Source organism: Asanoa sp. NPDC049573 (assembly GCF_040676615.1).
GTDB lineage: Bacteria > Actinomycetota > Actinomycetes > Mycobacteriales > Micromonosporaceae > Asanoa.
The window spans coordinates 1-115,343 of sequence record NZ_JBFAPI010000007.1; the positions used below are offsets into that span (position 1 = coordinate 1).

The window sequence follows — 115,343 nt, forward strand, 5'->3', positions numbered from 1 at the left end:
AGGAAGCCGAGGGAGAACAGCATCGGCGTCTCGAACGTGAGCTGGCCACGCCACATCGAGCCGATCCAGTTGAAGAACTTCACGCCGGTCGGCACCGCGATCAGATAGCTCAGGAAGCTGAAGAACGGCAGCAGCACCTGGCCGGTGGCGAACATGTGGTGCGCCCAGACGCTCATCGACAGCGCCGCGATCGCGATCGTTGCGCCGACCAGACCCTTGTAGCCGAACAGCGGCTTACGGGAGAAGACCGGGATGACCTCGGTGATGATCCCGAAGAACGGGATCGCGACGATGTAGACCTCGGGATGGCCGAAGAACCAGAACAGGTGCTGCCACATCAGCGCGCCCCCGGTGGCGGGCGAGTACACCTTGGCATCCAGGATCCGGTCGGCGCCCAATGCGAGCAGCGCGGCCGCCAGAAACGGGAAGACGATGATCACCATCCAGGCGGTGATCAGGATGTTCCAGGTGAAGATCGGCATCCGGAACATCGTCATGCCGGGCGCCCGCAGCGTCACGATCGTGGTGATCATGTTGACGCCACCGAGGATCGTGCCCAGGCCGGAGATCACCAGGCCGACCAGCCACATGTTCGGCCCGATCCCCGGCGAGTTCTCCACGTCGCTGAGCGGCGTGTAGGCGAACCACCCGAAGTCGGCGGCACCGCTGGGCGTCGCGAACCCGAGGACTACCAGCGAACCGCCGAACAGATACAGCCAGTACGCGAACGCGTTGAGCCGCGGGAACGCGACGTCTGGGGCGCCGATCTGCAGTGGCACGATGAAGTTGGCGAACGCGAACAGGATCGGCGTAGCGAACAGCAGCAGCATGATGGTGCCGTGCATGGTGAACAGCTGGTTGTACTGCTCGTTCGACAGGAACTGCAGGCCCGGCCGGGCCAGTTCGGCGCGCATCAGCAGCGCCATGATGCCGCCGGCGATGAAGAAGCCGAACGCCGTGGTGAGGTAGAGGAGCCCGATCTGCTTGGCGTCGGTGGTCCGGATCAGGCGCCCGAGCGCGGATCCGCGGGTCTGTTCCCGCACCGGCCACGGCCGCGTCACGATCGGCTTTGGAACTACGGACGTCAAAACAGGCCCCCCGAGGTCGGTCTCCAACCAGCCTTTGGCCTAACGAGACTGGCCATTCGCTAGATACGACCCAATCGGAAGAGCCCACGGTGGGGCGACGGCGCGATCGGCGAGGGTGTCACCACCACCCGACGACGTCGGGGAACGGGTCTGGCTGTTCCCCGAGTGGCCGGGCGGAGCCGAGCACGCCGCTCGCGGCGTCGACGACGGCGGCCATCGCGACCACCCCTGCGGTGTCGACAATGGACTCGTCGCGTACGGCTCGGGCCCAAGCCGTGCCGTCGGGCACGACGACCAGCACTGGCTCGCTCTCTCCGAGCCGGATCGGCAGGAGGGTGGTGGCACCGGTCGGATCGTCGGGAGTCCATATCGGAGCACTGGTGGCGACCGAGCCGTCGGATGGGCCGTCATACCTGACGTCGACCGTCACCTGCCAGCTGCGGGGCACCACGGCACCGCCGTCACGACCGCGGTGCCGTTGTAGGACGCGTTGGCATCGGGTCTCGCGCCGGCGACCCGGCCGCCCCACAACACCCGGGCGGGCCCTTCATCCGGTTCTGGTTGCCGACCGTGGCGGTGTTGACCGCGTCCAACGCCAGGCTCCGGTCGATCGTTCCTCGGGCGCCGGTGAGCGCGGCGTCGAGGTCGGCTTCGCGCAACGGCGGGAACGGCAGCAGGGGATCGGCTGGCCCGATGTCTTGGACGACGCCGTCGCAGACCACCCGCCACGATTCCGCGCGTTGCGTTGCCAGGGTTTGCCGGAGCCGTTCGGCCCACTGTTTGAAGGTTCGCGCCGGGTCATTGCCGTCGTTGTCGGTGGTCCGGCCGCCACCTGACGGAGTCAGCACGATCGCGGTGGCGGCCACGACCGACCGCCGCCGCCGCGGTTGCCACCGTCAGGCGGCGCCGCCGCACCCGCCGGTGGCGCGCCCGCAACCGGCCGAACGGATCCGGCGCCGGTCGCGCTTCGCCGGCCATGTCGTCGAGCACCTCGCGGATGCGTTCGTCCACGCTCATCGCAGGCTTCCTTTCGCCGGTTCGTTGTCGCCAAGGGCGGCCCGCAACCGCGCCAGCCCGCGCGACGCGTGGCTCTTGACCGTAGTCAATGAGCGAAAAAAGGCAGGCGTCGGTTGATGCCAGGTCCGACGCCCGAAACCCCTACGTCCCAACGCATCCCGCGTGGTGTGACCGCAGCCGTTGCACCGCCGACCCGGCCAGCCAGGCCAACGGCTACCGGTCCGGCGTCGGTGGTGAGCACAGGTCGGCCCCGGTTCCGCTGGGTCTGACGGCGGCTCAGTGGCTGCCGGCTCGGGACGGGACGGCTTGGCTGACGGAGGCGTGTGCTCCGTGGCGGTGTGAGCCCTATCTGCATGTGCAGGTGGGTGACTCGCACCTGTCCATGCCCGCCGACGCCGCCGAGCGGGTGCTCGATGCCCTGTTGACGCTGCTCAGGTCGGCCTCACCTCAGGTGGAGGTGAACCGATGAAGACCCGAACCGACAAGACGCTGTTGATCCTTACGGCCGTGTGCGTCGCTGGTCTGGCCATCGTGGCGGGCGCGATCAGCTTCGCGCACATGCGCGAGTTGGCCACCCATCATGGCCAGACCGGTTGGAAGTCGTACGCGTTCCCGATCAGCGTGGACGGGCTGGAAATCGTGGCCAGCCTCTTCCTGGTCGCGCAGCGTCGTGCTGGGCGGCCGACGGGTTGGGTTCCGTGGGTGGCGCTGATCGTCGGCATTGCCGCGAGCCTGGCGGCGAACGTCGCGGTGGGTGGCGCGGATCCGATCGGCAAAGCGCTTGCTGGATGGCCGGCGCTGTCCATGCTCGTCTCCGTCAAGTTGCTGTTCGCCATGTTCGATGCGGATGACAGCCATCGGGCGGTCGTCCGGGACGATCAGCGGACACTCCCAACCGTCCCGGACGTAGCCCAAAGCGTTCGGACGGCCGAGACGGACGACATAGCAGGGACCGAGATCGTCTCCTGCCACCAAGTGGAAGCCCAGCCCTCGTCCGTGACCGGCCCGACTGACGTGGTCGGCCGCGTGGCGGGAGGCATCGATGGCCGCAACAGGCGGGCTTCGCCGTCGAGCGTTGGCACCATCTCGCACCTCATACCGGCGGCGAGAACCGCCCGCGCCGGGTTGGCCCGCGAGGGGCGATCACTGTCTCGAGACAACCTCGCGGACGCCCTGCGTGATAGTGGACACGGCGTGTCAAACGAACGCGCATCCCTCCTGGTCAAGATCCTCAAAGCCGAGCGGGACACGACCACGATCGGGCCATTGTCCACACCAACTCATCCGGCGGACCCCGACAAAACTGAGAACGTTGCGTGAACCGGAGTGACGGTAACGTTAGCGGTACGCGCCAATGCCTATCGGGTGACAGGACCGCATTTCGTCTGGACCTTGGGAGCGAAACGATGCCGCGACGGACCGTCGTTGTTGATCCGGGCTTCGGACGGCGGCTCAAGGAACTGCGGGAACAGACTGGCATGTCGTTGCGGCGTCTTGGGCAGAAGATCCATTGCTCGCATGGCTACCTTTGGGATCTCGAATCCGGGACCAAACGTCCGAGCGTGTCGGTGGCGGCCTTGCTCGACGCTGCGCTCGGCGCAGGTGGACAGTTGTCAGCATTGGTGTACGCCCTGTCAGCCGACAGCCCGGAACGGCCCGTCAGGGTTGAACGCGGCGCCCATGCGGAACCGGCGGGGCTAGAGTTCGCGCCGGACTGGCGGCACGGAATAGATGTCGCCGTGGAGCTGTGGCGGGGAGACATGCAACGGCGCGACGTACTTCGGACCGCGGGTTTCAGCGCGGCGGCGTTTCTGCCTCCCGCTATGCGGTGGCTGATCTCGCCGCTGGATGAACGACCTGCCGGTCGCGGAGAAAAGCTGATCGGTTCACCAGATGTGGAGACGGTGCGCCGCATCACCGCGACGTATCGAACGTTGGATAATCAGTTCGGCGGCGGCCACATCCGAGAAAGCGTGGTTCGTTTTCTGCATGGCGACGTCGCGGAACTGGCCAGGGGCCGATTCGATCCGGCAACCGGCGGTGCGCTTTTCTCGGCCGTCGCGGAGGCGACGCAGCTTGCTGCGTGGGCCTCATACGACTCGGGTCTGCACGGCCTGGCTCAGCGTTACATGGTGCAGGCGTTGCGGTTCGCGGCGAGCGCCGGTGACCGGGCGTTGGGTGCGGAGATCCTGGCGGCGATGAGCCATCAGGCAGCGTACATGCGCGCCTCCGGCGAGGCCGTAGATCTTGCCCGCGCGGCCGGGCGTGCCGCTGCCGACGCGGGGGTAGCCGCGATCCAGGCGGAGGCGGCGGTTCTCGAAGCGCAAGGGCACGCGGTGGGCGCTGACGAGGCTGCATGCGCGTCGGCCCTCGATAGAGCCGAGAAGATTTTCGATAAGGCGGATCGGGCTAGCGATCCCCAATGGATCGGGTACTTCGACGAGGCGTATCTCGCGGCGAAGTTCGGCCACTGCTTTACCGCTCTCGGCCGAGGTGACATCGCTCAGCGATTCGCGACACGGTCTCTCGACATGGACGGGCGCCAGTACGCCCGCGGCCGCCAGTTCAACCTCGCGCTTCTAGCGGTCGCGCACGCTCAGTCCGGAAACGTCGAGGAAGCGGCCCACGTAGGAACTCAGGCTGTTGAGGCCGCTGAAGGACTCGACTCCTCACGGGCGCGCGACTACCTGGTCGATCTGGCCAGCCGCCTCGGCAAGCATGCCGGCCTTCCGGCGGTACGTGACTTCGCCGAGCGCGCCCGACCGGTACTTCAGGCGGTTTAAAGCTTCCCAGAGGCCCTGAGCAGCAGCACGGCGAGCAGTCCCGACACGGAACCCGCGCCAACGATGGTCCCGTTGGTCATGTGCTGCTGAATGTCGGACAATGGAATCCACTCGATGCGCTCGGCTTCGTTGATGTCTGGTGCTGTACCCGTGGGGTCGGCGCCACGGGCGAGATAGATGACGTTTTCCTGGTCGATCGTCCCCACCATCGGCTGAAACGTCACGAGCTTTTCCATGGTTCGCGGGCGCCATCCGGTCTCTTCCTCGACTTCACGCGCCGCGCAGGTCAGCGGATCCTCCGCCTGGTCGACGTAGCCGCCAGGCAGCTCCCAGACCCACCGCTTCATGATGAAGCGGTGCCGCCACACCATCAACACACGCTCATCGTCGTCCAGAACGACGACCATCGCGGCGCCCGGCACCCGGAGCACGTATTGCTCGAAACGAACACCATCGGGTAACTCCACGTCGGCAACGCTCAAGACCGCCCGCCGGGTGTCGTCGACAATCCGTTCCCCGTGGATCGTCCATTCACTTGCGCGCTTGGGCTCCGCCGTCATGCCTGGACCGTAGCCGCTCGCTCGCCGGCCTGTACTCCGCCGGGGTCTGTCGGCTGACAGTGGCTGACGCCTGTCGACTTTAGTTCGACGGTCCGCGACCGTCACGCTACTCATCGAAAGACATGGTGACCAGCAAGTTCCTGACCGGCCGCCGGCGTGTGCATGGGTGCGCCGACGGCCGGCACGGGGAGGACGAATGGCTCCCCGCCGCTGTGCGACATGTGGCTCCGCGGTGGCGGGTGAATCGGGTCGGGCGCGCCGCGTGATGCACCGGATGCGGATTCCAGTCGGGGTTTGCGCGGCGCGCCCGGCCCATCGTGAGCGGGAAAGCAGGTGACGTGGCGACGTATTCCGGCGGCCGGCAGGTCGAGCAGGCCCAGGCGGTGCTGGACAGGCACGCGGTATCCAGCAGCGACGGCCTGTGCGTGGAGTGCAAGGTGCTCGGCCCGTGTCAGGCGCATGAGGCAGCGACCAACGTATTCGCGCGGTCGGCGCGGCTGCCCCGCCGACGGCCGGGCCTGACCCGCCCGGAGATCGTAGGGGCACGCAGGGTTACGGCCGGCTTTCTGTCACTGGGCGGCGCGGTATGAGCACGGCTTCGACACCGCGGCTTCCTCGGTCTGGAGAAGTGCTGGCGCTCGGCCGTGAGGCCAGCGTCCAGTTCGACGGAGCGAACGCGATCTTGGCGCGGGTGATTCGTTGCCATGACTGGCCGACGTACGAAGGCTGGTGCTGGCTAGACGTCTACCAGATCACGGCCGCCGGCGATGCGGTCGAGCGGCGTTCGGTCTTCGTGCGGGTTGCCGGGATGCGCACGGTTGGCGACCCAGCCCGAATGGGGCGGCGCCGTGACCGCCGTTGAGGTCCTTGGACTGGTCCACGCGCCGTCGCGGCCGGGCTGGCAATGCCAGGTCGACGGTGCGGACTGGCCGTGCGGCGACGCACGCGTCGAATTGCAGGAGCTGTTCGGCGAGGACGACTTGGCGCTGGCCGTGTTCCTGGTCGAGCACTTGTTCGCGGCGTCGAAGGACCTGTACGGAACCGCGAAGTGCCAGCCGCGGCCGTTGGCAGAGCGGTTCGTCTTCTGGGCGGCCGAACCGACCACCACCGAGCGGTGGCTCAACGCCTACCAGACGGTCCCAAAGGCCGCAGCGCGGCGATCCGCTTCCCGGTTGCCACACACGAAGCGGCAATCCCTTTGCTCAGACCCTCAGGAGGGCCACCTCATGCCGTACGGATCAAGCATCCCGAACAGCGTCGGCGCGGAAACCAATGGCTCGCACTGGGATGTACGGGAGGAGACCGACGCGGTCTACGTCCGTAACTCACGCGTCCCCCTCGGTCCGGAGCTCCGGTTCACACACGACGAGTGGACGGACCTCTTACGGGTGGTCGCATCCGGCGGCCTACCCGCCTACGCAGAAACACTCGGCCTTGGACACGCCATCAAGATCGCACTTCCGGACCGCGAAGCGGACGCCCTTTTCTTCTGGATCGATGAGATGGGCGCGTTTACCAAGGACGTCCGCAACGGAAAGTACGGCCCAGTTCCCTCGATCGAGTTGAGGCCGTGAAGGCTTCCGGGCGCTCGCCATCGCAGCCGGCGGCGTCAACAACCGTCGACGCGATAGCTCCCAGTCTTGCGCCCGGTGCGGCGTCTGCCGCGCCGGTCGACGACGGGCTGCGGTCGCTGGTTGACCGTGCCGCCGCGGTGGCCAGGAGGCACCAGGCCTGTCCGGATGGGCTTTGTGGCGAGTGTGAGCGCTTCTCGGGGCGGCTGGTGTGGTTTCCATGCGAGCAAGCCCGATGGGCACACGCGGTTCTCGATCACCTCGGCACCACGCCTGCATCGAAATGAGGGATTTCGCGGTGACAGCGGCGCACGTCGTCTCGGGCCGCCGGCTGAGGCCGGGTGGTCCACCTATCCGCATTGCCCGGACGCGACCGAGGCGGCTTCGATGAGAGACCAAGCACGCCGGTGGGTCGAAGGCCTTCCGAGGGGGCTGTTTGCCGATGCGGTTGTCGCTCATGCGCTTGCGACGAGGGACTTCGGTGTCGTGTTCGCCGCCGCGAAGGCAGCCGGGATGAGCTTCAACGCGATCGCTGCTGCCACCGGCATGAAAGCCGAGAGGGTCAGTCTCGTCGCCCGTGGCGCAGCGTCCGTGACCGCCCTCGCCACCGTCGAGCGCATCGCGGACGGTCTCCGCATCCCTGGCGCGATGGTCGGGCTTGCGACGCGCGCATGGGAACGCGACGCCGACGCGGGCAATTTGAGGTGTCGGTGCGAGTGTCACTGCCGCCGCGCTGCCTAGCGTCGCAGCTGCACGAACATGCGGTGGTGCGATTGTTCGGGTGAGTTCGTCAGCGCCTGCGATGGGCATGCCAGCGGTTGGCGGACTTAACCATTTGCTGCTTCCAGCCGGTCGGATCGGCGGCAGCGATCTCGGCCCACATCCGGGCCAGCGCTTCCGCGATAACGTCCGGGCCGCGGGCAGGTGCGTTGGCCCAGCTCGGCAGCTCGTTGACGCAGGCCTCCGCCTCCTGTGGGGTGTGGCCCGCGAAGATTAGCCGCACTATCAGGCAGGCGGGATCGATGAATCCGGCGCCGAGGGTGGGCCAGGCCCAGTCGATGAGGCGGGCGTCCTCACCGTGGATGAGGACGTTGTCGGGGCTGTAGTCGGTGTGGAGAAGCACATCGCCGTGCAGCAGCTGCAAGTCTGCGCTGTCGAGGTAGCGGGCCCATCGCCGTTCAGCGCGTTTGATCTGGGGCAGGTCCGGACACCACAGCAGCGCCAGCCGGCGCATCGCGTTGACAACCTTGGGTACATCCGGTGAGCCCGGTGCGTAGTCGGCGTGTCGGCCGGGTGCGGCGCGGAAGCCAAGCAGGTCCCAGCCATCCGCCTCGGTGCGCCACAGCAGCTCGGGGGACAGCGCAGTCACGTACCGGCTGACGGCGGCTTCCCTGCCATGGCAAGCCGCCCGGGGATCGTCAACCCGCAGCCCTTTGACGAACACCGGCCCGTCATCGGTGCCCAACAAAGCAGCGATCGCGGAGTTCTTCCCAGCCGCCGCAGTCCGAGCGGAATGCACGGAGCCAGTGCGACACTCGACGGCTGCACGAACCGGCGCGTCCAGCTGCTCCCAGTCGGTGCGCTGCATGGGTTTCCCCTCCGCGGACGACGATCATCGTCAGGGCCGCGAAGAAGTCTCCCATAGCAGACCGTGCCCGGCCTGCAGGCAGGCCGGGCACGGCGGGAAAGTTCACTCGATCAGTAGGGGTTGTCGTCGCTGGCGGCGCACGAGCACTTGTTGGCCGCAGAGAACTCCTCCATGTCCACGACCGTGATTTCGCCGGCCTGCGGCTCGGGGTCCTGAGGCCGGGCGGGGAGTTCGATGACGACGGGTACGGCGGGCATGCGTGGTGCTCCTCTCGTCAGGTGCCGTGTTGGCAGTACGTCCGCAGGTCGGCCTTCGCCGTGCGGTAGAGCTGCACCAGCGGCATACAGGTGCCGCAGGTGCCCTGGAGGGTGCAACCGGTACAGCCGCCCTGGCGGCCCAGGAGGCGATCGGCGATCCCGCCCAAGCGCCGAAGACCCTCGACGCCCTCCTCCAGCAGCGGGACGGACGGGTCGCGGCCCACCTTGCAGATCGACGCCCGCCCAAACGGGTCGACGTGGAAGAAGGTATGGCCGGCGTTGCAGCCCGTGAACGGCGTGCGGCGCCGCAGGTAGGCCGGATCTTGCGACCGCAGCACCTCCGGGCCGCCGTAGATGGTGGGCGAGATATTGCTGTACACGTGGTATGTCAGGCCGTACCCGTCGGCCAGCGCCTTCATCGCGTCGAGTTCGTGCGCGTTGCTCTTCGTGACCACCAGGTTCAGGTTCATCGGCAACCTGGCCGCGACGGCAGCTGAGAGACCCTTCGCGAACTTGTGGAACGACCCCGGCCGGCGAGTCACCGCGTCGTACCCCTCGGCCGTGGCGCCGTAGACGCTGACGGTCAGCTTGTACACCGGACGGCTGGTCAACAGCTCGAGAACGTCGTCGCGCCACAACCGGCTGCCATTGCTGCTGATCGTCAACTGCATCCCGAGGTCGTAGGCGTATGCGTACACCTGGGCGAAGAACCGGTCCACCAACGGCTCACCGCCCGTCAACTGAAGCCACACCACCCCGGCATCCCGCATCATGTCCAGCAGCCGCTGCCGGTCCGGCCAGTCAAGACCCTCGAACCGCTTCAACCCCAGATAGCAGTGCTCACAGTCGTAATTGCAACCCAAGTTCAGCTCGTAGGACGCTCGCCCGTAGCCGTAAGGGCTAAGCGGCCGCAGCAGTACGGCAGCATTCATCGGTTGACCGGTGATATCGAGACCCCAGGCTTCACGGGCTGACTCAGATAGCCAACGAGGAACTAGCGCGGACTGCCACAGCTCGTCGAACTGTTCCTTGGCGACTCGAAGGCCACGGGCGTTTCCTGGCCGCAAAAGGAAGAACCCGCCCAAATACTCGGTACCGATCAAGGTTTTCATACGACCAAACCTCCGGCGAGATGTCATGGCTCGCGGACCCGCATCGATCCGCGCGAGTATCGGGGCGCTTACGTTACGTAGCCTGAACGCTTCGCATAACCCCACCATGGGGTGGCACCGAGCGCTTCGTGCGCAGCCGTCCAGTTCGTTGGTCTGCGGGAACGAGCGATCGTGGTTGTCGGCAGGTCGGCGGGTTCAGCCGCTGCTGGCTGGCGGCCGGGGGGAGTTGCCCGCGCCGCAGGTCGGCGCCATGAGCGCCGGCGGCGCCGACCGGATGTCGTCGCTTGCACGGCCTAGACCTCATACGGCGACGTTGCCAGGTCTGTGGTGTGCCGGCGCGCGGGGCGCGGCCGAGCAGGACCACTTCGGTGGACCTTCTGATGGGGATCGGCGCGTGCAATCGGACGTCGCCTGCGGATGTCCAGAGTGCGTTCATTCCGGGTGCAACGGTTGAGGGCAAAGCGATCCGGGCTGCGGTGACGCCGGCCCCTTCTACCCGGCGTCCGCTATGAGGACCGGCCATTGACCGATCCCGCCGGCCAACCGGTCGAAGCTCTCCGCTGCCGCCCAGGCGAACGGCCGAGAAACTCGGCTCCGTGGCGGGCCTGTCGTTGCGAGCCGTGCTCGCGAAGCGAGAGGGGTTCTCCTCGGCAGTGACGAGAAGTATGTTTACGGCCACGGTGGGCGTCGGGCGTCGGCACTGGGGCAAGGTGGATGAGCTACGGCAAGTACAACCATCAAGGCTATTTCGGTGAGAGTTTCGTGCGCGTGCTGGCCAGCGCCGCCGGTCTCATCGCCGGTCAGCAGGATCTCGACCACACCGGCGTGGATTTCTCCATCGATTTCCCGGGGACGCGTGGCACTGCTCGCTTCCCCAAGATCGAGGCGCAGGTCAAGTCCTGGTCCAGCCCGAAAGGGAGCGACCGGCACTGGCACTACCCTATGGATGTCCGGCACTACAACAACCTCGCGGGCGAAGGCTTCGCGGTGTCGCGCTATCTCTTCCTGGTCGTCGTCCCTGCGGACGCTGATCAGTTCGTCGAGGTGGACGAGACCTCCATGCGGCTCCGGCGCTGCGGATATTGGGCATCCCTGCGCGACCTTCCGGTGATCGACCAGGCGACGCGAGGCCACGTGACGGTCCACGTGCCCAGGCGCAACCTGCTGACCGTCAGCGGCCTTCGGTCGCTTCTGCATCCCGTCCCGGCCCAGCGGGTGCCTTCGTGACGCCGCATGTCACGGCGAGCGCCGACGAGATGAGTGCCGCCGGGGCCCTGGCGCCGGAGACCCTGACCGGATACCTGTCGTCGACCGGCTGGGCGCCGCAGCAGCGTTTCGATCGGTCGACCATGTGGGTGCGCCAGGAGGAGGACGGCGATTTCCAGGTCCTGGTTCCGGGCGATCGCGAGTTACGCGACTACCAGAGCCGGGTGTCCGATTTGCTCAGCACAGTGGCGGCCGTCGAGGAGCGGCCCATCCGCCTGCTCCTTGACGATCTTGAAAATGGCGGGGTCGACAGCCTTTCCTTCCGCCTGCGGCCCGACGGCCCGCCAGGGACAATTCCATTGTTCAACGCCGTGGACGCCGTCGCAGGGGTGCGAGAGTTGGTCGTGTCGTCCGCGTACGCCCTCATCAGCGACCGGCCGATGCTGGTCCAGGGACGTCGACCGGACAGCGCTCTCGACTTCGCCCGCGGCGTGCGGCTGGGCACTCCGCGCGCGGGTAGCTGGGCGATCGCCGCGCAGCTCGCCGTGGCGCCGGTCGAGGTGAGTGCCGAGCTGCCGCTCGCACGGCGGGTCTCGCTGCAGATGCACCGCGCGGTACGAGCGTGCTTTGCCGCCTCAGGCGAGGCGCTGCGCGAGTTCGATCTCGAGTTGTTTCTACGCCGTACGGGTGAAGGTGTGTCGGCGAACGTCTGTGAAGCACTGGCCAAGCTCGGCCGTGACGGTGTTCCTTACGACGTCAGATTCACCTGGGCACGCCAGCTTCCGTCGTCCGTGCCGCCTCGCTCGTTCCGTTTCAGCACTCGCCGGATCGAGGTGCTCCATACGGCGGCGGAGCAGCTCAAGGTGGCGGTTCCAGACGGCGAGGTCACGGTCGAGGGCCACGTCAGCAGGCTGAGACGGGACATCGGTGAGGGTGGCCAGGCAACGGTGCGCGGCCCGATCTCGACGGTGTACGGCACCTCGGAACGATCCGTCCGGGTATTGCTGCCGGACGACCTCTACCAACGGCTCGTCGACGCGCACGGACGTCGGCAGCGCGTGAGCGTCACCGGCACGGCCGCGCGCGGGCGCATCGAGCGCGTTTCTCGAATCGAAATCCTGGACGGCGCGCCCCCAATCTGACCGGTTCGTGGGATAGGCGCCGCCAATGATCGACGCGACAGAGCCGTAAGTGCGATTTCGTGAGTCTTCGGTCGTCTGGATACCATCGGCCACACCGCAGCGCTCGATGGGGAGAGTGGGACGACGGTGAGCACAATCGGTTTCGGGGCGTCACTCGAATTGGCACCGGGGTCGGTCGTGGTCATCCGCGACGAGGAGTGGCTCGTGCAGACCGCGGAGGAAACCGCGGACGGACTTCTTGTTCATGTCCGTGGCCTCGGCGAGCTGGTCCGTGACGTGACGGCCAGCTTCTACGCCGCTCTCGACCGCATCGAGCCGCTCGATCCGGCGGCGGCGAGCGTGGTTGCGGACGACAGCCCCCGCTACCGCAAGGCCCGCCTCTGGTTGGAGTCCACGTTCCGCAAGACCGCCGTTCCCCTCGGCGACCGGTCGCTCACCGTGGCGACGCAGGCCCTGGCCACCCCGCTGAGCTACCAGCGCACCGCGGTGCGCAAGGCACTCGATCCAGAGAACCTGCGCCCCCGGATCCTGCTGGCTGACGCGGTCGGGCTCGGCAAAACGCTGGAGATCGGGATGATCCTGGCGGAGCTCGTGCGCCGAGGTCGGGGCGAGCGGATTCTGGTCGTCACGCCACGGCACGTGCTCGAACAGACGCAGCAGGAATTGTGGTCGCGGTTCGCGCTGCCGTTCGTCCGTCTCGACTCGGCGGGCATTCAACGGGTGCGGCAGAAGCTGCCGGCGAACCGGAATCCGTTCACGTATTTCCGCCGCGCGATCATATCGATCGACACGCTGAAATCGGAGCGATACGCGGCGAGCCTGAAAAAGCAGCGATGGGATGCGGTGGTCATCGATGAATCGCACAACCTCGCCAACGCGTCGACCGCGAACAACCAGCTCGCCCGCATCCTGTCCCGAAACACGGAGACACTGATCCTGGCATCGGCGACGCCGCACAACGGTCGTAAGGAGTCGTTCGCCGAGCTGGTCCGCTTGTTGGACCCGTCCGCGATCCCGCCGGGCGGCGATCCGGTGGCCGCCGAGATCGAACGCCTCGTGATCCGCCGCCACCGGCACAGCGACGAGGTCGCCGGCGTGGTCGGCGCGGACTGGGCGGAACGGCAGGACCCGGAGAACATCCTGGTGCCGGCGAGCGCGGCGGAGAACGAGGTCGCACGTGAGCTCGAGAACGTCTGGCTGTGGCCGGCGGACGGACGCACCCCGTACTCCGGGCAGAACGCGTCGCTGTTTCCCTGGACGCTGGCGAAGGCGTTCTTGTCGTCGCCGGCTGCGCTCGCGGAGACCGTCGACCGGCGGCTGAAAGGGCTCGGCCCGGGCGCCGAGACGGAGCGCGACGCGTTGCGGCGGCTGGCGGAGCTCAACGCGGCGGCGCTGGCGGCGGGGTCGGCCAAATACACCCAGCTGGTGCGGCGCCTGCGCGAGATCGGCGTCGCCGCCGGATCCCCGATGCGGGCGGTCGTGTTCGCCGAACGCGTCGCCACCCTGACCTGGCTGCGCCAACACCTGCCGGCAGACCTCGGTCTGCCCGCCGAGGCGGTCGCGGTCATGCACGGCAGCCTGCCCGATGACGAGCAACAGCGGATCGTCGACGCGTTCAAGCAGGAGCACGCGCCCGTCCGCGTCCTCGTCACCGGCGACGTCGCGTCCGAGGGGGTCAACCTGCACGCGCAGTGCCACGAGTTGATCCACTTCGACATCCCGTGGAGCCTGATCCGCATCGAGCAGCGCAACGGCCGTATCGACCGCTACGGCCAGAAGCACCCGCCCCGGATCACCGCGCTGCTGCTCGTGCCCGAAGGCGGCCGCTTCGCGGGCGATATCCGTGTCCTGGCGAAGCTGGTCGACAAGGAGAACGAGGCCCATCGCGCGCTCGGCGACGTCGCCTCGCTGATGGGCCAATACGACGTGCGGGGCGAGGAGGAGGCCATCCGCGCCGTCCTGGCCGGGAAGCGGGAGCTCGACGACGTGGTGCGCACGCCGAGCGAGGTGCTGGCCAACGACGACTTCGCGGCGATGTTCTTCGGCATCGTCGACACGGTCGACGCAGGTGAGGTGCCTCCGCTTGAGACGGCGGTGACCGCAGGCTCCGGGCTCTATCCCGACGACGTGTCCTATCTGGAAGAGGCGCTGCACGCGGCCTTCGTGGACCCCACGGGACCACTGAGCAACAACGGTGTCTCCTGGCGGCGTGATCGGGCTTTCGGCACGGCCGAGCTCACCCCGCCGCCCGACCTTGTGCAACGCCTCGACGTCCTGCCGCAGAGCTATCTCGCGGACCGGCGCGTGACCGACAAGCTCGTGCTGGCCACGACCCCAGCGCGTGGCAAGGACAGGCTGGAGCACGCCCTGCGCGACGACACGGGCTCCAGTTGGCCGGACGCGCACTATCTCGGGCCCTTGCACCCGGTGCTCGACTGGGCCGCGGACCGGGCCCTCGCGGGGCTGGGCCGCAACCAGGTCTTCGCGGTCCGTGGCGACGTCGAAGATCCGACCGTGCTGCTGCTGGGCACGCTCACGAACCGGCGCGGGCAGGTCGTCTCGGCGGCTTGGCTCACCGTCGAGTTTCCGGCGCCTGACAGCCTGTCGTTCGCACCGGTGACCCCACATCCGTCGGCCGCCACCGCCCTCGCCGCGTTGGGTTTCAACGCCACCCGGGCCAACCCCGGCCCGGTGCCCGACGCCGAAGCGCTGGGCCGGTTCGTCGCGCCGGCCGTCGCTCACGCACGCGCACAGATGCGCGACCTGTTCGCCGCCGCCGAGAAGGACGTGGCACACCGGGTCGAGCGGTGGTCACACCGGCTCGCCGCGTGGCAGGACGAGGCGGACGCCCTGGTCCAACGCCGTGACCTGCGACAGCGGCGCCTCAGCGTTGAGCAGGAACAGCGGCTGGTCGCCGACATGAACCCCGACCGGCAGCTCGTACGCCCCCTGCTGGTGGTCATGCCGTTGACAGGAGAGCAGGCATGAGCGTGTCCGACGCGATCCTGGTCGGTGAGGGCTGGATCTCCGAGCACTACTTCACCACCGACGCGACCAAGGAGTCGTTCCGCGCCCGGGTGCTCGAACGGCGCAAGGCCTGGGACGCCGAGGCCGCCGCGCGCCGGCCCACCCCACGCAGCCGGTTCGCCGAAGCGCGACAGGAGCTCGAAGCGGACCTCGCCAAGCTCGGCGAGCTGACCGAGGTGGAAGCGGGCCTCGGGGCGACCGACCCGCGCACCATCGCCGCCGCGGTCGAGCCGATCTACGAGCGCCTCCTCGGCATCCTGGAACTGCGCCTGCATGGGCTGGTCGCCAACGACCAGGGGCCGATCCTGCGGGTGTCGGCCCCCGGCAGCACCGGCCGGGCGCCGCTCGTCGTCGTGCGCGCCCAGCCGGTCGGCGCGGTCGAGGACATCCTCGCCAAGGACGGCGCGACGCTGGCCGCAGCGGTCCGGCTGGACGACGACAGTGACGAGCTGACCTCGGCGGCCCGGCTGACGTCCGCCCTGTTCGTCGAGGACGACGCACCGGACCTGGCCCTGATCCTGGCCGGCCGCTGGGCTGTGCTGGCCGAACGCGAGCGCTGGGCCGAGGGCCGCTATCTCGCCATCGACCTGCAACTGATCTGCGAACGCAACGACACCAGTCGCGGCGGCGAGATCGACCGCGCGTTGACCTGCCTGTCCGCCGAGTCGATCGCCCCGGACGCCGACGGCAACCTGTGGTGGAGCGGAGTCCTCGACGAGTCGATCAAGCACACCGTCGGTGTCTCGAAAGACCTTCGTGAGGGCGTACGCCTCTCCATCGAGATCATCGCGAACGAGGTCGTCACCCGCCGTCGCGCGCGCGGCCTCGACCCGCTGCCCGCCGACGAGGCCCAGCCGCTGGCCAAACAGTCGCTGCGCTTCCTCTACCGCATTCTCTTCCTGCTGTACGCGGAGGCGTCGCCCGAGCTGGGCGTGCTGCCCGTCGGCGCCCCCGAGTACGACCAGGGCTACAGCCTCGACCGGCTCCGCGAGCTCGTCCAGGTCGAGCTGGCCACTCCAGGGGCCCAGACGGGCACGCACCTCTACGAATCACTGGGCGTGTTGTTCCGCCTCGTCGACCGGGGGCACGAGGTCGCTCGACCCGCGGGCGACGAGGCGCTCTCGGCGCAGGGGCTCACATTCAACCCGCTGCGCGCCGACCTGTTCCGGCCCAGCGCAACCGCGCACATCGACGCGGTCGGCCTTGGCAACGCAGCCCTGCAAGAGGTGCTCGGTCACCTGCTGCTCAGCAAGGAGCGGAAAGGCCGGGACCGGGGCTTCATCTCGTACGCGGAGCTGGGCATCAACCAACTCGGCGCCGTCTACGAGGGACTGATGTCCTACACCGGCTTCTTCGCCGAGACCGACCTGTACGAGGTCGCCAAGGGCGGGGACGGCAGCAAGGGCTCGTGGGTACTCCCGGCGGACCGCGCCGACACCGTCAAAGCCGAAGACTTCGTCAAACAGCCCGACCCAGTGACGGGCGAGCCGCGGCCGGTGCTGCATAAGCAGGGCTCGTTCGTGTTCCGGCTGGCCGGCCGGGAGCGCCAGCAGTCGGCGTCCTACTACACCCCCGAGGTGCTGACGAAGTTCACCGTCGGCCAAGCCCTCGAGGAGCTGCTCGACCAGGATGGCACCCGCACCAGCGCCGCCGACATCCTCGGCATGACGATCTGCGAGCCGGCCCTGGGCTCGGGCGCCTTCGCCATCGAGGCGGTGCGGCAGCTCGCCGACCATTACCTCAAGCGCCGCCAGGAGGAGCTGGCCGCCGAGGGCAAGCGGATCGACCCCGACGACTATCCGAAGCGCCTGCAGGAGGTGAAGGCCTACCTCGCTCTGCACAACGTCTACGGCGTCGACCTGAACGCCACCGCCGTCGAGCTCGCCGAGATCTCTCTGTGGCTCGACACGATGGTGGAAGGCCTGTCGGCGCCCTGGTTCGGCCTGCACTTGAAGCGCGGCAACTCCCTGATCGGTGCCCGCCGAGCGGTCTACCGGCGCAGCCAAGTGACCGACAAGTCCTGGTTGAGCGCCGTGCCGCAGGAGGTGCCGTTGACCTCGTTAGTCGACGACATCGATGCCGGGAAGGTCGCCAGCGACGGCATCCACCACTTCCTGCTGCCCGCCGACGGGTGGGGCTCGGCCGCCGACGCCAAGGAGGCCGCCGCGCTAGCACCCGACGCCGCGAAGCGGCTCAAGGCGTGGCGAGGCAGCACCAAGACCAAACCCCAGAAGCAGACCGTCGACGCGTACGCCGAGCTGGCCCACCGCGTCGAGACGCTCTGGCAGATCGCCTACCGCCGCCTCGATATCGCCGAGCAGCAGGTCCGCCGGCGCATTCCCGTCTGGGAGGCCGATCTGGCCCCGGGCGGCGGGGCGGTGCAGCGCGAAGAGATCGAGACGGCGCTGGCCGACGACGAAGGCGCCTACCGGCGGCTGCGCCGGGCCATGGACGCGTGGGCGGCGCTCTGGTTCTGGCCGCTCACCGACGAGACCGCCACTGTGGACGGTGAGGTCGTCGCGCCGCCCACCGTCGCGCAGTGGATCGACGGCTTGCGGGCGCTGCTCGGCCGTAATCCCGATCTCAGCAAGCGCAAGGCGTCCGGTCCGACCCTGGCCAGTGGGATGAGCTGGCACGAGCTGAACGAGGCCGAGCGGCTGGAACTCGGCTTCGCCAACGCCAAGCCGATTGAGGCAGTGCTGCGGGAGCACCCGTGGCTGACGGTCTGCGAGCGCATCGCCAAGCGGCAGGGCTTCTTCCACTGGAACCTGGAGTTCGCCACGGTATTCGCCCGCGGCGGCTTCGACCTCCAGGTCGGTAACCCACCCTGGGTCCGGCCACGCTCCGATGTGGACGCGCTGATGGCCGAGGGCGATCCGTGGTGGCAGCTCTCCCTGAAGCCGACCCAGGCAGAGGTTGCCACCCGTCGGAAGACGACCCTGGCCATGCCTGGGATGACCGAGTTGGTCGTCGATGGCACGGTTGACGTGCTGTCGACCGCGGCATTCGTCGGCTCGGTCGGACAGTATCCGCACCTGCAGGGATTGCAGCCGGACCTCTACCGCTGCTTTATGGAGGTGATGTGGCGGCACGGCTCAACCCGCGGCACCATCGGCATGATCCACCTGAACTCGCACTTTACCGACGAGCAGGCCGGCCCATTACGGGCTGAACTATACTTGCGGCTCCGCCGCCACTGGCATTTCATAAACCAGCTACTACTTTTTGAAATCCAGAACCACAAGCACTTCGGCATCACGGTGCACGGTTCGCGGCAAGGTCAACCATCGTTTACCCAGGCGACTTGGCTCTACCATCCCGACACGGCCGCAAGGTCCCTCGCGCATGACGGATCGGGGCCGGAGCCTCGGCTAAAAGACGAGGATGGACGTTGGGACCTGCGCCCCCATCGTTCAAGAATTACAAAGGTTACCGAGGCCACGCTTCGTGCCTGGCACGCAACGATGGAGACCGACGATGTGCCCATCCGGCAGACCCGGATGGTGTACGCGGTCAACCATTCCAGCGCGGCCGTCCTAGAGAAGCTCTCACGCATGCGGCGTATTGGGGAGCTCGGCCTTCGCTTCTCATCCGGCTGGCACGAAAAGAACGACCGGACCAAGGGGTATTTCGATTCGGAGTGGGGCGTGTCGAACTCCTGGGATGACGTGATCCTGCAAGGGCCCCACCTTTATGTCTCGACGCCGATCAACAAGACTCCAAACCCGACGCTCGTCAGCAATAAGGATTGGTCGGTCACGGACTTCGAGGCTCTCGCGGCCGACGCGATCCCAGCCACCGCCTACCAACGTCGAGGCAACCCGCACGACTACGACAGGGCTTACACCGACTGGGGAGATGAGGACCATCACGACCCCGCCCGCACTCACTACCGCGTTGCCTGGCGTGACATGGCTGCGAACCAAGGAGAGAGGACGTTCATCCCGGCGCTGATCCCGCCGGGTCCGGCCCACGTTCATACGGTGCGTTCTGCCTCGTCATCGGCTGCGGAACCAGAGCTTCTGGTCCAGGTCCTTGGCTTCTTGTGTTCGCTCACCCATGACTACTCAGTTCGTGTTGCTCCGAAATCGACGATTTCTCCGTCGACAGTGCGGCGTCTTGCGTTCGCGGACTCCAAGCTCTCGCCAGAGCTGATTCTTCGGACGCTTAGGCTAAACGCTGTGGTTGACGCCTACGCCGATCTGTGGCAGCAGTGCTTTTCGCCGAGCTTCGGTGACGACCTTTGGACCGGCGGATTTGATCACGGCCGAAGGGCATCGCTGGGGAGGGTCGGTCCCCAGTGGACGCTGGACACCCCTTTGCGGATTGCTGCGGACCGACGGCAAGCGCTCGTCGAGATCGATGCTCTGGTTGCGCTGATGCTCGGGCTGACTGCGGATGAGTTGTGCTCGATTTACGAGACCCAGTTCGCCGTGCTGCGTGGCTACGACCAGAACGTCTATTTCTACGACGCCAACGGGCGGCTCGTGCCGAATTCAGTGCTGTCCGTGTGGCGTACCAAGGGTGATCGGATCACCGCCGACGAGCGGACCGCGACCAACCAGGCCGGCAACACCTACACCTACGAGTTGCCGTTCGTCACCCTGGACCGGGCGGCAGACATGCGGACGGCCTACGCGGTCTTCGAGCAGCGACTACGGGAGCGTTCGTGACCGAGCTCCTACCCACCGTCCAGGCGGCCAACGTCCGGCACAGCCTGGTCGACTACCTGACGACGACGTTCGCGCTGACCGACGCCGATGCCCGCGACGGCCTCGACACCTTCCTCTCCGACCCGCTCAACGGCATGTTCAAAGGCCCCTACGTGCGCCTACGACTACCGTTCCGGCCGGCCGAGCTGGGCTGGCGTCAGCACCTCGACTGGTATGCGGGCCCGGACCCTTACGGTCACCAGGCCGCCGCCTTCGCCCGGCTGAGCACGCGGGGCGGCCGGCGCCCGCAGCCGACGCTGGTCACCACCGGCACCGGCTCCGGCAAAACCGAGGCGTTCCTGCACCCGATCCTCGACCACGTGCGCCGGGCGCGCCTGGAGGGCGTCACGGGCCTCAAGGCGCTGATCCTCTACCCGATGAACGCGCTCGCCAACGACCAGGCCGCCCGCCTGACCGGACTGCTCACCGGGCACCTGGAGCTGGCGTCGATCACGGCGGCGCTCTACACCGGCGAGCAGGACAAGCGCCGGACCATGGTCACCAAGGACGGGTTGATCACCGACCGCGGCATCATCCGGGACACGGCTCCGGACATCCTGCTGACCAACTACAAGATGCTCGACCAGTTGCTGCTGCGCCACGCGGACCAGAGCCTGTGGCGACAGTCCGCGACCAGCCTGCGCTACCTGGTGCTGGACGAGTTCCACACGTACGACGGCGCGCAGGGCACCGACGTGGCCATGCTCCTGCGCCGGCTCGGCCTGGCCCTCAAGAGCCATTGGCGCGCCGACGACCCGGTCGTCACCGAGGAGGCCCGGTCCCGCCCGCTCGGTCTTGTCACGCCGGTGGCCACCTCCGCGACACTCGGGGACAAGGGCGACCCGATGGCCATGCTCGGCTTCGCCGAAACCGTCTTCGGCGAGGAGTTCCCCGCCGACGCGGTGATCACCGAATCACGCCGGAGCCTCGCCGAATGGGTCGGCGACGCGGAGACCGTCGTCGCGGAGGCCGGATTCGCCGTCGCCGACGCGTTTCGGGCCGACGACGTGCGTCGTGCCGTCGACGCGCTCGGTGCTGACCCGGACGGTGCGGCCTTGGCCCGTACCGTCCTCGGACTGCTTTGGTCAGGTGACGCGAAGAAGCTCGCAGAGGCCGGGCCGGACCTGCTGCTCGCCCTGGCCAAAGCGCACCCGCTGGTGCAGGAGCTTGCCTACGAAACCGTGGACGCGGTGAGCGTGGACGATCTCGTTCGCCGTATCGCGGACAACGCCGACCGGCGCACCTCGAGCCTGGCGGCGGGTGGGTTCGACGCCGACTGGGCACAGGCCATCACCGCCGTCGTCGCGGCGCTCGGCCACATCCGGGCGATCGCCGGCCGCGAGGCGCTCTCCGTCGACGTGCACCTTTGGGTGCGCGAGCTCACCCGCATCGACCGGGCCGCCGACACCACCGCCCGTTTCCGGTGGGGTGACGACGGCCCGCCGGTCGCTGGCGGTGACACCGAGGACATCCGTCCGTCGTTCCCGGCCATCTTCTGCCGCTTCTGCGGCCGGTCCGGCTGGGGCGTCGCGCTGGCGCCGGTCGGCACCGGGCTCTCGGTCGACGACGAGAGCATCCGGCGCAACCACGCCGCTCACGAAGGGCGGTTCCGGGCGTTGCTGTACGCGCCGGCGGAGGCGAACGCCGCCTACGACGGGGCCGCGTACCCGGACGGGCTGTCCTGGTTCTCGGTACGTGGCCGGGAGCTGCTCGGCACCGCCCCGCCCGACGACGACCCCGACCTGCGCGACGGATGGGTCCTGCCGGTGCTCACCAGCGCCGGCCGCGACGCCGACGAGCACGCGCGCGACGACACCTGCCCGTCCTGCGCCCAGCCGGACGGCATCCGCTTCCTCGGCAGCGCGATCGCGACCCTACTTTCGGTGTCACTGTCCACGCTGTTCGGTTCGGCGGCGCTGGACGCGCGCGAGAAGAAGGCGCTCGTCTTCACGGACTCGGTGCAGGACGCCGCGCACCGGGCCGGGTTCGTCGAAGCGCGCTCACACACACTGACGTTGCGCGCCGCCCTCAATGCCACCATCGCCGCCGGCGCCCTCACCCTGGACCGGCTCGTCGAGGTAGCGATCCAGCTCACCGGAGAGGATCCCTTCCAGCGTTATCGCCTGCTCGCTCCCGACTGCGTCGACCGCGACTCCTTCACACCGTTCTGGCGGTCGAGGAACCTGCGCGAAGTGTCGTCGAAAGTGATGTCCCGGGTCCGGACCCGACTCGCCTTCGAAGTGGCGATGGAGTTCGGGATGAACTCGCGTACCGGCCGGACCCTCGAACTGACCGGTGCCGCCACCGTTGAGGTCGAGGCCGGGCCGCCGGCGCGAATGGCCGCGGCGGCCCGCGCTGTGTTGACCGGCTTCGCCGCGCAACACACCCTCGACACGGACGGAGCCGAGCCGGCCGCCGACACCTTGGTGCGCTGGGTGCGCGGCGTTCTGGACCGTATGCGGGCCCAAGGAGCCATCGACCATCCCTGGTTCACCAGGTTCCGTCAAGAGGACGGCAACCGGTGGTCCATCTGGGCCGGCCGTCCGCGCGACCAGGGCATGCCCGCCTTCCCGAACACTCGACCGGCACCCAGCTACCCTCGGGTCGGTGGCTCCGCGAGCCCAGTCCAGGACAGCGACCTCGACGCTGTCACGTCGGCGCAGTCCTGGTACTCACGCTGGACCTCGCGCGCGCTGTCGGTCAGCCCGGCCGACGGCGGGCGGCTCGTGCGACTGCTGCTCGACCGACTCGCCCGTGACGGGGTCCTCACCACCGTGACGAGCCAGAGCGGCGCCACCGTCTACGCGATCCCGCCTTCGGCGATCGTGGTGGCACCGACCCGGCTCGACGACCTGACCGCCCGGCGGCACCTGCTGGCCTGCGACACCTGCCGGTCGCTGGTGCCGGGCAGCCGCACCACCGTCGACCAGCTCGACGGCGCGCCGTGCATGCTGGTGCGCTGCCACGGACGGCTGGGCCGGGAGGCGCTGACCGACAACTTCTACCGCCGCCTCTACTCATCTCCCGACATGCGACGGATCGTCGCGCGCGAGCACACTAGCCTGCTCGACGACGCCACTCGCCTGCGCTACGAGGACGCCTTCAAAAACTCGTCGACCGAGCCGCAGGCCCCCAACGTGCTGGTCGCCACCCCCACCCTGGAGATGGGCATCGACATCGGCGACCTGTCCGCCGTGCTGCTGTCGTCGCTACCCCGCACCGTCGCCTCATATCTCCAGCGGGTGGGACGGGCCGGACGCCTCACCGGCAACGCCCTCAACCTGGCCTACGTGACCGGCCGCGGCGACCAGCTTCCCAAGCTCGGCGACCCGCTGTCGGTCGTCAACGGCGAGGTGCGGCCGCCCGCCACCTACCTGAGCGCCGAGGAGATCCTGCGGCGGCAGTTCACCGCCAGCATCGTCGACGGCATGGCCCGCGACGAGCGGCACGCCCACCCGACCCACGTGCGGGAGGCCATCGGGTCGAGCGAGCCCGACTCGTTCCTCGGTGAGGTCATCGCCGTCGCCGAGGCGAGTGGTGCCACCGCCGTGCACCGGTTTACCGACATGTTCGGCTCCCTCCCGGAATCGACTGTGACGGCGCTCGTCGACTGGGTCAGCCCCGCGGCCGGCTCGGGCACCAGCCTCTTCGCTGGTCATGTGCACGCCGCCAGCCGACGCTGGCAGCAGACCGTCGAGACTCTCGAGCGACGACAGACCGAGATCAACAAAGTCCTGCCCGAGCTGGAGGACAAGGCGGCGTCGCCGGCCGCGACCGACGATGACAAGCGGCAACTGCGGTCTGCGAAGACCACTCGCAAGCTGATCGGTGGGCAGCTCGGTCACCTGCGTGGCGAGTACTGGATCGGCGTGCTCGAGGAACACGGGCTGTTGCCCAACTACACGCTGCTCGACGACACCGTCACCCTCGCCGTGGGGATCAGCTGGACCAACCCCGACACCGGCCAGTTCGAAACCGACAGCGCCCAGTTCCAGCGCGGGTCGGCGCAGGCCATCCGTGAGTTCGCCCCGGGCGCCACCTTCTATGCCCGCGGCCTGGAGATCGCCGTCGACGCGATTGATCTCGGCATCGACGGCGAGTCCATCCGTCCGTGGGTGTTCTGTCCCGCCTGCGGGTACGGCGCCGACATCGCCGCCACCGGCCGGGAGGAGCCGATCGCGACGTGCCCACGGTGCGGCAGCGCCGGCATCGCCGACACCGGCCAGCGGCTCGAGGTCGTCGAACTGTCCCATGTCTCCGCCGAGGTGCGCCGCGACGAGGTGCGGATCTCGGATCGGCGCGACCAGCGAGATCACATACCGTTCCAGATCGTCGCGGCCGCGGACATCGACCCGGCCGCCATCACCCAGAAATGGTTCGCCGAGAACACCGGGCTGGGCTGCACGTATCTGCGATCCCTGGATCTGCGCTGGCTGAACCTCGGCCGGCCAGGTCACGGCGCGACAAGGATCATCTCGGCGGACGAGCGCACAGGCGCACTGTTCCGGGTGTGCTCCGGATGCGGCAAGCTCGACACCAGCTCCGGACGTAATCGCCCGCACGAACACCGTGCCTGGTGCCTACACCGCACCTCGGCCGTGGAGAACGCGGTCGCCGTCGCCCTCTCCCGCACGCTGCGTACTCAGGGTCTGCTGCTCCGCCTGCCCTACTCCGTCACCATCGGCGACGACTTCGCGGTGCCGAGCCTGGCCGCGGCGGTCCTGCTCGGGTTGCGCGAGCAGATCGGCGGGCACCCCGACCACCTTCGCGTCGAGTACGTTGTCGACCCCACCCTTAGCGACGGCACCGACAACCACGACGCGCTGCTGCTGCACGACGTCGTGCCGGGCGGCACCGGCTACCTGGCCGACCTCGCGTCCCCGGAGCGCCTGCGTGCCCTGCTGGCACTCGCCTGGCAGCGGGTGCACGACTGCGAGTGCCGGCACGAGGAACGCCTCGCCTGCCACCGCTGCCTGCTGCCGTTCACCCCGCCTGCCGCGTTGCGCCGCACCTCGCGTGCGGCCGCCGAACGGCACCTCGCCCGCCTGCTCGACCTGCCCGAGGATGCCGACACTGCCGATGGCCCGCCGTGGACCCTCGTCGAGACCCCGCCGCAGGACAGCCCAGAATCGCACCTGGAACAACGCTTCCGCAAGCTGATCGCGAGCCGGCTGAAGGCCGTCGGCGCGGCCATCACGGAGGTGCCGAAACCGTGGGGCAACGCGCTGCGGTTCACGCTGCCCGGCGACCACCGCCAATGGACCCTCACCCCGCAGGTCAACGTCGAGAACTCCCGCCCCGACTTCCTGCTGGAGTCCAACGACACCTCGGTGCCGGCCGTCGCCGTGTTCACCGATGGCCGCGCGTTCCACGCCACCGCTTCCCATAACCGGCTCGCCGACGACGCCGACAAACGACAGATCCTGCGTGACACTGGCCGCATCGTCCTCGCGGTCACCGCCACGGACATCGCCAGGGCCGAACAGGAGACCAGCGCCACGCCCACCTGGTTCTCCGAGGCGACCGTGGCCACCTTGATCAAGCAGCCTCCGTTCCAGGCCGCGCCCAGCGCCTACGAAGGGCTGCGGGCCGGGCCGATCTCCTGGCTGCTCGGCTGGGTTTCCGCACCGAGAGCCGCGGACGTCGGCATCGTCGCGCGGGCGGTGCCGATGTTCCTGGTCGACGGCAAGTCCCGTCGTGCGTGCGCCGAGGGGATCAGCCTCGCCGCGGTCGGTCGGGCCGCGCTGCTCGGCGAAGAGCTGCCGCCCGGGGATCGGACGATCCTGGTGCGGCGGTTCGGCGCGCTGGCCGTCGTCGTCGAGCCGGCCAAGGCTGCTGTGCATGCTGCTCTCGTCCTCGACGACCGGGATGTGGCCATCGACGCCGCGCATGCCGACGCGTGGCGGCTTTGGCTGCAGCTTTCCAATGCGATGTCGCTACGCGACTGGCCCACCGTCATTACGACCTTCACCCGCGTGGACGGGATGGCCAGCACGCTCACGACGCCGGAACCGGCCACCGCGGACGGGCTTCCCGACGAAGTGGGACCGGGCTGGGCGTCCGCGTACGAGTCAGCGGCTCCCGGCGTCGAACGCGACCTGATCCGGCTCCTCGCCGTCCACGGCGGCCTAGAGGCGCCGCTGATCGGTGCGGAGGGGCCCGATGGCATCCCGATTGACATCTCCTGGCCGCACCTGCACATTGCGGTCGACCTCTACGACATGGCCGACGAGGACCGGACCGACCTCAGCTCGGCCGGCTGGCACGTGGTGCCAGCCGAACCGGACGCCATCGTCGCGGCACTGACCGGTGCCGCCGACCGCGGGGAGCAATGATGCCGACCATCATCATGACCAAATGGCCCGTCAAGATCGACGGCTCGGTCAAGGCCAAGGCGATGACCTTCCTGCAGAAGCTCTCGGCCGACGACACCACGCCCGGACTGCACGTCGAGCCGATCGCCAACGCGGCCGACTCCCGCGTGCGCACCGGCCGCGTCGACCTCTTCTGGCGTGCGGTGATGTTCCGGCTGGACGGCGCCGGTGAGAGCCACTACGTGATCCACGGTGTGTGGCCCCATGACGAGGCCAGCGCCGTCGCCGCCAGGGTCCGACTCAAGGTCAACCCAATCAACGGGCTGCCACAGTTCGAGCAGGCGGCAGAGGCACCTGCGGCTACACCGCCCGGATCCGGCGGGCCTTCCGCGTTCCACGTGCCAGCCCAAGAGCCGTTGCTGGTCCGGCTCGGACGCAACCGCGGCGACCTCGTCGATCGGCTCGGCGTTCCCGCGGACGTCGCCGACCAGGCACTCGCCGCGGCGGACGAGGACACCATCCTCGATCTCGCCCAACGACACGAGGGTTGGCTCGGGCTGCTCCTGATCGATCTGGCCACCGCGGACCCGATCGACACCATTACCGCGCGGCTACAGATCGAGGCACCCGAACACACGGGTGACGGCGACGCCGATCTCCTGCGCTCGCTCAAGCAACCCGCCGCCCAGGTGCAGTTCGCGTTCATCGACGGCCAGGAGGAGCTTCGTCGGGTCATCGAGGAAGGCGACTTCGGTTCGTGGCGGGTGTTCCTGCACCCTGAGCAGCGTCGGTACGCTGTGCGGCGATACAAAGGCCCCTTCCGGCTGTCCGGAGGCGCCGGCACAGGCAAGACCGTCGTGCTCATCCACCGTGCCCGCATGCTGGCCCGCGAGCAGCCCGAAGCACGGATTGTCCTCACGACGTTCACCACGAATCTGGCCGACGCGCTGCGCGACGGCCTGGCCCAACTCGACCCGACCGTTCCGCAGGCGACGACACTCGGCGAACCCGGCGTATTCGTGACCGGCGTCGACGCACTCGCCGCGACGGTCATCCGCACGGCCGGCACCGCCATCGCCGACGCGGTCCAGACCGTCCTCGGCGACGACCGATCGGCCCCCACCGCGCGCACACCCAACGGCCGCTGGCGAGAGATCATCGAGGCGTCGTCGTCAAAACTGCCGCCCGAGATCGCCAACGAGACGTTTCTTAGCGCCGAGTACGCGCTCGTCGTGCTGCCCAACCGGGTGAAGAACGAGAACGACTACCGTCGCGTCCGGCGGCCCGGTCGCGGTATTTCCCTCGACCGCGCAAAGCGAGACAGCGTATGGGCGCTGATCGCCGCGTACCGCGCCCAAGGACGCGTCGACGGCGCGCTCGATTTCGCCGAGGCAGCCGCCGTCGCCGCGGCCCATCTCGAATTCACCGGTGCCCGAGCCGACCACGTGCTCGTCGACGAAGGGCAGGACATGTCGCCGGCCCACTGGCAGATGCTGCGGGCCCTGGTCGCCGAAGTCGAGGACGATCTGTTCATCGCCGAAGACTCTCACCAGCGCATCTACGGTAACCGCACCGTTCTCGGGCGGCACGGCATCCGGATCGTCGGCCGCTCACAGCGGCTAACCCTCAACTACCGCACCACCGCCCAGAACCTCCGCTACGCCATGGCCGTGCTCGACGGCGGCGACTACGTGGACATCGAGGAGCAACCCGAGGCAACCGGCTACCGATCGGCTCGCTCGGGCCCGGCACCGGCTGTGGAATCCGTGGATTCGCTTGTTGCCGAACTGGACGTGATCGCCGACCGACTTCGCGGGTGGATCGACGGCGGGGCGGCACCGGAAACCCTCGCCGTCCTGGTGCACGACAGGTTCCAGCGCGAGCGCGTCGTCAACGCCCTCAACGAGCGCGGCGTCCAGGCGCGAGCGGTCGACCGGGACCGGCCAACCGGGGGCCGGGTGCTCGTCATGACCATGCACAGGGCCAAAGGAATCGAGTTCGCAAAGGTCGTACTCGCCGATGTCGGATCTCGATCAGCCGCCGAGCAAGCCAGACTAGACGGCCTGGATGACGTCGAGCGACAGGACGTAGAGTTACGCGCTCGCTCGCTGGTATACGTTGCCGCGACACGTGCTCGTGACGAACTCGTCGTAGTTCAGCGTCGACAGCATGCCCCGAGCTGACGCCAGCGCACGTGCTGCCAGGCCAGATGCACCACCGGGAGCCGGGCCAACGTCGGCGCGACGTGAACCGGCTGTTTGGCCGGAGCCCTGAAGTCAGCCCGATATTCGATCCGCGTTCCCGTGGTCTGCAGTTAAACTGATATCGCTTTTCGAGCCACCCCGGTTAGACCTTGCGCACTCGCACAGGGCTCGTGGGTCTGTTGGATCAGCGTCGTATGGGTGCCCACCCGCCTCGAAGGCCGGTCGGCGGCGACGCCCCTTCAGATCGCGGGCCTGCCGCGTCGTTCGCATGGCGCATCAGGCGTTCGTATGGGTGCCCACCGAGCCCTTAGCGGCAGGTCGGCGGCGAACCCCGCGTCATGATGGACGGCCCCGCCGTGTGGGCTGCGTCAGCGGAGCTACCCCTGGACGGGGTCGCTGCGCCGCTGAAACGTCGGTTCGCCTCCTGGCTTCACTGTGACCCTTCTCGTCGGGGGGCCTTCCGTGCTCCGGTTGTGGTGCTTGCTGGTGCCCGGTTCCACCGCGTGCCCTGTCTGTTGACAACTCCACAGCGGAACCGCCAGAGGAGGCCGAGCGCGCCTGTTCATCAACCGTGACGCCCGTCGCGAGCCGTTCCCACCATCCCGAAAGGAGTTCCGTATGCACACAAGTCCACATCCATCGCCATGCCGGCTGAGCTCGCCAGGAGGCGGTGTGGCTGTCCGTTCCGTTGTCCGGGAGGGCGGTCGTGCCGGTGTCCGTCTTGATCCGGCCACCTACACGGACACCCGCTGCCGCCTGACATCGCAGGTCAAAGCGCCCAACAGCGGTCGCGCGCTTATCCAGAGAGACTCTCTACTTTGTGAGTCTCCCCAAGAACGTATTTGCGTAAGGGGGCATGCCTATGGCTAGCCGAGACGACGCCCGACTCCTACGGGCACAAGCATCACTGACCAACCGAGACCTGCGCCTGCTGGAGTGGCTCTACGACCACGGCCTGCTCACCACAGACCAGATCACAATCGCCCTGTTCCCCTCGCACGACTTCGGTCAACGCCGTCTGTTACGGCTGACCCGTCTCAGCGTCCTGACCCGCTTCCGGCCGCAGCGCCCAACGGGCGGCACCTTTCCGTACCACTACGTCCTCGACCAGCTCGGGATCGAGGTCGTCGCCGCGCAACGAGGCGACCCGCTCCCCAGACGCAGCGAGGCCCGACGGCAGCTGCACCGGCTCACCTCGCGGGCCCGGCTGCCTCACCTGCTCGGTGTCAACGGATTCTTCACCGCCCTGGCCGCCTACGAGCGCCAACATCCAGGGGCCAGTCTCGACCGGTGGTGGCCGGAGTCAGCGTTCCAGAACCGCGGTGCCTACTCGGTCGCGAACGCCGACGTCAGGGTGATGCTGGAGTCCCGGCTTCCCCGCCCAGACGGGCACGGTGTCTTCACCGACGCCGGCGTGTCCGTGCCGTTCTTCCTCGAGTACGACCGTGGCGGTGAAAGCCTCACCGTCCTGGCCGAAAAGATCGCCGGCTACGAGATCCTGGCCGGCTACGTCCGCTGGCGGTGGCCAGTTTTGTTCTGGCTGCCCACAGCACGGCGGGAGATGAACCTCCACAATCTGCTCACATCCATCGACAGCAGGTTCAAAGCCGTCATCGCGACGGCCGCTGCCGACTTCGTCACTGCCCGGGCTCTGAATCCCGCCGAGGCAGTCTGGTGGCAACTCGGCCGCCCCGGCGGGCGGCTCCGACTCACCGAACTCCCTTACGAGGGAGACGCTGACCTGCTCGACAGGCCACGGAAGGAACTGCGATGACCAGCACTGACCAGCATCCGCCGCCCTCATCCATGGTGGAGGAAGATGGCCACAAGCCGCCGGACACCTGAACCGCGCCGTCGCCCAGTAGGCGACCAGTCGACACCCGGCCCGACAGCGCCGGAGGACGACCTCACTACCTCCGACAACCCGTACGCCGCCACACCCGGCCATCCGCAGGCGCGGGGGACTTTACCGATGGCCCGTTACCTGCTCGACCCGGCGATCGAAGACGAGATCCAAGCATTGGCCCGGACCGCGCCGCCGATTCCCGCGGACCTGGCGATCCGGATCGCGCGGATGCTGCGGTGGAACGAACCTGACACCGCCACCGACCGCGCCGCCTGACCGCCGACCAGTCGGGCCGGGCCGTACCCAGTCAATTGCCTGGCCCGACATCCGCGCAATGAAGAGCTACGCCGCGTCCTGTCCAGACTGCGCCCGGAACCGCCACGTCCACTCCAGCCGGTGAGCTCCGAAGGGCGCCCGGTTGCCTTTGCCGGCCCGCAACAGTTTAATGTCCGCCACCAGACGGATGACCTCGCGCTTCACCGCGACCTCATCACCCAACTCGGCCCATCTGCGCGCGGCGTGTTCGCCGATCATCCCGCGCAGCACCGGCGGGATCCCCGCCTGCTCCGCCCGCTGCTCGTGCTCGGCGATCTGCACGGTCAACCCTTTCTCCGCGCGGGCGTAGGCGACCGCGGACACCTCGCCCTGCTCGCCCAGCCTGCGCCAGTCCTCCAGCTCCTTGCGCAGCCGCGCTGCCTCCGCACGGGCTTGGGCTGCCTGCTCGTCGCCCCCTGACAGCGACGACAGCACATCGCTGGTCTCCGGCAGTGACAGCCACGCCACGACTGTCCGCTCCACGTACTCGTCCAGGAACTGCGCCTTGACGGCCGCGCACCGCTTCCTCAGGCACGAGTACACCCGGCCTTCCCATCCATGCCGGCTCACCCGCCCGGACGAGACTGGGCCGCCGCACACCCCACACGCCACGATGTACGACAACAGGTGAACCGCCCGCCCGGCCCGGGTCGTCTTACGCGACGGGTCCTCCAACAGACGCACACACGCCCAATAGGTTTCCTCATCCTTGCCGGCCAGCAGCGCCGGCCAGTCCCCGTCCCCGATCACCTCGCCCCGGAACACCCGCTTGCCGATGTAAGCCGGGTTCATCACCTGCTTGCGGATGATCCCGCGCCGCCATGTCTTGCCCTCCGGCGACGGGACGCCCTTGGCGTTCAGCTGCTCTTCGATCGTGATCAGCGGAACGCCGGCCGCGACCTTCGTGAAGTTGTCCCGGACGATCCCGGCGTGGCTGTACTCGGTGATCGTCCCGTCCGCGCCGACCGCCGTCCGAATCTCGGTGTCCGGCTCCTGCCGCAGCAGCGCTTTGGTCCGCTGGTCATAGATCCGCCGGTACCCGTAGGTCACCTTCCCGTGCGGCCGGCCCGCCTCCGCGGCCAGCGCCACCCCACGCAACACGTTGTCCCGGATCGAGTCAGCCAACCACTCCGCCTGCACAGCCTGGAAACCAAGCATCATCCGGTCGTTCTTGTCCCGCAGGTCATACAGCACCCCGCCTACGAGCCAGAAGAACAAGCCGACCTCGGTGCACATGTCCCGGATCCGCACGTACACCGCAAGGTCTCGTTCCTTGCGGGAGATCTCCCACAGCACCAGCACGTCACCCTTGCCCGCGCGGATCTGCTCGATCAGCAACTCGAACTCCGGCCGATCCTTCGTCGCGTGCCGACTCGCGGAGCGATGGTTGTCCGTGAACGAACCGGCGTCCGACCAGGATCGCTTGGTGATCTCGGCAAGGTTCAGCTTGCCCTGGTCGCCGACGCTCTTGCCCTGCTCTTTCTTGTCCTGACTGGCCCGCTGGTACCGCAACGCCCGCACGTCGACACCGCCGGCCAGCAGCGCGTCCTTGCTGTCGAAGCGAACCCGGTTCCCGGACCGGGCGACCCGCCCTACCATCGGAAACGCCCCCTGCGATCGATGACCCTGAGTATTGACATCGACCTTAGCATCTAACGTTCCTTAGGAGTGCCGACCGGCCAGCCGACTTGGGCGGCGACCGCGGCCTCCGGCAGGTCGTCGAGATAACGCAGCACGACCACCACCCGGGTACGCGGCGGCAGCCCACGAAGGGCCGCGCCATGGCATCCCGGCGCACCACCCGTTCGGCGGGCGGTGGAAACGTTGCGGCGTTTCGATATCCGGTTGGCGCACGCCGGAACTCGCAGTTAGCCTCTCCTAACTTTCTTGAGCGGGGGATGACACCAGCCATGGCGGACCACACCCGCCGGCTGGTCGGCGACATGTTCCGGCGGCAGCGCCGCGGCGTCGCGCTGACCACCGGCTTCTGGGCGATGCACCAGATCTGCGAGGCCCTCGTGCCGGTCGCGATCGGTGTGGTGATCGACCAGGCCGTCGGCACCGGCTCCGGCGCGGCGATGATCTGGTCGCTGGTCGGCGTGTTCGCCCTGTTCACCGCGCTCACCATGGGCTGGCGCAGCGGTTTCTGGTTCATCTCCAAGGCCGGGCAGGAGGAGTCGCATCTGCTGCGGATGGCCGTGGTGCGGCGGCTGATCACCGGGCGGGGAATCAGCACCGACCGGCAGACCGGCGAGCTGCTCTCGATCGCGACCACCGACACCCAGGCCGCGTCGCAGTTCCTGGAGCTGGGCAGCCGGGCGGTCGCCGCGTCCGTCGGTCTGGTCGTCTCGGTCGTGGTGCTGCTGCGGATCGACTGGTCGCTCGGCATCGGCCTGGTGGTCGGCGTCCCGGTGCTCGTGCTGGCGCTCAACGCGCTCGGTCCGCTGGTCGAGCGGCGCACCTCGGCGCAGCAGCAGGCGATCGGCGAGTCCGCCGCGACCGCGTCCGACCTGCTGACCGGGCTGCGGCCGCTGCGCGGGTTCGGCGGCGTCGACGAGGCCGCCCGGCGCTACCGCACGGCCAGCCGCACCTCGTTGCGGGCCAACGTCGGCGCGGTCAGGGCCGGCGCGGCGTTCATCGGCGTCTCGACGTTCACCACCAGCCTGCTGATCGCGGTCGTGGCCGCGCTGTCGGGCTGGTTCGCCCTGCGCGGCCGGATCACGATCGGCGAGCTGATCACGATCGTCGGGCTGGCCGCGTTCCTCACCGACCCGGTGCTCAACCTCGCGCGCTGCGTCCTCGAATACGCCACCGTGCGGGCCAGCGCGACCCGCGTCGCCGAGATCATCTGGGCGCCGGCCCGCACCGGGTCCGGCACCGAGCCGGCCGTGGCCGGCCCGCTCGCCCTCGACGACGTGCACACGCCGGGCCTCGACGGGGTCAGCTTCACCGTCGACCCGGGCGAGTTGCTCGGCGTGGCGACCACCGAGATCTCCGCCGCGGACGCGGTCACCGAGGTGCTCGCCGGCACCCGGGTGCCGCAGCGCGGAAAGGTGACGCTGGCCGGCATCCCGCTGGCCGACCTCGACGTCGCCTCGCTGCACCGGGCCCTGCTGGTCGAGCCGCACACCGTCGACCTGTTCGGCGAGACGCTGCGCGAGGCGTTGCGCACCAGCGACGACCAGGACGACGCGGCGATGGCCGCGGCCATGGCGGCGGCGTCGACCGGCGATCTGGTCGCCGGTGGCCGCGGGCTCGACCACGAGTTGCTCGACCACGGCGTCAACCTCTCGGGCGGGCAACGGCAGCGGCTCGCGGTGGCCCGCGCGTTGCTGGCCGACCGGCCGGTGATGGCCTTCCGCGACCCGACGACCGCGGTCGACGCGGTCACCGAGCACGCCATCGCCGAGGGCATCCGCGAGCATCGGTCCGGGCGGGCGACCGTGCTGGTCACCACCAGCGCGCCGCTGCTCGACCGCTGCGACCGCGTGGTGTTCGTGCACGGCGGCCGGGTCGCCGCCACCGGAGGGCACCGACAATTGCTCGAACTCCCGGCGTACGCGGATGTGGTGTTGCGATGACGGCTCTCCTGCCCGTCGCCGGCGGCCGGGCCACCGCCGGCGCGTTCGGCCGCAAGCTACGCCGCTATCCCGGTCTCGGCCTCGCCGCGGTGCTGTCGTCGGCCGCGGCCAGCGGTGCGGCGGTCGCCGTGCCGATCCTGCTCGGCCGGTTGGTCGATCTGGTCGCCGCGCAGGGGGCGACCCGGTCACTGCTGGCCATGGCCGGCTGGATCCTGGCCGCCGGCCTGGCCGCCGCCGTGCTGGTGGGCGTCTCGCGCGCTCTAGTCGCCGAGTGGGGCGCGCGGGCCTGCGCCGACCTGCGCGAGGAGGTGCTCGACCACGCGTTGCGGATGGACGCGGCCCGGCTGGAAGCGGCCGGCGCCGGCGACGTCGCCTCCCGGGTCACCGACGACGTCGAGCGGGTCACCGACGCGACCCGGCTCGCCGCCGAGGTGTTCGCGGCGCTGGTCACCGTCGCCATCACCTTCGCCGGTTTCGCGACCCTCGACTGGCGGATCGCGCTGGCGTTCCTGGTCGTCTTCCCGCTGTACGCGATCAGCCTGCGCCGGTTCATCCCGCAGGCCGAGGCCCGCTACGCCGCCGAACGCCGGGCCGTCGCGGCGCGCACGCAGAGCCTGCTGAGCACGTTCACCGGCGCGCGCACCGTGCACGCCTACGGCATGGAGGAGCGGCAGAGCGCCCGGGTCGACGCGGCGTCGCGCGGCGCCGTCGACGCCCGGCTGCACGCGGTGCGCGGGTTTCTCTGGTTCGCCAACGTGATGAACTACGCCGAGGCCCTCGGCCTCAGCGCCGTGCTGCTGACCGGGTTCCTTTTGGTGCGCGCGGACGCGACCACGGTCGGCGAGGTGACCGCAGCCGCGCTGCTGTTCCACCGGCTGTTCGGCCCGCTCGGCCTGCTGCTGCTCACCTTCAACGACGTGCAGTCGGCCGGCGCCGCGCTGGCCCGGCTCGTCGGCGTCGCCGAACTGCATATCCCCGCGCCGTCGGGGCGGGCCGTCGCACGCCGGCCGACCGACGTCGTCGCCACCGCGGTCCGGCACCACTACCCGGGCGGCCCGGCGGTGCTGCACGACGTGTCGATCGAGATCCCGCCCGGCCAGTCCCTGGCGGTCGTCGGCGCGAGCGGCGCGGGCAAGACCACGCTGGCGGCGATCCTCGGCGGCGTCTTCCCGGCCACCGGCGGCGAGGTGCGGCTCGGTGGGCGGCCGATCGGCGACCTGGCACCCGACGAGCTGCGGCGGCTGGTCGGCGTGGTCACCCAGGAGGTGCACGTGTTCGCCGGCACGCTGGCCGACGACCTGCGGCTGGCCGCGCCCGACGCGACCGACGACGACCTGCTCGCGGCGGTCAAGCTGGCCGGCGCCGACGCCTGGGTCGCCGCGCTGCCCGCCGGTCTGGCGACCCGGGTCGGCGACGGCGAGCACCCGCTCACCGCCAGCCAGGCGCAGCAACTCGCGCTGGCCCGGATCGCGCTGGTCGACCCGCCGGTGGTGATCCTCGACGAGGCCAGCGCCGAGGCCGGCAGCGCCGGCGCCCGCCAGCTCGAGCAGGCCAGCGCCGCCCTGCTGCAGGACCGCACCGCGGTCGTGGTCGCACACCGGCTGACCCAGGCCCAGAGCTGCGACCGGATCGCCGTCATGGCCGACGGCCGGATCGTCGAGCTGGGCACGCCCGCGGAACTGATCGCCGCGGGCGGCGCCTACGCCACCCTCTGGGCGGCCTGGCACAACTGAGTCAGGCACCCTCGCCGCGCTCGCGGCTAGTCAGGTATTCCGGCATGGACCTTGAACGGGTCGTGCTCGGCGAGCAGCTTGTCGAGGCGGGCCTGGTCGACCCGGCTGACCACCTCGGTCGACTCCTGGTGGTCGCGCACGCACTTGGCCAGCGTGAACGACGAGGTCACGACGTAGAGCAGGCTCAGCGCGAGGAACGCGCGAATCCAGCTGCCGACGGGCAGGTAGACGATCGCGACCGACGCCGCGAACAGCGAGATACCGAACGAGAGCGCCGCCTGTACGAAGAACGCCGTGGTCGTCTTGCGGGCAACGGGAGCAGTCATGCCCTCCACCGTCACCGGTTGGGACTGCCCGCGCCTGAGCGGCGGTACTCACCGGTGGGGAGTCACGCACTCACCTGGCATGGTTGGTGCGTGACCGACACCCGGATCCTGCTCGCCGACGACCACGCGCTGGTCCGCCGCGGCGTGCGGCTGATCCTCGACGGCGAGCCCGGGCTGACCGTCGTGGCCGAGGCCGCCGACGGAGCCGAGGCGATCGACCTCGCCCTGGCGGAGCGCCCGGACCTGGCGGTGCTCGACATCGCGATGCCGCGCCGCACCGGGCTGCAGGCCGCGCGCGAGCTGTCCCGGTCACTGCCGGAACTGAAGATCCTGATCCTGACGATGTACGACAACGAGCAGTACTTCTTCGAGGCGCTCAAGGTCGGCGCGTCCGGATACGTGCTCAAGTCGGTCGCCGACCGCGACCTGGTCGCCGCCTGTCGGGCCGCGATGCGCGACGAGCCGTTCCTGTATCCCGGTGCGGTCAGAGAGCTGGTCCGCCAATACCTGGCCGGCGTGCCGGCCCGGGCCATCACCGACCGCGAGGAAGAGGTGCTCAAGCTCGTCGCCGAGGGCCACTCGTCGCGCCAGATCGCCGACCTGCTCTACATCAGCGTCAAGACCGTCGAGCGGCACCGGGCCAACCTGCTGCAGAAACTCGGCCTGCGCGACCGTCTGGAACTGACCCGCTACGCGATCCGCGTCGGGCTGATCGAGCCCTAGCGCGGGCGGTCCGGCAGCAGCCGCTCCTCGTGGTCGAGCTCGCGCTGCAGCACCCGCAGCCCCTCGTCCGGCAGCCGGCCCGCGTCCCGCCAGCGCAGCAGTTCCTCGCGCTGCGCGTCGATCGCCGCGCGGCGGATCCGCAGCCCGGCCTCGTAGCCGGGCGAGACCGGCACATCCTCGGAGTCTGAATCCCGGAGCAGGTCGATCCGACCCTGGTAGCGGGCCAGGCGCGCGTTGAGCTGGCCACGGGTGGCTGCGATCGCCCGGACCTCGTCGGGATCGTTCTCTGAGGCGACCTCGGTGAGCCGTTCCAGTGCCGCCTCCACCGAAGCGGACCGCGCCTCGTTGCGCAACATGGCCTGGTCGGACTTGTTGGCCCGCAGACCAAGTGCCCGCACCAGCGGCGCGAAAGTCAGCCCTTGCCCGACCAGGGTGACCAGCACGACCACGAACGTGCAGAACAGCAGCAGGTCGCGGTCGGGGAACGGCGCGCCGCTGTCGGTCGTCAACGGCAGCGAGAAGATGGCGGCCAGGCTGATCACGCCGCGGGTGCCGGCCCAGCTCAGCGCCACCACCTCGCGCCCGGGCAGGCCGATCCGGTGCCGCTGCGCCACCACCCGCGGCTCGGCGGTGTCGGCGTCGTCGCTGATCAGGCGGGTGTGCAAGGACCGGGGCAGCGACTGGGTGAGGATCAGCCACACCGGCCGCAACAGCAGCACCACCCCGACGCTGACCGACACGGCGATCAGGATGGTCGATGTCTCGTAGTCTTCGAGGCCGCGCACGACGCGGGGCAACTGCTGGCCGATCAGCAGGAACACGAAGCCCTCGAGCAGGAAGTCGACGAGTCGCCAGACCGCCGTGGTCTGCAGTCGGCTCGCCCCCGAGCCGGTCAGCGGCGCGTAGTGGCCGATGATCAGGCCGGCGACGACGACCGCGAGCACGCCCGACACGTGCAGCTCCTCGGCCGCCAGGTAGGCCCCGAACGGCGTGACCAGGGAGATGGCGTTGGCGGTCAGCGGGTCGTCGCGCAGCTTGCGCAGCAGCCGGACCAGGTAGGCCACCGCGCCACCGACCAGCACACCACCGGCCGCGGCAAGCGCGAACTTGCCGATCGCCGAGCCCCACGAGAACCCTTCGCCGACGGCGGCGGCCACCGCGACGCTGAGGATGGTCAGCGCCGTCGCATCGTTGAGCAGCCCCTCACCCTGGATGATCGTGAGAAGTCGCGGCGGCAGGCCGACCCTGCGGCCGACGCCGAGCGCGGCGACCGGGTCGGGCGGCGCGATCGCAGCGCCGACGGCGATGCCTGCCGCGAGCGTCGCCCCGGCGACGAACCACTGGAACCCGATGCCGATCACCAGCGCGGTGAAGAGCACCAGCACCACCGAGAGGCTGACCACGATCCGCACGTTGCGGCGGATCGCAAGCAGCGACGAGTCGAGGGCGGCGCTGTAGAGCAGTGGTGGGATGACGAACGTCAGGATGATTTTCGGGTCCAGCTCGATGTTGGGCCCCGGCAGCACCGCGTAGACGATGCCGATGAGCGGCAGCAGGGCGGCCGCGGGCAGGCTGGTGCGCTCCGCCACCCACCGGACCAGAACCACCACCGCGACCCCGGCCAGGACGAAAATCAAGATCGTTTCGACGCTCACCGGTTCCATTCTCCAGACCGCGGCGGCGATCGAATGGGTGGCAGCACCCATTTAGCCGTGCCGGGTTGGACGCCGGGGCGGATCGACCCGCAAGCTCGTCGGGTGCCCCTGTTCTGGCGGATCTTCCTGCTCAACGCCGCGGTGCTGTCCGCGGCGACCACGCTGCTGCTGTTCACCCCGGCCAGCGTCTCGACCGCGGCCACGCCGGCCGAGGCGGCCCGGGTGTTCGCCGCCCTGGCGGTGATGCTGCTCGCCAACGCGGCCCTGCTGCGGGTCGGGCTGGCCCCGCTGGCCCGGCTGACCCGCACGATGGCGACCGTCGACCTGCTGCGTCCGGGTCGCCGCCTGGCGGTGACCGGCAACTCGGGCATCGCCGCACTGGTGCGCAGCTTCAACACCATGCTCGAACGCCTCGAGGCCGAGCGGGCCACCAGCGCCGGCCGCGCGTTGACCGCGCAGGAGGACGAGCGGCGGCGGATCGCCCAGGAGTTGCACGACGAGGTCGGGCAGAGCCTGACGGCGGTGCTGCTGGAGCTCAAACGGGTCGGCGACCACGCGCCCGAGGAGGTGCGGGCCGAGTTGCGCGAGGTGCAGGAGACGACCCGCAACAGCCTCGACGAGATCCGCCGGATCGCCCGCCGGCTGCGCCCCGGCGTGCTGCACGAGTTGGGCCTGACCAGCGCGTTGCGGTCGCTGGCGACGGAATACTCGACCCGCGGCGTGAGCGTCCGGGCCCGGATCGAGCCCGACCTGCCCGACCTGGCCGAAGACGCCGAACCCGTGTTCTATCGGGTGGCGCAGGAGGGGCTGACCAACACCGCCCGGCACGCCCGGGCCGAGCAGGTCGAGCTGAGCCTGCGGCGCACGCCGGGCGGCGGCGTCGAGTTGCTGGTCCGCGACGACGGCCGGGGCCTGCGCGGAGCGCCCGAGGGTGCCGGCATCCGCGGGATGCGGGAGCGCGCGCTGCTGGCCGGGGCCGAGTTGACGGTCGGCGCCAGCCCGGCGGGCGGCACCGAGGTGCGGCTGCGGCTGCCGGCGCGTACTCCCGAGATGGGTGTCGCCACCGATGCGGAGCCGGCACCGTTGGCGCGAGGCTGAAGGCCCCCGCACCCGGAGGCCCCGATGACAGTTGCGCTGATCGGTCGCGACCTCAAGGACCGCGACAACCGCCCGGCCGGCAAGATCCGTGCCGTCTACCGCTATCCCGTCGAGCTGGAGATGCCGTGGGGCGTCGCCGCGGTGGTCCGTGGCCGGTTGCTGCGCTCGATCCACCTCGTCGACCTCGAAGACGCCGACATCGAACCCGACGGCGTACGCGTGCCGCATGCGCGCCACACCATCACCAGCGCGCCGCACTTCGTCCCGCTGGTCGGCGAAACCCTCTCCGAGGGCCATGCGGCCCGGGTCCGCGACCACTACCGCGGCGGCTAGGCGGCGCCTCGCTGCCTAGAGAGCCGCGTCGTCGCCGTCGGCGAGGAGGCCGCGGGCCGCTTCTGTGCCGGCTCTGGTGGCGCGGCCTCTGAGGATCCATTCGAACGTGACCGCCGCCAGCGCTCCGAGCAGTGGGCCGACGACGTAGATCCAATAGTGGGAGAGGTCCCCGGCGACGAGCATGGGACCGAAGGATCGTGCCGGGTTCATCGACGCTCCCGTGACCGGTGCTGCCCAGACGGAAACCAGCCCGATGTAGCCGCCCACCGCGAGCGCGGCGTTCGGGCCGATGTTGCGCGCGCCGGAGGCGGTGCCGAGGATCACGCTGACCAGGCCGGCGGTCAGGATCAGCTCGGTGGATACGGCCACCCAGGTGCCCACCTGCGGTGTGGGCAAGGTGGCGCCATTGATGATGCCGCCGTACATCCATTGCAGGACAAGCGAGGCGAGGATGGCTCCGGCGAACTGGGCGACGATATAGCCGGGCACTCGCAGCCACGGGAAGTTGCGGCGCACGGCGAAGGCCAGGGTCACGGCCGGGTTGAGATGGGCGCCGGAGATCGTGCCCATGAAGAAGATGATCGCCAACACCATGACGCCGGGCGCGAGTGCCTTGGTGGCGAGAGTGAGCTGCGCGCCGAAGGCGGTCGCCCCGATGACGCCGGCGCCGGCGGCGACCAACACCAGCAGGAAGGTGCCCCACGCCTCGCTGAAAAGGCGGCGGTATTCCAGCCGGGGATCGTCGAACTCGACGGCCGCCTGGTGTTGTCGCGCAACGCGCCGGGCCAGCCAGGCCATGACCGGCTCGCCCGTGGAGGAAGGACTCCGCTCAGCCATGTGCGCCCCCGTGCCCCGTCAGCAGGCCAAGTCAACCAGTTCCGCCGCACCGGTGTCGTCGGGACACGCCAACGACCCAGCTCGGCGGCGATGCCGCGGATGCTGCACCCGGCCGCGTATGAGGCAGACCCCCGGGCGTTCCGGGCGGGCGAGCCGCCGTCGGCGGCCGGCCACCCATCACCAGGTTGACCAACGTCCCTTGGCCGTACAACTAGGCGACGTGAATGACGATTTTGCCGTGCCGGCCGTGTTCGGCCAGAGCGGCATAGCCGGCTCGGGTCTCGCTCAGCGGCACCACCCGGTCGACCACCGGGGTCAGCCGGCCGCGGTCGACGAGCTCGGCGATCGAGCGCAGTTCGGCGGCGTTGGGCTCGACGACGAAATAGTCGGCGCGCACGCCCCGCCGATCGGCTTCGTGCTGGTCCGGCGGTGTGGCCAGGGACACCAGGATGCCGCCCGGCTTGAGCACCGACCACGACCGCTCCTGGGTGGCGCCGCCGACCAGGTCGACGACCACGTCGACGTCGCTGAGGTGGTCTTCGAAGCGGTCGTTCTGGTAGTCGAAGACCCGCTCGGCGCCCAGGTCCATGACGAACTCCACGTCGGCGGCCGAGGCCGTGGCGCTCACGTGTGCGCCGAGGTCGGCGCCGAGTTGCACCACATAGGAGCCCACACCGCCGGCACCGCCCTGCACGAGCACCTGCTGGCCGGTCAGCACGTCGCCGTGGTCGACCAGCGCCTGCAACGCGCTCAACGCGGCCAGCGGCAGCGCCGCCGCGTGGTCGTGGTCCACTGTGGTCGGTTTGGCGGCGACGACGTCGGCCCGAACCGTGAGGAACTCGGCCGCGGCGCCGTCGCCGGTGAACGGGATCAACCCGTAGACCTCGTCGCCGACCGCCGCGTCCCGCACCTGCTCGCCGGTCGCCGCGACGACGCCGGAGAACTCGTGTGCCGGGATGATCGGTGTGCGGTCGGGCGCCGACTCGTCCGAACTGTGTGTCCAGGTCTCCGACCAGGTCAGCTCCTGCGGGGTGATGGCGGCGGCCTTCACGGCCACCAGCACCTCACCGGGCCCCGGTTCGGGCCGCGGCGCCTCCTCGTACACGAGCTGTTCCGGGCCGCCCCTGCGGTGTGCCCGTACGGCATGCATGAACGCCATTGTTCGCCGCATCCCGGCCGGCGTCAGGCGTTCGCCGACACGGCGCGTCCGGTGTCGCACCGGACGCGCCGGTTGCCCGATCAGATGTCGACCCACCCCGTGCAGGTCCAGAAGCCGTAGTTGATCGCGTAACACACGTGGTGCTGGTCCTGGCTGGCCGCGCCGGACCACCAGCCGTCGACCGCGGCGGTGTTGTACTCGCCGTACGGCCCCTCGATGTTGATCTGACGCCAGGAGGTGATCGAACCGCCCTCGCGTCGCTCGACCCGGATGTTGAACGTGATGCCGGCCTCGGCGTACGGGTGCGTCTCGACCAGCCGGCCGTAGTAGGTGCAGTTCGCCGTTCGCTCCAACCGGACCGTGGTGTGCGTGGAAAGCATCATGTAGCCGCGCTCGGCCGGGTTGCACGAGCCGGCCGCCTGCGCGCTTCCCGCAACCAGGCCGGTGGCCACCAGCACCCCGGCGACCACGACGGCCGCAAGGCGGCCAAGGAATCCCTGTCTCATCCGCGTTCCCCTCCCGACGGTGGCGGGTCGATCGGCCCGCGGCAGGACACTCGCGCGTCGTCCTATCGGCGGGCCATCCGGACCCGGCGGCGGCGATAGGCCGCTCGACCGCGTTGCCCACTTCCCGCACGCCGTGGGTGACGCGCTAGGTCGCGGGCTTGGCCTCGATCAAGGTGCGGGTGGAATGGGCGACGAAAGCGCCGTGCTCGCGGATGTGGCCGTCGAGGCTTTCGAGCGCGGCGCGATAGCGGTCGACGCTGAAGTCGGGCACCCACCAGGTGCACTTGCGCAGGATGTAGACGACCGCGCCGATGTCGAAGAACTCCATCCGGCAGCGGGCGGTGCGCAGGTGGGTGATCCGTAGGCCGGCGGCACGCGCCCCGGCGGCCTCGCGCTCGGGGTCCCGGCCCTGGCACTCCCGGCGCTGCGGACCGAGGAACCACTCGATCAGCTCGAACGCGGACGAGGGCCCGACGTGTTGGGCGAAGTAGGTGCCATCCCCGGCCAGCACCCGGGTGATCTCGACCCAGTCTGGGCGCACCGGGTGGCGGCTGCTCACCAGCGCGAAGCCGGCGTCGGGGAACGGTAGCGGCTGGCCCTGTCGCGCCGTGACGACCTCGACGCCGCGCGGCGAGAGCAGGCGGCGGGCGCGATCGGCGTTGGGCGGCCAGCCTTCGGTGACCACCATCCGGGGTGGCAGGTGCGGCATCTCGGCGATGACCTCGCCGCCACCGGTGTCGATGTCGAGCGCCGAGTCGACCCGGGCCAGTCGCGCGGCCAGCAGCCGCGCGTACCCCCACGGCGGTCGCTCTTCGGTCGCCCGCCCGTCGAGCCAGTCGAAGCTCCACCCGGCCACGTCGACCGCCGCGGCCTCGTCGACCAACTCTCCGAATGCGCGCACGTCAGTATCTTCCTGGCGCCGTCAATCGGATTGCGCTTTCGCGAAGGGGCTCCCGGCAGCACCAGCCGCCGGGAGCCCGTCAAGCCGATCGAGCTAGCAGGCGACGCGGATGCGGCCGGGCTGCTGACGGTAGGAGCAGGAGTCGATCGCCCGCCCGCGCGGCCCGCTCAGCACGGCGGTGTCGCCGTTGTTGTTCCAGATGTAGTTGCGGCTGTTCCAGTGCACCACGTTGCCGGAGGTGCGGCCCGGGCCGGTGGCCAGGCGGACCCGGCCGCCGTCGCCGTCGATCCAGGTGTTGCCGAACGTGTAGACGTGGCCGTCGCGGTCCTCGATGGAGTAGCCGCGCAGGTTCACCGGCCGGCGGCCGTTGTTGACGATGGACACCCACTCGGCGTTGAGGCTCGCGTTGCTGCGGTCGTCGCGGCCGGGCGAGTCGTACTGGATGGACGCGATCATGAGCTGCGACGCCGGCGGCGTGTGCGGCCGGGAGTGGGGCCGGTTCCCCCCGTGCGTCGGGCCGCCGCCTCCGTGCGGTCCGGCCGAGGCGGGTGCGGCGCCGATGGCAACGGCGCCGAGAGCGATCAGAGAAGCAGAGACGATGCCGACGATCCTTCGCACGAGTTTCCTCCGGAAGTGCTGGGGCTAGCTGGTGTCCTAGCTAGTTACGGACATCTAGCTGTGAATCGGGAGGAAAACGCCGAAACGATTTGCCCTATAAGTCGGTTTCATCCGATTGCGTTCGCCGGAAAGGGCACGTCGGGTTGTCCGCCCGGTCATCCGGCGACGGCCGTTGGGCATGATGGCAGGGCATCCGCGCACGGGGAGGCCAAGGATGGATCACGAGACCGCGCTGACGTCGCTGTTCCTGCCGTAGGGGCGTCTCGATCCCTATCCGGCGTACGACGCGATCCGCGCGCACGCGCCGGTCTTCCAGGCGCTGGACGGCCGCTGGTTCGTCACCACCCACGCGCTCGTCAATCGGCTGCTGCGCGACCCGAGCCTGCGCGTCGCCGATGCCGCCGACTACGACCAGACCTGGCCGGACTGGCGGGAGAACCGCGGCGTCGCCTCGGTCGTGCTGTCGATGCTGCAGACCAACCCGCCGGACCACAGCCGGGTGCGCCGGGCCGCCGCGGCCACCTTCACCGCCCGCCGCGTCGCCGCGCTCCGTGACGTCATCGCGAGCCAGGTCGAAGACCTGATCCGGGCCATGCCCGCGCGCGCCGACTTCATGAACGCGTTCGCGTACCCGCTGCCGATCGGGGTCATCTGTGCTCTGCTCGGCATCCCCGAGGCCGATCGGCCGTGGTTCCGGCAGCGCGCCGCCGACCTGACCGTGGTGCTCGAGCCGATCAGCACCGACGAGGAGATGCGCCTGGCCGACGTGGCCGGGCGGGAACTCGAGGACTACTTCACCGGCCTGATCGCCGATCGCCGGCGGGCGCCGCACGAAGACCTGACCAGCGCGCTCGTGGCCGAGGCGGGCGGCGACGGGCTGACCGGCGCGGAGTTGCTGGCCAACCTGGTGCTGCTGTTGGTCGCGGGCTTCGAGACGACCACCAACCTGCTCGGCACGGGCCTCGCGATCCTGCTCGAGCGGCCGGAGCGGGCCGACCGGTTGCGCGCCGATCCGGCCCTCGCGCCGGCGTACGTCGAGGAGATGCTGCGCTACGACTCGCCGGTGCAGCTGACCTCCCGGTTCACCAGCGCTTCCGTGGACCTCGGCGACGACGGCGAACTGCCCGCCGGCGCGATGCTGACCATGTTGCTGGGCTCGGCCAACCGCGACCCGGCCCGCTATCCCGACCCGCACCGCTTCGATCCCGACCGGCCCACCATCGCCCCGGTGTCGTTCGGCGGCGGCGCCCACTACTGCCTGGGCGCGCCGCTGGCCCGGCTGGAGGCCCAGGTCGCCTTCCCGCTGCTGCTGACGATGCTGCCGCGCCTGCGACTGGCCGGCCCGGCCGAGCGTCGTGACCGCCTGGTGCTGCGGGGCTATGCCGCGCTGCCGGTCAGCACCGACTGATGGCACCATTCGAGGCTGTGCCCGACGTCATCGCCGTTTCTCCGCTGCGCGAACCCCTCGACGCCACCGTGCGGCCGCCGGGTTCCAAGAGCATCACCAACCGCGCCCTGCTCTGTGCCGCACTGGCGCCCGGCACCTCGACGCTGACCGGCGCCCTCTTCGCCGATGACACGCGCGCCATGCTGGGCGCGATCGCCGCGCTCGGTGCCACGGTCGACGCCGACCCGGCCGCCGCGACCGTCACCGTGACCGGGGTCGACCCCCGGACCGGCCGGTCGGACGCCGTCGTCGACGCCCGCCAGTCCGGCACCACCTCGCGGTTCATCCTGCCCTCCGCGGCTCTGCGACCCGGCCGGACGGTTGTGGACGGCACTCCCCAGTTGCGTGCACGGCCGTTCGGCCCGGTCCTCGACGCGCTGCGTGACCTGGGCGCCGACGTGTCGGCTGACGGAGGCTTCCTGCCGGCGACCGTCAGCGGGCCACTGCGCGGCGGCCCGGTGCGGGTCAGCGGCCACATCTCCAGCCAGTTCCTCTCCGGGCTGTTGATGGCCGGCCCGCTGATGACCGACGGCCTGGCCGTCGAACTCAGTTCGCCGCTGGTGTCGGTGCCCTACGTCGAGATGACCAAGGCGGTCATGGCGGCGTTCGGGGTTGCCGCCGACGGGCTCAAGGTGACACCGGGTTCCTACCGGCCGACGGACTACGCCATCGAGCCGGACGCGAGCGCGGCCTCCTACTTCCTCGGCGCGGCCGCGATCGCCGGTGGCACGGTGACCGTGCGCGGGCTGGGCAGCGGGAGCCTGCAGGGTGACGTCGCCTTCGCCGACGTGCTCGAGCGGATGGGCGCGACCGTCTCCCGGGCCGCCGACTCGCTGACGGTGCGGGTGACGGGCGGCCTGACCGGGATCGACGTCGACATGGCCGATATCTCGGATACGGCGCAGACGCTGGCCGCGGTCGCCGTCTTCGCGGACTCGCCGACCCGGGTGCGCGGGATCGGCTTCATCCGGCGCAAGGAGACCGACCGGCTCGCCGCGGTGGTGACCGAACTGCGTCGGGCCGGCATCGAAGCGGTCGAAGACGACGACGGATTCACCATCCATCCGGGCCCGCCCCGACCGACCCGGTTCGCGACCTACGACGACCACCGGATGGCGATGAGCCTGGCCCTGCTCGGCCTGCGCGCGCCGGGCATCGAGATCGCCGACCCGGGCTGCGTCGCCAAGACCTACCCCGACTTCTTCACCACCCTCGCGGAGCTGTCCTGAGATGGAATTCTTCGTCTACCACCGCGACCGGCCCGGCTCGCTGCCGTTGCGCGAGCAACTGGCCGAAGCGCACTGGTCCTACATGGACGGTTTCGCGGCCGACCTGATCGCCCGCGGCCCGACCTTCCACGCCGACGGCGAGACGCCCAGCGGCAGCGTGCACATCCTCGACCTGCCCAGTCCGGCCGCGGCCCGGGCGTTCGCCCTCGACGAGCCCAACTACCGGGCCGGGGTATACGCCGCCGACGTGCTGGTCCGCCGGTGGCGCAACACGTTGGGCCGCACGATGTGGGAGTTCACCGGCGACCGCACCGAGGGCACCCACTACCTGGTGCTCGGTCACGGCCAGGGCGCGGCCGCCGACCTTCAGCCGGCCGACCAGGACCGGCTGATCGCCTACGGCCCACTGCTCGCCTACGACGGCACCACCTGGCTCGGCACCGCGGCGCTGCTCCAGGCGGCGGATCCCGAGCAGGCGCGCGCGGTGCTCACCGCCGACCGCTATAGCGACATCGAGGTGCACAGCTGGACCTTCGGCGGGCGCCGCTAGTGCGTCGACCGGCGGCGGTGGCGACGTTGCCCGAGGAACCCGGCGTCTACCGGTTCCGCGACGCGAACGGGCGCGTCGTCTACCTCGGCCGGGCGCTGAACCTGCGACGCCGGGTCGCCTCCTACTGGGGCGACCTCGGCGACCGCCGGCACCTGCGCACCATGGTGGCGTCCATCGCGCGGATCGAGGCCATCGTCTGCGCCTCCGGGCACGAGGCGGCGTGGGCCGAGCGCAACCTGCTCGAGCGCTCGCTGCCCCGGTGGAACCGCACGGTCGGCGGTCAGGAGTCGCCGGTCTACCTGCTGGTGGACACGTCGGTGGCGACGCCCGGGTTGAGCTTGGCGCACGAGCCGCGTACCAGAGCGGGTGTCAGGTCGTTCGGTCCTTATCTCGGCGGCAACAGGCTCCGGCTGGCGTTGTCGGCGCTGCACCGGGTGTTTCCCCTGCACTACGCCGGCACCGGGCTCAGCGGCGCCGGGCGCGAGATGGGCCGGGTGCGCCGGGTCGACGCGGACAGCCGCGCGGACCTGGCTGCCGCCATCGTCGCTGTGCTGGAGCGCGACCCGGCGGCGGCGAGCGCGGTGAGCGACGAGTTGGCCCGGCGGCGCGACGAGGCCTCCCGCGTGGAGGCATTCGAGCTCGCCGGCCGGTTGCACGAGGAGATCTCGGCAATCGCCTGGATCACCGCAACCCAGCGGGCAACCACGATGGCGACCTCGGACGTCGCGTTCTCCGGCTGGTCGGACGGGATCCAACTGCGGTTCGACGTACGCGCGGGCCGGCTCTCCGGCTGGCGCCAGATGCGGTGTGCCAAACCGGGTTCGGGCGCGTCAGGCCCGCCCGGCTGGGCCGAGTTCGCCCGTCGCAACGCCGCGCTCGCCGCCGTCCTTACGCGCCATCCGGTTCGCTGATCTTTTGACCGAGTCCCCGAAGGCGCCGACATGACGATTCTCGACACCCGGCTCCGCCTCGATGCCGCGTTGACCGGCGTGGCCAACGCGTTCCGTGGGATGACCGCCCACCCCGACGAGAACAACTGCGAGTGCCACTGGGGCAGCGCCGAGGAACTGGCGTTGTTGAAGACGCCGGACGTGCCACTCGATCCTGACCTGCTGCGGCGGACCTGGCGGAGCGACTGGAGCGACTACGCGTCGATCCTGCGCCGGATCCTGCCGCAGTTCGCCACGACCCTCGCCGGCGGACGCGTCATGACCCTCGAGGCTGTCGGTGCGATCGGGGTGCTGTTCCGCGACAGCGACTGGCAGCGCTGGCCGGCCGAGCAGGCCGGTGCGGTCTGGGAGTTCCTGGCCGCCTGGTGGGCGCACACGCTGACGGATCCGCATCCCGCCGCGCCCGCTTACGAGGTGCTCCCGGTGCTCGCCGCCGCCTCCGGCAGGCTCGAGCCGTGGCTCGCCGCGTGGGAGTCGATGCCCGCGGGCGTCGCCGACCGGCACCTCGCGGACACGCTCGTCGAATGGGACGACAGGCTGATGGCCGACGAACTCCCGTGGGACACGTGGAACGCGGTGCAGGACGATGCCGCGCTCCGGCGAGAGCTCACCGACTGGCTGCTCCGCCACGCCCCGGACCGCCTTCGGCACGTCGACGGTTCCGAGCGGCTGTCGCACCGGGTGCGGCTACTCGGACTGCCGGAGGAAGCCCGCTGGCGCGATCCGCACTGGGCGAGCTGACCGGCTTCCCGGCCCGGGTCGCGCTGGCCTGGCAGCACGCCCACCAGCAAACGCGAGTGTGCCCTGCGATCAGTTGTTCGCCGCCGAGGCCCTCGTGATGGGCCGCTTGACCTAGGACGGTTTCGCGGACGCTCGAGACGGCTAGGCCGCCGATTGGGGGCTGACGGGGCGAAGATCGTCCGTCTAAAGTGCAGGGATGAACGTCGACGTGGCAACTGGCAAAAGCCGTCCGGGAGCGTCGTTTGCGGAGGCAGATTGCAAGGTGTTCGCACGCTATCCAGTGAGGATCAACTGGAGCGAGGAGACGGTATCCGCCGACGATCAAGAGGTCTTCCGGAGCGTACGGTTCCGACTGGATAACCTCGCAAAATGGGTGGCGAGAAACGCGACAACAAAGGTCGAACTCGAGGCTTTCGTCAGCACGCTCAACCCCAATGGTCGAACGCCCAGAGACCTGTGGTGCTGTGTCTACCCGAAGAATTCACCGAACAAGTCTTACGCCCTGCAGGTGGCGCTGATCATTTCAGCGGACGGCGCAGAGCTGTGCCTGTGCCTCGGGTCGGGCACGTCGCAGCTGAAACAGACTGACCTGCGACGGGACGGCGAGCAATACCTACAGACCTTGCAATCCCGGCTCCGGTCGGCTCCGCATGCGCTCGCTGAAGATGTGGCCGACGCGCTGCCAAAGGAGGCTAGGTTCCTGTCCGCTTGGCGACAGCCACCAGGCGTACGAGAGTTTCGGGACATTCGCGAATGGCTGCGTTACGCATCCAATCCGGAAGGGACCGAAGCCAGCGTCTCCCGCTTTTTCTCAATCGCGGAGCTGGAGACCTTGGGTGATGGCATCGCTGACGCCTACCTGAATATGCTCGAGGCAGCGGCACCTCTCTTCGACTATTGCTTCGCAGACGGCGTCACTGACGGAGGTGAGGAGTTGGACCCAAGCCCGCCGCTCGCGATGTTCGACCTTGCCACGCTACGAGGCCGCGCTTCGGCGCCGCCGTACGGTCTCCAGCTTGGTGACGAGGTCTACCGCGCTGTCATTGCATCAGTCTTAAGTGGAAAGCATCTGATCCTTACGGGCCCGCCGGGCACCGCCAAGACGACGTTAGCCGAAATCGTGTGTCAACTCGCTGTGGACGCCGGACTGTCGCGTGGCTACACACTGACTACTGCCACGGCCGACTGGACGACCTATGAGACCATAGGTGGTCTGCGGCCGGCGAACAATGGTATGCAGCTGCAATTTCGCCCAGGTTTGTGCTTGGAGGCCGCTGCAGCGAAACGGTGGTTGATTATCGACGAGCTGAATCGGTCAAATTTCGACCGAGCCTTCGGTCAGTTGTTTACCCTCCTTTCCGGGCAGTCCGTGGTGCTTCCGTATGAAGACCACGTGAGCGGCAAGAGGATCGTGCTAGCTGTGGCCGGAAGCGCCACAAGGTATAGGCGCGATGGGTATTCCGTCATCGATGTGCCGCCTGACTGGCGGATCATCGCGACGATGAACGTTTTTGACAAGACTCTCTTATTCGAGATGTCGTACGCGTTGATGCGTCGGTTCGCGTTCGTCGAGGTGCCGGCACCTGGCGCGGAGGTGCTGGAAGAAATCTGGCAAAGGGAACTAAATGGACTGTCTGACGAGATGGCGAAAAGGGTTGGGAAGATCCTCGCTGGGCTTGAGCCGCTCCGGGCGATCAAACAGCTCGGACCGGCCGTTTTTAAAGACATGGCGTTGTTTGCGCCTCATTATTTGAGGATGGGTTACGTCGGCTCCGACGGAGCGCTTGCATTCCAGTTGTTCTATAGCTTTCTCTTGCCGCAGTTCGAGGGAATCGACGAGCGCGACGGCCGACGCTTGTTCCGAACGTTGTCACCCCTCGTCGGTGCCGGTCAGCAAGATCGGCTCAAGGCGAGTCTCCGCGATGTTCTAGGCGTCACCGTCGATGCGGACGACGACGCACCCGACGGCGCGTAGGCGCGGGCCGGCGCGTGATGCAGAAGTTGCCGTGGGAGCGCCCCTCTCGAATCGCCGAGGTTCGCGAGCAGATCTGGTCCTACGTGTCTCCGGCCTCCCAACGTGAAGGACCAGGTCTGGTCGTTGCTAGCGCACTCCTGGGCTGGCCAGTGGAGGACGTCGCTGAGTTAGCCAAGCTCTACTTTCTCCTGAGCACCGAGGTGAGCGAGTTCCTTCGTCAACTTCCCGATCTGGCCAGGCGTCTCAGCACCACCTCGGTCCGTGACGAGGAGCGCAGCACTGAGCGGGTCCGGGGCGCGGTTAGCTGGGGCCAGACTATGACCGGCCGGCTGACCAGCGGAACGCCGCATCTTCACGTGACGGCGCCGGTCGATCGGGCATACCAGACGCCAGAGAATGAACTCTTGGCTCATGTGCTCGATGCTGTGGTGACACTTGCGGTCGCCAGCAAGTGGCATCTGACCCGCACGCGACATGAGCCGGCAACCACCATACGCAACCACCTGCTCGAAGCCAGCAAATGGCAGAACAGCAGTATGCTGGCGACGATCGACCGAATCCCTCCAACAACGCGATCATTAGGCCGAATCGCCGGCGGGCGCACCCGCCGGAGGTATCAGCCCGTGCTTGCGGCCTACCGCAAGTGGGACCTGCTCGTTCGGCGTTGCGACCGTGCTGCGATCCGGGCGGCAATTGAAGAGGTGGGGCTGGTCACGGCTCAACACTCCACCCTTTTCGAGTTGTTGACCCTGTTTAGGGTGATGAGCGCCCTTGGCGTCCACGGCTGGAACCTCGAGCCCCTGCGGTTGTTTCGCGGGGCGATCGAGACCCGTGGCACCAGCGCCGACGGACGTCAGATTGACTTGTGGTACCAGACGACCCCACGCGTATTAGCTTCTTCTGCATACCGGCAGATTCTGGCTCGCCATGAATTTCGCGGTCAGCCTGACCTGCGACCTGACCTCGTGCTGCGCTGGCAGGCGCGAACCGGAAGCCGGCGAACACTCTTGATCGAGTGCAAGCTCAGCCAGACAGGCGGCGTAGCCACCGCAGCCCGCAAGGCGTTGTTCGACTTACTGGCCTACCGGCAGGCGTTCGCCGAGTCCCTGGGCGAATCCGGGGTCCCGTATGGGCTGGGTGTCGCCTGGGGAGGTGGCCTGAGGCCGCGCGGTGATCAAGACGTGATGCTTTGCACCCCGGACATGATCGACGAGGCGATGCTGACAACTACCCGGTAAGCCAGGCCGCCGCGACGCACCGGGCGCGGCCGACCTAGGCTCAGTGCCCAACTATGAGCCGGGGGCCAGGAAGGGTGACGCGAGGGCGGCCCGGGGTGCGCGGCCTTCGTGTTTCTCGTAGGCCTCGCGGACCCGCTGCGGGATGGCGCCGCGGTCGCCGACGGTGTCGAGGCCGAGTTGCGGGCCGTATTTCTGGCCCCAGGACCGGATCGCGCGGGTCTCCTCGCGCAGGCTCGCACCCTCGGCGGAGATGACCGTGCGGGTGTGGCGGGTGCCGTCGGGGGTCACCCGCGTGCCGGCCTCGACGAACGGCTTGAACGTCTGCCGCAGCTTCCCGGCGTTTTCGTCGGACAGGTCGATCTCGAACACGACGCCGTCGAGAGCGAACGTCACCGTTTCGTCGGCGGTGCTGCCGTCGATGTCGTCGACGAGCTTCACGATGGTCTCTTTGGCCACTGAGAGCGTCCCTAACCTGGTAGAACGAGTGTCCACGCCGCCCATACCGTATCCGATCACCATCTGCGCGCGCCGGTCAGACGAGCCGAAGGCCCTGATCGAGACCGGCGGAGTGGATCCCGACCGATGTCTCGCGGAGGATCCGGCCGCCGACCCCGCCGCGTTCCGGTCCGCGCTGCGCCGCGGCGGCCTCGGCCAGCCCCTCGCTGATCGCCCGCAGCCCGGCCTAGCCGGCCGGCGGGGGCGGCCTCGGCCGGCGGGGTCCGCCCGGCCGCCGGGTGACAGCCACCCAGGCGGCCGACCTCATCGCGACGGCGCCCGGAGTGCCCTGGCAGCGGTCCCACCCGACGGCGACGCTGCGTGAGCAATACGCCCAGGAGCCGCGCTGGGCCCACGCGGCCCTCGACGTCGAACCGCGCCTGACCCGCCTGCTGCAAGCCACCGCCGCGGGCGGGCGATCGCGGCCGCACCCGCCCAGCCAGGGCGGTCAGAGCTTGATGTCGTGCAGCCCGTGCAGTTCGAACGGGGTCGGCTCTTCCGCGTCGCCCTGCGGTGGCTCCAACGGGTCGTAGCTGTGCAGCGGCCCGAAGCGCACCCCGGTGCGGGACTCGATGTGTCGCACCGAGGTCTGGTAGGTGCGGAACGCGCCCAGCGGCGGCTCTTCCGCGGCCCGGCCGAGCGCATCGAGCAGGTCCGTCTGTTCGATCAGGTAGGCGGTCGCGTGCACCCGGTCGGCCGTGGCCACCGCGACCACCTTCCAGAACGCCCGGGGGATCAGCACGCCGCGGTAGGGCGGGTCGTCCGGGTCGAGAATCGGTCCTGTGTAGACGTTGGCGCGTAGCCGGTGGTCGCCGACGGTGACCAGGATGTAGTCCTCGAGGCCCTGCCACGTCGTGTCGTTCTGGTTGAAGTCGCGGTGTTGCGGCGCGCAGTTCGTGTAATGGAACGTGTCGGCGACCGCCGCGCTCGCCTCGCCGGCGGTGTCGCCCCAGAGCATGTCGGCCCGTCGGGTCAGGTGGCCGCGGTCGAGGTCGTTGGCGGTGTAGAGGCCGTTCCCGGATTGGGCGTCCGGCATCCGCGGGTCGACGATCCAGCGGTCGGCGTGCCGCACCTCGCTGAAGCGGCGCCGCCCGTCGACGTTGGCCGCGCTGAAGATCGCCAGGCGGCGGGCGGGGTTCATGACGACGCTGAAGTGGTGGTAGCGCAGGATGCCGTCGGTGGCGCCCGGCCCGACCGCGACCGCGACGCCGTCGGCGAGGCCGGGCAACGGCAGGTCGGCGCCGAGGAACTCGCCGTCGAAGCCCCGCCGGTCGGCGTAGTTCGGATCGACCAAGGCCGTCATGCGACGGACTCTACGACCGCGGCCCGGCGACGTCTGTCAGGCAGACGGCATTCGCGGCGAGTCGGTGAACGTCAGCGCCGACCACGTCTCCTGCCGATCATCGAGCCCCGTCTCGTTGAGCGAGGCGGGCTGCGCTCACGGCGCGACGGCTCCTGCCCGACGCAGGGCCCGGTAGGCCGCCGGCGACGAGCCGGTGACCCGCTTGAACGCGACGCTGAGCGCGCTTTCCGACCCGTACCCGACGTCGCGCGCGATGCTCGCGATCGTGCCGTCGCCGCGGCGCAACCGGTCCGCCGCGAGTTCGATCCGCCAGCCGGTCAGGTATTCCAGCGGGCCCGTGCCGATCACCTGGCGGAACCGGGCGGCCATCGTCGACCGCGACACCGCGGCCTCGCCGGCCAGCGCCTCGACGGTCCAGCGGTCGGCGGGCCGGGCGTGCATCGCCCGCAACGCCGGCCCGACCACCGGGTCGGTCAGGCCTGCGAGCCAGCCGGACCCGGGGGTGGCCGCCGTGGCCAGGTGGAAGCGGAGCACCTGGATCAGCATCACGACGGCGAGGTGCTCGGCGACCAGGGTGGAGCCGAGCTGGCCGCGGCGCGTCTCGAGGTCGATCCGGTTGATCGACCAGTGCACCGCGTCGGCCTCGACGGTGGCGGCCGGCACGTGGATCACCGCCGGGAGCCCGTCGAGCAACAGCGCCCGGGCCCGCTCGCGGAAGTCGAACCGGCCGCCGATCAACCGCACGTCGTCGCCGGTGCCGGCCCGGGCCACGCCGTCGGTCGCGGCCAGGAACGCGGGCTCGGCCGGCTCCAGGGCGGCGTCGCGGTCGCTGGCCAGGTCGAACGCGACCGGTCGGGTGAGCAGGAAGCAGTCGCCGGCCACGAGGGTGATCGGCTCGGCCACCCCGTCGACGACGAGCAGGCACCGGCCGCGCCGCACGGCGTTGAACTTGACCCCCGTCAGCGGCCGGAAGCGCAGTCCCCAGCGGCCACCCGCGGCCAGGCCGGCGGACAGGCGACCGGTCACCCCGGTCAAGGTCAGGACATCTTCCAATGGATCCATGGCTGGACGCTCGCTAAAGAGGACGGGACCATCAACTATTCATCGTCGCGCACCGGCTTCGTACCGTAACAGGCATGACTGAATTCGATGCGCGTACGACCGGCGCCCAGATTCTTGCCGGTGTTGACCTGACCGGCCGCCGGATGATCGTCACCGGGGGAGCCTCCGGGATCGGGGCCGAGACGGTCCGGGCCCTCGCGGGAGCCGGCGCCGAGGTGACCGTGGCCACCCGCGACCCTGACCACGCGAAGCCGCTGATCGACGAAATCCCCGGGCGGGTGCGCGCCGCCCAGATCGACCTGGCCGACCTCGACTCGGTCGCGGCGTTCGTGCGGGAGTGGGACGGGCCGCTGGACGCCCTGGTCGCCAACGCCGGGATCATGGCGCTGCCGACCCGCCAGACCACGCCCGCCGGCTGGGAACTGCAACTGGCCACCAACTTCCTCGGCCACTTCGCGCTTGCCTATGGGCTGCACGACGCGCTCGCCGCCGCCGGCTCGGCCCGGGTGATCACGGTCAGTTCCGGTGCGCACCTCGCGTGGCCGCTCGACGTCGACGACCCGCAGTTCGACCGCCGGCCCTACGAGGCGTGGGCGGCCTACGGGCAGTCGAAGACGGCCGACGTGCTGCTCGCGGTCGGCATCGCGAAGCGCTGGGCGGCGGACGGCATCGTGGCCAACTCGCTGGCACCTGGCGTGATCCACACCAAGCTGCAGCGGCACATCGACCGGGAGACCATGGTCCGGTTCGGTGCGATGGACGAGGACGGCGGCCTGCTCATGCCGGCGCACTACAAGACGGCCGCGGAGGGCGCCTCGACCACGGTGCTGCTCGCGGGTTCGCCGACGGTGGCGGGCGTCACCGGGCGCTACTTCGAAGACAACCGGGAGGCGCCGGTCGTACCCGGTGGTCCCGATGCCACCGCCGGCGTGGCCGCACACGCCCTCGACCCGGAAGCGGCCGACCGCCTGTGGGATCTGGCCCTGCCGCTCGTCGACCGGCGCCCGGCATAGGACTCGGTCAGATGAGGCCGGCGTCGTGGGCGAGCATCGCGACCTGGGTCCGGTTGGTCAGGTCCAGCTTCGTGAGGATGTGCGTGACGTGTGCCTTGACCGTCGCCACGCTCATCGCCAACTCGGCGGCGATCTCGGCGTTCGTCTGGCCCTTCGCCACCGCCAGCGCGACCTCGCGCTCGCGCGGGCTCAGCGCCGCCAGGCCCGCCCGGGCCCGCTCGTAGGCCACCGCCCCGGTCGACACCCGTTCCATCAGGCGCCGGGTGACGGCCGGCGACAGGATCGGTTCGCCGGCCGCGACCGACAGGATCGCGTCGACGATCCGGGCCGGGTCGGTGTCCTTGAGCAGGAAGCCGCTCGCGCCGGCGCGCAACGCGCGTACGACATGGTCGTCGGTGTCGAAGGTCGTCAGCACGATGACCTCGGGCGGGTTCGGGCGCGCCCGCAGCCGGCGGGTCGCGACGATCCCGTTGACCCGCGGCATGCGGATGTCCATCAGCACCACGTCGACGCCGTGCCGGTCGACCGCTGCCGGCACCTCGTCGCCGTCGGCCAGGGTCGCGACGACCGTGATGCCCTTGGCGCCATCGAGCATCATCGTGAGGGCCGAGCGAACCAGCGGGTCGTCGTCGACGACGATGACCCGGACACCGTTGATCATGTGCGCCACGGTAGCCGGGCGCTCAGGCGGAACTCTCCGGCGGCGTCGACCTCGTGGTCGAGGCGGCCGCCGGCGAGGCTGACCCGTTCGGTCAGGCCGATCAACCCCACGCCGGCGCCGGGCAGCTCCGGCAGCCCGGCGGAGAGCGGGTTGCGCACGTCGATGGCCAGCTCACCGCCCGGCTGGCCGGCCAGCGTGATCGCCACCGGCTGGCCCGCGGCGTGCTTGCGGGCGTTGGTCAAGCCCTCCTGGACGATGCGGTACGCGGTCCGCCCGACCACCGGGGTCGCCTCCGCCGCCGTGCCGGTCCGGTCGTCGAACGACACCGCGAGCCCGGCATCGCGGGCCTCCTCGACCAGGCGCGGCACGTCGCCGAGGCTTGGGCCGGCCGGGCCGTCGGGATCGGCGGGATCCTCCCGGAGCACGGTGATCACTTCGCGCAACTCGTCGAGCGCCTGGTGCACCCCGGTGCGGATGACGCCCGCGGCCGCCGCCAGCCGCTCCGGCGGCGAGTCGGGCCGGTATTCGAGCGCGCCGGCATAGGTCGCGAGCAGCGACAGCCGGTGCGCGAGGACGTCGTGCATCTCGCGGGCGATCAATGCCCGCTCGGCCAGCCGGGCCTCGCTGACCCGCCGGCCCTGCTCGGCCTCCGCGCGGCGGGCCCGTTCCACCAGCGACTGCATCAGCGCCACGCGCGCCTGCGCCCAGGTGCCCCAACCGAGCAGAGCGGCGTAGGCGAGGGACATCAGCAGCAGCCACCAGCCGTAGGACACTCCGGCGAACGGCCGCCAGAGACCCTGCACCGCGTGCCCGGCCACGCCGGCCAGCGCGACACCGAAGGCGGGGATGAAGCGGCGCTGCCGGGCCGCGTTGAGCGCCGCGAAGGTGGCGGCCGGCGTCGCGACCGGCGAAAGGAAGGCCAGCGCGCCCAGCAGCAGGCCGCCGGTCACCGGGCGGATCACCGAGACCGGGACGAGGGCGCACGAGGCCAGCGCGATCGCGATGTCGAGCCAGCGAGGCCCGGCCCGGCCGGACGCGAGGGTCGCCCACAGCGTCGCGCCCACCAGCGCGGCGATCATAACCGTCGAGACCACCGCGACCGCGCGGGGCGGCCGCTTGGCGACCGGGCACGGCTCGTCGAGCGTCATCGTGGTCACGCGGTCAGGCTAGACGCGAGGTCCGTGGCCCGACCACCGACCAAAGTCGTAGCCGGGCGGCCGCCGGGATCGATGCCGGGCACCGTCATAGGCCCCGAAACTCATCGGCATGACAGAGCTCAAGGCAGTCAAGACAGCTTCTCCGGTACGCGGCGCGGCCGTCGTCGCCGCCGCCGCGGTCGCCGCCGAGGTGGTGTTCCTCGCCGTGCACCAGGCCGGCGGCGTGGACCTGGCCGTCCGCAGCGGCAGCACCGTGACACACGTAGGCGCCGGGCCGGTCGCCGTCGTGTCCCTGCTCGTTTCGTTGGCCGCCTGGGGCCTGCTGGCCCTGCTCCAGCGGGTCAGCACCCGGGGCCGGCGGATCTGGACCGTCGTCGCGACGGTCGTGTTCGTCATCTCGCTGCTCGGCCCGCTGGGCGGTGAGACGGCGGGCGCCACGCTCGGCCTGGCCGCCCTGCACCTGACCGTCGCCGCGGTCGTCATCGCGGGCCTGCGCTGGGCGAGCGCCCGATGACGACCACACAGACGATGACCGTGCGCAAGAAGCGCGGCGCCTACCTGCTCGACGGCGGCCACTCGGCGCTGCGTACGGGCGTGTCGATGCGGCGCGGCGAGATCAGCACCGACCTGGGCCGCTGGCAGGTCGACATCACCGACTTCCACCGCCTGGGCGTCGTCGCCCGGGCGGTGGAGCGGCCGGTGGTCCGCCTGCACCCGCGCGGCTCGCAGGTGCCCGGCCCCGGCGGACCCGCCGAGTGGCGGCTGGGCCGGCACTCCGGCGTGCTCACCCGCGGTGCGAGCCGGATCGAGGTGCGCACGGGCTGGCCCGGCTCGGGGGTCCGGGTCGAGGTCACCGGCCCCTGGGTCGACCTCGACCTGGTGGTGCTGACCGCGTGCTTCGCGATCCTCACCCGCCGCCGCAAGCGGACCTTCACCATGATGGCCATCGCGGCCGCCACCAGCGGCGGCGGCTAAGGCTGCGCTCCCGTCTGCGGCAGCCCGATCACCTGCGGCTCGCTGTGCGCGTCGCTGTCGCGGTTCCGCGGGGCACTAGCGCAAGTCGGCGCGGGTGATGGCGCCGCGGAGCATGGCCTCGTTGGCCAGCCGCACGCGGCGTCGCTCGCCCTCGTCGAGGATGCCGAACTTCTCGTAGAGGCGCAGCAGGTGCTGCTTGACCGCGGCCTCGGTGACCACGAGGGCGGCGGCGATCTCCCGGCTGGAGGCCGGCTCGGTGAACAGCGCGCCGGCCAGTAGCGGGCGGCACAACTGGACCAGCACGTCGCGTTCGCGGCCGGTGAGCTCCGGCGGCGGTGCGCCCGCCTCGGTGGGCTGGCCGGCGGGGACCCGGCCGGAGCGCAGCACGAAACGAGACGAGCCGGCCCGGATCTCGTCGCCGTCGGTGAGCACGCGCTCCTGCCAGATTCGCTGCCCGTTGACGTAGGTGCCGTTGCGGGAGCCGAGGTCGCGCACGCACCAGCCGGCCGAGTAGCGCTCGAAGACGGCGTGCAACCGGGAGAGGCGGCGGTCGGCCGGCACGGCCAGGTCGTTGGAGTCGGCGCTGCCCAGGGTGATCCGGTCGCCGTCGAGCGGGATCATCGACGCGCCGCCGCTGCCCCACATCTCGAGGTGGGCCGGGACAGCGCTCATCGGCCGGTGAGCCGGAACGAGTATCTGCCGCCGACCCGGGGTGCGCCGACCCGCAGTTCGTAGTCGCCGGCCGGCAGGGTGAACGGGCCGCGTTGCCCGCAGAGGTTGCCGTCGCCGACGGAGCCGGCGTCGAGGTGGAACAGCTGCCATCTGACCAGGTCGCTGCAGCTGTCGCCGGTCACGAACAGGTCGAGCTTCCGGTCGAGGTGCAGGCGGTAGTGGCGGATCTCGCCCACGCCGAGCGCGATGGAGCCGGTCGCCGGGACGCGGTCGCCGACGACGACCGTCGTCCGGCCACCGGTCGGCGGGGCGCCGGTCGCGGCCGGCCCATCGGACGACCCCGGCCCATCAGACGACCCCGGCCCATCAGACGACCCCGGCCCATCGGACGACCCCGGCGCATCGGGCGACGCCGGACCGGCGCCGGGCTGCCCGGTGGCGGCGCCAGACGGCGTGGCCGACGCCGAGGTGGCGCCGCTCGGTGGGCCGGCATCGTCGGGGGTGCCGTCGCCGTGAACGTTGAGGGCCAGCGCGATCGTGACCGCGACCAGCGCGGCGGCGGCGGTGGCCAGCAGCGCCCGCGTCCGCCAGGACCGGGCCGGCGTCCGGTCGACGAGCGGACGGTCGAGCAACGGGCCCGCGACGCCGCTGTCGTCGACCTGGGTCGGCGGGGGAGCGGTCAGCGTCGGCGCCGTCCATTGTGTCGACAGGATCCGTGAGCTGGCGTCGATCGGGTCGGCGTCGTCGCCGACAAGGGCGAGCAGCAGCGTCCGGGCGGTCGGGCGCCCGTTGGGTTCCTTGTCGAGGGCCTGGCCGACCAGGTCGCGGAGGGGGCGGTCCAGCGCACCGAGATCCGGCGGGTCCGACAGGATGCGGTGCATGAGCTGGTAGGCCGGGCCGGTGCCGAACGGCGGTTGCCCGGTCGCGGCGAACGTGACGACCGCGCCCCAGCTGAAGACGTCGGTGGCCGTGGTGGCCGCACCGCGGAACTGTTCCGGCGCCATGTAGGACGGCGTGCCCACGACGTTGCCGGACTCGGTGAACCGCTCCAGCGCGTCCAGCGCCCGCGCGATCCCGAAGTCGATCACCTTGGGGCCGACCCGCGACAGCAGCACGTTGCTCGGCTTCAGGTCGCGGTGCACGACACCGGCGGCGTGTATCCCGTTGAGGGCGGCCGCGATGCCGATGGCCAGACTGTCGAGTGTGGACCCGTGCATCGGGCCGTCCTGCGCTACGGCCGCGGTCAGCGTGGGGCCGTCGATGAACTCGGTGACCAGGTAGGCCCGGTCGCCGTCGGTGCCGGCGCCGAGGACCTGCGCGGTGCAGAAGCGGGCGACGCGGCGGGCCGCCTCGGCCTCGGCCGCGAACCGGGCCAGGAAGCGGGCGTCGGTGGCGTACTCCGGTCGAATGACCTTGACGCACACCCGCCGCCCGTTGTCGTCTTCGCCGAGGTAGACGACGCCCATGCCGCCCTGGCCGAGCCGGCCGAGCAGCCGCACCCCGCCCACCCGCCGCGGGTCGCCCGGCAGCAGGACCGGCGCCTGCGCGCCGGTCCCGTGTGTCGCTTCACCGCGTCCGGCGTCCAGCGTCATCGGGCGCATTCTACGACCGTCAATGCACTGGGACCCGCAGCCCGCCCCTGTCGTATCCGAACCAGGTGAGCAGGTAGGTGCCGGTCGCCGGTGCCGGCACCAGGAAGCAGGCCAGCCCGCCGTCGACCTTGCCGTGCGGCGGTGGATAGATCTGTGCCCGGCTGCAGTTGTCGGCGGTGCCGAGCGAGGTGCCGTCGGGCATCTTGAGGTGCAGGTCGCGGTCGAACACCCAGGCGAACCCGGCGTCGGTGTTGTTGGTGGCCGAGAAGCTCAGGCGCAGGAACTCCTGGCCGGTCGGCGCCTGGCCGTGCAGGTAGGGCTCGTCGGAGCGCACCTCGACCGCCGAGACGGTCATGAAGACACCGCCGGACTTCGACGCCAGCACCTTGCCGGTGACCGGCACCGGCCTGGGCTCGAGCGCGACGAGCCCGTCGGCGCCGCTGAACGGGATCGTCGCCTGCCGGTCGGCGGGCTTCCCGACGATCAGCACGGCCTCGGGAAGCACGAAGTGCTCGTCGACCTCGAACGCGTAGGTGCCGGGCTGGCTGCGTTGGGCCGGCACCTCGGGCAGGTCGAGCAGGGGATCGTCCAGGTCGGCGTAGGTGCGGTCGCCGACGGTCAGCAGCGCCTCTTCGGTCGGCTCGCGCTCGTACTCGGTGCTGAGGTTCTGGAAGACGCCCTCGATCGTGACGGCCTTCCCGCCGCCGGAGGACGCGTCGACCACGCGGGCCGTGCCCAGGGTGACCTTGAAGCCGGCGTACCAATAGGACTTGTCGATCTGGATCTCGGTGACCGCCGCGGGCGCCGCGCTCGCGGACGGTGCGGGACCGGCCCCGCCGCCGGCGGTGGCTCCGTTGCCACCGCCGGACGAGGGGACGCAGCCGGCCAGGGCCAGCCCGGTCGCCGCCAGGACGACCGGTAACCGCAGCAACATCGTCATGCGCATTAATATGGCGTCTGGTCGATGGCCGGCGATATGGCCGCGAGGTGAGCTTTCCGGGCCGAGGAGACAGGCCGGCCTTACCCTCCGGTAAGCCTCACCCGGCGAACGATTCGGGTCCGAACCGCCCCCAGGCCACGAACACCGCGACGGCGAGATAGATCAGGTCTGCGGCGATCGTCGCCCGTTCGCCCCGGCGCAGCCGCATGATCGCCGCACCGGTGAACAGCGCCGCCACGCAGGTCGCTGTGACCGGCACCAGGACCGGCGCGATGTCCAGCGCGGCGGGCAGGATCAGCCCCGCCGCGGCGAGGATCTCCAGGGTGCCGATGGCCCGCAGCGCGCCGGGGCTGAAGTCGAGCACCCATTCCGCGGCGCGACCGAACGAGGCGATCTTCTCCCGGCGTACGAACATCTTCGAGGTGCTCCCCAGCAACACGGCCGCGAGCAACCCGGCAGCGATCCACAGGGCGAGGTTCACCACGGCACCGTCCCGTCCGCACCGAAGAACCCGCCGGTCGGCCCGTCGGCGCCGAGCGTCGCCAGCCGCACCACGACCGCGGCGCCGTCGGCAGGGCTCTGCAACCCGGCGTGGTTGTTCATGTCGGTGGCGCAGAACCCGGGCGCGGCCGCGTTGACCAGGATGCCGTCCTTCCATAACTCGTTGGCGTACTGCACGGTGAGCGCGTTGACCGCGGCCTTCGACGGCGCGTACGCCGCCGACTGCGGCAGGGTCGAGAACCGGCCGTCGGGGCTGCCGGTGATGGTCATCGACGCGGCATGGCTGCTGAGGTTGACGATGCGCGGCGCCGGCGAGCGGCGCAGCAGCGGCAGCATCGCGTTGGTCACCGCGATCACCCCGAGCACGTTGGTCTCCAGGACGCCGCGCACCATGTCCAGGTCGACCGCGCTGGGCAGTTGATCCCAGGCGTCCTGCGGCGAGACCTGTCCGGAGCCCGTCGTGCCGGCGTTGTTGACCAGCACGTCGAGGTGGCCGTACCGCTCCGCGACCACGGCGGCGGCCGCCCTGATGGTGGCCGGATCGGTGACGTCGAGGGTGATCGCGTGCGCGTCGCCGCCGCCCGCTCGCAGCGTGGCGGCGGCCTCCTCGCCCAGGCGTGGGTTTCTGGCGGCGACCAGAACCGTCATGCCCAGCGCGGCGAGTTGTTCGGCGGTCGCCCGGCCGATGCCCTTGTTGCCGCCGGTGACCAGCGCGACCGTCTGGTGCTCGTTCATGACCCAAACTCCTTCTTCATCGAGGTACGCACATCGAGATGCCGCCGGGCCCGGCGCTGTGACAGTGACCCACACCACCGCGGCGTCGTGTCACAAAGCGATGTGCGGCGGCATCTCGTGTGTGGCAGCGTCGACAGCGAGTGGGTAGGAGCCAGTCATGAGCGAAGAAGCGACCGAGGTGTTCGTCGAGCACCGCAACCTGCTCTTCACGGTCGCCTACGAGATGCTCGGCTCCGCCGCGGACGCCGAAGACGTGTTGCAGGAGACCTGGCTCAAATGGGTCGGTGTCGACCTCGCCGAGGTCCGCGACCGGCGCGCCTACCTCGTGCGGATCACCACCCGGCAGGCGCTGATCAGGCTGCGCACGCTGCGCCGCCGCAAGGAGTCCTACGTCGGCCCGTGGCTGCCCGAGCCGCTGCTGACCGCGCCCGACGTGGCCGACGACGTCGAGTTGGCCGACAGCGTCTCGATGGCCATGCTGCTGGTGCTGGAGACGCTGAACCCGACCGAGCGCGCGGTCTTCGTGCTGCGCGACGTGTTCGACCTGGAGTACGACGAGATCGCCGAGGCCGTCGACAAGACGCCGGCCGCCGTCCGGCAGATCGCCCACCGGGCCCGGGCCCACGTCGCCGCCCGCCGCCCACGCGGCGAGGTCACCCAGGCGCAGACCCGCGACGCGCTGGAGGCGTTCCAACGCGCCAGCGCGACCGGCGACCTGCAGGGGCTGGTCGACATCCTCGCCCCCGACGTCGTCTTCCTCGGCGACGGCGGCGGAGTCGTGCAGGCCGTGGTGGTGCCGGTCGTCGGCGTCAGGAAGGTGTCCCGCCTGCTGGCGGCGGGCCTGAGCCGGATCGCGACCATGGGCACCTTGGAGCCGGCGCAGGTCAACGGCCATCCCGCACTCGTCTTCCGGGTGGACGGCGAAATCGACACCGTCCTGGCCGTACGCGTCGGCGACGGCCTGGTCACCGGCGTCTACGCCGTACGCAATCCGGAGAAGCTCTCCCGCATCGAGCAGGAGACCGCCGTCAGCCGTTGACACGCACCCCACCGGCCGCCCCCGCCCCACCGGCCGCACAAGCTCCGGCATCGCCGAACCTCGGCGCAGGCCGCCCCGTTCGCACAAGACTGGGATGGTGGCGCGTGCGGCGGAGGAGTTCGAACCGTTGATCCGGACTCCGGATCAGCGGTTGCGGGTCTTCGTCAGCTCGACGCTGCGCGAACTGGCCGACGAGCGGGCGGCGGTGTCACAGGCCATCTCGGCCCTGCGGCTCACGCCGGTGATGTTCGAGCAGGGCGCCCGCCCGCACCCGCCGCAGGCGGTCTACCGCGCCTATCTCGAACAGAGCGACATCTTCATCGGCCTTTACTGGCAGCAGTACGGGTGGCTGGCGCCCGGCATGGACGTCTCCGGTCTCGAAGACGAGTTCGAGCTGGCGCGGGCCCTGCCGCGGCTGGTCTACGTCAAGGATCCGGAAGCCGACCGCGAAACCCGGCTCGACGAGCTGCTCGCCCGGATCGGCGCCGAAGATCCCACCTCGTTCCGCTATTTCCGCGACACCAACGAGCTGAGCCGGCTGGTCCGCGACGACCTCGCGCTGCTGCTGAGCGAGCGGTTCGCCGCGGGCCGGCCCGCGGCCGCGGTGCCCAGCGGGCCCAACCCGCTGCCGGTCGGCCGGACCTCGCTGGTCGGGCGGGAGCGGGCCATCGACGAGGTGGCCGGTCTGCTGGAACGGCCGGACGTGCGGCTGGTGACGCTGACCGGGCCCGGCGGCGTCGGCAAGACCCGGCTCGCGGTCGCCGCCGCCGAGCGGTTGCACGACCGGTTCGCCGCCCGGGTGGTGTTCGTGCCGCTGGCCGGGTTGACCCGGCCCGACGAGGTGATGGCCGCGATCGCCCGCAACGTCGGCGCCGACCTGGCCGGAACGGACGCGCCGCTGCGGGCGCTGGCCGGGCAGCTCGGCGACGAACTCTGGTTGCTGGTGCTCGACAACCTGGAGCAGGTGGTCGGCGCGGCCGGCGAGATCGGCGACCTGCTCGCCGGGTGCCCGGGTGTGACGATGCTGGCGACCAGCCGCACGGTGCTGGAGCTGCGGGCTGAGCGCGAATACCCCGTGCCGCCGCTGCCCCTGCCCGCCGACGGTCTGCCGCTCGAGGAGCTGGCGGCGAACCCCGCGGTCGCGCTGTTCGTCGACCGGGCCCGGGCGGTGCACTACACCTTCGCGCTCACCCAGGAGAACGCCGCCGCGGTGGTGGCGATCTGCCGCCGCTTGGAGGGCCTGCCGCTGGCGATCGAACTGGCCGCCGCGCGTACCCGGCTGCTCGCTCCGGCCGCGTTGTTGACCAGGCTCTCCACCTCGCTGGACGCGCTCGGCGCCGGGGCGCGGGATCTGCCGGCGCGGCAGCGCACCCTGCGCGACACGGTCGAGTGGAGCGTCGACCTGCTCGACGCGCGCGAACGGTCGTTGCTGGAGACCGCGGCCGTGTTCGTCGACGGCTGGACGATCGACGCCGCGGCCGACGTCTCCGGTCTCGGCGAGGACGAGACGCTCGACCTCACCGACGCGCTGGCCCGGCACAGCCTGATCCAACTCGACCACGGCGGTCTCGGCATCCGCTGCCGGATGCTGGAGACGGTGCGCGCCTACGTCGCCGAGCGGCTGGCCGCCCGCCCCGACGCCGCCGGCATCCAGCAGCGGCACGCCGAGCACTACGAGGCGCTGGCGCGCCAGGCGGACCGGCCGTTGCGCGGTGTCGGGCAGCGCGAGTGGGTGGAGCGGCTGCAAGCCGAGGCGGGCAACCTGGCGGTGATGGTGCGCTGGTATCTGGCCCATGACATCACCCCGTTGCCGCACCTGTTCCGGGTGCTCTGGCCGTTCTGGTCGCAGCGCGACCACTTGGCCGAGGTGCGCGCCTGGGTCGAGCAGTTGTTGCCCGCCGTCGACTCGCTGGATCCGCACGGGCAGGCCGAGCTGTTGTGGACGGCGACGGTCACCGCCCGGGAGGTCGGCGACGACCGGTCCGCACTGGCCGCCCGCGAACGGCTTGAGCCGTTGCTGCCCGGCATCGAGGAGCCCTACCTGCACGCGGCGACCCAGCTGGCCATGGCCTGGACCTCGACGATGGTCGGCGACGTCCCGGGCGCGCTGCGCGAGGCACTGGCGGCGCTCGACGAATTCCACGGCCAGGACGAGCCGCTCGGCACCGCGTCGGCCAGCCTGACCGCGGGCTCGCTCGAGACCACCACGGGCGACTTCGACGACGCGCTCGACCACCTTCGCGAGGCCAACGACCTGGGCGTGGAGTCCGACAACGCCTGGCTGGCCGCCACGTCGCAGGTGTTGCTGGGCACGCTGGCGCTCGTGCGCGGCCGCTTGGCCGAGTCGCGGTCGCTGTTCGACGAGGGCCTCGAGCTGAGCCTGGCCGCCGGCAGCACCCAGCTCGTGACCCTGTGCCTGGCCATGTTCGCGCAACTGTCCTTCGTGGAGACCAACCTGGAACGGTCGGCGTTGCTGTTGGGCGCCGCCGACGGCCTGCGCCGCCGGGCCGGGTTGCGGGTCTATCCGTCACTGCGGCGGCGCGAGGCCGAACTGGCGAACCACCTCCGCGAGGCGTTGGGCCCGGCCGTCTTCGAGCGGGTGCACGCCTCCGGCACCCGGCTCACCCGGCCGGAGGCGGTCGCCGCCGCACACGGCAGCTGATCTAGCATCGGCGGCGTGTATCGGGCCGTGTTGCTTGACGTCTACGGCACGCTCGTGCGCGACGACGGCACATGGGAGGCCGAGGCCGCGTCACTGGTCGGTGGCCTGGCCGGGATCGACGCCGCGGTGGTGGCGGGCGAGTGGACCGCGCGGTTCTGGGCGTTGGCCGATGCCGCGCACGGTGCCGATTTCCGGCCGCTGGCCGAGCTCACGGTCGACAGCCTCGAACAGACCGCGACCCACTTCGGCGTACGCGTGGACGCGCGCGAGTTGGCCGAGCGGCGGGAGCCGCGCCCGCCGCTGTTCCCCGACAGCCTGCCGTTCCTGGCCACCCTCGACGTGCCGGTGTGCCTGGTCTCCGACGCCGACCGGGACAGGCTGGCGGCCCTGCTCGACCACCATCGCATCACAGTGGACAGTGTGGTCACCAGCGAGGATGCCCGGGCCTACAAGCCGCGCCCGGAGCCGTTCCGACTGGCCCTGCGGCGGCTGGGCCTGACCGCCGCTGACGTCATCCACGTCGGCGACTCCCCGGAGAGCGACGTCGCCGGCGCCGCTGCGCTGGGCATCGCCACCGCCTTCCTCCAGCGCGACGATCGCGCCCTCCCGCCGGGCCTCGCCGCCACCTACACCGTCAAGACGCTGACCGCGCTGCTGTTCGCACTCGGCTGCTGACCGGACTTGAACGGAAGGATCCGTTCCGTTAGTCTGGAGACACGACGGAACGGGCTATTCCGTTCCCCTTGGGGAGGGGCTCTTATGACCGACAACATCACGCTCAGCGGCTGGGACGTGCTGGACGAGGCGCACCGCGTGTTGCGCGCGACGGTCGCGGCCGTCGCCCCCGGCGACTGGGGCCGGGCCACCCCGTGCGCCGAATGGACCGTCACGCAGGTGCTCCAGCACGCCGCCGGCGACCAACTCGGCTACGCCGCGGCGATCACCGGCGAGGGCGGCCCGACGGAGAACCCGTTCGCGCCGTCCGGCCGCCTCGACCAAGACCCGATGGAGTTCCTGAACCCGACCCTGAACGCCGCCGCCGCGGCCTGGTCGACGGTCGGCAACGACGTCGAGACCGCGCCGACCCCACTGCCGCTGGGTCCGCTGCCGACCTGGGTCGGCTCCGGTGCCGCCGCCCTCGACGCCGCCGTGCACGCGTGGGACATCGCCGTCGCCACCGGGCAGCCGTCACCGCTGACCGACGACCTCGCCCGCCCGCTGCGGAAGGTCGCGGCGGAGATGGTCGAGCCGCTGCGCGCCTTCGCCTTCGCCCCGGCGATCACGCCGGAACCGACCGACACCGACACCGCGCTGCTGTTGAAGTACCTCGGCCGCCGTCCGGACTGGGCACCCATCATCGGTGGTCGATGAACGTCCGGTCGGCCGATGCCGACCGGGCCGCGCCGGGTCGAGACTGGCTACCAACCGCGCCTAGCGACGGGGTAAGCCGATGGCACGCAGAGGAATCGCGGTCCTGCTGGGCGCGACCCTGGCAGCGGCGGGTCTGACCACGGTCGCGTCACCGGCGGCGGCACTGCCGCCCCCGCCCGGCTACGCCATCCGCGGCGTCGACGTGTCCTATTTCCAGGGGCCGGCCCTCGACTGGGCCGCCCTGGCGCGGGGCGGCACCAGGTTCGCCTACATCCGGGTCAGCGAGCAGGACGGGCGACCCCTGTCCAACAACAACCCGGACCCGTTCTTCGCCACCAACTGGGCCGGGGCGCGGGCCAACGGCGTCTACGCGGGCGCCTACCACCGCGCCCGCCCGGGCCTCAGCAGCGGCAAGCAGCAGGCCGACGTGCTGCTCGACCTCGCGCCCTACGCTTCCGACGGTCGCAGCCTGCCGCCGATGCTCGACATCGAGTGGCCGCGGGCCGACTGGGGCCTGGGCGACTGCTACAACATGACACCGGCCCAGTTGGTGAGCTGGATCCAGGAGTTCGTCACCGAGATCGCCGTGCGCACCGGCCGCCAGGCGATGATCTACACGAACACCAACTGGTGGAACCCGTGCACGGCGAGCAGCACCCGGTTCGCGGCCAACCCGCTGTTCCTGGCCAACTATTCGCAGAACCCGCCGCCGTTGCCGGCCGGTTGGCCCGCGTTCGCCGTCTGGCAGCACGCGGCCGGCAGCGCGATACCCGGCTCCGCCTGGTCGTCACCCGACCTCGACGCGTTCAAGGGTGACGACGCGGCGCTCGCCCGGCTCGCCGCCGGCCCACCGACCAGCCTGCTGGCCACCGTCAACAACCGCTACGTGACCGCGGCCAACGCCGGTGCCGCGCCGCTGATCGCCAACCGCACCGCCATCGGCGCGTGGGAGCAGTTCGACCAGATCGACGCCGGAGGCGGGTTCGTCGCTCTGCGCGCCCGGGTCAACGGCCGGTACGTCACCGCCGAACACGCCGGCGCCGCGGCGCTGATCGCCAACCGCACGGCGGTCGGCCCGTGGGAGAAGTTCGCGGTCGTCACCAACGCCGACGGCACGATCAGCCTGCGTGCCAACGCCAACAACAAGTTCGTGACGGCCGAGCGGGCCGGCGCGGCCGCGCTGATCGCCAACCGCACGGAGATCGGCGCCTGGGAGAAGTTCCGCGCCGTGCGGCCGCCGCCGCTGGTCACCCTGCTGGCCAACGCCAACGGCCGTTATGTCAACGCGGCCGGCGCGCTGATCGCCACCGGCGCGCAGGTCGGGCCGGGGGAGCAGTTCGACGAGGTCGACGCCGGCGGCGGGCTGGTCGCCTTCCGTTCCCGGCTGACCGGCCGCTACGTCACCGCCGACAAGGCCGGCACCGCGCCGCTGGTCGCCAACCGCACCACCGTCGGCGCCTGGGAGAAGTTCGCGGTCGTCACCAACGCCGACGGCACGATCGGCTTGCGCGCCACCGTCAACAACCGGTTCGTCACCGCCGAGAAGGCCGGCGCCGCCCCGTTGATCGCCAACCGCACCGCGATCGGCGCCTGGGAGAAGTTCTTCCGGCTGGTGACCTGAGCGCCGGTCAGTTGCCGAGGTGCGATCGATCGCATGGGTCCTCCGTCCTATGTGCCCGGCACGATAGGCACCGCGGACTCCGGCGCTACGGATCAGTCGGGTGCACGACTCGAGAGCGTTATGCTCATCGATCGTGGACGTGGCACCACGGAACGGCCCGGACCGGGTCCAGGTTTCCGGCCGCGAGCGCGAGCACGTCGTCGAACTGCTGCCGGCGACCGCCCCCGCCGACGTCAACGGCCGCGTACACCCTGTTGTAACGACCCTGCAACGAGGGCATTGACGCGGCGATCGAGAAAAGTACACTCCCAGTGTAAATAGCTGACCGTCGCTGCTGGTGGGAGGTGAACATGACGTCGCAACCCACTGGTGACACCGTCCTCGAGCTGCGTGGCGTCGGTGTCAGCTTCGGTGGCCTGGTCGCCCTCGAAGACGTCTCGCTGGCAGCCGCCGCGGGCACCGTCGTCGGCGTCATCGGGCCGAACGGAGCGGGCAAGACGACCTTGTTCAACGTGGTCTGTGGTTTCGTCGAGCCCAACGCGGGCTCCGTCCTGTTCGAAGGCGCCCCGCTGCGGCCCCGCCCGCACCGGCTCGCCTCCCAGGGCATCGCCCGCACGCTGCAGGGGGTCGGGCTGTTCCGCGGCCTGACCGTGCTGGAAAACGTGATGGCCGGGGCCACACACACCGCCCGCGCCGGCCTGGTCTCCGCGCTGCTCGGGCTGCCCCGCAGCGACCGCGACGAGCGCCGGCTGCGCGACGAGGCGATGACCGTGCTCGAGGAGTTGGGCGTCGCCGAGCACGCCCAGGCCTGGCCCGGCACGCTGCCCTACGCCGTCGGCAAGCGGGTCGCCCTGGCCCGCGCGCTGGTCGGCCGGCCGCGGCTGCTGCTGCTCGACGAACCGGTCGGTGGCCTCGGCGGCGACGACGTCGACGAGCTCGCCGCCCTGATCGTCGACCTGCCCAGCCGGGTCTCCGCGGGCTGCTCGGTGATGCTCGTCGAGCACCACATGGACCTGGTCATGAAGGTCTGCGACCAGATCGTCGTCCTCGACTTCGGTCGCGTGGTCGCCGCCGGCACGCCCGGCGAGGTGCGCGACAACCCGGCCGTCGCCGAGGCCTATCTCGGTGCGGAGGTGCGGCCGTGAGCGGGTCCGACGTGTTGGTCGTCGACAAGGTCAACGCCGGCTACGGCGCGGTGCCGGTGCTGCGCGACGTCGACCTCACCGTCTCGGCCGGCACCATCACGGCCGTGCTCGGCGCCAACGGCGCGGGCAAGACGACCCTGCTGCGCACGATCACCGGCCTGGTCAAGCCGACCGGCGGCCGCATCCTGTTCGCCGGCGACGACCTGCGGGCCGTCAAGGTCGAGCAACTCGTCCGCCGCGGCATCGCACACGTGCCCGAGGGGCGCGGCGTGGTCGCCGAGCTCACCGTCGACGAGAATTTGCGGCTCGGCGGCCTCTGGCGCACCGACAAGGCCGACGCCAAGAAGGCCACGGCCGAGGTCTACGAGCTGTTCGACCCGCTCGCGCGCCGCCGCGGCCACCTCGGCCATCAGCTCTCCGGCGGCGAGCGGCAGATGCTCGCCCTCGGCCGGGCCCTGGTCGCCCGGCCGACGCTGCTGCTGCTCGACGAGCCCTCGCTCGGGCTGGCGCCGAAGGTGACCGCGCAGATCATGGCGCTGCTCAAGCAGTTGCGCGACACCACCGGCCTGACCGTGTTGCTGGTCGAGCAGAACGTGCGCGGCGCGCTGTCCATCGCCGACCGGGGAGTGGTGATGTCGCTCGGCCGGATCGTGCTCTCCGCCGACGCCGACCAACTGCTCGCCGACGACCGCCTGCGCCACGCCTACCTCGGCTTCTGACCCGCCCCGCCGCACGAAAGGAGCCGCGGTTTGGACCGCTTCATCTTCCTCACCTTCGACGGGTTGTCGAGGGGAGCTGTCTACGCCGCGTTCGCGCTCGCGCTGGTGCTGATCTGGCGCGCGGCCCGGGTGGTCAACTTCGCGCAGGGTGCGATGGCCGTGGTGACCGCCTATGCGGCGTACACCATCTCCGATGCCGTCGGTTCCTATCTGGTCGGGTTCCTCGTCGCGCTGGTCAGCGGTCTCGCGCTGGGCGCGCTGGTGGAACGCGGCCTGATGCGCTTCGTCGGGCACGCCAACCCGCTCAACGACGTCATCGTGGCACTCGGTCTCGTGCTGTTCCTGACCGCCGTGGTCGGCATGATCTTCGGCGGCGAATACCGCGCGGCCAACCAACCGTTCGACACCTCGGCGATCGAGGTCGGCGGCATCCCGCTGATGAGCAGATACGACCTGTTCATCTGGGGCACGGTGGCGGCCATCGTGGTGTTGCTGGCGCTGCTGTTCACCCGCACGGCCGTCGGGCTGCGGATGCGGGCGGCGGCCTTCGCACCCGAGGTGTCCCGGCTGCTCGGTGTCAACGTGGGCCGGATGCTCACCCTCGGCTGGGCGCTCGCCGCGGTCGTCGGCGCGGTGGCCGGCGTGCTGATCCTGCCGACGGAGCTCGGTCTCCATCCACATGCGATGGACATCGTGTTCGCCTCCGCGTTCGCGGCGGCCATCGTGGGCGGTCTCGACAGCCCGGTCGGTGCGGTGGTCGGCGGGATCATCGTCGGCCTGATCCTGTCCTACGTCAGCGGCTATCTCGGTGCGGCGCTGACCCCGGTCGCGGTGCTCGTCGTGCTGCTCGCGGTGTTGTTGCTCCGGCCGGGTGGGATCTTCTCCAGCGTACGGGCGAGGACGGTATGAGCACGACCAACCCCGCACGGCCGGCCGAGCAACCGCAGACCGTGCCCGTCCGCCCCACCCGGTCGCCGATGAGCCGCTTCGTGGTGCCCCGCCCGTTGCGGCCCGGCCAGGGCTCGACGCTGCTGCGCCACCTGTTCTGGGTGGCGGTGGCCGCGGCGGTCGTCTACTTCGTCAGCTACGGCATCGACCCGTTCCGCAACTATCAACTCGCCACCGTCGCCGCCTACCTGTGCGTGACCGCCGGCCTGACCATGCTCACCGGCCTCAACGGGCAACTCTCGCTCGGGCACGGCGCGCTGATGGCCTGCGGCGCCTACACGGTCGCGTTGGCACAGAACGAGTTCAGCGACCGCGACCTGTTCGGCCCCTGGCGGCTACCGATCTCGCTGGCCCTCGGCGTGCTGGTCGCGGCCCTCGCGGGCGCGTTGATCGGGGTGTGCGCCGCCCGGCTGCGCGGTCCCTACCTGGCCGGTGTCACCCTCGCCGTCGCCCTGGTCGTGCCGGCCTTCACCACCCGGTTCGCCGACCTGTTCAACGCCGACCAGGGCCTGTCGGTCTACGTGGACTCGCCGCCGGCCGGGCTCGGTCCCTACTTCCCGCCGGAGCGGTGGCAGGCGTGGATCGCGATCGGCGCCGCCATGGTCTCGCTGCTGGTCGTCGCCAACCTGGTCAACAGCCGGTTCGGCCGCTCGTTCAAGGCGGTGCGCGACGACGAGGTGGCGGCCAAGCTGGTCGGCATCCACGTGGCCCGCACCCAGGTGCTCGCGTTCGTGGTCAGCGCCGCCTGCGCCGGCCTGGGCGGCGGCGTGCTGGCCGTCATCTCGCAGAGCGTGTCACCGAGCGTCTTCGGCCTGACGCTCTCGCTCAACCTGCTGCTGGCGATCGTGCTCGGCGGGCTGGGCAGCCTGTTCGGCGCGGCGTGGGGCGCGCTGTTGCTGGTCCTACTGCCATATCTCACCACCGAGGTCACCCGCGGCTTCGACCTGAGCCCGCGGCTGGCGAACAAGTTGGAAGGCAACCTCCCGCTGGCCATCTTCGGCCTGACGCTGATCGTCGTGATGCTCGTCGCGCCCGGCGGCATCCAGGAGGCCTTCCGCGCCTTGGGCCGGACGGTCCGCCGCCGGTGGCGCCGGACCTGACGGCCCGCACCGCACCCCCTATCCCGAGTCCACCATCCGAACAGGAGAGCCATGCTTCGCAACGCACGTCGCGGCATAGTGGTCGCCGCATGTCTCGCACTGATCGCCACCAACGCCGCATGTTCCGACGACGCGCCCAGCAGCAGCGGGGGCGGCGGCACAGCGGCCGCCGTGCCGGGTGTCACCGACACCGAGATCACGCTCGGCACGCACATGCCGCTGACCGGCCCGGCCGCCGCCGGCTACTCGAAGATCGCGCCTGCGTCCAAGGCGTTCTTCGACTACGTGAACGCCAACGGCGGCGTCAACGGACGCAAGATCAAATACCTCATCGAGGACGACGGCTACAACCCGGCCAACACCCAGACCGTCGTACGCAAGCTGGTTCTGGAAGACAAGGTCTTCGCGATCCTCAATGGACTCGGCACGCCGACGCACACCGGCGTGCTCGACTTCCTGAAGACGCAGAAGGTGCCGGACCTGTTCGTCGCCTCGGGCAGCCGCAGCTGGAACCAGCCGGAGAAATACCCGACGACGTTCGGCTACCAGCCCGACTACACGGTCGAGGGCAAGATCATCGCCGACTACGTCAAGAAGAACTTCCCCGGGCAGGTCGTCTGCCACATGGGCCAGGACGACGACTTCGGCCGTGACAGCCTGGCCGGCGTGGAGCAGGTCCTCGGCGCCGACGGGGTCAAGTCGAAGCAGAAGTACGTCACCAGCAACACCAACATCACCCCGCAGATCCAGGCGTTCAAGACGGCCGGCTGCCAGGTCGTCATCTCCGCCACGATCCCCGCCTTCACCGCCCTGTCCCTCGGGACGGCGGCCAAGATCGCTTTCAAGCCGCAGTGGATCCCGTCGAGCGTCGGTGCCGACTACACCACCCTCTCCGGGCTGCTCGGCCCGGGCAAGGCCCTGCTCGAGGGCCTGATCGCGCCTGGCTACCTGCCGGTCTCGACCGACTCGGCCAACCCGTGGATCCAGCTCTTCCAAAAGGTCAACAAGGAATACAACGGCAACGCGCCGTTCGACGGCAACATCGTCTTCGGCATGAACGTCGCCTACCTGACCGTGCAGGCCCTCCTCAAGGCCGGCAAAGACCTGACCCGCGAGAACCTGCTCGCGGCGGTCGAGTCGGGCGGCTTCAAGAACGCCGCGGTCGGCCCCTACCGCTACTCCAAGACCGACCACTCCGGCATCGGCGGCATGCAGATGGGCAAGGTCACCGGCGGCGTCCAGGCCGCGTTCGGCCCGGTCGTGCAGACGGATGACGCGGCCGGCCAGGTCACCGAATACACCGAGGCCGCGGCCCCGCCGCCGGCGAACGGCATCCCGACGGTCTGACCTCCCGTCGGCACTGGCGACGGGCCGCGTTCCGGCGGCCCGTCGCCGCCCTTACTCCGAGATCGGCATGGACGGCCGAGTGGCCCGCTTCGAACGCAGAAGGCGGGCCATCGTCGCGGCCCACTTGGTCCACATCGACCCCGGCGACCTACGCCCGACGTTCACTGTGGGCGAACATCAAAGGACATGGCCTCGTCGAGCAGCGCCAGGCCGTCGCGCGGAAACCGGAGGTCGCGAGAGCGCGGCCGGCACAGGTCGGCGATGGTGAGCCAGTCGGCCGAGCGCGGACGGTAGCCATACCGCTTCCGCAACCCGGCCACGACGGCGGCGGTGTGTCCGGCGCCGTAGACGACGGCCACCTCGATGTCCTCGTGGCCGCGCTCCTCGTGCAGGCGGCAGAGCGCGGCGATGAGGCGCTCGTCCCGTTGTCCGGCGAAGGCGGCCGCCAACTCGGGTGGCAGGTCGTTGAGCCCTCCGCGTCGTTCGTCAACGGGAGGTCGTTGGCAGTTGGTTGCCGAAGGTCGCGAGCCTCGCTGGGCAGGTGAGTCCGGCCGGGTCCCCGCAGGGACCCGGCCGGCCGTTCGATGGTCAGAGCTGACCTAGGTTGAACGCCCAGATGCCGCGGCCGTGGGTGGCCACGTAGACCGAGTTGTCGATCGGGTTGTATTCGACGTCCATGCCGACGGTCAGCGGCAGGCCGGCGCCGAGTCGCTGCCAGGTGGAGGCACCCGGCGCACGATAGAAGGTCGCCAGGTCGGTGGCGAGCACCAAAGCCCCGTTCGACAGCTCCTTGATCGAGCTGGCTGGCACGTCCGGCAGGTTCGCCGAGACATCCTTCCAGGTCGCGCCCGCGTCGCTGGTTTCGTAAACGTGACCGATCCCGGCGCCCGGGCCCTCCGTGAAGCGGCGGGAGAATCCGTTGATCGCCAGGAAGGCGTGCGACGGGTTGGCCGGGTCGATCCCGACGCCCTGCACGAACCGGTTCGGGAAGTCACCCGGCAGGGCGAGCTGGTGCCAGCTCGCCGGGTCGTTGACCTTGCCGACTGCGACGCCGCGGGCGAATCCGGCGTTGTTGCATGGCCCGCACCAGCCGACGTACGCCATGCCTCCGGAGACCGCGACCGACGTGGCGGTGCGGCCAGCGCCCAGGTCGAACGCGTTCGTCCAGCCCTTGCCATCCTTGATCGAGTATCCCTTGGTGTTGACCCAGACGTGCTGGCCACCAGCCACCCAGACGTTCGCGTCGTGGTCGTCGGGGGCGAACGGCGCGATGAACCTTGCCAACTCGTCGCCGGGTGCGCTGGTGTAGGGCTGGATGTCCCGCGACGTGGAGTCCGCCAGCGTGCCCGAACCGGTGTTGGCGTTGCAGTTTTCGGTCACCCGCATGGCCAGGTTGGTGTACTCCTGGACCTGCCGGCAGCCGTTGGCCGGGTCGGCCTGCGCGTCGCCACCGTCGCCGCCGAAGTGCGAGCCCATCACCGTGTCGCCGGCGCGCAGGATGGAAGTGCCGTTGTCCTGCAGACCGCCGGAGACGATGGTGCCGGCCTTCGCCGGGTCCTTGCCCAGCGCCACCGAGTAGTACTGGAGCGCGTCGATGGTGCCGTCGTTGAGGCTCTGCCAGTCGATGGCGTGGCCATCCTTGTCGGTCTTGCCGTTGATCGGCCGGCGGTAGAGGCCACCGTCGTTACCGACGTAGACGAACCCGTTGCCGACCGCGACCGAGTGCTGGTCGGAGTGGGTGGTCTTGTTGCAGGTGTTCTGCGCGTCGTGGATGTTCCAGCAGGCGAAGCTGAAGTTCCAGTACGGGCCGACGGTCTTCCAGTTGGCGCCGCCGTCGGTCGACTCGTAGACCTCCTCCAGGCCGGCCCACACGTGGTTGGGGTTGGCCGGGTCCACCGCGAGGAACTGGTTGTACCAGGCCTGGATGCCGGGGCCGTAGCCCTTGCCGCCGACAGCCTGCTTGAGCGCTGAGCCGGAGTTGCCCAGCTTCGACGAGTCCGCGATCTTGTTCCACGGGCCCGCCGGGTTGCCGCTGTTGGAGACGTAGATGCCGTCCAGGTAGCTGTTCACGTTGCCGGCGGGCTTGTTGAGCAGCCGCGGCGACTGGTTGATCGCGTACAGCTTGCCGCCGTCGGCGGAGAAGGCGAACGTCACGTAGCCGATGTCGTCGGCCGGCATGGCGCCAGTGGGGTTGACCTTCGTCCAGCCGCCCGCGGTGTAGTCGGCCGTCTCGTAGAAGCCGTTGTAGGTGTCGCCGGAGCGCCACGCCGAGGCGACCACGACGTGCTTCGGGTTGCGCGGCTCCTGGGCCACGTCGTTGACAATGTTCTTGTACGCGGCGTTGGCGTCGCCCGCGTTCGCGCCGCCCGGGAGGTAGCTCGGGTTCGGCGCGAACTCCAGCTTCCAGGCCCCTGAAGTGCTGCCCATCGGGTGCGAGAACAGGCCCCGGTTGGTGGCGACCCAGACCTTGCCGTCGAAGAATCGCAGCTTGTTGATGACGGTGCTTTCGAGCTCGGTACCGCCGACCCGGTCGGTCGACTTGAAGGCGCCGGTAGTCGGGTTGGCCAGCCGGTAGACGCCGGCGCCCACGTACGAGGTGCCGCCGGTGTTCCCCTCGCCTGTCGCGTACCAGAGCGATCCGTCGGCGGCGAGCACGACGTCGCCGCTGGACAGGGTGGGCAGCGCGTCCGTGATCGGCGTCCAGTTCCCGCCGCCGATCGAGGAACGCCACACGCCGCCGTCGGCGCCGGCCGCGTACACGTGGCCGCTGTTGTCCGACGCGAGCCCGGTGATCCGACCGGTGACCAGGCCCGCGCCGCCGGAGGAGTTGGACGCGTAGTCGCGGTAGCGGGGGTCGTCACCGTCGTACTTGATGTTGGTGACCTCGCGCCAGCTGCCGTTCGTGACGGGGAGCGCGTTGAGCTGGCTCAACGCGTTGGAGTACGCACCCGGCGAGACGATGCCCGGCGCGTATCGGGCCTGGGCGAACTGCTCGGCGATGGTACGGGCTTCGAAGGCCTCCTCACCGGCCTCGGCGGAGTCCTCCCCGGCCGCCATCTCCATGAACTCCCTGGGGTGCCAGGGCATGTTGGCGCCGGGTTCGTCGGCCAGGCCGAGAGCTTCCTGCACCTCGTGGTTGGTTACGGCGACGCCACCGAGCGCGGCGGTCAGCACGAGTGCGCCCGCGATTGTCGCCGGCTTACGCCAGCGGGATGTGGACATGCGAATCCTCCAGGATTCGAGGGGCCCGGGCGGGATGCGCTCGGGATCGGACACCAGGCGACGGTTGCCGTCATGGTGTATGCGAAGCGGACGAAGTCGTCGCTATTGGACAGTCGATGCCGCGCCCGTCACGACGACGGGTTGCTCAACCGTGACGAGCGGCGTGGAGAGGATCAGGCATAGGTCGGCGGGGCCCGCGTGGGCGGGGCGCCGCCCGGCGGCTGCGGTACGACCGGCTGCCGGTAGCGGGTCGCGGCGACGGCATGGTCGAGCGTGCCGTCCATGCCAACGGGCGCGGCCAGCAGGAGATCATCCGGTCCGTCGGTCGAAACGACGTCCGCGGGGTGGCCAACACGTTTTCCAGCGGAGAAATCCGTCCGCGGGTCCGACGAAGCGGCGGGGTGCACGAAGTGCGCGGCGACGGCCCGGGGATTGCCAGAGGGCGGGTGCGGACGGTCCGATGTGGTGGCCGGAGCGTCGACGGGGCGTCCAGTCGCAGGAAGAACAGACGGCGCCTCATGATCGATCAACCGGTGGGCGGCGGCGACCACCGCGCCCGACTCACTGATCGCCCCGCAGGCGGGCGCACCCAGACCGACCAGGACGAATGCCAACGCGGCGGCGACGGCCGTCAGCCGGTCGAGCACACGCATAGGCAGGCCTGTCGGTGCGAGGGGGATCTGCTCGGGCTGACGCCACGAGCACCGCGGGCGGAGCCACGCTAGCAACAACACTTGCAGGCGGGCAATGGGATGATGGTCGTACCTTCGAGTTCCGCGCCTCTGCCGGTTGGGCTACCTCGGCATCCGTTCGGATCGAGCGGGTTCCGTGCCGCGCGGTTCCGAGCCGTTCCGCGACCAGCTTCTCCGCCCGGCGTCGTCGGCGTCGAACAGGCAGGACCATTGGCGAGACGATGGACCGCGTGACCGAACGCATGCCCGGATCGTCCAGGCTGTCAGCAACCGGCATAAGCAGACGAACCGGTGCGCGCCGTTGCCGTGACGCGCGACCTCCCCACAGCCGCAGCGGTGCCCGACGACGGTTGATGTTGGCGAGCGATCACCGCGTTCCCGGAAGCAGCGGTACCGGGTCGGCTGTGCCAAACGCGACGGAGGCCCTGCATCGGGTCAACCGGCGGTAGGTCATGCGCCAGCCCTTGAGAACGCCGTGCCCCTCGATGGCTATCAATCCATAGGTGCTGCAGGTTGGCACGAAACGACATCTGGCCGGGGTCCGAGCGGAGATCCGCAGCTGATACCCCTTGATCATGCCGATAGCCAGACTGGCCAACGCGCTTCCTGACCGCCACCGACCCCGTGGCGCACTGGCGACCAGTCCCGCGACGGCCCTGATGATCACCTCAGGCAGGTGCAGCCACAGACCAAGATCCGTCTTGCCGTCGCTGCATGCATAGCAGCATGCGCCGCACGGCGGTTCTGCGACTGGCATGCCTCACCTTCGATCGGGCGGCTAGAAGATCACACGCGACGAACACTCCGTCAAGACCTTGCCATGCGGCAGGGCAACAACCGCAAAGGGCTCAGGAACGTCGCGGGTTACGCGCCGCGCTAGCCGGACTTACCAGCGGGCGCGCTGCTGTCCGGATCATCCGCGATCCTACGAAGTTCGGGCTCCAGGCTCGTCACGGTGTCACGAAGGGCGGCTTTGACGCTGCGGGTTCGGCCGTCAGCGTCGGCTGTTCGCAGTCAGGGGCGTGCCACCCGGCTGGCCGGGCGTCCGGATCGTCGAGCCAGTTCAGCCCGTCGGGAACGTCCGTCCGCATCCCGGTGGACGCGAGCCCGGTCCGCCTGACGTAGCCAGGATTCAGTCGACCGCGAGCCGCAGGCCGCGGACGGGTGAGGCGTAGACCAGCACGATGCTGACCGCGGCCGGCACCGCCAGCAGCAGGTAGGCCACCCTGACCCCGTAAGCGTCGGCGCCGAGGCCGCCCAGCAGGGCGCCGAACGGCGTGCCGCCCCAGGCCAGCATGCGGCCCGTGGTGTTGACCCGGCCCTGCAACTCGTCTGGGGTTAGCAACTGCCGCACCGTGATGCCGTTGGCGTTCACCGCCAGCCGGGCCACCGACCAGATCAACCACCCGCCCACCGCCACGATGAACGTCGACGCGCCCGCCAGGCCGGCACAGGCGGCGACGAAGACGACGAGACCGCCCAGCGAGACCATGCCCTGCCCCGCCCACCGGCTGACCCGCGGCAGGAGTACGGCGGCGACCAGCGAGCCGACCGCGCCGGCCGTGTAGAGCAGGCCCAGCCGCTTGTCCAACGGACCGACGCCGAGTGCCCGGTCGGCGTGCACGACGAGCAGGCCCAGCACGCCGCCGACCGCGACGTTGAGACCGAAGCCGGCGGCCGTCAGGGTGCGCAGGACCGGCGTACGCCATAGGTAGCGAAGTCCTTCGGCGATCTCGGCGGAGAGCCGGCGAGCGACGGTCGGGCCGGTGTCGAGCGGGGTGCGGATTCCGGCGAGCAGCGCGGCCGACAACAGATAGGTGGCGGCATCCGCCGCGAGCACCAGGCTCGGGTCGGCCAGCGCGGCCAGCAGGCCGGCGGCGGCCGGCGCGGCGATCTCCAGGACGATCTCGGTGGTCCAGATGACGCTGTTGGCCCGGGTGACCCGCGGCCGGCCGACCAGGCGGACGAACGCGCCCCAGGCCGCGGCGTCGAACCAGCAGAAACCGCAACCCACACCGAAGGCGACGACGAGTACGTGCCAGGCCGACAGCGCGTCCAACCAGGCGGCGAGCGGGACGGTGGCCAGCAGCAGGGCGCAGCAGAGGTCGGCGGCGATCATCATGCGCTTGCGGCGCAGGCGGTCGGCGGCGGCGCCGGCGAACAGGCCGAACATCAGGTAGGGCAGGGCTTCCAGGCCGACCACCGCCGCGGTCAGCGCCGGCGACGCGCTCGTGCGGTAGACGAGCAGGGGCAGGGCTACCGCGCTCGCGGCCGTGCCGGCGACGGAGATGGAGCGGGCGAGATACCAGCGGGAGAAGTCGCGGTCGAACAGCCGGCGCCCCTCGACGCCGGCTGTCTCGATGGTTCGGGTCACGGCCTGAGCGCCGCGAGGTGGCGCTCGTCGATGCCGGTGAGGGACAGGTGCAGGTCGGCCGCCAGGTCGTCGCCGACCGGGTGGTAGCACATGTTGACGTTGTCGCTCGGGTGGTGGCAGAGGTTCACGTTGGCGTCGCCGGGGTGGAAGCACGGCGAGACGGAACCGCCGCGCAGGTGCTGCTCGTCGGCCGGGTGGAAGCAGAAACCGGCCTCGCCGCCGTTGGTGGTGGACATGTCGCTCCTTAGCTCAGGGTGTTCGGGACACGTGCGCAGTCGGCCAGAGATGCCATCCCCTTCCGGTCGGTATGACGGGTACGCCGTGCCGGACCAGGCTGAAGCGCTCCAGCCCCGGCGCGATCGTGGTGGCCACGGAGATCAGCGAGCCGACCGGCGCGACCTCGCACACGTGGAAGTCGATGCCGTGCCGGGCCAACGCGTGCCGGACCTGGTCGAGCCCCCAGCGCGGGCTCCCGTCGCCGGCGGGGTCGGCGCGCGGCGGCACCGCCCGCAACCGCAGGTCGTGAACGGGCAGGTCGGCGCAGCGTCGCAGAGCGGGCCATGCCGCGAGCCGGGCGACCGCCCGCGTGTCCGCCGACGAGGGCAGCGCGCACATCTGGATCAGTTCGTCGAGGGCGCGGGCCGCGGCGTCGCTGGCCCAGACGGAGGCGCCGGCACCGAACCCGCCCGCCGAACTCACCGCGAGGTAGACCGGGATCGCCAGGTCGGTTGTGACGTCCAGCAGGTGGACGGGCGCGCCGGCGGCGACGGCGGCCCGATCGTGCAGCGCCCGCAGGGCGGGCGGCAGGTCCGCAGGAGGCACGACGTCGGCATCGGGTACGCCGGCCACGTACCACCGCAGCAGCGCCTGCCCCACGCCGTCGTGCTCGACGAGTTCGCAGATGCCGTGATAGACGGCCTCGTCCGGATCGCTGCCCGCCGCCGTGCCCAGGCTCGACGAGTAGCGCAGCAGGCTCCGGTAGGGCGACACGTCGTCGCCCGGCGCCGGCCAGCGGTAGTAGCGCGGATCGGCGAGGAACGTCGGATAGCGGACGCCGCCGTAGGAGGCGCAGGCCGCCACGGCGGAAGGGAACTCCGCCGCCCACCGCTGCACGACGCGATCCGCGGCCAGCGCGGGCTGCCCGGCCACGTCGGCCGCCGGCAGCAGCGTCTGCGCACCCCAGCGCCGGTTCTCGTGCGCCGACATGAGGTAACGCTCGAGCGCCTCGAAGTGGGCGCTGGCCGTACCCTGTGCGCCCGGCCCTTTGCCCGCCCCGGTCGCGATCGGCGAGCCGTCCCGCAGCAGCGTCACCCGCATGATCCCGCCGAACACCTCGGCGTGCGCCACGAGGCCGAGCCGGTCGATCTCGGCCGACGCGGTGACGACCGCACGCGCTGCGGGCACCGATCGAAACGGCACGGTTTCCCCTTCAACGGCGGGGATTCGCTGGTCGACCGTGGACAGTGTCAGCGTCGATCCGCACTGTCAAGGGGCGGGTAAGGAAGTCGTCGGAACCCGTGGGCCGGTGATAGAAAGGCCCGATGAGCGCCGAACCCACCAACCCGTTCGCTGACCTCGATGCCTTCGTCCGGTTGCCACGGGTGGGCGGTTTGTGGCTGTCGCCCGACGGTCGCCGGGTGGTCGTCGGCGTCGCGACCCCCGACCGCAAGAACGCTCGCTACAGCACGGCGTTGTGGGAGGTCGACCCCGAGGGCCGGCGGCCGGCGCGGCGGCTGACCCGCAGTGCCAAGGGTGAGGCGGCGGCAGCGTTCACGCCCGGCGGCGACCTGCTCTTCACCTCGGCCCGGCCCGATCCGGACGGCGACGACGAGGAGGACCCGCGGTCGGCGCTGTGGCTGCAACCGGCCGGCGGTGGCGACGCCCGGGTGATCGCCAACCCGCCCGGCGGCGTGCGGGGCGTGGTCGTCAGCGAAACCGGCACCCTGGTGCTCGGTTCGGCGCTGCTGCCCTCCTCGGCCGACCCGGCCGCCGATCGGGAGGCCCGCAAGCACCGCAAGGACACCGGAACCGCGGCGATCCTGCACGAGGAATACCCGATCCGCTTCTGGGACCACGACCTGGGCCCCGACCGTCCGCGCCTGCTGGCCGCCGAACTCGCACATGGCGACGACCTCGAGCCGCGCGACATCACCGGCCACGCCGGCCGGGCGCTCGACGGAGACCCCGACTGGGAGGTCACCCCCGACGGCCGCACGGTGGTCACCTCGTGGGCGATCGCCGAACCGGCCGGTTCGAGCCGGGCGATCGTGGTCGCGATCGACGTAGCGACGGGGGAGCGCCGGGTGCTCGCCGACGACGCCGACCACGACTACCACTCGCCACGGATCTCGCCCGACGGCGCCCGCGTGGCGATCGTCGCCAGCCGCCGCTCCTCCCTCGACGACCCCGGCGACACCTGGCTGGCTCTCGTCCCGCTCGCTGGCGGCCCGATCCGCGCGCTGACCGCCGGCTGGGACCGCCGGCCGGGCGGTGCCCGGTGGACGCCCGACGGCGGCGCCCTGATCGTGACCGCCGACGACCACGGCCGCGGCCCGCTGTGGCGGGTCGACAGCACGACCGGCGACGTCGCCCGGCTGACCGCCGACCACGGCGCCTACACCGACATCCGGGTGTCTCCCGACGGCCGCTGGGTCTACGCCCTGCGCAGCGCCATCGACAGCCCGCCGGCACCGGTCCGGCTCGCCCTGGCGGGCCCACACGAGGTCGAAGGCCTGCGCGGCCCGGCCGACGCCGAAGGCCTGCGCGGCCCGGCCGAGGTCGAACGCCTGCGCGGCCCGGCCGAGGAGATCGCCCTGCCCGGCCGCCTGGAAGAGGTCACCGCGACCGCCGCCGACGGCACGCCACTGCGGGCCTGGCTGGCCCTGCCCGACGACCAGGGCGCACCGGCCCCGCTGCTGCTCTGGATCCATGGCGGCCCGGTGAGTTCCTGGAACTCGTGGACCTGGCGGTGGAACGCCTGGATCGCGGTGGCGCACGGCTACGCGGTGCTGCTGCCCGACCCGGCGCTGTCCAGCGGCTACGGCTACGAGTTCATCAAGCGCGGCTGGGGAGCCTGGTGCGACACCCCCTACACCGACCTGATGACGCTCACCGACGCGGTCGAGGCCCGCGACGACATCGACGCGACGCGTACCGCGGCGATGGGTGGCTCGTTCGGCGGCTACATGGCCAACTGGATCGCCGGCCACACCGACCGTTTCGCCGCGATCGTCACGCACGCCTCGTTGTGGGCGCTCGACCAGATGCTGACCACCACCGACATGGCGTTCTACTGGGCCCGCGAGTTTACCGACAAGAACCTGGAAGCCAATTCGCCGCACCACGCCGCCGGCGCCATCACGACCCCGATGCTGGTGATCCACGGCGACAAGGACTACCGCGTGCCGATCGGCGAGGCCCTGCGCCTGTGGTGGGACCTGCTGTCGCGCTCGACGGCCGACGACGGCTCGACACCGCACAAGTTCCTGTATTTCCCCGACGAGAACCACTGGATCCTCAAGCCCGGAAACGCCAAGGTCTGGTACGCAACCGTCCTGGCCTTCCTGGCCCACCACATCAAGGGCGAGCAGTGGCAACGCCCGGAACTGCTGGGCTGAGGTCCGCTACTCATGACCGTCGTGGGTCGGCTGCAGTAGAAACAGGGCATGCCCGATCTCGTCATCCTCGTCCATGGCACGTTCGCGACGAGCGATGACGAGGCGGGCGAGGCCTGGTGGCAGCGGGGGAGTCAGACCTGGGAGTGGCTGGCGGCGCACCTGCCGCCAGACGTCGTGCTTCTCGACGACTCGATCCGTCTGTTCACCTGGGACGGCGACAACAGCCAGATCAGCCGGCTGCACGCGGCCAACCGGCTGCTGGCCTTCCTGCTCGAACTCGAGCGGCAGGGCCACACCTATCACCTGGTCGGCCACAGCCACGGTGGCTCCGTCATCTGGGAGGCCCTGGTCAGTGCCGAGGTCACCCGCGGCGAGCAGGTGGTCTACGCCGAACTGCGGCGGGCGCTCAACGATCCGACGATCCGGCTGGGCGACGAGCCGCTCATCCGCGAACGCCCCGACGAGCATGCCCCGGGGTTCGTCAAATACAAGACCCGGCACATCCCACGGGCACGGGAGTACGCCGCGGTCCGCGCGGAGGTTCAGCTGCGTGGCCTACGGAGCTGGACGACGGTCGGCACACCGTTCATGCGTTTCCTGCCGACCCGGCGGGCGTTCGTCACCGGCTGGCGCAGCCGCGGCCTGTGTCTGGGCGAGCACCCGGGCCGCCAAGGGCTCACCGACCTGCTCCTGGCCGCGTCGGTGACGCTGCCGATCTTCTACCTCGCCGTGGTGGTCGTCGCCAGCTCCACCGGCGCCCGCTGGCCGCAGGTCGTCGCACACAGCAGCGTGGCCAACGCGCTCGCCCTGCCCATTCTCCTGTGGTGGTTGGTGGCGATCTGGGTGACGGGCAACCGTCGACACGCGGAATCGCTGTTGGTCCGGGAACGGGCCGGTCTTCTGGCGGCACACCGGTTCGCCGGCCGCTGGCTCGGACTGTGGTCGCCGGCCGACGAAGCGATCAACGCCCTCTCGGCGTCGGTGGCACACCCGGTCGCCTACGAGTCCCTGCACGAGCCCGTCGCCCGCCGGGTCCGGCAACCGGTCCCCGCCCTTCCGGTGCCGTTCCCACTGCCGAGGTTGCGGCTCCCGGTGGCGGTCGGCGCCACGCACCTGCTACCGGAACTGCCGACGGTCAACCCGACGCGCCTGACCTGGCCCGCCGTCGCGGCGGCCAACCGCTGGCTCGAACCGCTCTGGCGCCGCGCCGTCGCCCGGGCGCTGACCCGCGCCGCGCAGGGCGCCGACCTGCCGCACGCGGTGGCAGCCTATGTGTCGCCGTGGCCGTTGCCGCTCGCCGGCGCCCGGGCCAGGGCGGGCCTTCCCGACGCCAGCATCATCCGGTTGGACCGGATCGTCGCCGGCCACAACGCGACCGTCGGGCCGAAAGCCCGAGAGCTCCTGCTGATCGCGGCGCTGGAAGGACCGCCGAGCGAAGGCTTCACGGTGGGGCCGGCCGGGCTGATCCACACCGTCTACTTCGCCGACGAGGGAGTCCGCGAGCTGATCGTGCGCCACATCCGGCGAAGCCGCGGGCACCCGGAACCCGACGACGCACTGTCGGCCTGGTTGACGGCATATCAATGCGCGGTCCACGGCAGCCTGACCCAGTTCACGCAGAGCTCAAGATCGTGATCGGACAACGTCTCACTATCGCGCGGCGAGGTAGTCGACGACGATGTCGCCGAGCATGGTGCGGTAGTGGTCCCGGCGCGTCGGGTCGAGCATGTCGCGGTCGAAGATGGCCCGGAACGTGTGGCGGTTGGCAGTGCGGAAGACGCAGAACGAGCTGATCAGCATGTGTACGTCGATCGGGTCGACGCCGGCGCGGAAGATGCCCTCGGTGCGGCCGCGGTCGAGGATCCGGCTCAGCACTTCGAGGGCCGGATTCGCCAGCCCAGCCAGGATTCCCGAGCGTACGAGGTGTTCGGCCCGGTGGATGTTCTCGATGCTGACCAGCCTGATGAAGTCCGGATGCGACTCGTGGTGGTCGAAGGTCAGTTCGGCTAGCCGCCGCACGGCGACATCTGGGCGGAGGTGCTCGACATCCACTTCTTGTTCGAGCGCCCGGATGCCGACGTACGCCCGCTCAAGCACGGCGATGTAGAGCTGCTCCTTGCCGCTGAAGTAGTAGTAGATCATCCTCTTCGTCGTACGCGTCCGGGCGGCGATCTCGTCGACTCGGGCGCCGTCGTAGCCCTTGTCGGCGAACTCGTGCGTGGCGACCGCAAGGATCTCGTTTCTGGTGCGCTCGGCATCGCGTGTTGCCTGACTCGCGACCACGACTTCAGAGCTTGGCACTGCCACCCCCACACGTCGACTGCCACTGTAAGACCACCGGCCTCTTCCCACGCGGCGGCCGCTCGGCGTATAAGTAACTATCTAGTACGTCCATAGATCGACGTGGGGAGGGACCCTGTGCCCCCATCCCAGGACCGCCGGGTGCTTGTCGGCCTCATCGGTTCCGGCATCGGAACGTCACTGACGCCCGCGCTACACGAACGGGAAGCGGACCTGCTCGGCATGCGCTGCCTCTACCGGCTCCTCGACCTCGACCAACTCGACGCCGAGCCTGGCGAAGTCGTGGCTGCCGCACGCTTGGCCGGCTATGACGGGCTCAACATCACGCACCCCGCCAAGACGGTCGTGCTGGAATGCCTCGACGACCTCTCGCCGGACGCAGCCGCCCTCGGAGCGGTCAACACGGTCGTCTTTTCCGGGGGCAGGGCGACCGGTCATAACACCGACCTGACCGGGTTCGCGCGCGGCTTCAGGCTAGGCCTGCCGGACGCACCCCTCGGCCGGGTCGTCCTTGTCGGTGCGGGCGGCGCCGGTGTGGCCGTAGCGCAGGCACTGGCGTCGCTCGGCACCGAACGCCTGTGGGTCGTGGACGTGGACCCTGACCGCAGCGCCAACGTGGCCGAGGGCGTCACGAAGCGCTTCGGCGCCGGCCGGGCCTCGGCTGTGCCGCTGTCGGATCTCGAGGTCGCACTCGCCGACGCGGACGGGTTGGTCCACGCGACGCCGACCGGGATGTCCGGCCATCCGGGGCTCCCAGTGCCCGCTGAATGCCTCCGGCCCGACCTGTGGGTGGCGGACATCGTCTACCGGCCGCTGGAGACGGAACTGGTTCGGCGGGCCCATGCGAACGGCTGCCGGGTGCTCGACGGCGGCCGAATGGCGGTCTTCCAGGCCGTCGACGCCTTTCGCCTGTTCACCGGCGTCGAGCCCGACGCCGGTCGGATGCTGCTGCATTTCGACGAGTTGTGCCGCCGAGACGAGGAGCGTTCCCATGCCTACCGTTGAGACCAGACTGGGGATCGCGTCCGTGTGCCTGTCTGGAACGCTCGAGGACAAACTCGCGGCGGCCGCCGCGGCGCGGTTCCACAGTGTCGAGATCTTCGCGAACGACCTGATCGCCTCGTCCTGGTCCCCGAGCCGGGTGCGGCAGGAATGCGCCCGCCGTGGTCTTTCGATCGATCTCTACCAGCCGTTCCGGGATGTCGAGGCGGTCCCGCCGGACGTCTTCGCCGCTACGCTGCGCCGCGCGGAACGCGCCTTCGACGTCGTGGAGGGACTAGGTGCGACGACACTGCTGGTCTGTTCGTCGCTGTCACCGGACGCCGTCGACGACGACGACCTGGCGGCCGAACAACTCCACCTGCTCGCGTCGCGGGCCGAGCGGCGCGGCCTACGGATCGCCTACGAGCCGCTGGCGTGGGGGCGGTTCGTGAACACCTACGCGCACGCCTGGCGGATCGTGCGCCGGGCCGACCACCCGGCCCTCGGACTCTGCCTGGACAGCTTCCACGTGTGCTCGCGCGGCGAGGATCCCGCCGGGATCCGTGTCATCCCGGGCGCCAAGGTTTTCCACGTGCAGCTGGCCGATGCCCCCCGGTTGGCCATGGACGTGGTGGAGTGGAGTCGACACCACCGGCTGTTTCCCGGCTTGGGCTCGTTCGACCTGGCGGGCTTCCTGAGTCATGTGCTCAGCACCGGTTATGCGGGCCCGCTTTCACTGGAGGTCTTCAACGACGTCTATCGGCAGGCGGATCCACGCGAGGCCGCCATCGACGGCATGCGGTCACTGCTCGCGCTGCGGGAGACCGTGGGTGAGACGGGCGTGCTCCCGCCCGCGCCCGCACTGGGCGGTCACGCCTTCACCGAACTGGCCGTGGACGACATCTCCGGGCCTCGCGTCGCTCGGACGCTGACCGCGCTCGGTTTTGTCCATGATGGACAGCACCGATCGAAGCCGGTGCAGCTGTGGACGCAAGGCGCCGCGCGGATCCTGCTGAATTTCGCCGCACAGCGCACCGTGTCACCGGGCACGGCGACGATCTGCGCGCTCGGCGTCGACAGCGCCGATCCGGCCGGCTCGGCGCTGCGGGCGGAACGTCTGCTCGCCCCGGTCCTCCCCCGGCTGTTCGACGAGCCGGAAGCTGACCTCGCCTCCGTGGCCGCACCGGACGGGACCGCCGTCTTCCTGGTGCGGACTGGCAACGGAGGCGACACCTGGCTCGACGACTTTCTGCCGACGGGCACGACGCCGCTTGCCGACCCATTGGTCACCGGAACCGACCACATGTCGCTGACCGAGTCCGTCGATGACTTCGACGAGGCCGCCCTGTTCTACCGCACCGTTCTGGGGCTGCGGCCCGGCGAGACCACCGAGATCCCCGCGCCCTTCGGGCTGATCCGCACCCGGGCGGCCGCCGACCCGGGCGACCGCGTGCGAATCACGCTCAACACCGCCCCGCTGCGTCGAGGCGATTGGGCACCGGCCATTCCGAGCCCCCAACACGTCGCCTTCGGCACCGACGACGCGATCGCGAGCGCACGAGCGATGCGTGCCCTCGGAGCGCCGATCCTGCGGATCTCAGAGAACTACTACGCCGACCTCGACGCCCGAGAGGCGCTCGATCCCGAGTTTCTCGCCGCGTTGCGAGAGAATTCGATCTTCTACGACCGCGACGAGCACGGCGCGTATCTGCACTTCTATACCGAGATCCTCGGCTCCCGGCTCTTCTTCGCGGTGGTGCAGAGGATCGGTCGATATGCCGGCTACGGGGACCCAACCAGCGTTCCGGTCCGGATGGCGGCTCACCGGGCCTGTCGCCTCGTCACCCTCCGTGAGCCGGCGCCGGCGGCCGGCTCGACGGACGACACGATACGACACGACTACTCGTTGGCCCACCTGACCGCGTTGAGCCTCTCGCCGCCGGAACTTGTCGACGCCGCGGCCGACGGCGGCTACCGCTACGTCGGTCTCCGGCTGACCCGGGTCACCGCTCAGGAACCGCACTATCCGCTAGCCACCGACCCGGCGCTGATGCGGACCACGAAGATCCGGCTGGCCGCGACCGGGGTCGAGGTCCTGGACGTCGAACTGGCCCGGATCGGCCCCGATCAGCACCCTCGGGACTTCGTCCGCTTCCTCGAAGCCGGCGCCGACCTCGGTGCTCGCCACGTCATCACGCAACTCCCGGATCCCGACCGGGCCCGGAAGATCGACCGGTTCGCGGAGCTCTGCGAGCTGGCCCGACCGCTGGGTCTGACCGTCGACCTCGAGTTCCCGTCCTGGACTGAGACTCCGGACCTGAGGGAGGCGGTCCGCGTGGTCCGGGCCGCTGACCAGTCCAACGCGGGGATCCTGATCGACCTGTTGCACTTCGCGCGTTCCGGATCGAGTGTGGCGGACCTCCGGCAACTGCCGGCCCATTGGTTCCACTTCGTCCATGTCTGCGACGCGCCGCCCGGCGTTCCCCCGACAAACGAGGGCCTGATCCACACGGCCCGGTTCGAGCGGCTGTGGCCGGGGGAGGGCGGCATTGACGTCCACGGCATCCTCAGCGCATTGCCGCCCGGGCTGCCCTATGCGCTGGAGATCCCCCGGGCGACGCTGGTGGCCCAGGTGGGCGCGAAGGAACACGCCCGCATGTCGATCGCCGCGACCCGCGACCACCTCGAAGCTGCCGTGGCCGCACTGGGATAGCGCGTGCCGCCGGCCTGGGAGAGGTCCCATGCCGGCGGCCGACGCGCTAGAAGACCTCGACCTTTCCCGTGGAACGCGGGCTCGCCGGGTCGTTGAAGAAATACTCGCCGGCCCGGTCGAAGCGGTACGTGAACGACTCACCGGGGGCCAGTCGGACGTCGAACAGACCCTCGAAGAACTGCGTCACGCCGCGCGCACCCGTGTTGCCTGGGTGATTGGTGAACGTGACCGTGGTGCCAACCGGCACCCGCAGATGCGTGGGAGCCATCCCGTTGACACCGAACGACTCGGTCGCGCCGATCGCGCCCGTGCTCGCGTTGTAGGTCCGGCCGATGACCACCGTGTCGGCGACCGCGCTGCCGGCGACCGGGCCACCTGAGACCGGGCGTCGGATCACCGGAGGCGGTGGGATCGGCGCGGGTCCGAGGTCGCCGCCGATCTCGAACGCCCACAATGCGTCGCCGCGCGGCGCCGAGTCGCCGTACGGGATGCTCGTGCCGCCCGCGTACACGGCGAGGTACTCCTTGCCGCCCACCCGGTACATGATCGGGCTGGAGCTGATGGCGGCGCCGGTCTGGAATCGCCACAACTCGCGCCCGTTGCGGGCGTCCATGCCGAGCAGATTTCCATCGGGCTGGCCGATGAACATCAGGTCGCTGGCGGTGGTGAGGATGCCGTTGCCGTGGGCCAACGAGTACGGCATGCGCCGTTTCCACGCCACCTGATTGGTGCTGACGTCGACGGCCACGATGCCACCCGTCTGGTATTCGCCCGGTGGCCGCAGGCCGTTGCTGCTCTCGGTGAGCGAGTGCGCCGCGGCCACGTACCCGTACCCCGTGTAAACCAGGCCCGTGCGGTGGCTGAACGACAGATGGGACCAGTCGCTTCCGCCGCCGTGGCCGGGGATGGTCAGGATCGGAGTGTCCCAATGGGGGTCGTAGAGGCTGCCCTGAACGTAGTTGGGCACGGCGCGGTTCGGGTCGCCCGGCACGGAGGTGCCCAGCGGCTGGTCGACCACTCGCTGCTCGGTCCAGCCGCCCTGCACCGGGAATGGCTGGGTCGGCCACGTCTTCTGGCGCGGCTCCTGCGGCACGGGACGCTCGACGACGCCGAGCGGAGCGGTACCGTCGGTGCGGTCGAGGATGAAGAACATGCCCGACTTGCTGCCGTAGACGACGACCTTACGCAGCCGTCCACGGATCCGGACGTCCGCGAGCACCGGCGACATGACGTTGTCCATGTCCCAGATGTCGTGGTGGATGGACTGGAAATGCCAGCGGTACGCGCCGGTCCGCAGGTCGAGCGCGACAAGGGAGTTGGCGAACAGGTTCTGGCCACCGCGGGCAGAGCCGTCCTGGGACGAGTTGTTTCCGCGGGCGTTGCCGAACGTCCAGTACGTCAGCCCGAGTTCCGGGTCGACGGCCGGATGGATCCAGGGCGTCGCGCCGCCATCCATCCACGAGTCGCCCTCCCAGGTGTCGTTGCCGAGTTCACCGGGCTCGGGCGTCCCCCAGAAGTGCCAGAGGACAGAGCCGTCGCGGGCGTCGAGCGCGATCGCGGCGCCACGCGGGCCGTCGTTGGTGCCGCAGAACAGCAGCCCGTCGTGGTAGACGACGGCGACCTTCTCGATGTTGCCGAAGCCGTTGACCTGACGCTCCCAGGCGACCTGGCCGGTCCGCTGGTCGAGTGCGACGACGTAGTTCTCGTTGGACTTGGTGAACACATAGCCGCCACCGACGGCCACGCCTCGCCGGGTCAGGGAGCCGCGCGTCTGGTCGTACCGCCATTTCGTCGCGCCGGTGACCCCGTCGACGGCGATGACGTTGCCCAGCGCGGATTCGATGTAGAGCACGCCGTCGACGGCGACCGCCGTGCTCTGGCTGTTGCCGCTGGCCAGCCCGCCCTCGATGTGGTTGACCCAGGCGCCGCGCAGGCGCCGCACGTTGCCCCGGTCGATCCGCCGAAGAGCGGTGTAGTTCTGGTTGCCGAGATTGCCCCCCACCTTGGGGAAGTCGCGATCGCCGGGAGTGTCGAAGCGGGCGAGGTCGGCGGCGCTGGGGCCGCGCCCGCCGCCGGCCAGCGCCGGCCCGACGGCCGCCGCGGCGGCGGTTGCGGCAGCGCCCTTGAGGAGGTTCCTCCGATCGATGTGTGCCACGGTCACCTCTTTCTAGAACGGCGGTTCTCAGAGTCCGAGGTAGATCTTGCGAACCTGTGGGTCCTGGCGCAGGGACGCGGAAGCACCGGTCATCGCGACGATGCCGTTCTCCATGACGAGGCACTCGGTGGTGACCTCGAAGGTCAGTTCGGCGTTCTGCTCGACCAGCAGGATGCTCAGCCCGCGTTCGTTGAGCTTCTTCAGCACGTCGACGATGTCGCTGACCAGCTTCGGTGACAGGCCCATGGACGGCTCGTCCAGCAGCATCAGGCGCGGCGCCGACATCAGCGCGCGCCCGATCGCCAGCATCTGCTGCTGGCCGCCGGACAGGGCGCCGGCCAGTCGGCCACGCATCTCGCGCAGGATCGGGAACAGCTCGTAGACCTCGTCGAGGGTCTCCAGCGCCTCGCCGCGCCACCGGCGGGTGTAGGCACCGAGCAGGAGGTTCTTCTCGACGGGAAGGCCGGGGAAGACATGCCGTCCCTCGGGCACGTAGCCGATGCCGTGACGGACCATGTTGCGGCCCGGCACGCGGGTCAGGTCGTGGTCGCCGAAGCGGATGGAGCGCACCGTGCGGGGCACCAGGCCCATGAGCGCCTTCAACGTCGAGGTCTTGCCGGCCCCGTTGGCGCCGATGATACCGATCGACTGTCCTGGTTGGATGGTAAAGGAAACCTCACGCGCCGCTGTCACTCCGCCGTAGCGCACGGACAGCCCGTCGACGACGAGGGTGCCGATCTCGGTCGTTGTCGTCGTCATCGCTGGACCTCCGTAGCGACCGGCGCTGGCATCGCCATCGATTCGCCGAGGTAGGCCTCGATGACCTCGGGCGAGATGGCGACCACGTCCGGCGGCCCGTCGGCGATGATCGCACCGTGTGCGAGCACCGTGACGTGGTCGCACAGCGACATCACCATGCCCATGTTGTGTTCGATCACGACGACGGTGACGCCATGCTCGCGGATGGAGCGGACGATGTCGCAGAGTTGGCGCACCTCGTCGCCATTGAGGCCCGCCGCCGGTTCGTCGAGCAGGAGGAGTCGCGGCCGGGCCGCCATCGCGCGGGCGATCTCGACCCGGCGCTGTATGCCGTAGGGGAGCGCGGTGGGAAGGCCGCCGGCGAAAGCGGTCAGGCCGAAGCGGTGCAGGAGCGCGTCAGCCTCCCGCCGCAGTGCCCGGTCGCGCCGCCAGACGCCGACCGGCGCCAGAAGGTAGCGCCAGGTGCTGCGGGCCCGCGTCGGGTCGAGAGCGACCAGCACGTTGTCGCGGACGGTCAACGCCGGAAACAGTCGTAGGTTCTGAAAGGTGCGCGCGATGCCGGCGTGTGCGAGCGCGAACGGGCGCGCGGCGGTAACGTCGCGGCCGTCGAGTCGGACCCGTCCGGCGGTGGGCCGGTAGAGGCCGCTGACAACGTTGAACAGGGTGGTCTTGCCCGAGCCGTTGGGGCCGACGATGCCGCGGATCTGGCCGGCCGGGACCTCGATGCTGACGTCGCGCAGTGCCTTGACGCCCCGGAAGTGCATGCTGAGGTCGCGTACCTCCAGGATGGGCCCGCCGGTGGCGGGATCGGCTGGTTGGTACGGCTGGAAGGTGGTGAGCGCGCCGGCCGTGTCCGCGCCGGCGCGACGGAGACCGAGGCGGGCGCCCACCCCGTGCAGCCGTCTCGGCAGGCCGGCCAGGCCCGTCGGGGCGAAGACCACGGTCAGCACGACCACGCTGCCGTATGCCACCTGTGCGTAGGTCGGGTAGTCGATCAACACCTCGCGGACGAGGGCGAGGGCGATGGCCCCGACCACACAGCCGACCAGGCTCTGCCGACCGCCGATGATCACCATTGCCAGCAACAGGAACATGTTCGCGATGCTGAACGTCTCCGGGGCCACGTACCCGATCAGACCGGCGTAAAGGACGCCGGCGACGCCGCCGTAGACGCTGGCGAGCAGGAAGGCCGTCATTCGCAGCGTCGGCACCTCGACGCCGACCGCCCCTGCGGCCAGCGAGTCGTCCCGCATCGCTCTCATCCGCCGGCCCAGCGACGTGTGCACGACGAACAGACCAAATGCGAGGGTGAGGGCGAACAGCACCAGTTCGAGGTAGTAGAAGAGGTAGTCGCTGCTCAGATCGACGCCGGGCAGCGCCGGGCGGGGAATGCCCGCCACGCCTTCGGCACCGCCGGCGAGCGAGGAATTGGTGACCCAGTTGGTGAACGCGAGCGCGAGCCCGAGCGTGACGATGCCGAGGTAGTGCGACTGCACCCGCAGCGCTGGTGTGCCCACGACCAGCCCGACCGCGGCAGTGGCGAGGACTGCGGTGGCCGCTGCGGCCCAGAAGCCCCACCCCTCCTTGACGGTCAGCACCGCGGTCGCGTAGGCACCGACGCCGAAGAAGGCGACCTGCGCGAGGTTGATCTGGCCGGCGACACCCATGCACAGGCCCAGCCCGACGGAGAGGATCGCGTACAACAACATCACGTTGACCACGTGCATGGTGTAGGAGTTGAGCTGGTAGGGCAGCACCCAGGCCAGGATCGCCAACAGGGCCACACCGCCGAGGCGGTATCTCATGCGCGGTTCACCGTCCTCTCGCCGAAGATGCCGGTCGGGCGGATCATGATGATGACGGTGAAGATGAGGAACGTCACCAGCTCGGAGTAGCCCTGGAACTGGCCGGCGGCGAACGAGTCGATGATCCCGATGCCGAGTCCGCCGACGATGGCACCCGGGATGCTGCCGAACCCGCCAAGGATCGCGCCGGCGAAGCCCTTGATGCCCAGCGACCCACCCATCGCAGGGCTGACGTATAGCAGTGGCCCGACGAGTCCGCCGGCGAGGGCGGCGAGGCCGGCACCGATCATGAACGCCATCGCGTTGCTGCGCCCGACGTGGATGCCGACCGCCGTCGCGGCCTGGTGGTCCATCGCCACCGCCTGCATCGCGGCGCCACGCTTGGTGCGTTGCAGGAAGAAGACGAGCAGCACGGTGGCGGTGGCCGCGATGGCCAGCACGAGCAGGTCGTAGGTGCGGATCCGGATGCCGCCGAGGTCCAGCGGTGCCGCCGGCACCGGCGACCGCACGGCCCGGCCCGTCGCGCCCCAGATGACGATCGCTAACGCCTCGAGCACGATCCCGAAGCCGATCGTGCCGATCAGCATCAGGTCGAAGTCCTTGTTTTCCAAGGGGCGGAGCACCCGTTCGATGATGATGCCGATCAGCCCGGTGACCGCGATGGCCACGGCCATCGCGGCGGCGAACGGCAGCTTCACCGAGAGGTAGAACGTCGAGGCGATGTAGGCACCTATCATCACCACGCTGCCGTGCGCGAAGTTCACCAGCCCCATCGTGCGGTAGACGAGCGAGAATCCCAGCGCGACCAGAGCGTAGATCGCGCCAAGACTCATCCCGCCGATGAACGTCTGCAGAAAGACTTGCATGACTCTCCCCTGAACCCGTTCCGACGGGAGTCGGGGCGGCCTCCGTCGGGGCCGCCCCGGGTGAAGATTGTTCAGCCCGCGGCCGGGACCAGCTTGCCGCTGGTGATGGTGCCGATGGAGGTGGCGAAGATCCCGACACCCGTTTCGTCGTACGCGAAGTCGCCGAGCAGTCCCTTGTGCTTGACCGCGCGGATGGCGTCGGCAAGGTCCTTGCCGGTCGCGCCATTGCTGTTCTTGAGGGCGGTGAGCAGGATCTGTGCACCGTCGTAGGCCTTGGCCCCGTGCAGTTCGGCTTCCTCACCGGTCGCCGTCTTGTAGGCCGCGGCGAAGGTCTTGGAAGCCTCGCTGACGTCGTTGCTCAGGTAGGGCGTGCTGACGATCGTGCCCTCCACGTTGGCCGCGCCGGCGGTGTCGAGGAAGACCGGGGTCCCCTGCGGCGCGGCGCCCGCGAACGGCACGGTGATCCCCAGGTCGCGGGCCTGCTTCACGATCAGCCCGGACTGCACCTCCTCGGCACCGAGGAAGATGAGCTGCGGCTTCTTCTGCCGGATGTTGGTCAGCGCGGCGCTGAAGTCCTTCTGGTCGGTGGTGACCACCTGGTCGGCGACGGGGGTCAGGCCGCGCGACTGCAGCGCCTTGGTGAACGAGTCGTGCTCACCCTTGCCGTACGAGCCGTTGTTCGTGATCAAGGCGATGGTCTTGATGCCGCGCTGCTCGACGAGGTACTTCGCGAGCGTCTCGTCGTAGGTGAGGCTGGTCGGCCCGTTGAGGAATAGGAACGGGCTCTTGACGGCGATCAGGCCCGGGGACTGGCCCGACGTGATGTTCGGGATAGCGGCCTGCTGGAGGATCGGCGCCATCGCGATGGTCACGGCGCTCTCGGCGGTGCCTATCATCGCGACATATCCCTCGCTCGCGATCTTGCGGGCGACGTTGGTGCCGACGGTCGGGTCGCCCTGGTCGTCGAAGACGCCGATCTCCACCTTGCGGCCGTTGACGCCGCCCTTCTGGTTCCACTCGTCGAAGGCGAGCTTGGCGCCCTTGAGTTCCCAAGCACCGAGGGAGCTGAGCTGTCCACTTTGCGCGTTGGCGATAGCGATCTTGATGGGTCCCGTGGACTCGCCTCCGCCGGCCTGCTCGTCGCCGGGCGGCGAACAGGCGGCGGCGAGGACGACACCGATGGCGAGAAGGCACGCGGCGAGGGGGCGCCGCACACGTCCGATCATGAGTTCACCTCGTTGTCATGTGCTGGTATGGACTTGGTGCGTCGGTGCGCGGCCGCCTACTCGAACAGGCCGTGATAGATGTCCTTGATGTTCCAGTGGCCCGGTGTGGGCACCGGCTCGTTGACCATGGGGACGTCCAGCACCGCCGGACGGCGGGCGGCGACGGCGGCCCGCAGCGCCGGGCCGAGGTCGTCGGCGCTGGCGAGGGTGTAGCCGTCCGCACCGCAGGCCCGGCCGTACGCGGCGAAGTCGGGGCTGTAGGGCTTTCCGTCAGGCCCGGTGAAATCGCACCCGTAGCTGCGGCCGAAGTTCGCGGACTGCAGATCGGAGATCGTGCCGTGGGAACCGTTGTTCATCACGACGAAGATGACGGGGGCGCCCTGCTCGACCGCCATGGGCACGGCCGGCAGTTGGGCGCCCATGCCCCCATCGCCGATCAGGGCGACGACGGTGCGTTCCGGCTGGGCGATCTGCACGCCGACTGCCGCGGCAGGCCCGAAACCCATCGTCGACGCGCCGCCGGGCGTGATGAACCGGCCGTCGTCGGGCAGCTCGTAGCACTGGGCGACCCCGTTCTTGTTCCACCCGACATCGGTGACGAGGACGGCGTCGGGCGGCAGCGCGTCGCGCAGATCGGCGAGGATCCGCTCAGGCCGCAGCGGGAACCGGTCGCTCGTGCCGCGCTGCCGGCTTTCGGCGAACAGTGTCCGGCGGGTGATCGCGATGGTCTCCCGCAGCCCTGCACGGGTGCGCGAAGCCGGCGCCCGCTGCTGCACGGCGGCGTTGATCGCCTCGATGGCGTCGGTGACGTCGGCGACGGCTCCGATCGTGACGGGGAAGTTGCGGCCGATCTCGGCCGGGTCGATGTCGATCTGGATGAGCTTGCCCGGTGGGAACTGCCAGGTGTGGCGCGGATCCCATGAGCTCGCGTCCGTCTCGGCGAAGCGAGTGGCCAGAGCCAGCACGACGTCGGCTTCGCGGGTGTATTGGTTCGTCAGCTCCAGGCCCCAGAACCCCGGCATGCCGAGCACGAGCGGATGGCTGTCGGGCAGCGCCCCCTTGGCCATCAACGAGTGCGCGACAGGGATGTCGAGGTGATCGACGAGCGCGCGCAGTGCGTCGGTGCCGCGCCCTCGGCGCACGCCGCCACCCAGGTAGACCAACGGCCGCTCCGCGGCGACCAGCAGATCGGCGACACGAGAGGCGACGTCGGCGCTCAGCGCCGGTCGCTCGGGCGTTGCCAGTGGGTACGCCGCAGCGCTGTCCCGCGGGACCTGGCGGGAGAAGTGGTCCATGGGAATGCTGAGGAGCACTGCCCCCGGACGACCGGCGGTGGCCGTCCAGAACGCCCGCTCGACGAAGCGGGGCAGGTCGGCCACCCGCTGCACCTGCCAGGCCCGCTTGACGAACGGACGATAAATGGCGGTCTGGTCGGCGTCGGCGTGGAGGTTGACTTCCTGATGGGGGTGACGCCCGTAGTAATAGGAGGGGACGTCGCCGGTGATCACGACGAGCGGCACCGAGTCCATCGCCGCGGTCAGCACCCCGGTGACGGCATTGGTCATGCCGGGACCCACGTGGAGCAGAACGACGCCGGGCTTGCCGGTGGCGCGGGCGTACCCGTCCGCCGCGTGGGCGGCCGCCTGCTCGTGCCGTGCGATGACGAATCTGACGCCGCTGCGGCCCATGGCGTCGAGCAGGGCGATGTTGGTGTGTCCGCAAGTCCCGAAGACATACTCGACGCCGTACGACTCCAGCTGTGCCACCATGGCCTGCGCGGCGGAGACCATGTCCTGTCGGGTGCCGGTGTCCACCAGCTCGTCCACGCTCATCGCGCGCCTTCCTGATCGCCGAACAACGACATGCCGCGCAGCAGGAGTGTCTTGACCACCGTGTAGTCTTCGACCATCCAGCGCGGCGACTCCCGCCCGAACCCGGAGTCCTTGACCCCACCGAACGGGATGTGGTCCAGCCGGAAGTTCGAGGAGCCGTTGACCACCAGGCCACCGACCTCGAGTTCGCGCCACGCGGCGACGATCCGACGGACGTCAAAGGTGAACAACCCGGCCTGGAGGCCGTAGCGGCTGTCGTTGCACGCCGCCACCACCGCGTCGAAGTCGCTGTAGGGCAGCACGCTTACGGCCGCGCCGAAGACCTCGTCGCGGATGAGGCGGGCGTCGGTCGGCGGCGACGCGACGACCGTAGGTGTGACGGTCGCACCGTCACGGGCTCCGCCGGTCGTAATCGTCGCGCCCGCCGCCGCCGCTTCGGATGCCCAGGCGACCACGCGTTGCGCCGCATCGTCGTCCACCATCGAGCCGACGTCGGTGCCTGGGTCAAGGGGGTCGCCGACCGTCAGCCGGCGAACCTCGGCGGTGAATGCTTCGAGGAACTCGTCGTAGCGGTCATGGTGGACATAGACACGCTGGACCGAGATGCAACTCTGACCTGAATTGCTATAGCCGGTCGCAGCGCAGATCCGGGCGGCCGTGGCGATGTCGGCGTCCTCGCAGACGATCGTCGCCGCGTTGCCGCCCAGCTCCATGACCAGACGCTTGGCGCCGGCAGCGCGCGCGACGGCGGCGCCGGTGGCGACGCTGCCCGTGAAGCTGATGACGCCGACCTCCGGCGCCGCGCACAGCGCCGCTCCTACCCGGCCGTCGCCGTGGAGCACCTGTACCGCCTCCGACGGCATGCCCGCTTCGAGAAGCATCTCGACCACGGCCGTGGACGTGGCCGGTGCCTGCGGTGGCGGCTTCACGATTGTCGTGTTGCCGGCCGCGAACGAGGCGGCCAGCTTGTGGGCCAATAGGTTCGCGGGCGCGTTGAACGGCGTGATGGCCAGCGCGACGCCGACCGGCGCGCGATGGGTCAGCACTGTGTTGCCGACACCGCGCGCGAACCCGGCGACCGGCAGCACCTCACCGCCGATCCGGCGGGCCTCCGCGGCCGACACCGCGAAGGTGTCGGCGACCCGGTCGATCTCGCCGAGGCCGTCCTTGACCGGCTTGCCGAGCTCCAGCGCGAGCAGGCGGGCGAGGCGCTCGCGTTGAGCAGTGGCGAGGCCGGCGGCCCGCTCCAGCACGGTGGCCCGCGCGGCCGGCGACATTCGTGCCACCCGTTTGGCGGCGTCACGCGCGTAGGTGAGCGCGGCGGCGACGTCGTCCTCGCCGGCCTGGCTAGCGGTGCTGACCACGCCGCGGACCCAGGGACCGAACCGGTCGAGGCGCGCTCCGGACTTCACCCACTCGCCGGCGACCAGGCCAGGGACCGAAATGGGGTTGTCGAGCATCACGGCTCCTTCACGTGGACCACTGGGTGGTACTTCTGGACCGTTGTGCGGACTAGGTGTAACGTACGGGCGGCAAGGGCCCCTGGCAATAGGCGGTTCCAAATCTGTTACGAGGACATGAAGCCGCACGGGAGGCACGAGAGAGACCATGGAATCCGTGGCCGAAGAGCACTCGATCGACAGCGGCAAAGTCCGAAGTGTCCAGCGTGCGATGGAGATCCTCTCGCTGCTGACCGAAACCCATCCATCCGTAACCATTCGCGAGATCGTCGACCGGACGGGTCTCGCCAAGACCACAGTGATCCGTCTCGTTCAGACACTCGAACAAAACGGTCTGCTGTGGGCCACTAGCCGTGGCTACACCGCCGGCCCTGGGCTGTGGCGCTGGGCCCACCTCGCCCAGCGCAGCTGGGAGGTCCCTCCGGAGACCCGGAATCTGATGCGCGAACTGGCGGCGACCTATCGCGAGACGGTCAACCTCTACATGACCCGCGACCTCAACCGGGTGTGCGTCGCGCAGGAGGAGGGACCACAGGCGCTGCGCCACGTGGTCCGGGTCGGTGACGAGTTGCCCATGTGGGCCGGTGCGTCGTCGAAGGTCCTGCTCCGCGACGCGAACTCGGCGCTGCTGGCCCGGGTCGCTGCCGTGTCGCCGTGGGGCCGCGAGCACGCCGACACGCTGCGCACGTGGGTGGACGAGGCTGCCGCGCGAGGCTTCGCCACCAGTGCCGGTGAGCGGGAGCCGGGGCTGTCCGCGGTTGCAGTTCCGATCACCGGCCGTTCGGCCTCCGTGGTCGCGGCGCTCTGCCTCAGCGGGCCCACCTTGCGATTCACGCCCGACCGGGTTGCCGAGTTCGTCGAGGCACTTCAGCACGCCGCCGCCCAGCTGAACGAGAAGGGGTTCGACCACCCTCTCGCCGGCTGAGGACCGCATCGCACCACCGACCGAGGGATGCACGCATGGACGATCGACCGCTGCGCGGCATAAGGGTCCTGGATCTGACCAACGTCCTGGCCGGGCCTTATTGCAGCTACCAACTGATGCTGCTCGGCGCCGAGGTCGTCAAGATAGAAAGACCGGAGCACGGCGATCTCGCCCGCCGGCTGGGTCCGGAGCCCGCGCTCAACGCGCAGGGGGTCGGTGCGTCGTTTCTCGCCCAAAACGCCGGCAAGAAGTCCGTCGAACTGGACCTCAAGGCCCCGCGGGACCGGGCCACCTTCGAGCATCTGCTCGGCGGCGCGGACGTGCTGCTCGAGAATTTCCGTGCTGGAGTGCTCGAGCGGATGGGCTACGGCTGGAGCGTACTGCGGGATCGGAATCCGCAGCTCGTCTACTGTGCTATCTCCGGCTTCGGCCAGTCCGGTCCCATGAGCCACGCGCCGGCCTACGACCAGATCATCCAAGGCCTCTCGGGAATGATGAGCATTACAGGCACGCCCGACACGGCACCTTTGCGGGTCGGGTTTCCGGTCTCGGACTCGGTTGGCGGCCTTGTCGCCGCGATGGCCATCTGCGCGGCGTTGGCCGGTCGGTCCCGCACCGGCTCGGGATCCTATCTGGACGTATCCATGTTGGAAGCCTCGCTTTCGGCGATGGGATGGGCCGCGTCCAACTACCTCGTCAGCGGTGTGTCTCCGGAACCGATGGGTGGTCAGAACGCGACCGCCGCACCGTCGGGCACCTTCGACTCCGCTGACGGACCGCTCAACATCGCCGCCAACCGGCAAGAGCAGTTCGAGGTGCTGTGCCGACTCGTCGAGCGCGAGGATCTGGTCGGCGACGACCGCTTCGCCGATCGCGAGGCGCGCAAAGCCAACCGGGCCGCGCTGAACGAGGAGCTGAACGCGGCGCTGCGGCGACGCCCTGCTCTGGAGTGGGAACGGATCCTGTCCGAGGCGGGTGTTCCGGCTGCCCGCATCCTGACCGTCCCACAGGCTGTGCGACTCGAACAGCTCCAGTCCCGCGGCTTCTTCACCGACCTGCCGTTTCCCGCGCACGAGGACCGGACTCTTCGAGTCAGCGGCAACGGGGTCCTGGTCAACGGGACCGCGTTGCGGCCGGAGTCTCCGCCACCCTTGCTCGGGGCGCACAACGCCGAGTTCGCCGTCGACGAGGTGGTCACGCCGTGACCGGGGAGTCCACAGTTCGCGACGTAGCCGACTGGTGGGCGACCGCGGTCTCGCGTGTGGAGCCGGACGTCATCGAGCTGCGCGGGCGACCGATCCAGGACGTCATCGCCGACACGAGCTTCGTCGGCGTTGTCTGGCTGCTGCTCCGCGGCCATGCACCCACCCCCGCACAGGAGCGCCTGCTGGAAGCGGCGATGGTCGCCTCGGTCGACCACGGCCCGCATGCACCCTCCATCGCGATCGCGCGGATGGCGGCGACCTGCGGCGTCGGGCTCAACAACGCGATGGCGAGCGCGGTGAACGTGCTCGGTGACTCGCACGGCGGGGCCGGCGAGCAGTGCCTCGAGCTGCTCGCGTCGATCGCGGAACAGCACGGCGGCGGCACATCGCTGCCGGACGCGGCGAGATCGGTCGTCGACCAGTGGCGCGCACACTCGAAATATCTGCCCGGCTTCGGGCATCGTTTCCACCGAGTCGACCCGCGACGAGAACCGCTGCTGCGGCGCGTGGAATCAGCCGTCGAGGCCGGGGTGGTCGAGGGGACCTACCTGGGCGCTGCCAAGGCGGTCGAGGCAATCCTCGCGAGCGGGCGGCCACGCCCGGTTCCCATCAATATCGACGGCTGCACCGCTGTCGTCTACGGCGAGCTCGGCTTCGCCCCGCCGCTGGCGCGCGGCCTGTTCGTGCTCAGCCGCAGCGTCGGAATCCTCGCGCACGCGTGGGAGGAAACCGGCCAGGGACGTCGCAACAAGGGACCAATCCCGCCGGACATCAGGCCAACCGTCGTCGAGACCACCTGACCCAACGCTGATCCTTCTCCGCCGGCCCCGTGCGGACAGCCCACCCTGCCCGAAAACACCGAACCGTTGCGCCTGAATCCCTTACGGCGCAACGGTTTCTTCTTGTCTGGCGGTATACACATGGATATATTGAGCGTACCTCTACGTGGCACATATGGTCCGCCTGGCGGACCTCGTGCGAGGCGCCGGCGCCCCATCGTTTCCTCTCGCCGTCTCAAGCCAAGGAGCTCCCATGCCCTTACGGCGCGGAACCATCGTCAGTACCACTGTCGGAGCGGCCCTCACCGCCGCTGTCCTGCTCACCACCAACTCGCTGCTACCCGCTGGGCCGTCTGAGCCGACCGCCTCGGCACAGACGAAGAACAGCGGCGCCGAGAATCTCGGCCGGCCGGACTACGGCGTCTGCCGCGGAACCGATCCCGACTGCTACCACGACTGGGGCAACTTCCACCCCGCCACCGACGGCTATCGGGTGCTCGTCTACAGCCGGACGGCCGGACCGCGTCACGCTCACCTCGGTCCCGCACTCGCCCCGGGCCTCAACCCTCCGCTGACAGCCGCGAACGCGGCTCAGAACGCCCTGATCAAGATGGGCGCCGAGCACGACTTCGCCGTCGACTGGACGGAGGACGTCTCGCAACTCTCCTCACCGTCTCGGCTGTTCCGCTACAACGCCGTCATCTTCATGAGCACCACCCGCGACGCACTCGACGACGCGGCGCAGACCTCGCTACGCCAGTACATCCGTGGCGGCGGCGGATTCGTCGGAATCCACAACGCCTTTGGCACCGAATACAACTGGGAGTGGTACGAGGGTCTGCTCGGCGGAGCCAACTACTACGACCATGGCCACAACCAGCCCGGCACGGTTGTCACGGCGAGCCGCAAGGACGCCTCGACTGCCGGGTTGCCGTCCCGCTGGGACTTCGCCGACGAGTGGTACAACCTCGTGCCGTTCCCCAGCAACGTGCGCGTCCTGGCCCGGGTCGACGAAACGTCCCTGCCCGAGGGGCCGGTGGGCGGCAGCGGTCATCCCGGGCACGGCCGCGACCACCCGGTGTCCTGGTGCCAGTACTACGACGGTGGGCGGTCCTGGGTCACCACGCTGGGCCACGCCGTCGAGGCATGGACCGACGCGCCGATGCAGGGCGACACCTATTTCCTCTCCCACGTCCTGGGTGGCATCGAGTCGGCGATGGGACGCACCCCCTTCTGCCGCTAGCAACGGAAGGACCATCAGCATGATCGATCGTCGACAGCTGTTGCGCGGGACCGCCGCGCTCGCTGTGTCAACCGCACTCGCACAGGAGGGCCTCGCCTCGCCGGCGATCGCGGCTCCCGCACGGCTCGGCTTGCCGCGACCACTCGACGGCCGCCCGGCTCCAGCCTATGACTACTCCCGGGCCAACAGGCTCCCCCGGGAGATGACCGGCTACTGGACCAAGTCCTTTGACGTGGGCGGCGGTACCCGCACCGCCAAGGTCTACATCTCCTCCGAGACGCCGATCCGCTCCTACTACACGGTGGTCGCCGTCCCGGATGGAGTCGACACGGCCGAATTCCTTCGAGAATGGCGCGATATCGCGGATCGCAGACAGGAGGGGCTGTTCGTCCTCGAGCCGGCAGAGGGTGGCTGGCGCGGCCCGGGCGAGGAGGCCGCTTACGTCGAGGCGGCCATGGCCTTCTTCCAAAGCAACCCGTACTTCTCGGTCTTCGGGCTGCACTACCTGGTCGGATATGGTGCCGGCGCTCCGCCGCTCGAGGCGTGGGCGGTGGCACACCCGCTGCGGGTCATCAGCCAGGCCTACGTCGACTCCGCCGGCCTTGACCCGAGCTATCTCGCGTCCTACGCGGGCCGCGTGTTCGACGGTGAGACCGAAGGGACATACACCGACGTCGTGTTCCCCGACGGCTTCGACCTCATCACCTACCAGCAGGTGGTCCTGCCCACCTGGTACGTGAATCCGAAGCCGTCGGCTGCCGCCAGTCTGGCGTACTGGAAGAAGGCCAACGACACGGTCGAGCGGGGCAGTCACGAGGGCACACTCGGCACCGTCTTCCGACAGCGACGCGGATCGGGTCGGTGGATGACCTCACACGCCGGTCCGATCTCGCAGGTCGCGGTGCGGCACTCGGCGGTTCACCCGCGGCAGGTGGTGGATTTCCTGACCGCTTACACGAGATACGAGAACTTCTTCGCGTACGGCAACCAACTCTACGAGCGTGCCGACTACGACAGACTTCGCGTCCGCGTGCGCACCATGGTGGTCAACGGATTCGTCCGGGAATACCTGGTCCACGTGCCGAGGTCCGCCCAGCGCAAGGCCCCGGTGCTGTTCGTCTGGCCGGGAAACAGCCAGACCGACAGGGTGTTCCTCGACGCCACACAGTGGTGGAAGGTCGCAGAACGCGAAGGGTTCGTCCTCGTCGTGGTCTGTGAGCAATACAGCAACTCGTCGGTTTCGGTCAGCCACCGGGACTCGAACGCCTTCTTCCAACAGCTGCGGAACGTGATGGTCACTGAGTACTCAGTTGACCCGAGCCGCTTCTACTCGACCGGCCAGTCCGCCGGCAGCCAGGTCTCTCAGAACTTCGCCGTCGCCTTTCCCTCGTACTTCGCCGCTGTCGCCTCGACGTCGTCCACTGCCGCTCCGAACGGCGCGGACACCATCAGCATGGACGGCCTGGCGTACCCCGCCTCGCATCAAGCGATTCCTAACTACCACATCTACGGATCCGGCGACCTGGGCTCGCTCACAGGCGGCCTTTGGGACGGCGTCGCGAACAACCTCGACTCCTGGGCCTCGTATCACCTCAGCAACAACGGTCTCACGCTGGCCGACGTCGACACGCTCGACGGCCGGGTGAGCGGGTTCCACGGCCGATTCCGGACCTGGACGTGGAGCGATCGCGCGATTCCCGTTCTGAAGCTGACCAAGAACCTCTACCGCTCACACAACACCACCGCCGAAGAGCCGCCGATGCTGTGGGACTTCCTCAAGCATTACAGCCGCGAGGTGGACGCCTCCGGCAACGTCGTCCGCTACTACAGCGAGTCGGCGTTCCGCGATCCCCGCGACAAGAAACGGATCTGAACCGATGACCAAACGGAAGCTGTTCGCGGTCGCGATGGGCCTCCTCGTGTTGGGCACGACCCCCAGCCCCGCATGGGCCGGCCGCCACGGAGCGTCGCTCGTCAACATCAGCGCGGTGTCGAACTCGTTTGCCACCGGTGTTCCCCAGGTCGCGATCAGCAGGAGCGATCCCAACCTCGTGGCCGTCGCGTGGCGGAAATACGCGCTGCCGATCAACACGAACGCCGACGTGGGGGACCGCACAGCCGAGTGCCACGTCGCGGTCTCGAACAACGGGGGCCGCACTTTCAGAGACACGGACCTGACACCGATTCTCCGGGAACACACCGACGAGGACCTGCCGACCGACCCCGCGCCGGGGCTCTGGTTCTGCAACTGGTCGTGGGTCTCCATCGGAGACGATTCCACGATCTACGCCGGCGGCGCCATGTTCACACCGTTGGGGGACGTTGGCCCCGTACCCAAGCAGGGGCGGGCGATGGTGACGGCGTCGCGGGACTACGGGCGGAGCTGGCGGCCTCCCTCGGTGGGCATCAAATTGGCTAACTTCGCGCCGGGCCTGACGGGTCTCACATGCGCGGACGTGCGGCCCTGCGTCTCGTCGCCGGACGGCACCGACCCGTGGCACACGCCGTGGGACAACGCCATGGGCGTCGCCGCGCCGGGCAGCCGAGCGTTCTACTCGATGGCCGGGGGATACGTGGTCGCGTCCGAGGACCGCGCCAAGACCTTCGGCACCGTATACCGGCTGGACGTGCCAGGCTGGACGATCACGACCCGAGGGAAGATCGACGCTTCACGGTCCAGGTTGGTCGCGCCGATCATCGCGAGCAGCGCGCCGTTCGCCGCGACCTGCCCGTGCCTGGCGATGGCCACCAGCACCGACGAGGGCAAGTCCTGGACCGCTCGACTCGTCGCGGAAGCGGGCGAGTTCAACCCGAGCGGCGCCGGGGATACCGCGCGCTATCCCTTCGCGGCCGTCGATCCCCGCCATCCCCTCCACTACGCCGTGCTGGCCTTCACACCGGATCACCGGTCGGTTCAGGTCTACTCGACAACGAACAACGGCGCCAGTTGGAAGAATGCTGTCGTGCGGCCCGTGTCGAGCAACAGGCCGATCGCACGTGCGGCCAAGGCCGGGTTGGGCTACACCACCAACGGCAAGATTCTGGTGGTGTGGCGTGCTTTCCAGGCGCCTGACAACCCTGATGTTCCCGGCGGACCGGGCGCGTTCGATACCTACGCCGCCCTCCTCGACGAGCACAGGTTCGGTCCGAGCGTGCGGGTGAGCCCGCAATCGTCGACCTATCCGGTGGAAACCACCGTGGGCTCGACCGCCCCGGACGCCGCGGACTACAACCTGAACAATGGCGGAGGCGACTTCTCGACCTGGATCACCGGCGACGACAGGTCTGCATACGTCGCTTTCCCATACGCCCCGCGCGGTGCGGTGCTCGACACCTACCTCGCCAAGATCCCTCTCAAGGCCATGTAGCTTCCCGAGTTCACTCTTCCCACACGTCGACCAACGGCAGACCGCGAGCGGTCCGGGCGGCGTCAACCAGTCGCTGGATGAGCGCGGTCTTCGCTCGGGTGTAGGCGTCTCTGTCGCCGCCGGAAGCGGCCAGTTCGCGCTTGAGCCGTCCGTAGGCGTCGCGGTCGGCCGGATGCTGCCGCAGATGGTCGCGGAGCAGCCGCTGGTTGCGGGTAGCCCAGGAGGCCGCGGTCACCACGTGCAGGTGATAGCCCTCGCGGTGGTAGAAGAGCCGGTCCGGCATCCCGTTGTCGACCCGGCGATAGCCGAGGCCGGCGAGCGCGTCGTCGGCCGCCATCACCGCGTCGAGTGACGGCGCGGCCGCCATCAGGTCGATGATCGGCTTGGCCGGGAGGCCGGGCACCGCCGTGCTGCCGATGTGCTCGATGGCCGAGAGCCGGCCCGGCAGCGCGGCCGACACCTCGTCGATCGCGCGCCGGGCCAACTCCGGCCAGGCCGGTCGTAGTCGCTGACCTGGATCAGTCCGGGAGGCCGACCGTGATCTTCCATTCCCGCAGCTCCCGGTCCTTGGTGACGTTGTGCACGGTGTAGGGGTCCTGCTCGACCAGCGCCTGCGCGGCCGCGAGGTCGTCGGCCGCCAGAACGATGATGCCACCGCTCAGGTCGGCCAGCGGGCCGGCGAGCACGAGCGAGCCGGCGGCCTTCAGCTTCGCCAGGTGCTCCAGGTGGTCGTCGCGCTTGGCGGCGCGCAGGTCGGTGTCGGTGTAGCCGTAGGTCAGGATGAAGTGAGCCATCTGTGTGTGTCCTTTCAGGATGGACCGAGGCCGTAGACCCGGCGGGCCGTACGGGAGAAGACGTCGGCTTGTTCGTCAGGGGTGCGGTGGCCTAACGCCCGGCGCCATGCGTCGGTCAGGTCGGCCGCCGTCGTCCAGAGCTTCTCGACCGGCAGGTTCGTGCCGAACATGGCCCGGGTCGAGCCGAACCCGTCGAGCACCTCGTCGGCCACGAAGCGGATCAGCTCGTCGTCGACCCGGTGCACGAAAGTGCCCTGGCCGGTCAGCTTGACCACGACGTTGGAGCAGGCGGCCAGTTCGGCCATGCCGGCCCGCCACTCGGCGACCACGGCCGGGTCGGTGTGGTCGGTGAGCATCCCGGCGTGCACGAGCACGAACGGCACGTCGGGGTGTTCGGCGACGAGCGCGGCCGCGTCGTGCATCTGCGGTGCGAACACCTGGAGCTCGAAGAGCCAGCCGAGGTCGCGCAGGGCGCCGATGTTGTCGCGGAAGACCGGGTCCTTCATCCGGTCGGGGCCGGAGGCGAAGCGGAACTCGGGCCGCTCGTGCCAGTGCAGTTGCAGGCGGGTGCCGACCACGAGCGGGCTGATCGCCTGTTGGGCGCGCATCACCTCGACCGCGTCCGGTGCGAACAGGTCGGCGCAGCCCACCACGGCCATCGGCCAACCGGTCCGCTCGTGCACCTCGGCGATCCAGCGGACCTCGTCGACGACCCGGTCCATCGGCCAGTTCGGCTGCACGTAGACCGAGGCGCCGATGCCGGCCGCGGCGGCGTCGCGCTGGTATTCGTCGATCAGGTAGTCGCGCCGGATGGGCTCGTAGGGGCCGAAGATGCGCGGCACCATCGGGCCGGAAAGCCAGGGCATGTCGGCCTGGCGCCAGACGTGGTGGTGCGCGTCGACGATCTCAGACATGGACACCCTTTCCAGGAGTACGGGCGAACCGGTCACGTACCGCCGTGAGCGCGGTGTCGAGGTCGCCGACCCCGGTCAGCGCGTCGAGGTCGGGGCGCACGGCCGACATTCCGCGGGTCAGCGGCCGGTAGGCGGGGTCGCAGGCCAACGGCGACCACCAGGTGAGCTGATGTGCCAGCAGCGACAGCCGGCGGACGGCGGCGACCATCGCCGTGCAGTCGCCGCGTTCGAGGCCGTCGGAGAGCACGAGCACCAGGGCGCCGCGGGCCATCGACGCGAACTGGTCGAGGAACGCCTGGAGAGTGGGGCCGATCAGGGTGCCGCCGTCGGCGTCGAGCACCACCCGGGCCAGCGCGGCGAGCGCGGCGTCGACGTCGGGCACCCGCAGCGTCGCGGTGACCCGGGTCAGCCGGGTGCCGAACGTGAAGACCTCGGCCTGGGCGCAGGTCGCGACGACGGCGTACGCGAATCGCAGGTAATCCGGGCTGTGTTGCTTCATCGATCCGGACACGTCGATCAGCAGCAGCACGCGGCGTTCGCGCGGCGGCCGGTGCCGCCAGTGCAGCCGCATGATCTCGCCGTGCGTACGCCGTGATTCGAGGTAGATCGCCCGCAGGTCGACCCGTTGCCGCCGCCCGCCGGTCCGGTGCCGCCGGGATCTGGTCCTCGGCAGCGCCGCGGGTAGCTCGCGACACAGCTGCCGGATCAGCTCGTGCCCGCGCGGGGTGGTGGCGGCGAACCGCCTGACCGCGTCGTGGCCGGCGCGCGCCGCGGCGAGCCCGGAACCGCCCGGCGGGCCCACGACCAGAGCGTCGTCTCCCGCGCCCTCGCCCGGCACCGCGGTCTCGGTCTCCTCCGGCGCCGGTTCCTCGGTGACCACGGTCGCCGCGGCCGACGAACCGAAGAACCGGCGGAACTCCTCGTCGAAGATCCGCAGGTCGGGCTCGGACGTCACCAGCGTCGCGGCGCCGACCCAGTAGAGCTGCCCCATGGACGACGGCGCGAGGGTCTCGATGCCGGCGAGGAACTCGCCCTGCTTGTTGGCCGGCACGCTGACGCCGGCATCCCGCAGGCCACGCAGGAAGCCGAACAGCCGCGCCTCAACGGTCGTCATCGCCGAAGACCTCGACCGCGTGCGCGGCGACCAGGGCGCCGTCGTCGGCGTTCTTCAGCACCAGGCCGAGCGAGGCGCGCTGGGCGTCGGCCCAGTCGGCGCCCTCCTCGGCCAGCGCCAACGATCCCTGCGCCCAGGCGATGGCCTCGGCGATGCCGGGGCGCTTGAGCGGGCTCAGCGAACGGATGACGTTGACCGAGCGCACCAGTTGCGCGGCGGCCCGGGCGCTGAGCCCGGGAGTCTGCGCCTCGACGATCGCGCGCTCGCGTTCCGGGTCGGGGAACGGGATCCAGTGGTAGAGGCAGCGGCGCTTGAGGGCGTCGTGCAACTCCCGGGTGCGGTTGGAGGTGAGCACCACCAGGGGTGGCACGGCGGCGGTGACGGTGCCGACCTCCGGGATGGTGATCTGGAAACCGTCGAGGAACTCGAGCAGGAACGCCTCGAACTCGCTGTCGGCCCGGTCGATCTCGTCGATCAGCAGCACGGCACCGGTCTGGCTGCGCAACGCGCGCAGCAGCGGGCGTTCCAGCAGGAACTCGCCGGCGTAGAGGTCACCGGCCGGCCTGCCTTCGACCTCGGCGGCGCGCAGGCTGAGCAACTGCTTGGGATAGTCCCACTCGTAGAGCACCTGCGCGACGTCGATGCCCTCGTAGCACTGCAGCCGGATCAGCTCGCGGCCCAGGGCGTCGGCCAGCACGTGCGAGATCTGCGTCTTGCCGACGCCGGGCTCGCCTTCGAGCAGCAGCGGCCGGCCGAGCGCGATCGCGAGCCGGATGGCGGTCAGCAGTCCTTCGTCGGCGAAATACCTGCGTTCGCGCAGTTGCTGGCTCAGCGCCGCGTGGTCGAGCAGCATCAGAGCGCGTCGAGTCCACGTAGGACCGACTCCGGGGTGAACGGCATCGTCGTCAACCGCACGCCGCAGGCGTCGAAGATGGCGTTGGCGATCGCCGGGATCGGTGCGTTGGCGGTCATCTCGCCGATGCCCTTGGCGCCGAACGGGCCGTTGGACGCGGGACGCTCCAGGATCACGCTGGTCTGCACCGGGATCTCGGCCGGCCCGGGCATCAGGTATTCGCAGAAGTCGACCGGCCCGTGCGCCCGCGACGCGGGGTAGTAAGGCTCGGTCGACTCGAAGATGGCGTGCGAGACGCCCATCCAGGCGCCGCCCTCGACCTGCTGGGTGGCCATCGCGGGGTTGAGGGCCCGGCCGATCTCGTAGGTGTTGTGCAGGCTCAGCACGGTGACCACGCCGGTCTCGTCGTCGACCTCGACCTCGGCGACCGTGCAGGCGTGTGCCTGGCACGAGTCCGGGTCCATCTCGCCGGTCTCCGGCACCGGGTAGCTGCGCTCCTTGAGGAACATGCCGCGACCCGCGATCTGCTTACCCTGCTTGAAGTGGGCCGCCAGCGCGAGGTCCGAGATGTGGATCTTCTTGGCCGGGCTGCCCTTGAGCAGGACGTAGCCCGTGCCGTCGGTCTCCAGGTCGCCCGCGTCCACTTCCAACTCGTCGGCCGCCACCTGGAGCATCACCTCGCGGGCCTCGCGGGCGGCCATGATGACGGCGTTGCCGACCCGGTGCGTGCCCCGGCTGGCGAAGGTGCCCATGCAGTGCGGCCCGGTGTCGGTGTCGGCGGTGTCGATGATGATCTGTTCCATCGGCATACCCAGCGTCTCGGCCGCGCACTGTGCGACCACCGTTTTGAGACCCTGGCCCAGGTCCACCGAGGACAGGCTGACCACGAACCCGCCCATGGTGGTCGCGTGGATCAGGGCCTGCGACGGGTCGCCGCCGAGGTTCATGCCGGTGGGATAGTTGACCGAGGCGTAGCCGCGGCCGTAGCGCAGGGTCATGCGCCGGCTCCTCTCGGGGTCGTCGACGACATCGCCTGGTATTCCGGCGGCAACTCGTGCCCGACCATGGCCGCGGCCCGCTGGATCACCTCGATCAGCGCGGTGCCCGACGCCACCTTGCGGTGTGCCTTCATGTCGCCGTCGCGGTAGGCGTTGCGCAACCGGAACTGCAACGGGTCGATGTCGAGCGCCCGCGCGATCTGGTCCATCTGCGACTCGATGGCGAAGTCGGCGATGGTGACACCGAATCCGCGCATGGCGCTCGACGGGGTCCGGTTGGTGTAGACGCAGTGGCAGTCGGCATAGACGTTGGGAATCGTGTACGGGCCGGGCATGTGCGCGGCGGCCTTGGTGGCGCCGTAGGGGGAGTGTCGGGCGTAGGCGCCGGCGTCCACATAGAGCATGATCTTGCGTGCGACGATGCGGCCGTCGTTCATGACGCCGTCCTTGATGTAGATGCGCTCGGCCGCCCGGGGCGACGAGACCTGCATCTCCTCTTCGCGCGTGTAGACGAACTTGACCGGCCGGTTGGTGAGCGTGGCCGCGATGCAGGCCAACGGTTCGACCATCACGTCGACCTTGCCGCCGAAGCCGCCGCCGACCGTGCCGCCCTTGACCTGGAGGTCGGTGAACGGCCGCTTGAGGGTCAGCGCGGTGTTGTCGAGGGTGAAGAACGCGGCCTGGGTGTTGCTGTGGATGAGCAGCCGGCCGCCGGCCTGCGGCACCACGATGCAACCGGTGGTCTCGGTCGGCGCGTGCTCGATCGGCGCCGAACTGTAGCGCCACTCGAAGACGTGGTCGGCCTGCGCGAAGCCGGCGTCGACGTCGCCGAACCGGATGCGGCGGGCGTGGTGCCCCTCGTAGACGAAATAGTTGGTGCCGGCCCGCTTGATGACCGGCGCGTCCGGCGACATGGCCTCTTCGACGTCGAGCACGGCCGGCAACTCGGTGTAGCTGACCTTCACCTTGCTGGCGCCCTCGAGCGCGGCCGCCTCCGAGGTGGCCACCACGGCCACGATCGGCTCGCCGACGTAGAGCACCCGGTCCTCGGCCAGGACGGGTTCGTCGTCGGGACCGATGCCGATGAGCCGGAGCACGCCGTACCAGTTGCCCGGCACGTCCTTGTGGGTGATCACCCGCAGCACGCCCGGCACCCGCAACGCCTCGGAATAGTCGACGTCGTCGATCAGCGCGTGGTGGTGTATCGAGCGGTGGATCTTGAGATGAGCCAGGTTGGAGAAGTTCCGGTCCTCGAAGAACTCGGTGCGCCCGGTGACGTGGCCGAGCGCGTCCGAGCGCTGCACCGGGGTGCCGATCACGGTGAAGCCGGACTCGCGCTCGTCCTTGAAGTATTCGTTGTCGATGCGTGCCATCAGAGCGCGGCCTCCTTGGAACCGGTGCGCCGCCGGCGCCGCTGTGCCGCGTCGAGGATCGCGTTGACGATCGGCGCGTATCCCGTGCAGCGGCACACGTTGCCGCTGATCGCCTCGTTGACCTCGTCGCTGGTCGGGTCGGGGTTGCGGGCCAGCAGCGCCTCGGCCGACATGATCATCCCTGGTGTGCAGAACCCGCACTGGGTGGCGAACCCGTCGACGAAGGCCTGCTGCACGTCGCTGAGCGCCTGACCGTCGGCCAGCCCCTCGACCGTCGCGACGTCGGCGCCGTCGACGGTGACCGCGGGCACCAGGCAGGAGACCACGGGCGCACCGTCGAGCAGCACCGTGCACGACCCGCAGGCGCCTTGCGC

The 115,343-nt window shown here is 70.0% G+C and carries 97 protein-coding genes and 2 pseudogenes (1 of these 99 running past the window's edge); 50 read left to right on the forward strand and 49 right to left on the reverse strand.

Annotated elements, in window-relative coordinates:
- The 3 genes from AB0J74_RS17545 to AB0J74_RS17555 form a co-directional block, all read right to left on the reverse strand.
- The coding region (locus tag AB0J74_RS17545) for a cbb3-type cytochrome c oxidase subunit I (protein ID WP_363448952.1) at positions 1-1,088 on the reverse strand (1,088 nt) is incomplete at its 3' end.
- A 118-nt stretch (positions 1,089-1,206) separates the two neighbouring features.
- Positions 1,207-1,536 (reverse strand): hypothetical protein, encoded by a 330-nt coding sequence (locus AB0J74_RS17550; protein WP_363448954.1) that lies wholly within the window; start codon positions 1,534-1,536, stop codon positions 1,207-1,209.
- 13 nt (positions 1,537-1,549) lie between these two features.
- Positions 1,550-1,954, reverse strand: a complete 405-nt coding sequence (locus AB0J74_RS17555) for a hypothetical protein (protein ID WP_363448956.1) — start codon at positions 1,952-1,954, stop codon at positions 1,550-1,552.
- 616 nt (positions 1,955-2,570) lie between these two features.
- Here AB0J74_RS17555 and AB0J74_RS17560 point away from each other — a divergent pair.
- Together AB0J74_RS17560 and AB0J74_RS17565 are read left to right on the forward strand one after the other, a co-directional pair.
- Positions 2,571-3,425, forward strand: coding sequence for a DUF2637 domain-containing protein (locus AB0J74_RS17560; protein ID WP_363448958.1), 855 nt, complete (start codon positions 2,571-2,573; stop codon positions 3,423-3,425).
- Positions 3,426-3,511: 86 nt separating this feature from the next.
- Entirely contained in the window at positions 3,512-4,888 is a 1,377-nt protein-coding gene (locus AB0J74_RS17565) for a helix-turn-helix transcriptional regulator (protein ID WP_363448960.1), read from the forward strand.
- Here the strand turns inward: AB0J74_RS17565 and AB0J74_RS17570 are convergent.
- Positions 4,885-5,448 (reverse strand): NUDIX hydrolase, encoded by a 564-nt coding sequence (locus tag AB0J74_RS17570; protein ID WP_363448962.1) that lies wholly within the window; start codon positions 5,446-5,448, stop codon positions 4,885-4,887. The two genes, AB0J74_RS17565 and AB0J74_RS17570, sit on opposite strands and share 4 nt — an antisense overlap.
- Positions 5,449-5,786: 338 nt before the next feature.
- On the opposite strand from AB0J74_RS17570, the gene AB0J74_RS17575 reads away from it, so the two are divergent.
- The 4 genes from AB0J74_RS17575 to AB0J74_RS17590 all read left to right on the forward strand — a co-directional run bounded on the left by AB0J74_RS17575 (position 5,787) and on the right by AB0J74_RS17590 (position 7,760).
- Entirely contained in the window at positions 5,787-6,038 is a 252-nt protein-coding gene (locus AB0J74_RS17575; RefSeq protein WP_363448964.1) for a hypothetical protein, read from the forward strand.
- Positions 6,039-6,076: 38 nt separating this feature from the next.
- Positions 6,077-6,310: a hypothetical protein gene (locus AB0J74_RS17580; RefSeq protein WP_363448966.1), complete on the forward strand. Its 234-nt coding sequence runs from the start codon at positions 6,077-6,079 to the stop codon at positions 6,308-6,310.
- Complete coding sequence (locus tag AB0J74_RS17585; RefSeq protein WP_363448968.1) at positions 6,297-7,022, forward strand: DUF397 domain-containing protein; 726 nt, start codon at positions 6,297-6,299, stop codon at positions 7,020-7,022. Before AB0J74_RS17580 ends, AB0J74_RS17585 begins: the two co-directional genes overlap by 14 nt.
- Before the next feature lie 384 nt (positions 7,023-7,406).
- On the forward strand, positions 7,407-7,760 hold the full coding sequence (locus AB0J74_RS17590) for a helix-turn-helix domain-containing protein (protein ID WP_363448970.1): 354 nt from the start codon (positions 7,407-7,409) through the stop codon (positions 7,758-7,760).
- Between the two features lie 49 nt (positions 7,761-7,809).
- Here AB0J74_RS17590 and AB0J74_RS17595 read toward each other — a convergent pair whose 3' ends face one another.
- The 3 genes from AB0J74_RS17595 to AB0J74_RS17605 all read right to left on the reverse strand — a co-directional run bounded on the left by AB0J74_RS17595 (position 7,810) and on the right by AB0J74_RS17605 (position 9,976).
- Complete coding sequence (locus AB0J74_RS17595; RefSeq protein WP_363448972.1) at positions 7,810-8,607, reverse strand: phosphotransferase; 798 nt, start codon at positions 8,605-8,607, stop codon at positions 7,810-7,812.
- A gap of 110 nt (positions 8,608-8,717) precedes the next feature.
- The gene (locus AB0J74_RS17600; protein ID WP_363448974.1) at positions 8,718-8,864 is read right to left on the reverse strand and encodes a hypothetical protein; all 147 of its coding nucleotides are present in this window, start codon (positions 8,862-8,864) and stop codon (positions 8,718-8,720) included.
- A 17-nt stretch (positions 8,865-8,881) separates the two neighbouring features.
- The gene (locus tag AB0J74_RS17605; protein ID WP_363448976.1) at positions 8,882-9,976 is read right to left on the reverse strand and encodes a radical SAM protein; all 1,095 of its coding nucleotides are present in this window, start codon (positions 9,974-9,976) and stop codon (positions 8,882-8,884) included.
- 714 nt (positions 9,977-10,690) lie between these two features.
- On the opposite strand from AB0J74_RS17605, the gene AB0J74_RS17610 reads away from it, so the two are divergent.
- The 8 genes from AB0J74_RS17610 (at position 10,691) to AB0J74_RS17645 (ending at position 30,703) form a co-directional block, all read left to right on the forward strand.
- Positions 10,691-11,203, forward strand: a complete 513-nt coding sequence (locus tag AB0J74_RS17610) for a DUF4365 domain-containing protein (protein WP_363448979.1) — start codon at positions 10,691-10,693, stop codon at positions 11,201-11,203.
- A complete protein-coding gene (locus AB0J74_RS17615; protein WP_363448981.1) occupies positions 11,200-12,324 on the forward strand; it encodes a hypothetical protein in 1,125 nt (374 codons plus the stop codon). Before AB0J74_RS17610 ends, AB0J74_RS17615 begins: the two co-directional genes overlap by 4 nt.
- 126 nt (positions 12,325-12,450) lie before the next feature.
- On the forward strand, positions 12,451-15,312 hold the full coding sequence (locus AB0J74_RS17620) for a helicase-related protein (RefSeq protein ID WP_363448983.1): 2,862 nt from the start codon (positions 12,451-12,453) through the stop codon (positions 15,310-15,312).
- Positions 15,309-20,024: a class I SAM-dependent DNA methyltransferase gene (locus tag AB0J74_RS17625; RefSeq protein ID WP_363448985.1), complete on the forward strand. Its 4,716-nt coding sequence runs from the start codon at positions 15,309-15,311 to the stop codon at positions 20,022-20,024. Before AB0J74_RS17620 ends, AB0J74_RS17625 begins: the two co-directional genes overlap by 4 nt.
- Positions 20,021-26,398 carry a DEAD/DEAH box helicase gene (locus AB0J74_RS17630; RefSeq protein WP_363448987.1) on the forward strand — a complete coding sequence of 2,126 codons (6,378 nt, stop codon included), beginning with the start codon at positions 20,021-20,023 and terminating at the stop codon, positions 26,396-26,398. Before AB0J74_RS17625 ends, AB0J74_RS17630 begins: the two co-directional genes overlap by 4 nt.
- Entirely contained in the window at positions 26,398-28,560 is a 2,163-nt protein-coding gene (locus tag AB0J74_RS17635) for a UvrD-helicase domain-containing protein (protein ID WP_363448989.1), read from the forward strand. Before AB0J74_RS17630 ends, AB0J74_RS17635 begins: the two co-directional genes overlap by 1 nt.
- An 883-nt stretch (positions 28,561-29,443) precedes the next feature.
- Entirely contained in the window at positions 29,444-30,355 is a 912-nt protein-coding gene (locus AB0J74_RS17640) for a replication-relaxation family protein (protein WP_363448991.1), read from the forward strand.
- Between the two features lie 198 nt (positions 30,356-30,553).
- Positions 30,554-30,703, forward strand: coding sequence for a hypothetical protein (locus tag AB0J74_RS17645; RefSeq protein ID WP_363448993.1), 150 nt, complete (start codon positions 30,554-30,556; stop codon positions 30,701-30,703).
- A gap of 66 nt (positions 30,704-30,769) precedes the next feature.
- Here AB0J74_RS17645 and AB0J74_RS17650 read toward each other — a convergent pair whose 3' ends face one another.
- Both AB0J74_RS17650 and AB0J74_RS17655 read right to left on the reverse strand, forming a co-directional pair.
- A complete protein-coding gene (locus tag AB0J74_RS17650) occupies positions 30,770-32,341 on the reverse strand; it encodes a recombinase family protein (RefSeq protein ID WP_363448995.1) in 1,572 nt (523 codons plus the stop codon).
- Positions 32,342-32,394: 53 nt separating this feature from the next.
- Entirely contained in the window at positions 32,395-32,610 is a 216-nt protein-coding gene (locus tag AB0J74_RS17655; protein WP_363449625.1) for a sigma factor-like helix-turn-helix DNA-binding protein, read from the reverse strand.
- Between the two features lie 42 nt (positions 32,611-32,652).
- On the opposite strand from AB0J74_RS17655, the gene AB0J74_RS17660 reads away from it, so the two are divergent.
- Both AB0J74_RS17660 and AB0J74_RS17665 read left to right on the forward strand, forming a co-directional pair.
- The gene (locus AB0J74_RS17660) at positions 32,653-34,323 is read left to right on the forward strand and encodes an ABC transporter ATP-binding protein (protein WP_363448997.1); all 1,671 of its coding nucleotides are present in this window, start codon (positions 32,653-32,655) and stop codon (positions 34,321-34,323) included.
- A complete protein-coding gene (locus AB0J74_RS17665) occupies positions 34,320-36,056 on the forward strand; it encodes an ABC transporter ATP-binding protein (RefSeq protein WP_363448999.1) in 1,737 nt (578 codons plus the stop codon). The genes AB0J74_RS17660 and AB0J74_RS17665 overlap by 4 nt, the downstream gene beginning before the upstream one ends.
- A 26-nt stretch (positions 36,057-36,082) precedes the next feature.
- Here AB0J74_RS17665 and AB0J74_RS17670 read toward each other — a convergent pair whose 3' ends face one another.
- Positions 36,083-36,382: a YiaA/YiaB family inner membrane protein gene (locus AB0J74_RS17670; protein ID WP_363449001.1), complete on the reverse strand. Its 300-nt coding sequence runs from the start codon at positions 36,380-36,382 to the stop codon at positions 36,083-36,085.
- A gap of 90 nt (positions 36,383-36,472) precedes the next feature.
- Between AB0J74_RS17670 and AB0J74_RS17675 the strand changes: the two genes are divergently transcribed.
- A complete protein-coding gene (locus AB0J74_RS17675; RefSeq protein ID WP_363449003.1) occupies positions 36,473-37,105 on the forward strand; it encodes a response regulator transcription factor in 633 nt (210 codons plus the stop codon).
- On the opposite strand, the gene AB0J74_RS17680 is transcribed toward AB0J74_RS17675, so the two are convergent.
- Positions 37,102-38,769, reverse strand: coding sequence for a Na+/H+ antiporter (locus AB0J74_RS17680; RefSeq protein ID WP_363449005.1), 1,668 nt, complete (start codon positions 38,767-38,769; stop codon positions 37,102-37,104). The two genes, AB0J74_RS17675 and AB0J74_RS17680, sit on opposite strands and share 4 nt — an antisense overlap.
- 93 nt (positions 38,770-38,862) lie before the next feature.
- On the opposite strand from AB0J74_RS17680, the gene AB0J74_RS17685 reads away from it, so the two are divergent.
- Together AB0J74_RS17685 and AB0J74_RS17690 are read left to right on the forward strand one after the other, a co-directional pair.
- Positions 38,863-39,858 carry a sensor histidine kinase gene (locus tag AB0J74_RS17685; RefSeq protein ID WP_363449007.1) on the forward strand — a complete coding sequence of 332 codons (996 nt, stop codon included), beginning with the start codon at positions 38,863-38,865 and terminating at the stop codon, positions 39,856-39,858.
- A gap of 24 nt (positions 39,859-39,882) precedes the next feature.
- A complete protein-coding gene (locus tag AB0J74_RS17690; protein ID WP_363449009.1) occupies positions 39,883-40,191 on the forward strand; it encodes a hypothetical protein in 309 nt (102 codons plus the stop codon).
- Positions 40,192-40,206: 15 nt separating this feature from the next.
- Here AB0J74_RS17690 and AB0J74_RS17695 read toward each other — a convergent pair whose 3' ends face one another.
- The 5 genes from AB0J74_RS17695 to AB0J74_RS17715 form a co-directional block, all read right to left on the reverse strand.
- Positions 40,207-41,028 (reverse strand): aquaporin, encoded by an 822-nt coding sequence (locus tag AB0J74_RS17695; RefSeq protein ID WP_363449011.1) that lies wholly within the window; start codon positions 41,026-41,028, stop codon positions 40,207-40,209.
- A gap of 211 nt (positions 41,029-41,239) precedes the next feature.
- A complete protein-coding gene (locus AB0J74_RS17700; protein ID WP_363449013.1) occupies positions 41,240-42,178 on the reverse strand; it encodes an NADP-dependent oxidoreductase in 939 nt (312 codons plus the stop codon).
- A gap of 89 nt (positions 42,179-42,267) precedes the next feature.
- Positions 42,268-42,693, reverse strand: coding sequence for a hypothetical protein (locus AB0J74_RS17705; RefSeq protein WP_363449015.1), 426 nt, complete (start codon positions 42,691-42,693; stop codon positions 42,268-42,270).
- A 145-nt stretch (positions 42,694-42,838) separates the two neighbouring features.
- Positions 42,839-43,594, reverse strand: coding sequence for an SAM-dependent methyltransferase (locus AB0J74_RS17710; protein ID WP_363449017.1), 756 nt, complete (start codon positions 43,592-43,594; stop codon positions 42,839-42,841).
- A 93-nt stretch (positions 43,595-43,687) separates the two neighbouring features.
- A complete protein-coding gene (locus tag AB0J74_RS17715) occupies positions 43,688-44,212 on the reverse strand; it encodes a lamin tail domain-containing protein (RefSeq protein WP_363449019.1) in 525 nt (174 codons plus the stop codon).
- Between the two features lie 214 nt (positions 44,213-44,426).
- Here AB0J74_RS17715 and AB0J74_RS17720 point away from each other — a divergent pair.
- The 7 genes and pseudogenes from AB0J74_RS17720 to AB0J74_RS17750 all read left to right on the forward strand — a co-directional run bounded on the left by AB0J74_RS17720 (position 44,427) and on the right by AB0J74_RS17750 (position 52,342).
- Positions 44,427-45,620, forward strand: a pseudogene (locus AB0J74_RS17720) (cytochrome P450).
- Entirely contained in the window at positions 45,620-46,888 is a 1,269-nt protein-coding gene (aroA, locus tag AB0J74_RS17725; protein ID WP_363449021.1) for a 3-phosphoshikimate 1-carboxyvinyltransferase, read from the forward strand. The pseudogene AB0J74_RS17720 and the gene aroA overlap by 1 nt, the downstream one beginning before the upstream one ends.
- Before the next feature lies 1 nt (position 46,889).
- Entirely contained in the window at positions 46,890-47,438 is a 549-nt protein-coding gene (locus AB0J74_RS17730; RefSeq protein WP_363449023.1) for a YciI family protein, read from the forward strand.
- A gap of 26 nt (positions 47,439-47,464) precedes the next feature.
- Positions 47,465-48,349, forward strand: coding sequence for a hypothetical protein (locus AB0J74_RS17735; protein WP_363449025.1), 885 nt, complete (start codon positions 47,465-47,467; stop codon positions 48,347-48,349).
- A 30-nt stretch (positions 48,350-48,379) separates the two neighbouring features.
- Positions 48,380-49,129, forward strand: coding sequence for a hypothetical protein (locus tag AB0J74_RS17740; protein WP_363449027.1), 750 nt, complete (start codon positions 48,380-48,382; stop codon positions 49,127-49,129).
- 196 nt (positions 49,130-49,325) lie between these two features.
- Positions 49,326-51,104, forward strand: coding sequence for an AAA family ATPase (locus AB0J74_RS17745; protein ID WP_363449029.1), 1,779 nt, complete (start codon positions 49,326-49,328; stop codon positions 51,102-51,104).
- A 14-nt stretch (positions 51,105-51,118) separates the two neighbouring features.
- Positions 51,119-52,342 carry a hypothetical protein gene (locus AB0J74_RS17750; protein WP_363449031.1) on the forward strand — a complete coding sequence of 408 codons (1,224 nt, stop codon included), beginning with the start codon at positions 51,119-51,121 and terminating at the stop codon, positions 52,340-52,342.
- 51 nt (positions 52,343-52,393) lie between these two features.
- Here AB0J74_RS17750 and AB0J74_RS17755 read toward each other — a convergent pair whose 3' ends face one another.
- The 3 genes from AB0J74_RS17755 to AB0J74_RS17765 form a co-directional block, all read right to left on the reverse strand.
- On the reverse strand, positions 52,394-52,843 hold the full coding sequence (locus tag AB0J74_RS17755; RefSeq protein ID WP_363449627.1) for an Lsr2 family protein: 450 nt from the start codon (positions 52,841-52,843) through the stop codon (positions 52,394-52,396).
- A gap of 442 nt (positions 52,844-53,285) precedes the next feature.
- On the reverse strand, positions 53,286-54,140 hold the full coding sequence (locus AB0J74_RS17760; protein ID WP_363449033.1) for a DNA/RNA non-specific endonuclease: 855 nt from the start codon (positions 54,138-54,140) through the stop codon (positions 53,286-53,288).
- 135 nt (positions 54,141-54,275) lie between these two features.
- Positions 54,276-55,202, reverse strand: a complete 927-nt coding sequence (locus tag AB0J74_RS17765; RefSeq protein ID WP_363449035.1) for an AraC family transcriptional regulator — start codon at positions 55,200-55,202, stop codon at positions 54,276-54,278.
- 74 nt (positions 55,203-55,276) lie between these two features.
- Here AB0J74_RS17765 and AB0J74_RS17770 point away from each other — a divergent pair, with 74 nt between their 5' ends.
- A complete protein-coding gene (locus AB0J74_RS17770; protein WP_363449037.1) occupies positions 55,277-56,215 on the forward strand; it encodes an SDR family NAD(P)-dependent oxidoreductase in 939 nt (312 codons plus the stop codon).
- Positions 56,216-56,222: 7 nt separating this feature from the next.
- Here the strand turns inward: AB0J74_RS17770 and AB0J74_RS17775 are convergent, their stop codons facing one another.
- Both AB0J74_RS17775 and AB0J74_RS17780 read right to left on the reverse strand, forming a co-directional pair.
- The gene (locus tag AB0J74_RS17775) at positions 56,223-56,876 is read right to left on the reverse strand and encodes a response regulator transcription factor (protein WP_363449039.1); all 654 of its coding nucleotides are present in this window, start codon (positions 56,874-56,876) and stop codon (positions 56,223-56,225) included.
- Positions 56,873-58,024, reverse strand: a complete 1,152-nt coding sequence (locus AB0J74_RS17780) for a histidine kinase (protein ID WP_363449632.1) — start codon at positions 58,022-58,024, stop codon at positions 56,873-56,875. The genes AB0J74_RS17775 and AB0J74_RS17780 overlap by 4 nt, the downstream gene beginning before the upstream one ends.
- Before the next feature lie 118 nt (positions 58,025-58,142).
- Here AB0J74_RS17780 and AB0J74_RS17785 point away from each other — a divergent pair, with 118 nt between their 5' ends.
- Entirely contained in the window at positions 58,143-58,547 is a 405-nt protein-coding gene (locus AB0J74_RS17785) for a DUF6069 family protein (RefSeq protein WP_363449041.1), read from the forward strand.
- Positions 58,544-59,008 carry a hypothetical protein gene (locus AB0J74_RS17790; protein ID WP_363449043.1) on the forward strand — a complete coding sequence of 155 codons (465 nt, stop codon included), beginning with the start codon at positions 58,544-58,546 and terminating at the stop codon, positions 59,006-59,008. The genes AB0J74_RS17785 and AB0J74_RS17790 overlap by 4 nt, the downstream gene beginning before the upstream one ends.
- 75 nt (positions 59,009-59,083) lie before the next feature.
- On the opposite strand, the gene AB0J74_RS17795 is transcribed toward AB0J74_RS17790, so the two are convergent.
- The 5 genes from AB0J74_RS17795 to AB0J74_RS17815 form a co-directional block, all read right to left on the reverse strand.
- Entirely contained in the window at positions 59,084-59,680 is a 597-nt protein-coding gene (locus AB0J74_RS17795) for an FHA domain-containing protein (RefSeq protein ID WP_363449045.1), read from the reverse strand.
- Positions 59,677-61,272 (reverse strand): protein kinase, encoded by a 1,596-nt coding sequence (locus AB0J74_RS17800; RefSeq protein ID WP_363449047.1) that lies wholly within the window; start codon positions 61,270-61,272, stop codon positions 59,677-59,679. Before AB0J74_RS17800 ends, AB0J74_RS17795 begins: the two co-directional genes overlap by 4 nt.
- Before the next feature lie 19 nt (positions 61,273-61,291).
- On the reverse strand, positions 61,292-62,212 hold the full coding sequence (locus AB0J74_RS17805; RefSeq protein ID WP_363449049.1) for a hypothetical protein: 921 nt from the start codon (positions 62,210-62,212) through the stop codon (positions 61,292-61,294).
- A gap of 97 nt (positions 62,213-62,309) precedes the next feature.
- Positions 62,310-62,693: a DoxX family protein gene (locus AB0J74_RS17810; protein WP_363449051.1), complete on the reverse strand. Its 384-nt coding sequence runs from the start codon at positions 62,691-62,693 to the stop codon at positions 62,310-62,312.
- Positions 62,690-63,448 (reverse strand): SDR family NAD(P)-dependent oxidoreductase, encoded by a 759-nt coding sequence (locus AB0J74_RS17815; protein ID WP_363449053.1) that lies wholly within the window; start codon positions 63,446-63,448, stop codon positions 62,690-62,692. Before AB0J74_RS17815 ends, AB0J74_RS17810 begins: the two co-directional genes overlap by 4 nt.
- Before the next feature lie 157 nt (positions 63,449-63,605).
- Between AB0J74_RS17815 and AB0J74_RS17820 the strand changes: the two genes are divergently transcribed.
- The 11 genes from AB0J74_RS17820 to AB0J74_RS17870 all read left to right on the forward strand — a co-directional run bounded on the left by AB0J74_RS17820 (position 63,606) and on the right by AB0J74_RS17870 (position 75,400).
- Positions 63,606-64,487 (forward strand): RNA polymerase sigma-70 factor, encoded by an 882-nt coding sequence (locus AB0J74_RS17820; RefSeq protein WP_363449055.1) that lies wholly within the window; start codon positions 63,606-63,608, stop codon positions 64,485-64,487.
- A gap of 97 nt (positions 64,488-64,584) precedes the next feature.
- Entirely contained in the window at positions 64,585-67,149 is a 2,565-nt protein-coding gene (locus tag AB0J74_RS17825; protein WP_363449057.1) for a DUF4062 domain-containing protein, read from the forward strand.
- A 15-nt stretch (positions 67,150-67,164) separates the two neighbouring features.
- The gene (locus AB0J74_RS17830) at positions 67,165-67,824 is read left to right on the forward strand and encodes an HAD family hydrolase (protein WP_363449059.1); all 660 of its coding nucleotides are present in this window, start codon (positions 67,165-67,167) and stop codon (positions 67,822-67,824) included.
- A gap of 84 nt (positions 67,825-67,908) precedes the next feature.
- Positions 67,909-68,520 (forward strand): TIGR03086 family metal-binding protein, encoded by a 612-nt coding sequence (locus AB0J74_RS17835; RefSeq protein WP_363449061.1) that lies wholly within the window; start codon positions 67,909-67,911, stop codon positions 68,518-68,520.
- Positions 68,521-68,599: 79 nt separating this feature from the next.
- Positions 68,600-70,141 carry a GH25 family lysozyme gene (locus tag AB0J74_RS17840; RefSeq protein ID WP_363449063.1) on the forward strand — a complete coding sequence of 514 codons (1,542 nt, stop codon included), beginning with the start codon at positions 68,600-68,602 and terminating at the stop codon, positions 70,139-70,141.
- A 133-nt stretch (positions 70,142-70,274) separates the two neighbouring features.
- Positions 70,275-70,424 carry a hypothetical protein gene (locus AB0J74_RS17845; RefSeq protein ID WP_363449065.1) on the forward strand — a complete coding sequence of 50 codons (150 nt, stop codon included), beginning with the start codon at positions 70,275-70,277 and terminating at the stop codon, positions 70,422-70,424.
- 67 nt (positions 70,425-70,491) lie between these two features.
- A complete protein-coding gene (locus AB0J74_RS17850; RefSeq protein ID WP_363449067.1) occupies positions 70,492-71,286 on the forward strand; it encodes an ABC transporter ATP-binding protein in 795 nt (264 codons plus the stop codon).
- A complete protein-coding gene (locus AB0J74_RS17855; protein ID WP_363449069.1) occupies positions 71,283-72,005 on the forward strand; it encodes an ABC transporter ATP-binding protein in 723 nt (240 codons plus the stop codon). Before AB0J74_RS17850 ends, AB0J74_RS17855 begins: the two co-directional genes overlap by 4 nt.
- Positions 72,006-72,035: 30 nt before the next feature.
- Complete coding sequence (locus tag AB0J74_RS17860) at positions 72,036-72,914, forward strand: branched-chain amino acid ABC transporter permease (RefSeq protein ID WP_363449071.1); 879 nt, start codon at positions 72,036-72,038, stop codon at positions 72,912-72,914.
- Complete coding sequence (locus tag AB0J74_RS17865) at positions 72,911-74,053, forward strand: branched-chain amino acid ABC transporter permease (RefSeq protein WP_363449073.1); 1,143 nt, start codon at positions 72,911-72,913, stop codon at positions 74,051-74,053. Before AB0J74_RS17860 ends, AB0J74_RS17865 begins: the two co-directional genes overlap by 4 nt.
- Before the next feature lie 51 nt (positions 74,054-74,104).
- Positions 74,105-75,400, forward strand: a complete 1,296-nt coding sequence (locus AB0J74_RS17870; protein ID WP_363449075.1) for an ABC transporter substrate-binding protein — start codon at positions 74,105-74,107, stop codon at positions 75,398-75,400.
- Positions 75,401-75,561: 161 nt separating this feature from the next.
- Here AB0J74_RS17870 and AB0J74_RS17875 read toward each other — a convergent pair whose 3' ends face one another.
- The 7 genes from AB0J74_RS17875 to AB0J74_RS17905 form a co-directional block, all read right to left on the reverse strand.
- Entirely contained in the window at positions 75,562-75,849 is a 288-nt protein-coding gene (locus AB0J74_RS17875; RefSeq protein WP_363449077.1) for a hypothetical protein, read from the reverse strand.
- A 139-nt stretch (positions 75,850-75,988) separates the two neighbouring features.
- A complete protein-coding gene (locus AB0J74_RS17880) occupies positions 75,989-78,622 on the reverse strand; it encodes a glycosyl hydrolase (RefSeq protein WP_363449079.1) in 2,634 nt (877 codons plus the stop codon).
- 173 nt (positions 78,623-78,795) lie between these two features.
- The gene (locus AB0J74_RS17885; RefSeq protein ID WP_363449081.1) at positions 78,796-79,275 is read right to left on the reverse strand and encodes a hypothetical protein; all 480 of its coding nucleotides are present in this window, start codon (positions 79,273-79,275) and stop codon (positions 78,796-78,798) included.
- 406 nt (positions 79,276-79,681) lie between these two features.
- A complete protein-coding gene (gene yidD / locus AB0J74_RS17890; protein WP_363449083.1) occupies positions 79,682-80,071 on the reverse strand; it encodes a membrane protein insertion efficiency factor YidD in 390 nt (129 codons plus the stop codon).
- 375 nt (positions 80,072-80,446) lie between these two features.
- Positions 80,447-81,688 carry an MFS transporter gene (locus AB0J74_RS17895; protein WP_363449085.1) on the reverse strand — a complete coding sequence of 414 codons (1,242 nt, stop codon included), beginning with the start codon at positions 81,686-81,688 and terminating at the stop codon, positions 80,447-80,449.
- A complete protein-coding gene (locus AB0J74_RS17900; RefSeq protein WP_363449087.1) occupies positions 81,685-81,924 on the reverse strand; it encodes a hypothetical protein in 240 nt (79 codons plus the stop codon). Before AB0J74_RS17900 ends, AB0J74_RS17895 begins: the two co-directional genes overlap by 4 nt.
- 13 nt (positions 81,925-81,937) lie before the next feature.
- Positions 81,938-83,107 carry a YcaO-like family protein gene (locus AB0J74_RS17905; RefSeq protein ID WP_363449089.1) on the reverse strand — a complete coding sequence of 390 codons (1,170 nt, stop codon included), beginning with the start codon at positions 83,105-83,107 and terminating at the stop codon, positions 81,938-81,940.
- 122 nt (positions 83,108-83,229) lie between these two features.
- Between AB0J74_RS17905 and AB0J74_RS17910 the strand changes: the two genes are divergently transcribed.
- Both AB0J74_RS17910 and AB0J74_RS17915 read left to right on the forward strand, forming a co-directional pair.
- Positions 83,230-85,305 carry an alpha/beta fold hydrolase gene (locus AB0J74_RS17910; RefSeq protein ID WP_363449091.1) on the forward strand — a complete coding sequence of 692 codons (2,076 nt, stop codon included), beginning with the start codon at positions 83,230-83,232 and terminating at the stop codon, positions 85,303-85,305.
- Between the two features lie 48 nt (positions 85,306-85,353).
- Positions 85,354-86,940, forward strand: coding sequence for an alpha/beta fold hydrolase (locus AB0J74_RS17915; protein WP_363449093.1), 1,587 nt, complete (start codon positions 85,354-85,356; stop codon positions 86,938-86,940).
- Between the two features lie 15 nt (positions 86,941-86,955).
- On the opposite strand, the gene AB0J74_RS17920 is transcribed toward AB0J74_RS17915, so the two are convergent.
- Positions 86,956-87,588, reverse strand: coding sequence for a TetR/AcrR family transcriptional regulator (locus AB0J74_RS17920; protein ID WP_363449095.1), 633 nt, complete (start codon positions 87,586-87,588; stop codon positions 86,956-86,958).
- A 159-nt stretch (positions 87,589-87,747) separates the two neighbouring features.
- Here AB0J74_RS17920 and AB0J74_RS17925 point away from each other — a divergent pair, with 159 nt between their 5' ends.
- The gene (locus AB0J74_RS17925) at positions 87,748-88,611 is read left to right on the forward strand and encodes a shikimate dehydrogenase (protein ID WP_363449097.1); all 864 of its coding nucleotides are present in this window, start codon (positions 87,748-87,750) and stop codon (positions 88,609-88,611) included.
- Positions 88,598-91,300 (forward strand): TIM barrel protein, encoded by a 2,703-nt coding sequence (locus tag AB0J74_RS17930; RefSeq protein WP_363449099.1) that lies wholly within the window; start codon positions 88,598-88,600, stop codon positions 91,298-91,300. Before AB0J74_RS17925 ends, AB0J74_RS17930 begins: the two co-directional genes overlap by 14 nt.
- 46 nt (positions 91,301-91,346) lie before the next feature.
- Here AB0J74_RS17930 and AB0J74_RS17935 read toward each other — a convergent pair whose 3' ends face one another.
- The 7 genes from AB0J74_RS17935 to AB0J74_RS17965 form a co-directional block, all read right to left on the reverse strand.
- Complete coding sequence (locus AB0J74_RS17935) at positions 91,347-93,455, reverse strand: PQQ-binding-like beta-propeller repeat protein (protein WP_363449101.1); 2,109 nt, start codon at positions 93,453-93,455, stop codon at positions 91,347-91,349.
- Between the two features lie 27 nt (positions 93,456-93,482).
- Positions 93,483-94,214 carry an ABC transporter ATP-binding protein gene (locus AB0J74_RS17940; RefSeq protein ID WP_363449103.1) on the reverse strand — a complete coding sequence of 244 codons (732 nt, stop codon included), beginning with the start codon at positions 94,212-94,214 and terminating at the stop codon, positions 93,483-93,485.
- A complete protein-coding gene (locus AB0J74_RS17945) occupies positions 94,211-96,019 on the reverse strand; it encodes a branched-chain amino acid ABC transporter ATP-binding protein/permease (RefSeq protein WP_363449105.1) in 1,809 nt (602 codons plus the stop codon). The genes AB0J74_RS17940 and AB0J74_RS17945 overlap by 4 nt, the downstream gene beginning before the upstream one ends.
- Entirely contained in the window at positions 96,016-96,885 is an 870-nt protein-coding gene (locus AB0J74_RS17950) for a branched-chain amino acid ABC transporter permease (protein WP_363449107.1), read from the reverse strand. The genes AB0J74_RS17945 and AB0J74_RS17950 overlap by 4 nt, the downstream gene beginning before the upstream one ends.
- 71 nt (positions 96,886-96,956) lie before the next feature.
- Entirely contained in the window at positions 96,957-98,111 is a 1,155-nt protein-coding gene (locus tag AB0J74_RS17955) for an ABC transporter substrate-binding protein (protein ID WP_363449109.1), read from the reverse strand.
- A 56-nt stretch (positions 98,112-98,167) separates the two neighbouring features.
- Positions 98,168-99,943, reverse strand: coding sequence for a thiamine pyrophosphate-binding protein (locus AB0J74_RS17960; protein WP_363449111.1), 1,776 nt, complete (start codon positions 99,941-99,943; stop codon positions 98,168-98,170).
- The gene (locus AB0J74_RS17965; protein WP_363449113.1) at positions 99,940-101,592 is read right to left on the reverse strand and encodes an aldehyde dehydrogenase family protein; all 1,653 of its coding nucleotides are present in this window, start codon (positions 101,590-101,592) and stop codon (positions 99,940-99,942) included. The genes AB0J74_RS17960 and AB0J74_RS17965 overlap by 4 nt, the downstream gene beginning before the upstream one ends.
- On the opposite strand from AB0J74_RS17965, the gene AB0J74_RS17970 reads away from it, so the two are divergent.
- The 6 genes from AB0J74_RS17970 to AB0J74_RS17995 all read left to right on the forward strand — a co-directional run bounded on the left by AB0J74_RS17970 (position 101,561) and on the right by AB0J74_RS17995 (position 108,923).
- On the forward strand, positions 101,561-102,328 hold the full coding sequence (locus AB0J74_RS17970; protein WP_363449115.1) for an IclR family transcriptional regulator: 768 nt from the start codon (positions 101,561-101,563) through the stop codon (positions 102,326-102,328). The two genes, AB0J74_RS17965 and AB0J74_RS17970, sit on opposite strands and share 32 nt — an antisense overlap.
- A gap of 35 nt (positions 102,329-102,363) precedes the next feature.
- A complete protein-coding gene (locus AB0J74_RS17975; protein WP_363449117.1) occupies positions 102,364-103,533 on the forward strand; it encodes a CoA transferase in 1,170 nt (389 codons plus the stop codon).
- Complete coding sequence (locus AB0J74_RS17980; RefSeq protein WP_363449119.1) at positions 103,530-104,333, forward strand: citryl-CoA lyase; 804 nt, start codon at positions 103,530-103,532, stop codon at positions 104,331-104,333. Before AB0J74_RS17975 ends, AB0J74_RS17980 begins: the two co-directional genes overlap by 4 nt.
- Before the next feature lie 232 nt (positions 104,334-104,565).
- Positions 104,566-105,555 carry a ThuA domain-containing protein gene (locus AB0J74_RS17985; RefSeq protein WP_363449121.1) on the forward strand — a complete coding sequence of 330 codons (990 nt, stop codon included), beginning with the start codon at positions 104,566-104,568 and terminating at the stop codon, positions 105,553-105,555.
- Between the two features lie 19 nt (positions 105,556-105,574).
- Positions 105,575-107,428 carry a PHB depolymerase family esterase gene (locus tag AB0J74_RS17990; RefSeq protein ID WP_363449123.1) on the forward strand — a complete coding sequence of 618 codons (1,854 nt, stop codon included), beginning with the start codon at positions 105,575-105,577 and terminating at the stop codon, positions 107,426-107,428.
- Positions 107,429-107,432: 4 nt separating this feature from the next.
- Positions 107,433-108,923: a hypothetical protein gene (locus AB0J74_RS17995; protein ID WP_363449125.1), complete on the forward strand. Its 1,491-nt coding sequence runs from the start codon at positions 107,433-107,435 to the stop codon at positions 108,921-108,923.
- A 10-nt stretch (positions 108,924-108,933) separates the two neighbouring features.
- On the opposite strand, the pseudogene AB0J74_RS18000 reads toward AB0J74_RS17995, so the two are convergent.
- The 8 genes and pseudogenes from AB0J74_RS18000 to AB0J74_RS18035 form a co-directional block, all read right to left on the reverse strand.
- Positions 108,934-109,413: pseudogene (locus AB0J74_RS18000) on the reverse strand (GrpB family protein); the annotation flags it as partial.
- A 28-nt stretch (positions 109,414-109,441) separates the two neighbouring features.
- On the reverse strand, positions 109,442-109,717 hold the full coding sequence (locus AB0J74_RS18005; protein WP_363449127.1) for a YciI family protein: 276 nt from the start codon (positions 109,715-109,717) through the stop codon (positions 109,442-109,444).
- A 14-nt stretch (positions 109,718-109,731) separates the two neighbouring features.
- Complete coding sequence (locus tag AB0J74_RS18010; protein WP_363449129.1) at positions 109,732-110,631, reverse strand: amidohydrolase family protein; 900 nt, start codon at positions 110,629-110,631, stop codon at positions 109,732-109,734.
- Positions 110,624-111,745: a VWA domain-containing protein gene (locus AB0J74_RS18015; protein WP_363449131.1), complete on the reverse strand. Its 1,122-nt coding sequence runs from the start codon at positions 111,743-111,745 to the stop codon at positions 110,624-110,626. Before AB0J74_RS18015 ends, AB0J74_RS18010 begins: the two co-directional genes overlap by 8 nt.
- Positions 111,732-112,598, reverse strand: coding sequence for a MoxR family ATPase (locus tag AB0J74_RS18020; protein ID WP_363449133.1), 867 nt, complete (start codon positions 112,596-112,598; stop codon positions 111,732-111,734). Before AB0J74_RS18020 ends, AB0J74_RS18015 begins: the two co-directional genes overlap by 14 nt.
- Positions 112,598-113,596: a molybdopterin cofactor-binding domain-containing protein gene (locus AB0J74_RS18025; protein ID WP_363449135.1), complete on the reverse strand. Its 999-nt coding sequence runs from the start codon at positions 113,594-113,596 to the stop codon at positions 112,598-112,600. Before AB0J74_RS18025 ends, AB0J74_RS18020 begins: the two co-directional genes overlap by 1 nt.
- Positions 113,593-114,969 (reverse strand): molybdopterin cofactor-binding domain-containing protein, encoded by a 1,377-nt coding sequence (locus AB0J74_RS18030; RefSeq protein WP_363449137.1) that lies wholly within the window; start codon positions 114,967-114,969, stop codon positions 113,593-113,595. Before AB0J74_RS18030 ends, AB0J74_RS18025 begins: the two co-directional genes overlap by 4 nt.
- Positions 114,969-115,343 carry the 3' portion of a (2Fe-2S)-binding protein gene (locus AB0J74_RS18035; RefSeq protein ID WP_363449139.1) on the reverse strand. The gene runs 126 nt beyond the window's last position, so 375 of the gene's 501 nt are visible here — the last part of the coding sequence; its start codon lies off the right edge, out of view; it ends in the stop codon at positions 114,969-114,971. The genes AB0J74_RS18030 and AB0J74_RS18035 overlap by 1 nt, the downstream gene beginning before the upstream one ends.

Excerpts from the sequence above, each read along its gene's own strand:
- AB0J74_RS17560 (WP_363448958.1), top strand. The coding sequence starts at position 2,571 with ATGAAGACCCGAACCGACAAGACGCTGTTGATCCTTACGGCCGTGTGC.
- AB0J74_RS17565 (WP_363448960.1), top strand. The coding sequence starts at position 3,512 with ATGCCGCGACGGACCGTCGTTGTTGATCCGGGCTTCGGACGGCGGCTC.
- AB0J74_RS17570 (WP_363448962.1), bottom strand. The coding sequence starts at position 5,448 with ATGACGGCGGAGCCCAAGCGCGCAAGTGAATGGACGATCCACGGGGAA.
- AB0J74_RS17590 (WP_363448970.1), top strand. The coding sequence starts at position 7,407 with ATGAGAGACCAAGCACGCCGGTGGGTCGAAGGCCTTCCGAGGGGGCTG.
- AB0J74_RS17595 (WP_363448972.1), bottom strand. The coding sequence starts at position 8,607 with ATGCAGCGCACCGACTGGGAGCAGCTGGACGCGCCGGTTCGTGCAGCC.
- AB0J74_RS17600 (WP_363448974.1), bottom strand. The coding sequence starts at position 8,864 with ATGCCCGCCGTACCCGTCGTCATCGAACTCCCCGCCCGGCCTCAGGAC.
- AB0J74_RS17605 (WP_363448976.1), bottom strand. The coding sequence starts at position 9,976 with ATGAAAACCTTGATCGGTACCGAGTATTTGGGCGGGTTCTTCCTTTTG.
- AB0J74_RS17610 (WP_363448979.1), top strand. The coding sequence starts at position 10,691 with ATGAGCTACGGCAAGTACAACCATCAAGGCTATTTCGGTGAGAGTTTC.
- AB0J74_RS17625 (WP_363448985.1), top strand. The coding sequence starts at position 15,309 with ATGAGCGTGTCCGACGCGATCCTGGTCGGTGAGGGCTGGATCTCCGAG.
- AB0J74_RS17635 (WP_363448989.1), top strand. The coding sequence starts at position 26,398 with ATGCCGACCATCATCATGACCAAATGGCCCGTCAAGATCGACGGCTCG.
- AB0J74_RS17640 (WP_363448991.1), top strand. The coding sequence starts at position 29,444 with ATGGCTAGCCGAGACGACGCCCGACTCCTACGGGCACAAGCATCACTG.
- AB0J74_RS17645 (WP_363448993.1), top strand. The coding sequence starts at position 30,554 with ATGGCCCGTTACCTGCTCGACCCGGCGATCGAAGACGAGATCCAAGCA.
- AB0J74_RS17650 (WP_363448995.1), bottom strand. The coding sequence starts at position 32,341 with ATGGTAGGGCGGGTCGCCCGGTCCGGGAACCGGGTTCGCTTCGACAGC.
- AB0J74_RS17660 (WP_363448997.1), top strand. The coding sequence starts at position 32,653 with ATGGCGGACCACACCCGCCGGCTGGTCGGCGACATGTTCCGGCGGCAG.
- AB0J74_RS17665 (WP_363448999.1), top strand. The coding sequence starts at position 34,320 with ATGACGGCTCTCCTGCCCGTCGCCGGCGGCCGGGCCACCGCCGGCGCG.
- AB0J74_RS17670 (WP_363449001.1), bottom strand. The coding sequence starts at position 36,382 with ATGACTGCTCCCGTTGCCCGCAAGACGACCACGGCGTTCTTCGTACAG.
- AB0J74_RS17680 (WP_363449005.1), bottom strand. The coding sequence starts at position 38,769 with ATGGAACCGGTGAGCGTCGAAACGATCTTGATTTTCGTCCTGGCCGGG.
- AB0J74_RS17690 (WP_363449009.1), top strand. The coding sequence starts at position 39,883 with ATGACAGTTGCGCTGATCGGTCGCGACCTCAAGGACCGCGACAACCGC.
- AB0J74_RS17695 (WP_363449011.1), bottom strand. The coding sequence starts at position 41,028 with ATGGCTGAGCGGAGTCCTTCCTCCACGGGCGAGCCGGTCATGGCCTGG.
- AB0J74_RS17700 (WP_363449013.1), bottom strand. The coding sequence starts at position 42,178 with ATGCATGCCGTACGGGCACACCGCAGGGGCGGCCCGGAACAGCTCGTG.
- AB0J74_RS17705 (WP_363449015.1), bottom strand. The coding sequence starts at position 42,693 with ATGAGACAGGGATTCCTTGGCCGCCTTGCGGCCGTCGTGGTCGCCGGG.
- aroA (WP_363449021.1), top strand. The coding sequence starts at position 45,620 with ATGGCACCATTCGAGGCTGTGCCCGACGTCATCGCCGTTTCTCCGCTG.
- AB0J74_RS17730 (WP_363449023.1), top strand. The coding sequence starts at position 46,890 with ATGGAATTCTTCGTCTACCACCGCGACCGGCCCGGCTCGCTGCCGTTG.
- AB0J74_RS17740 (WP_363449027.1), top strand. The coding sequence starts at position 48,380 with ATGACGATTCTCGACACCCGGCTCCGCCTCGATGCCGCGTTGACCGGC.
- AB0J74_RS17745 (WP_363449029.1), top strand. The coding sequence starts at position 49,326 with ATGAACGTCGACGTGGCAACTGGCAAAAGCCGTCCGGGAGCGTCGTTT.
- AB0J74_RS17755 (WP_363449627.1), bottom strand. The coding sequence starts at position 52,843 with ATGGGCGGCGTGGACACTCGTTCTACCAGGTTAGGGACGCTCTCAGTG.
- AB0J74_RS17760 (WP_363449033.1), bottom strand. The coding sequence starts at position 54,140 with ATGACGGCCTTGGTCGATCCGAACTACGCCGACCGGCGGGGCTTCGAC.
- AB0J74_RS17765 (WP_363449035.1), bottom strand. The coding sequence starts at position 55,202 with ATGGATCCATTGGAAGATGTCCTGACCTTGACCGGGGTGACCGGTCGC.
- AB0J74_RS17770 (WP_363449037.1), top strand. The coding sequence starts at position 55,277 with ATGACTGAATTCGATGCGCGTACGACCGGCGCCCAGATTCTTGCCGGT.
- AB0J74_RS17775 (WP_363449039.1), bottom strand. The coding sequence starts at position 56,876 with ATGATCAACGGTGTCCGGGTCATCGTCGTCGACGACGACCCGCTGGTT.
- AB0J74_RS17780 (WP_363449632.1), bottom strand. The coding sequence starts at position 58,024 with ATGACGCTCGACGAGCCGTGCCCGGTCGCCAAGCGGCCGCCCCGCGCG.
- AB0J74_RS17785 (WP_363449041.1), top strand. The coding sequence starts at position 58,143 with ATGACAGAGCTCAAGGCAGTCAAGACAGCTTCTCCGGTACGCGGCGCG.
- AB0J74_RS17790 (WP_363449043.1), top strand. The coding sequence starts at position 58,544 with ATGACGACCACACAGACGATGACCGTGCGCAAGAAGCGCGGCGCCTAC.
- AB0J74_RS17795 (WP_363449045.1), bottom strand. The coding sequence starts at position 59,680 with ATGAGCGCTGTCCCGGCCCACCTCGAGATGTGGGGCAGCGGCGGCGCG.
- AB0J74_RS17800 (WP_363449047.1), bottom strand. The coding sequence starts at position 61,272 with ATGACGCTGGACGCCGGACGCGGTGAAGCGACACACGGGACCGGCGCG.
- AB0J74_RS17805 (WP_363449049.1), bottom strand. The coding sequence starts at position 62,212 with ATGACGATGTTGCTGCGGTTACCGGTCGTCCTGGCGGCGACCGGGCTG.
- AB0J74_RS17815 (WP_363449053.1), bottom strand. The coding sequence starts at position 63,448 with ATGAACGAGCACCAGACGGTCGCGCTGGTCACCGGCGGCAACAAGGGC.
- AB0J74_RS17820 (WP_363449055.1), top strand. The coding sequence starts at position 63,606 with ATGAGCGAAGAAGCGACCGAGGTGTTCGTCGAGCACCGCAACCTGCTC.
- AB0J74_RS17835 (WP_363449061.1), top strand. The coding sequence starts at position 67,909 with ATGACCGACAACATCACGCTCAGCGGCTGGGACGTGCTGGACGAGGCG.
- AB0J74_RS17840 (WP_363449063.1), top strand. The coding sequence starts at position 68,600 with ATGGCACGCAGAGGAATCGCGGTCCTGCTGGGCGCGACCCTGGCAGCG.
- AB0J74_RS17850 (WP_363449067.1), top strand. The coding sequence starts at position 70,492 with ATGACGTCGCAACCCACTGGTGACACCGTCCTCGAGCTGCGTGGCGTC.
- AB0J74_RS17865 (WP_363449073.1), top strand. The coding sequence starts at position 72,911 with ATGAGCACGACCAACCCCGCACGGCCGGCCGAGCAACCGCAGACCGTG.
- AB0J74_RS17870 (WP_363449075.1), top strand. The coding sequence starts at position 74,105 with ATGCTTCGCAACGCACGTCGCGGCATAGTGGTCGCCGCATGTCTCGCA.
- AB0J74_RS17880 (WP_363449079.1), bottom strand. The coding sequence starts at position 78,622 with ATGTCCACATCCCGCTGGCGTAAGCCGGCGACAATCGCGGGCGCACTC.
- AB0J74_RS17885 (WP_363449081.1), bottom strand. The coding sequence starts at position 79,275 with ATGCGTGTGCTCGACCGGCTGACGGCCGTCGCCGCCGCGTTGGCATTC.
- yidD (WP_363449083.1), bottom strand. The coding sequence starts at position 80,071 with ATGCCAGTCGCAGAACCGCCGTGCGGCGCATGCTGCTATGCATGCAGC.
- AB0J74_RS17900 (WP_363449087.1), bottom strand. The coding sequence starts at position 81,924 with ATGTCCACCACCAACGGCGGCGAGGCCGGTTTCTGCTTCCACCCGGCC.
- AB0J74_RS17910 (WP_363449091.1), top strand. The coding sequence starts at position 83,230 with ATGAGCGCCGAACCCACCAACCCGTTCGCTGACCTCGATGCCTTCGTC.
- AB0J74_RS17915 (WP_363449093.1), top strand. The coding sequence starts at position 85,354 with ATGCCCGATCTCGTCATCCTCGTCCATGGCACGTTCGCGACGAGCGAT.
- AB0J74_RS17930 (WP_363449099.1), top strand. The coding sequence starts at position 88,598 with ATGCCTACCGTTGAGACCAGACTGGGGATCGCGTCCGTGTGCCTGTCT.
- AB0J74_RS17940 (WP_363449103.1), bottom strand. The coding sequence starts at position 94,214 with ATGACGACGACAACGACCGAGATCGGCACCCTCGTCGTCGACGGGCTG.
- AB0J74_RS17945 (WP_363449105.1), bottom strand. The coding sequence starts at position 96,019 with ATGAGATACCGCCTCGGCGGTGTGGCCCTGTTGGCGATCCTGGCCTGG.
- AB0J74_RS17950 (WP_363449107.1), bottom strand. The coding sequence starts at position 96,885 with ATGCAAGTCTTTCTGCAGACGTTCATCGGCGGGATGAGTCTTGGCGCG.
- AB0J74_RS17955 (WP_363449109.1), bottom strand. The coding sequence starts at position 98,111 with ATGATCGGACGTGTGCGGCGCCCCCTCGCCGCGTGCCTTCTCGCCATC.
- AB0J74_RS17960 (WP_363449111.1), bottom strand. The coding sequence starts at position 99,943 with ATGAGCGTGGACGAGCTGGTGGACACCGGCACCCGACAGGACATGGTC.
- AB0J74_RS17975 (WP_363449117.1), top strand. The coding sequence starts at position 102,364 with ATGGACGATCGACCGCTGCGCGGCATAAGGGTCCTGGATCTGACCAAC.
- AB0J74_RS17985 (WP_363449121.1), top strand. The coding sequence starts at position 104,566 with ATGCCCTTACGGCGCGGAACCATCGTCAGTACCACTGTCGGAGCGGCC.
- AB0J74_RS17990 (WP_363449123.1), top strand. The coding sequence starts at position 105,575 with ATGATCGATCGTCGACAGCTGTTGCGCGGGACCGCCGCGCTCGCTGTG.
- AB0J74_RS17995 (WP_363449125.1), top strand. The coding sequence starts at position 107,433 with ATGACCAAACGGAAGCTGTTCGCGGTCGCGATGGGCCTCCTCGTGTTG.
- AB0J74_RS18005 (WP_363449127.1), bottom strand. The coding sequence starts at position 109,717 with ATGGCTCACTTCATCCTGACCTACGGCTACACCGACACCGACCTGCGC.
- AB0J74_RS18010 (WP_363449129.1), bottom strand. The coding sequence starts at position 110,631 with ATGTCTGAGATCGTCGACGCGCACCACCACGTCTGGCGCCAGGCCGAC.
- AB0J74_RS18015 (WP_363449131.1), bottom strand. The coding sequence starts at position 111,745 with ATGACGACCGTTGAGGCGCGGCTGTTCGGCTTCCTGCGTGGCCTGCGG.
- AB0J74_RS18020 (WP_363449133.1), bottom strand. The coding sequence starts at position 112,598 with ATGCTGCTCGACCACGCGGCGCTGAGCCAGCAACTGCGCGAACGCAGG.
- AB0J74_RS18025 (WP_363449135.1), bottom strand. The coding sequence starts at position 113,596 with ATGACCCTGCGCTACGGCCGCGGCTACGCCTCGGTCAACTATCCCACC.
- AB0J74_RS18030 (WP_363449137.1), bottom strand. The coding sequence starts at position 114,969 with ATGGCACGCATCGACAACGAATACTTCAAGGACGAGCGCGAGTCCGGC.